This window comes from Paenibacillus sp. S02 (genome assembly GCF_019454065.1).
In the GTDB taxonomy this organism is placed as follows: domain Bacteria; phylum Bacillota; class Bacilli; order Paenibacillales; family Paenibacillaceae; genus Paenibacillus; species Paenibacillus polymyxa_B.
In genome coordinates, this window is sequence record NZ_CP073682.1 from 5,153,015 (window position 1) to 5,267,500 (window position 114,486).

A 114,486-nucleotide genomic window follows, 5' to 3' on the forward strand; every position below is an offset into this window, starting at 1 on the left:
CGGTCAAGCCTGTGTACCCCTGCTCGCTGTTACCTTCCAACGCAGTCACAGTTGTACCCGCCAGGTAACGGAAAGACTCGTAGGTTGACGCCTGCTTGAGCAGAGCCTCCAAAAATCGAGGCTGTGGAATATGAACCCCTACATTACCATCTACTGATGTTGGCTTGACCGTCTTCACTTGCTGCTGATGCTCCCAATATTCGATTCTTGTGGAGGCGAGAACATAGTCCTCATGAATTTGTTCGAGCAGCTTATGCCTTTGGATCACTTCCTGACCCTCATCATTCAAGATTTCACCGCGAAAGGCCTTTCCCGCTAAGCTCTGCCGCTCAATCAATATCGTGGATACACCCTGCTCCGCCAGTAGACAGGACAACAAAGTCCCTGCGGGTCCCCCTCCAACTACGCACACTTCACATTCCAACTTCATCTGACTTCCCCCTACGCCCAAGCCATAACCTCAACGATTAGTTCGTACCTGTTCATTTAATTACATCATTAATAATATCAAATTAAGTTCAAATTTTAAGTATTTACATCTTAAGTTCCGTATCGAATCCAATAAGTTACTTTATGTAACAAAGTATATTTATATCATTCGATTTCGTCAAGTAATAAATTTATGTAAAGTAAAATCATTTACTTTTAACAGTGAATCGTTAATAATAGGAGCATGAGGTGATCACATGAACATTCCGCAGATGTGCCCACGGTTTGAAAAAGCTATGGAGCTACTGAGTAAGCGTTGGACGGTGTTGATCGTATTTCAACTAACCAATGGTCCGCAACGTTTCGTCGCTATTGAGAATTCAATCCCTAATTTAAGTGGAAAGGTCCTTTCCGACCGTCTGAAAGAGCTGGAGGAAGAAGGAATCATACAACGTATGGTCTATCCTGAGAAGCCCGTACGGATTGAATACTCTCTTACAGATAAGGGACGCGATTTAGCTCCTTTGTTTGACCATATCGGTACTTGGGCTACACGTTGGATTGAGGTTCTACCAGCACTTGAAAAGCAATGATCCATAGGGCTACAGCTATTTTTCTTAAACTAACATGATAAAAACACACAGACTGCTAACATGCCAAAGAACGCCTTTGCTCTAAGTACAATTTGTACTCATAGTGCAAGGCGTTCTATTTTTCATATGAAGGAACTTTATTGATTCACCTACATATCGATTCCATTATTTAAACGTTTCCCTCACCGCTGCGTTGCATTTCCTCACGAATGGATTGCACCCGTTTTTTCCCCCAGTCATACATCATCTCCACAATGGGTAAAATCGTCATCCCCAGCTCGGTCATCGAATACTCCACCTTTGGAGGTACCTCGGGATACACTTCCCGGTGCACAATACCGTCCTCCATCAACTCCCGCAGCTGATTGGTCAGCACTTTATGCGACAGCTTCGGAAACAGCCTTTGCAGGTCACTGAAACGGTGCGCCCCTTCTACACCCAGATGCCATAAAATGACGACCTTCCACTTTCCGCTTAAGACCGAAAGGGTCAGTTCCTTTTCGCAATTATAGTCTCCGTTGACGATCTTCTCCCGTATTTCTTCTCTTAGCGTATCGGACATATATCAATTAACCCCTTCTAAATCATCATGGTCTTGCACTCTAATAGTAACCTGCAGGTAACCTCCGTACTTGAAAGTGCATTCTTCACAGCCTGACGAAGCCATCCTACAATAGTAGATATCGTTTCACATTCAAGGAGGAATGAAGTATGAGTAAAAAAGCTCTTTTTATTATACCCCCAGAGCGCTTTAATGAGGATGAATTGTTTAAACCGAAGGAAGCGCTGGAGCAAGCAGGCGTTACTGTTACGCTAGCTAGTACAAAAACCGGCGAAATCACGGGTGACTACAACGGTAAAGCGACAGCTGGTCTTGTTTTTACTGACGCTGTGCTGGCTGATTATGATGTGGTATCTGTGATCGGCGGATCAGGAACGAATGACTATCTTTGGAATAACGCGGATCTCCAAGCTCTGCTGAAACAAACTCATGAGCAAAAGACTTTATTGGCTGGCATCTGCGCAGGCTCTGTAGCCGTGGCTCAAACCGGACTACTCTCCGGTAGAACGGCTACATGCTATCCTGTGGATGTACAAAAGGACCAGCTCCAATCGCATCAAGCCGAATATGTGGCACAGCATGTCGTTGCGCATAGCGACATTATTACAGCCGACGGTCCAGATGGTGCACAGGACTTCGGCGCAGCACTTGTCAAAGCCCTGCAATAAGCACATCTTTGAGGTTCTAGGTGGGCACTTTAAACAGCACTCCAAAAAGCCGCATCGCGTCCTTTTAATTGAAAGGGGACTGGATGCGGTTTCTTTGTGCCATTTCCGTGCCGAAGTGTCCAAATCAATTGTCGAATCTGCATTGTCGTGCTATGTTAAAGAAATCGACGTTTTAGCATAGGAGGCTTATGCCGTGATTATGAAAGGCAAAATCCATTTACATCAGGTAACGTCCGAATCGTTACGACTGGGCGCCTTACTATCATTAGTAGGGGGCTTTTTGGACACATATACCTATGTTGGGAGAGGCGGTGTGTTCGCCAACGCACAGACAGGCAATATCGTGCTGCTGGCTGTCAAAGCCATTGAAGGGCACTGGATTCAGGCGTTAGCCTTTATCCCGCCCCTGATCGCCTTTTCACTGGGCGTTTTTGTTGCAGAATGGATTAAAAGAAAATCAACTCACCGTTTAACTCCAGACTGGGCCCGCGCTATTCTTTTACTGGAAATTGCAATTTTTTTCATCGTGGGATTGATTCCACAAGGAGTTCCCAATACGGTAGTGGTGGTGATCGTCTCGTTTGTCGCTTCTGTACAAATGACTTCCTTCCGCAAGCTCATTGATGTGCCATACACCTCTACTGTCAGCACCGGCAACCTCCGATCTGCTACAGAGGCTCTGTATGTCGCCATAACGACCAAGGACACGAACGCTGCCATTCGAGCAATGCGTTATGGTGTCATCCTGGCAGCCTTTTTGGTCGGGGCTTTGCTGGGGGGATTTCTGACTTTGACGATTGGAGATAAAGCCATTTGGGGCGCTGTTGTTGCACTTATTTTTTCTTTTATTTTATTTACAGAAGAGGAAAAGTGGAAGCTTCCCCTACGCCACTAATCCTCCATTACATCAGCCCTGAATGAACTGCCGCTGGGCCGTTTCAAAGAAATCCAAAAGGTCTTCGCGGGACGAGAATGCTGCCTGAGCAGATTGGTTGCTACCGCCCCCCTTACCGTGAAACGCGCCCAGATTCTCTTTCAAAAATGCTCCGCAGGCAACAGACTGGGTGCCGTTATGTGCCAGAATGATTTTGTTTTCTGCTGTTGTGGCAAATAAAACAAGCAGATCATGCTCAGCTGTCAGCTTGGTAGCCAATTGCTGCATGTCCTGAAGGGATTTTTGTTCGAATACATGAGCAAGAACATGCCCCTGCACAGCAGATAGCAACTCTTTCGCCTGGTACGAAGCATTTTCCTCTTGTAGGAGCTCCACTTGCGCCTTAAGCTGCTTATGCTCCTGCTCCCACTTTTCGAATCGGGTCAAAATATCTTTTCGCCCGGTATTGAACTTCGTAGATAACACGTCCAATATCTGAACACTATCGTTAAAATCCTGGAGTGCGCGAACGCCACATTTGAAATGGATTCTTGCCATCCCCTTCTGCTTCTCCCATTTTAAGCATTTAATGATCCCAATTTCCCCGGTCTGAGCTACATGTGTGCCGCCGCAAGCATTATATTCAATGCCCTCGATCTCGACAATCCGAATATTTTCTGTCACTTTGGGCGTTTTCACCAGCGGAATATCCTTCAATTGCTCACTGGTTACAAAAAAACTTTTTATGCTGCGATTACTATAGATTTGCTGATTTACTTCCTGCTCGATTGCCGATAGCTGCGCAGGCGTTACATCCGAACAGTTCACATCAATCGTGGCATATTCTTGTCCCAGATGAAAGCTTTCAGTACGCGCACCCAACAACTCCAGACAAACCGCTGACAGCAAGTGCTGTCCGCTATGCTGCTGCATATGATCAAATCTGCGCTCCCAATCCAATTGGCAGGCCATCTTTACATCCTCTGGCAAACGTTCTACCTGATGCCAAATGTCCCCATCCTCAAGAACAACATCTAATACACGGATGCCCTGAATTGTTCCTGTATCACAAGGCTGACCTCCACCATGCGGATAAAAGGCCGTTTCCTCCAGCATAACCAAATATTTTCCGTCCCTTTCCATGCTCTGTGTAATATGAGTGTCCCACTCCGTAAGATTTGGAGCAGTGTAGTATAATTTTGTCGTCATTCCAGATCCCTCACTTTTGTGTATCAAATTTAAAATATGTCTCCATTCTTTTGATGAAAGCTTTCGCGGCTGGACTTAAATATTTATCTACACGATAAAACATTTCTAAATGTCGGGTAGGTGCATGCTTGATGGGAATGGCTCGAATTCCTATTGATCCAAAGCTGTCAATCAGTTGACTCGGCTGAATCGTAGCTCCAATACCCTCTTTCACCATTTGAAACACAGATGTTGCTGATCCTGTTTCCATCAAAGGATGGATAGAAATACCTTCTTCTTCACACCAACGATCCACCAAATCACGTCCAACAAATCCTTTGGGATACATCACTAAAGGTATGTCTGCCAAGTCTCCCGGTACAATCATATCTTTGTCTGCTAAATGATGCTCTATATTCACATACAAGCTATGGGTTTCTGTATAAAAAGGAATCCGGTGCAAACGGTGATCCGAATGAATCTCCAAACCTACTCCAATATCAACTTTATTATCGAGCACTTGATTGTAAATATCAATGGAGGGAATAACTTGAACTTTTGTATTAGGAAACTCCTTATGAAAACTAATTAGAATGGGGGTTAACCGATAATCCAGATCCGAGGGAAGAACCGCTACGCGCAAGTGACCGTTATTGAGGTTGGTCAGATCAGATATGGCGTTTTTCGCATTTTCCAACTGCTGAATGACTTGTGAGGCGTAGTGCTCCAGAAGCTCGCCCGCTTCCGTCTTCACTGTTTTCTTGCCAATACGGTCGAACAATGGGACTCCCAATTCATCTTCCAATACGCGTATTTGCTGGCTTAGCGTGGGTTGCGAAATCCCCAGTTTGTAGGCAGCTTCAGAAAAATGCAGCTCTTTACACAATCGAAGAAAATATTGCAATTGTCGAACTTCCATGGAATCTCGCCTCCAAACAATAGTCTATAGCTATTGTTTATATAGAATAAATAGTATTGATCTATTATAAAGCGAACTCTACAATGAGTTCAATGTTAAAGAAAAGAGGTGTCTCGAATGCGCTTGTTGTATCTCATCATGATTATATTTTTTATCTCGTTAAATTTAAGACCCTCCATTACTTCCGTCGGGCCTTTACTGGATGTCATTCAAGATAATTTGGGACTATCCGGGGTGACCTCCAGTTTAATCACGGCGCTCCCCATTTTTTGTATGGGTCTCTTCTCTCTGTCATCTATCTGGCTCCAACATCGTTTAGGGGTTGAAAGATCTTTGCTAGTAGCCATGCTTTTGATCCTTCTTGCCACGTTTCTACGTATGTTCGTTCATCATACATTCTTTTTGCTCGCTACCGCCTTATGCTCGGGAGTGGGCATAGGAATCGCCGGGCCTCTAATTGCGGGATTTATCAAAAAATATTTTCCTGAAAAACCGGGTTTAACCGGGCTATATTCCGTTTCTATGGTGATCGGGGCAGCCGTTGCATCCAGCTTTTCAGTACCCCTATTTCAACAAATGGACTCCTGGCAGCACGCTCTAAGCTTTTGGAGTATTTTAGCGGTTCCCGCTGTGGTACTCCTTCTCCCCCTGCTCCAAAAAAGAGAAGTTCCTAAAGAAGTTCCTAAAAAAAACCTGCAAATTTCAGCTTTTTTTATTAAAAACAAAAGGGTACATTTATTTACTTTATTTTTTGGATGTATGGCGGCTATTTTTTACGCTATAACCGCTTGGTTGGCTCCCATCGTACAAGCTACTGGCTTAGACCGTTCTCAATCTGGTATGACCCTTACCCTATTTACATTGGTTCAAATTCCGGTAAGCTTTTTAATTCCTCTCCTGGTTGGTAAATCAGGTAACAGAAGAATGTGGCTACTACTATGTGGTTTATCTGAATTTTTTGGCATCATTCTGCTTATGTTACACTTTTCTCCTTGGGTAGCTGCTATTTTTCTGGGCATGGGAGCTGGTGGACTGTTTCCTTTAGCGCTACTCATTCCGATTGAGGAGGCCGCTCATGCAGAAGAGGCCACCTCATGGTCTGCGATGATGCAATTTGGTGGCTATTTGTTGGGCTCTCTCGGTCCTACTTTAATCGGGTTGAGTCTCGACCTTTTTGAAACATCTATTCCAACCTTGTTCTTACTGGCTATGATCATATGTACGATGATTGGGGTGGGCTTAAAGATCGGGAACAAAACTAAAAAGTTAAACTACTAATGTTCCCTCTTGTTCATCTGACCATGGATACAATCCAACAATTTAACCACCTCGTATTGAGTCCTCAGTGGGCAAGCACTTACTGCAAATCGAGGTGGCTTTCTCAACAAAATTTAGCTTGAAATTTAATTCTGGATAGATTAAGATTAGTCAGCTAACTAATTTGTCGATTGGAACATACTGTAAGAAGAAAGGAGAACCCTATGGATTTTGATTTACGGGACTTGCCCACTCGTGAGGCGCTGCAAGAATTTTCTAAGCGTATCCCCGAAATTGATGTAAGAGCGACAGAAGCTATGCTATTTTTTATGCGGGTATCTTCCAGCGTCTTTAAAGTCAGTTTTGAGGGTTTTGAGAAGTTCGGTATATCTCATGGAAAATTTTCAATACTAATTCTTCTGTACCGCAACATCCATACAGGATTGCTGGCTACAGAGCTTGCGGAGAAAGTAGGGGTTAGCAAGCCTACCGTTACCGGTCTGCTTGACCGCCTGGAACGCGATGGGCTTACTATGAGATCCGTACACCCTTCCGACCGCCGTATGAGCATTGTTAAACTGACCGAACAAGGAACAGAAATGATGGAAAAACTGCTGCCTACACATTTTACAAGCACTTCCACACTGATGAGCCACCTATCCACCGATGAAAAAGAGCTGCTCCTGACGTTACTGCAAAAAATAGAAAGCGGCATCCCTCAAGCAAAAGAGATATATAAAGCAGCAAAGCCAGAATAAGTTTTAATTTTGTATTTTAGTTAGCCGGCTAACTTTTCAATTATTAAATAAAAGAATAAATAAAATGTACATATCAGGATATTTATTCGAGTCTATGTTTAACTCATTTTAGGAATTTAAGGAGCGTATTACTTATGAATCGCACACAAGTCGCCAGCCTCATCATCCCTGTCATTTCTATTGCCTGCCTTATCGGCGGGGGGTTCCTGCTTCAGACCAACGGACAAGATCAAGTCAATGCTTCTCGTTCCGTTAAAGGCACAACGCTTAATTCGGATAGCATTCATGTATCGTTTGAACAAGTAGGCGGCAAAGTCCTGAACATCCCGGTAATAGAAGAAACTAAGGTGAAAAAAGGAACTGTCCTTATGACTTTGGATTCTAAAGATGTGGATTTGCAAATTGAGCAACTGCGGACACAAATCGCCCAGTTCAATACGCAGATCAGCCAACAACAACAATCCATCCATTTAGGGTATACACGAGCAGCAACTCAGGAAAAACAGGCACAGCTAGATATCGCGCAAGCTCAAGTGACTGAGAGTAAAAGTCAGGCCGCATTGCAGCGGGCACAAGCGGCTGAGCGTCAAGCCACTGCTGCGGAACAACAGGTCAATAACGGGGCTCGGGATGAAGATGTTCAGCAGCAACGAATTGCCGTAGCCTCAGCCACCAAAAACGTTCAGACAGCGCAGACCAACTATAAGCGTAATAAAGCACTCTATGATGCAGGAAGTGCATCCAAAGCAGCGTTGGATGATGCCGAATCCTCCTTGACTTTAGCGACAAATCAGTTGAGTCAGCAAAAAGAGTCGCTTCAAAAGCTACTTCATGGCGCCACTTCTGAAGAGCGTATGCAGGCCAGTGAACAGACGACACAAGCAGCCGTTTCGGTAAAACAAGCCGAGGAAGAAATTCGCGGTGCCCAATTGTCCGTCGATCGTTCCAAGACCCAACTGGAAACCATTCAGCAGAGCCGTCAACAGTTGGCGGATCAGAAGCTGGCTATTGACCTCTTAAAGCAACAAAAAGACACACAGAAAGTTCAGCTTAAAACGTTGCTGCTCAAAAAGGAACGCCTGGTGTTAAAAGCACCACAGGATGGCAAGGTTACTTCGATTAGTACCAAAGTCGGCGAAAATGTGGCGCAAGGGGCTCCTGTGATTACCCTGGAAACCAACGATTTATATTACGATCTCTATGTGAATGAAGAACAAGCGGGTAAATTCAAGGCCAATCAAGAAATTAAAACTCATATCTCTGGTCTCAATAAGGATTTGAAAGGTACGGTACGCTATGTAACTGCTGCACCACAATTCGCTAATGTGAAGATGTCCCGTGAAAAAGGAGAAGCAGATACCGCTACATTCCAAGTACGTGTATATGTAACAAGAGAAGCAGCTTTGCTACCAGGCATGACAGTTGAGGTGAATACAAATGAAATCTCTTCGTGATGAATGGTCGTATCTGGTTCACTCCAAGTATCCGATCATAGCAATCATCTTCCCGTTGATTGCCGTACTGGGGTATTCACTGTTGCTCCCAAGCAGCCAAATTAACGACGCTAACGTGGTAGTGGTGGATCAAGATAACACAGCTTACAGCCGTGAGTTCATTCAGAAAATAGATGCTTCTCCGTATATGAACGTAGCTGAGATTGTTTCGTATACGGACAACCCTGAACAGTATTTTTATCATGAGCAATATTTGGCTGTTATTTCCTTGCCGCATGGTTTAGAGGATAATCACAATCGTTCCCTTTCCAGCCGCGTGGGTCTCATTCTCGATAATACCAATGTACAATCTATTACTTCGATTCGTACAGCTATGCAGGAAATTAGCGTTTCTGAGAATATGGAGCTGTCTGTTCCAGCTATGTTGAAAACCGGGATGAACGCAGAACAGGCCCAAGGGGCCCTTAATGGTATCGCCTTGGAAGTGCGTTCCCTGTTTAATCCAACCAATGACTATCAGAATACGACGATACTTGCATTCACTTGTATGTTCTCTTTTATGATACTGAACATAAATAGCTTACCTCTAGTCGCTAGACTCCGGGTTTCCAAGAGGCTGGCTGCTGAGCTGCAAAATCCGTTCAACATACTACTGCGTATGCTTCCTTATACGCTGTTTTCGACGGCTGGCTTAATCTTCTCTCTCGGGATGCTTAAAGTGTTTGGGGGAGGCCGTTTCGAGGCCAATCCAATTCTCTTTATAATTCCGGTTGTCCTGTATGTATTCGGTACTGTTTGTATCAATGTCCTGGTTGCATGGGGCGCTGCACATCCGGGAATAGCCATTGGCAGAATGGTGATGATACTCATGCCTGCTTTTGTTTTATCAGGGGCTGTTCTTTCCAGATCACTGTTTCCACCTTTAGCGATTCAAATCGGTGATTTCTTTCCCTTCGTATGGATGTACAAATTCCTGCGCACCATGGGTCTGCGTGGTGCACCTTTGCAGGAGATGCTTCCCGAACTCGGTTCTCTGTTACTATATGTGGGTGTACTCTCCATGCTGGTTATCGCCAGAGCACTGTGGGAAAAACAGAAGCTGGCCAAGCAAACTGCGGGTTCTGCTTCTGAAAAGGGATCACCACATCCCGTTGTTCCAGCAAGCACACCTAGCGGCGCGTTATCTATGCAAGGGGCACCGTCAGCACCTATGCACGAACCTATAAAAGGATAGAGTCTCGTCTGTGAAATAAAAAAGGGTTAAGTGCCGTCTAACGAGCCTTAACCCTTTTTTTCAATAATATGAAATTGTCATTGTTATCAGAATAAAATTCACTTATATGCCCGACCTAATTGATAAGCGTGGTCCAGTAAACCTTCAATGTATTCTTTCGACTCCGACAAAGTATCATAGAAGAACTCCACCTTGGACTCTCTTACTCTTGCGTAACCAGCAATGGCTTTATTCAAATAATTAGTAACCAAATCATGATATTCATACTTGATCAGATGTTCTTTAGTCCCACCCGCCAAGCACATCCACAAAACCTGCTTCGTCGTAAATTCCTGAAGTAAACCTATGTTCCACACTTTATCCAGGTACCCTTTTAGCATGGAAGGAACACTGTACCACCATAGAGGAAACACAAAGACCAGAGCATCAGCAGCAGCAATTCTGTCCATCTCTCTCCGTGTTTCAGGAGCATATTGTTTATGAGGCGTATTCCAATCCAGCTCATCTGCCGCGCTATATACCGGATTATATCCATCCCGATACAAGTCCAAAATATCTACCTCGTGCTTATTCTCTTTCAATCCCTCTACAAAACGATTCATGACCGCAAGGGTAAGTGAATCTTCTCTAGGATGCGTGACGACCAATAGAACTTTCATGTATCCGTAACCTTCTTTCTCCTCATAATTGGTGAACCCTGTCTACAGATGCTATTATGGATGTTATACATTAAAGTGTGAAGTACGCACTTCAATGTACTGTAGGTACTTTAAGGTTCCTTAGTGCCTTTTGTACTACAGATCGGAGAGGGGGAAAGTCTATGGAAGACAAAGCCAAAACCTATATGCTCGGGATCGATGCAACTTTGGAGGTCATCAGTGGAAAGTGGAAAGGCATTATCCTACACCATTTAACCAGCGGCAGAAAACGTACATACGAACTTCGTCAACTCATTCCAAAAATCACCCAAAAAGTGCTCACCCAACAGCTTAGAGAGCTTGAAAAGGATGGAATCATCCACCGCATCATTTATAACCAAGTTCCCCCCAAAGTGGAATATGAGCTTAGTGAATATGGATGGGATTTTAAAGATCTGCTTGATTGTTTTTGCTTATGGGGAGAAGATCATTTGGATAGGATCTATGGAGATAAAACAAAGGTACTGGAAGAGTATTCTGTAAAGGAACAAAACGCCAAACAAGCACCACCTCTTTAAGGAGGCGTGCTTGTTTGAAATACTATAGCTGTGCACCTTGTTTATTCACCAGTCTCTGAAAATTTCCGAATACGAGCCCCTACTTCATCCCGTACACGCTGGAACACGCTCCATTTCTCTTCTTCTGTTCCTTGTGCTTTAGCCGGATCATCAAACCCCCAATGTTCACGACGAACGTGCGGAGGTGTGATAGGACATTTATCAGCAGCATCTCCGCACAAGGTCACAACGAAATCCGCGCTGTTCAGCAAAGCAGGATCTATAATATCTGAAGTTTGACCGGAGATATCGATCCCTATTTCATTCATCGCTTGCACCGCTTTAGGGTTAAGGCCGTGTGCTTCAATGCCCGCACTGTATACATTCCAACGGTCTCCCAAGTATTTTTTGGCCCAGCCTTCTGCCATTTGGCTGCGGCAAGAATTACCAGTGCATAAAAAGTAAATTGTCTTCTTTTCCATCATTAATGTCTCCTTCAATGTTCAATTATGAAATGATTAACCACAGATATAGACCCAGTAGGGTAATAAAAAGTGTAGGAATAGTTAAGACAATGCCCGTTTTAAAATAAGTCGCCCAAGAAATTTTCACGTTTTTCGAACGAAGCACATGCAGCCACAATAATGTGGCTAACGAACCGATTGGGGTTATCTTCGGCCCGAGATCCGACCCAATGACGTTAGCATAAATCAGCGCCTCTTTGACTATACCGGTTGCATGGGTGGCATCAATGGCAAGCGCATTAATCATGACCGTAGGCATGTTATTCATGACCGACGAGATAATCGCCGCAATAAAACCCATGCCCATGGTGGCCACAAACATACCTTGATCGGCAGCCGCTTGAATCACATGGGCCAGCAGATCCGTCAAACCGGCATTACGTAGACCATACACCACAACATACATCCCGATGGAGAAAAATACGATAGCCCATGGAGCGCCCTTGATGACTTCTTTCATCGGCACTGCAGGGCTTCTACGCGCCATCAATAAGAAAAAGATAGCAATAATACCGGCCACCACCGAAACGGGAATATTAAAAAATTCGCATGCAAAGTAGCCAATGAACAAAACAGCGAGAACGATCCAGGACATACGGAACATCTTTGGATCTTTAATCGCTTCCGCAGGCCTGATTAATTGTGTCGCATCAAACGTTTTCGGAATCCCTTTACGAAAAAAGAGATACAGTACTCCTATACTGGCTGCTAAAGAAAATAAATTAGGTATAATCATGCGACTCGCATATTCCATAAAGGTGATCCCAAAGAAATCGGCTGACACAATATTAACCAAGTTGCTGACCACAAGCGGAAGCGACGTCGTGTCTGAAATAAAACCGCTCGCTATGATAAAAGGAAAAACCATTTTCTCATCCAATTTAAGTGCCCGAACCATCGCCAGTACAATCGGTGTCAGTATTAAGGCCGCACCGTCATTCGCAAAAAAAGCAGCAACAACGGCGCCAAGAATGGTCACATAAACAAACATCCGGGTTCCGCTTCCTCGCGCAGCTCGTGCCATGTGAAGCGCCGCCCATTCGAAGAAGCCGATTTTATCAAGCACCAACGAAATCAGAATAATGGCTACAAAAGCCAGTGTCGCATTCCAGACAATATGAGTAACTTCCCAAACATCATGTAAATCGACGACACCCACCAGCAAGGCGAGTATGGCACCGCCGCAGGCAGACCATCCGATGGACAAATTTTTAGGCTGCCAGATCACCAACACTAAAGTGGCTAAGAATATAATGCACGCCAACAAAATCAATGTTTTAAACCTCCATTACATTACCTTATAAACATATACTTATATTAAAAACACCGTCTATCCCCAAGGATATAAACGGAGCAGCCTTTAGGATGAGCAGCAAGCCGATGAAGCCGGTCCACAAGATGCGATCGGCTCCTCTTTATTCAGCCATTTTAAAATCTGCTTGGAGTCTGGCATACTCTCAAGAACAGCTTGTATATGCGGCTTGTCGCCTACATTTAAGGAGTAGTATACCCACTGACTTCGTCGTTCTTCTTTTACAATTCCTTGCGACTTTAATTTTCTCAAATGTTGACTAATTGCTGGCTGCGACATATCAAAGATATCTACAAATTCGCAAACACACCATTCTCTTTCTCTTAGCAGGGAAAGCATGACCAACCGAGTTTTATCCCCCAATAGCTTTAAATGATCGGCTACATAACCTAGTTGATCCAATGTGTGACCCCCTTCCACCAATATAACTATATGCTTATATACTAATGTAGTACGGTTTTAATATCAAGCACGAATAATACTTATTCGTTCACCAATTGCATAATCCAGTCTTTTATATCAACGATTCGCAGTGTTTTGGGGCGTGTATTCGTTCCGGAAATAATTAATGGGACAAGGGAATCTTTTTCATTCAGCGATCCATGAGCTCCCCCTCCGATGTGGGTAGGGGAACTTTCTCCGACGAGTTCATATCCAGGTTGGACCGTGACGACAACATATCTTCCTTCATGTGAATTCATTGCCCCGTGTAGCCTCGCCAAAACGTCTGGATATTTTCCATATTTGATCCGGTTGTTATTCACCGTAATATCCACAAGGTCCTCTTCGCCCGACAAGGTCCACGATTGCCCATATTCATCGATGAATTTTCCACAGGGATGATAAGAAAACAGCTTACCCTTTTTCCCCTTTGTGACATGAATATTGTTTTTACCATCTTTCATAGCGATAATGTCGAGCTTGTTCTCATTTTGTAAAAGCTTCACCACGTCGGACAGCTCTACGTTATCGTTTATCGCATAGATATAAGCCATCCGTTCATTAGCGGAAATCACGATTTGATCCTCGTTTCTTACTGGTTGATTTAATTTTGCAATACGGTAATGATTCAAAAGCGACTTTAAATCAACCGTTGCTACCTGTCGATCATTATAAATAGCGCTTTGCGCACTGTCACCCATGACAATCCATATCGCATTGTTTACCGCCTGTTCCCACGAACCATATGCATTCAACACAGTTTGCAGTGCTTGATCCGCTTTTTCGATTCCCTCCAGTTGAGTCGGGCCCTTTCTATGCGCCAAATTATCATTCTCTGGAAAGTATGTGATGGTTACGTCTCCACAAAGGAGTATTCCAGCTATTTTTCGGATTCAATTGTGCCAAAGCTGCATAAGATAACCATTTAGGCCCTGTTACTATCATTTTTTCTGGCACCCTGTTGCTATTCGCAATGAAGTCAGGCACTTTTAAAGCATGTTTCGTTTTCCCTCTGAAGACAATAGCATTGATGGACGCGGATTCTTTTCCTTTGTCAGCCAATTCCTCATGTATGGTTTTCGTTTTTTTGTTCAAATGAACTTGGTTTAATTGGTAAATTGCGTCTAAGAATACTTGTAGTTGGTCTATCTTCAAGGCTTCTTTGGCACCATTGCCGTAGAGAATCATGCGTTTCTTTTGGTCGCTGTACCAAACGAGTCCGGGCACATGATGTTGGTCTGCATACGTTCCCGTTAATAAAGTACTGTCGATTGTCACAGACATCGTGGGAAATGAACTCACTACCTTCGGAAAATATTGCCCTTGTTTCAGGAGATATTGCATTGCCGGTGCGCGGCCTTTTTGAATCGCATCTTGCAAAGGCTTATCCATTAAAGAATCAATCAAGATCACAATGACAGGTTTTTTGCCCATTTGATTTACTGTGATAGGTGGCTTCACACTTTGTTGTTTTAGCTGTTGACTGGAGTCCGCTCTACCCCCCAAGACCAACAACAATAAACTTAGCACTAGTGCAATGGTAACTTTATTTTTCATGCCATGTGTGTGTCCCTTTCTTAGAAAAACTTGATCCTCTTATTTTTTCTTGTCCTAAAAATATTATTCCTGCATTGGATCATCGGGACAAAGATATCTCATACAAGCAATTAAAGTTTCACCTCCATGAATTTTTTGGATCTAATAGGCCAAATTTAAGATCAAACCATTCAGAGAGGGAGCATAACCATGACTACTACAAACATAAACGAATACTCTATGCATTACATGGATTCTGGGGAAGGAATGGCTATCCTATTCATTCACCCTCCAGTACTCACAAGCTTAAATTTTACATACCAATTCCAAGGATTATCATCCGATTTTCGAACTATAGCTTTTGATATCAGAGGACACGGTAAAAGTCAGCCTTCCGAACAAACGGTTACTTATCCTCTCATCGCCCTGGATATTAAACATTTGATGGACCGGATGAGCTTAGATAAAGTATTTTTGTGTGGATATTCTACCGGAGGCTCGATAGTACTTGAGTTCCTCTTGACTTATCCAGATCGGGCATGGGGAGGCATTGTTATCAGTGGAATGTCGGAAGTAAACGAATGGCGACTAAGAAACAAAATTTCTTTGGGCATTGCTCTTTCCAAAATCGGCGCAGTCGGTACGCTTGCCCTTTCTATTGCTTGGTCACAAACGAAACAACTATCTTTGTTCCGTAAGTTATTCAACGATGCGAAGCAGGGAAATCCCAGGAATGTCGAACAATATTACCGTTACAGCTTGAAGTACAACTGCACCTCACGGCTCAAGGAAATCCATCTTCCTGTCCTGCTCGTTTATGGTGAAGAAGATAAGCACTTTCATCCCTATGCCAAAATATTGCATCAACAATTACCAAATAGTGAGCTGGTTTTCCTTAAGAAAGCTGATCATCGCCTTCCTACGAAGGCCGCCGGATTATTGAATGAACTGATCAAGCAGTTTGTAGATCGCTTCAGTCTTTAAGACAAATCCTACAGGATAATTCCACATACATATCTACATCCCACTTCTGTTACGTTAAGCGTCAAATAGCCCCCCACCTGTTCAACATCCGTTGGCCATGACATGCGGCGGATGGGGCATTCCTTTCCGGACCCCGGCCGAAAGGCAGGAATCACCACATTACATGCCGTTTTCTGCGCCATCGTCGCGCAACCTTACAAGAGTGTTAGGCAATTGTCATCTAGATCAATGGTATCAACCTAGCTGCTCCTCTATACTAATCCATTGATAGGATTATTTTTAAGGGGGAGTTGGCGTGAGGTTTTTTGAAATGCTGCTATTCTTTTCAAGTGCTTGTTTGTTGGCACTCCTGTTCATTATCAATCAACGTATCCGAAGACCAGCTTTGCTCCTGACAAGCGGAGCAGGCTCCATTTTTTTAGTGATACATTTGCTTGTCGAAGGATACAGGGTTCAGCTTTTATTTTTATACGGATTTACGATCCTGATGCTTATGCTTTCGCTTATAGACGTTTTCATAACGCTGAAAGTCGTTCGGACTGCCTCGCGAATCCGTAGGGTGCTGGGCCGCCTTTTTATCGTGATTGGGCTAATCGCAACGGGGTGCTTCCTCTATGTGTTTCCCGTATTCGACTTTCCGGCGCCAACCGGCGAGTTGAAGGTAGGCACGCAAGTCTTTCATTTCATCGATCCAAGCCGGGAGGAGACATTTGGAAAAACCGCGACAGGCAAAAGGGAATTGATGGTTCAGGTATGGTATCCGGCTCAAGCTGGCACCGACAAGTACGCTCCCTTTATTCCCGATACCCAGATTTTACGTTATATGGCCGCGGACTATGGCCTTCCTGGGTTTACTTTTCAACACCTGAAGTACGTATCCAGTCATGCTTATTCGGGGGCCGAAGTCTCTTCGGCACCGACTTCATACCCGCTGATCCTTGCGAATCCCGGCAACGGCTCTTCCAGGTTCCTTCACACGTCGCAAGCCGAAAATCTCGCGAGTCATGGATATATCGTGGCAGTGATCGACCACACCTACAATACATTTGCAACCGAGTTTCCGGACGGGCGAATCACGACCAGCACAACCAACGACTTATTCTCGCCCGCCCATGATTATCAGACGAGTAGAGGAAATCGCGACAAGTTGGGACAAGTTTTAACCGACGATGTGGCGTTTGCGCTGGACCAATTCGAGCTCATCCAATCGGGGCAGATTCCAAGTCATCTAAAAGGGAGGATTGATCTCGGTCATGTCGGGGTGTTCGGTCATTCCATCGGCGGAGCGACGGCCTATGACGCTTCTTACGATCCGCGAATCGCGGTTGGAATAGACCTTGATGGAGGGCTTTATCGACTGCGTGACAGAGAGGGTCTGCGAAAGCCGTTTTTGTTCATCAACTCGGAAAGCTATTTCGAAAAATTAAAAATGGTGATGGATAAACGGGTCTACACGGATGCAGAGCTTAACCGTATGGGCTCAACAAGAGAGTGGGAAGATCAAGTAACGGAAGATAAAAAGTTGGAGCTTGAACGGATGCGCGAAACGGTCGACGAAGGGGGACAAGTCCTCTATATCGAAAATACGGAGCATTTGAATTTTGCCGACGTACAGTTCATTTCTCCGATTTTCGAAATGCTGGGCATTACAGGAAAGATTGCGCCCGAAAGAGCGAACTCCGTTATCAATGCCTATATGCTGGATTTCTTCGATAGGTATCTGAAAAATCAAGGCGGAATCTTAATGAAAGGACCGGATAGCCGCTTTCCGGAGGTGAAGTTCGTAACCTCGCTATTCTAAATTACGGAACAGGCTACCGCTTTTGATATGCTCCCCTTCAAGTAGGCAGGTTTAATAAATAAACCGCTACTTGAAGGGGAGTTTTCCTTTGTCTAAGAAGAACGCATACAATGCGATTGAGAAACTAGCCATCATAGCGGAACAGTATCAGGTTTCCTATCATCAAGTATACCAATGGGTCAAGAAGTATAAGGAGCACGGTCCAGATGATTTGCGGAGCACAAAGCTTTCATCGTGAGGCCACTTGCCCGATAGGCTGCGATACGTGTGTGCCAACCTTGTCTGCGTTGTTCTTTGGCATTCATGAGTTACCCTCCGTATTCAGGTTAATCTCATGATCTCATAGCTAGGTTAGTAGTTGAAGGTGTGGAGGGTTTGACGCTTAGCCTGTTACTGTATCTTCGCCTGTATATTGACCTGCTCATCAAAGTGAAAAATAATATATAATATTTTACAACGTGTAAATATACAAATTATGCTAAAGTCATATATAGTTTGTTGGGATTGATATGTATTCGGAAGGAGTGTAAAAATGAAATGCTAAAGCGTATTCAGAATCTTTTTGTTATCCCTAACTACCCATTGTTCATGATCTGCATGTTATTGCAAGGTATGGCTATATCCATCAGCGCACCTTTTTTAGCTGTATATTTTACAAGTACACTTGGCGTATCTGTGGGGACCTTTGGTGTATTTACAGCTGTGACTTTAATTTGTGGCATATGGATAAGCTCTCTGATTGCCAAACGTTCTGACACCGGATTAGATCGTAAACAAATTTTAGTTATTTGTACGTTATTTAATGCCACAGCATTTGCAGGATATCTTGTAATCCAAAATTTTTATGTACTTTTTGTTTATATGACGATCTTTACGGCCATTGGTGCTCCTGGGATGCCGCAGTTATTTGCCAGTGCACGTGAAGCAGTAGATCGCAGTAAATCTGCGGATCACGCCTTTGCTAATTCAACGCTTCGGTCTATGTTTTCTCTTGGCTTTATTACCGGGCCGCTTTTTGGTTCCTTTTTGATTGCACATACGGGCTTTAAGGGTATCTTTATGGGAACGACCTCTATTTTTGTTCTTATTGCTGTTCTTTTATTCTTTTTTATCAAGCAGCCTCCCGCTCAGCTTAAACATAAGAATCAACTTTCACTTCATCACATTACATTACATAAAAATGTTGAGATTCTGATCCCCTTTTTAGTTCTTACTCTGCTCTATACGTCTCACTGGATGAACAGTTTAAATATTTCCTTGTTCATCATTCACAATTTACAAGGTGACACGAGTGACGTTGCTCTAGTATCTAGTATTTGCGCAATTTTAGAAATACCCTTGATGCTCATGCTAGGCGTACTAGCAGCTAAATACTCCAACCGTTTGCTTGTATTTTTAGGGGCATTAACAGGAGTTGTCTATTATATCCTTGTCCTTATGTCTACGGAGATGTGGCAGCTATTCGTGGGGCAACTTCTTCTAGCCTTCTTTGTTGCAGTGATTTCTGCCATTGGCATTAGTTACATGCAGGATTTATTGCCCTCTCTGCCAGGGTACGCATCGACGCTATATTCCAATGCGACAACCATTGGAAGACTGGTGGGGAGCTTGATGGGCGGATTAACCGCTCAATGGATTGGTTACCGGAACACCTATTGGGTATGTTTGGCCCTAATCATCTGCTCCCTTGGTCTTCTGGCGATTTCAAAGAAATTAGAGTTTGAAAAATCTGCTGCTTTAAAAGAAAGGAATCACAGTATATAAGACTGCGCCTTATTTTTCTATGGTGGAGAAATGACTCATAATTGTATCTGCCGCATGTCTATACCCACCAGCCTGGCGTAATGATTCGCCGATCACGTGAGCCTGTTCTTTATAGGTTGGATGACTCAATACCTCTAATAAGGCAGCTCTCAAACTAGCGGGTGTAAGCTCATTTTTATCCACAACAACACCCGCTCCCAGTTCCTGCACCCGACTGGCTACGATCGGCTGATCCGATGTTAAAGGAATCATGACCTGCGGCACATTGTAATACAGGGCTTCACTTGTACTGTTCATCCCCGCATGTGTAACAAAAGCGTCCACATGCTGAAGCATTTCCAATTGCGGAATATAAGGCTTGATTATAAAATTGTCAGGGATATACGGGGCCAATGGCTCCATGTCTGTATAATTGCCTGAAGACAGCACAAACTGCACAGGCAAATCGCGAAATGCTGCAAAACAAAGCTTATAAAATTCCAAGTCTTTATTCAAAATAGTACCCATTGAAATATAAACCGCCTGTGGATGCAGAACACGAAGTTGTTCGAACGGGAAAGATGGAGCATCTTTACGCGGTACAATAGAAGGACCTGTAAAAATAAAACTGTGATCCAGTTTTTCGGCTTGCGGTTGAAAATAGCGGCTTGTATAAACTATTCTTAAGCGCCCGCCATGAGGAGCAATCTCTTCTATAGCCGGAGCGTCAACCTGAAGCTCCTTAGCTAGTTGATGCGTTATTTGCATCGTAGCCGTGTACAACTTTTTTACCTCTGGATCATTGTCATTCATGCCTTGCCCCGATCCCAATGGCTCTACGAAAGCAAAAGAAGCGATAGAGCACACAGCAGGGATTCCTAGCCTCTCTGCAATAATCGTGCCTCCCCAACCCATCAAAGAATCATAGATTAAATAATCATAGGTTCTGTTTTCAATAACTCTCAAAACCTCTGGAATAATCGGAAGAATCATACCTTTTACCATCATGTACACAAATTGATAATGATGTTTGTATTCTGCTGGCTTTAAATCAGAGTCTTTAGAAAAAGCATCATCAACAAAAGGGTAGGTTATCATCTGTGCTCCTGTCTGTTGAATTCTCGTACGATATTCTTCCGTACACACATAGTCAACATCCTCCCCACTGTCTACCAACCTTTTCACTAATCCTAGTGTCGGATTAACATGGCCTTCAGCAGGCGTGATCACTACTAACACACGTGCCATACCTTACACCTCCAAATCAATAATAAATTACAATTTGAAATAAATGCACTTTTAACATAGCAAACATTTACCATATAAACAAGTATTTTCAACACCGAAAATTAAGTATTTATCCTCTACCCAAACTATAAAAATAAGCGAGGCTGAACGCTAGAAGCGCTTGCCCCGCTTAACCATTGAACATCAAATTTAAAGACGCCAATCCCAATGATCTGTCCCGCTCAGAACAGCTTCAACGGTGTACTGGCTTGCTTCATCGGCGGTAAGCTGTTTGGCCCAAGGTACACGCCCGCTACTTTCTGCACCTGGCCCAAAGTTGTCAAACTCTCCAAATCTTGCGGTCTGCTCATTGGATTCCTTGCCCCAATTGTTCCAGCCGCCCGGCTTGATATGGTCATCCATATAGGTCTTCAAAAAAGTAACATGAGCGTTAGGGCGCCATGGCCGTCCGAGATCCACCTTGCCTGTCAAGCCATTTTCTGTTGTCAGACGACATTGAATAAATACAAAGCCCGGCTTGTTCTCTTCTGTTGAAGCTGCTGTCACATATCCAGCACGCAGGCTGTGTATGATCGAATTATCAAACACGGCAGGTGCATTGCCAAATATAAAATCTACACTGCCACTGATGTAGCTGTCCTTGAAATACTGTCTGCCACGGTTCACAAGCAACGTATCCTGTAGGCCAGTAATTTTGACATTGTGATACTTACCACGATCGCCTTCGGCATATAACGCTACAGCCTGCACCTGCCCGGTTCCTTCTGTATTGGCAACCGTGACATTCTCCAACACAAAATCGGGACTTTGCACACGCATTGTATAGCTGTTGCTTGTTCCTAATTCTTTTCCGTCCACCACGGTTTTGGCCGTATCATCAAAAGAGATGATCGTTTTGTCGCGATCTTCTCCGATAATGCTCAGATTTTTTTTGGAGGAATTCACCTTTATTTTTTCACGATACGTACCGTTTTTGAGATGGATAACTGTCCTTGTGTTGCTGTCGTCAGGGACTGCGTCAATAGCTGCCTGAAGAGATCTAAAGTCAGCAGGGCCATAGGTCGCTACCACCACACTAGTGGGATGAGTTCCTCCTGAGTCTGTCAGGTTGCGGATGGTGACATTGCTGAATTCCGACGTATTGTAATTCCATACATCGTTTTGTTGTTTGGATGCATCGGTAGCCAACCCGATCAATAGCGGCTGATTATTCGGCACATCTATAACAGTTTCACCAACCTTCTCCCAGTTTGTCACACCATCTGCGGATACCCAGCCGGTAACCTTTTGTCCTTGTCGTACAAGACGAACCGAATACGGCGTTGTAATAAAAGCCTCCATTGACGCACGTTTCGTCTTACCATCGGTTTGATCACGACTGATAAGAATACCCTGTTTGCCATATTTAACAAATGCTAAAGACATAAAAGCCATTTTTGATCCAGGCTTCAGCGATTCACGAATCATTACACCCGCTTCGGCATTATCATCCACCGGGGTAATTTGTTCCACACGGGCTGTAATTTCAGTGTCACCTTCCCATTTTTGATAAGCATAATGGAAAAGATCAGCCTTACCGTCCACGTCTCCCGCTGACTTCAGTCGTATGCTGCTGCCGCTTGCATCTTCTTTTAAGACCTGAGTATGCCCTTTTATATAACCATCGTTGCCCTCAGAGCCAATCTCTTCGCTGAGCCAACTTCCCGATGGCGCAGTCGTATTGACGTGAATGGTAAGAGGGTTGGAGAATGTAGCAGTCCCCTTGCGGTCGGTCACCCGTACAATAATATTGTGGGTACCGTCTGTTACATGATTCCAATCGAGATGATAAGGCGCGGTCTCTACTTTACCAGCAAGTTTGCCGTCAATGATAAATTCAACGTGAGCAATACCATCTTTGTCCTTGGCTGTTGCTGTTATGGTTGTATCCCGGCCTGCTTCCAAAATATCGTTATGCTTTAGTGGACGTCCGTCTGCATCCGACACCTGAACGACTGCCTCTGGATTATCCACCTCATTTCCATTCGACAGCTTCTCAATAAGATCATTTAAATAGACCTCAAGATTCGTATAACCCTTGGCAAAATGAGCATACGCCCCTGTGCCGGCAATCCCCTGACCGTTACGGTCATCTGCATTATTGGGGTCCAGCCCATTGGCACGTTCCCATTCATCCGGCATTCCATCATGGTCACTGTCAGAAAGCTCCGTCGTCGTTACGTTATAATCGTCATAAATCCACCCTGCTTCACGCGGAGAGTTAATAAACGCACCCGTTCCATTCTTCACATCATTCATAATTCGAGCGTCCACCGCATCTCTTCTTGGCAGCGTGGCTCCTGAGCCGGCAAGCACCTCAGTATATGCGGTTTGTGCATCTGTCGCTTGATATGGACCATACGCATCCGGTGAGATTCCGTTGTCGTATTCCCCTCTAACTTCAATCGGCTCCGCCAAACGGGTGGAAGGATCAATAATTGACCCAATGGATGTTCCAAGCTGCCAGTTGTCTTTTGTAACCGAGTCATTGCCGTACATGTAGTTACCACCAATAAAGATGCGTGTTTTATATTTTTTACTACCCACGTCCACAAAGATTTGACCGCGAACGTCCTGATATGTGTTGGGGCCATACTTATAATAGTTATTTAGCACATTATACGATCCTTCACCGCCGCCGTATGAAGAGAAAAATCCCCAGTTATAAATGACATTATTGGTCATTTCCACAGCGTCGATTTGTTTTTTATCGGTTGGAAAACGCGGATTACGGCTTGCATTGTGAGCCAACAAGTTATGATGATAGGTGGAATTTCGTCCGCCCCATATGCCGCCATAGCCGTGGCGACCTTTCTGGTGCGTGGTCATTAGCATACTTTCGGACGCAATGGACCATTGTACCGTTGTATTGACGTTGTCATACAGGCTCAGTACCTCATCTACCGACCAGCTAAAGGAACAGTGATCAATCATTATGTTTTTATGGTATCTGGCCCCTAACGCGTCATCCTCACTGGGGTAACGATCGGTCAATCGGAAACGCAGGTAACGGAGAATGACGTTATCTGCATCAATCCCTGTTGTGTAATCGCTTACAGTTATACCGTCGCCAGGAGCTGTCTGACCAGCAACCGTCAGGTTGTTTCCCAAGATTTTAAGTGGCTCCTTGAGATGAATCGTTCCACCCACCCGGAATACGACCGTCCGATTATCGGAGCTGACCGCTGCGCGAAGAGATCCGGGTATTATCTGTTCCCCTTTGCTGTAGTCTGCCAGCGTGGTAACCTCATACACTTCACCTCCGCGTCCACCGGTAACATATTTACCGCCACCCTCAGCCCCCGGAAACGCCGGAATATCCGTCGCCACTTTTGCCACCTTTGCGATCTCTGTTCCTACCGCAGTCTCCGCTTGGATTAGTGGTGGGCACAAGGTCAACAACAATGAACCCACAACCACATTACATAGCACCTTTTTCCATGTACGCTGCTTGCTCATATTCTGTTTCCTCCCTAAGATTTTCTTCCACATCAGCGCATATTTTTATAAAAACACGATCCGAGACGTTCAGAAGCGCCTTCACCTCCTTTCATCAATCTTTTCTGCTTTTATCATTGGCAGGTTGTCATATATACTGTTGGTATATGAATGCGCTTACTTATCTTAATTTGTAAAGGAAGAAGCACATGAATGAAATGAAAGAAGATAAATATGTCATTGGCGAACAACAATTTTCCATTCATCACATCTATCGTACCGGTTTCACAGTTATGCCCCGGCCTCATGTCCACGAGAACTATGAGCTGTATCTCTTACTGCGAGGCGAACGCATCTATTTTATGAATGGCAAGGTATACACCGCTCGCAAGGGGGATCTGATATTCATCCTTCCTCATGACTTGCACTCTACCGCCAGTACGCAATTGCAGGAAACAGAGCGCATCTTGATTCATTTTTCTCCGACGTTTCTCCCACAGCAGGATCATGACATTCTTGACCTGCCGCCGTATCAGCAATCCGCGTTGCTTCGCTTACCTGCGAGAGAGCAAGTGGAGGTTGAACGTTTATTCCTACAGATGAATACCGAATGCAGGAATAAGCAGCCTCTGCATGACCGTTGCGTACAGCATTTACTGCTGGAAATGCTGATCCTGGTGCACCGATCGGAAGCGATTGAGCGTAGTGAACCTGTTTCCTCTCATCCCATGCATCAGAAAATCACGGAAATTTCTTCTTTTATTCAGGATCATTACAATGAACCGTTAACTCTCGAACAAGTGGCCGCCTGCTTTTTCATTAGTCCAGCTTACCTAAGCCGTATCTTTCTAAAGTTGACTGGTTTTCATTTCAGCGAATACATCCGCGTAGTGAGGGTCAGAGCGGCCCAAACAAGACTTCGAACCACCAAGGACAAAATCCAGCATATTGCAGAGGATGTCGGGTTCGGCCATGCTTCCCACTTTAATAAAATCTTTAAAAAAATAACTGGGCTCTCCCCTCTTCAGTACCGCAAGCAGGTTCGGTAGATATTCAGTGTAAAGAATTAGACGCCGATTTTATACCTCCGCTCTTGTCTTGTTTTTCCATTTTTATATCCACTTGCTCTTTCATGGAACTAAAGACAAGCCGCTTTGGAATAAGTAAAATGCACAAAAAAAACCATACTTCGCTGCAATGCATGCAACGAAGTATGGCTATTACATAGTCATTCTACATCTTTAAAATTATAAATTACTCTTTCTATGACCTTTATCGCAATGCTTTAATATCCTGAATCAGCATTTCAACATTTTCTTTCTTTGTAGCCCAACTGGTACAGAATCGAACAGCACTATGTGTATCATCAACCTTTTCCCAAAAGGAGTAAGTATATTTTTCACTCAATGCCTTTAGTATACGATCTGATAAAATCGGAAACTGCTGATTGGTTGTAGAACGGTATTGAAAAGAAAAACCTTGCTCAGATAATCCGTTTTGAAGCAGCATGGCCATATCTATAGCGTGTTTGGAAATTTCAACGTATAAACCGTCTTCAAACAAAGTTTCGAATTGAATGCCCAACATTCTTCCCTTAGCCAGCAGTCCTCCTTTTTGCTTGATCATATATCGAAAATCTTTTTTCAATGTATCATTTAGAATGACTACTGCTTCTCCCATCAAGGCTCCAATTTTGGTCCCACCAATATAAAATACATCGCATAGCTTCGCTATATCTGCTAAAGATACATCGCTATCTTCGGCCACCAAGCCATAGCCTAATCGGGCTCCATCTATAAACAGTGGTAAACCACACTCTTGACAGACTCTACTTAATGCTTCCAGCTCTGATTTACTATAGATCGTTCCATTCTCAGTAGGTTGGGAAATATAAACCATACCTGGCTGTACACTATGCTCAGGAGCGGCATCATTCCAGTGAGCGTCATACAAATCTTGTACCTGCTCGGCCCGGATCTTCCCATCCCCGCTTGGCAAAGTAAGTATTTTATGTCCAGTAGCTTCAATCGCTCCGGTTTCATGAACCGCAACATGTCCAGAAACTGCCGCAACGACGCCTTGATGTGGACGCAGAATAGAAGAAATGACGGTGGTATTGGTCTGTGTACCTCCAACCAAAAAGTGTACATCCGCATTTGGGGAGTCACATGCTTCTTTAATATATGCTCTGGCTTTTTCACAATGATCGTCCACACCATAACCTGGAGTTTGTTCATCATTAGTCTCCAGTAGTCGCTTTAATATGCGCTCATGGGCACCTTCGGTATAGTCGCATTCAAATCGTATCATTCTGTATCCTCTCCAAATTATCCAATTTCTTCTGAATTAACAACATAGAAGCATGTAATTCCTTTATCTCTTCTTCTGAAAGTCCTTGAACTAATTTTAGAATTTGTTCATCAGACCTTTCATTCAGTTGGTTATAGAACTCCTTTCCTTTAGGAGTCAAACGAATCAGATTTGTTCTATTATCCAACGTTGAATTTTCCTTAACAAGAAAGCCCTCTTTGCAAAATTTAGCAATGATCCTACTCATATAGCTGCGATCAATTTTAAGAGATTCGACTAGAGTATTCGCAATACATGGCTCGATCAACCCGATCTCTATAATGACACGGGCCTCGGTAAAGGAATATCCGCTATCCAGCACATGTCTATCTAAAACACCCAGTATATTCGTATAGAACCGATTAAAACGCCTCATATCCGCTATCATATTAGCATCTATATTGATCATAACTCCCCCAATTTAGTGGACTTTTGCAACAATTATAGTAATGATTTTTGTGGACTCTGTCAATGAAATAATAATCACAAAAGAAAAAATCGTACATTAAGACACTCGTCTAATGTACGATTCCGCATTATTAAAGAAAAAATGAAGTATATTCTTTTCTATATTTACCTACAAGGTCATTGAGCTATCGCTATTTATAGCCTTTTCCTTCTTATGCTTCCGTTTCAGCTTCAGATGAGCTACGACCATATACAGAGTCGGAACTACAAACAATGTTAAAATAGTTGAAAAAATCAGTCCGAAAATAATGGTCGTTGCCAACGGTTTGAACAAGATCTCCCCTATTGTGGCAATGGGGATCATACCCACAATCGCAGTTAGCGAAGTAAGCAAGATCGGACGGAAACGGGCAGAGCATGCCATTAGAATCGCGTCTGTTAAATCAGCGCCTTCACGCCGCGCATCTTCAATAAACTCTATTAACACAATACCGTTACGCACGACGATACCAGCAAGTGAAATGATACCCATAATACTCATGAATCCAATGGGCATCCCTGAAATAAAACTTCCAAGGATTCCTCCTGCCGCTGCCAGATAAACAGTGGTCATAATAATTAGCGGTGTGGAAACCGAGTAAAACTGCATGGTGATTAAGAGGAGAATAAGAAAAATAACAATCACAGCTAATTTGCCCAAATCCTTAAACATATCGGACTGCGCGGATGTTTCCCCTCCCATCTCCCATGTGTAGCCTGGCTCAAACTGTGTATTGGTAAGTTTGCTACGGATGTCCTGAGTGAGTTCTGTAGCTGTACGCCCATTTGCATCGGATGAGATTGTTACCGTCCGTTCCAAATCATAGCGGTGGATTTGCTGGATGGAAAAGTCCGGTTTCATCGTGGCTAATTGGGATAAGGGGATTTGCTCCCTTGCCGAATTGTTCACGCTTAATTGTTGGAATAATACCTCAGGATCATTGTTTGGTTTGTTCATATATACATTTATATCAAGCAATTCCTTACCCGTATCAAAATCCGTTACATTCACACCGTCACCCATTAATAGCAAGGTACGCGTTAAATCGGAATAGCTAACCTGATATTTATCCAAGGCTTGCTGATTGATTTGGAAATTCAGATTATAGCTTTGCATACCCATATTATCGGTCACATCTACAGCTCCGGGGGTTCCCGCAACAATTTCTTTGACTTTAGTTGTCATGTTTTGCAGCTTATCAATGTCTTCTCCTTTAATACGGATAGACACCGCACTGCCGACCGGAATACCTAATTGGGGAACACGAATGCTGATTAATGCAGATGGATATTTAGCTTGTAGCGTATGGGTCCAGTTATCCACTGTTTTTTTGAGATCAAATAGCCCTTCTTTTCCAACGACAGCAATTTGGCCGTTTACCGCTCCCCCAGAGCCGTGACCACCTGCAACATCGCTGTACAGCTGAGGCGCTCCTCCACCTGCCGTTGCCGCCAACCGCTCTGTTTCTGGCTGTTTTTTGACCCACATGCCAATCTCGTTAATAACCTGATTGGTTGCCTGCAACGATGTTCCTTCTGGCATTGTTACACTGATCGTGGCATCCGCTTGATCGGAATCCGGAAATAATTCAATGGGAACAACAGCAAGTAGTCCATAAGCTGCTGTACCCATCATAAGACCAATAAGCGCTGTTAAAAGTGGGCGTCGCAGTATTCTTGGCATCCAGTTTTTAGAGTACACATTGGATAGAGACTGGATTTGATTCCCCAGAAGTCCAGGTGGCTTAACTGTCCTACTATTCTCTTTTCCTTTACGACGTTGATCATACCATTGACGGAAAATAGGAATGATCGTTAATGACATAATCATGGAAGCCAGCATCGTTAACGAAATAACGGTAGGTATCGGTTTAATAAAGTCACCAATGGTGCCCGGCAGGAATAAAAGCGGGGCAAATGCTGCAACCGTAGCTAGTGTAGCTGTAATGATTGATAAGGAAACCTCTTTCGTTCCTTTAATGGCTGCCTCCGTAGCATCTTCCCCAAATTCAGTGCGCCGGCGTTCAATATTGTCATTGACCACGACGGCATCATCAACCAATATTCCTAGCACGATGATTAATCCGATGACTGAAATTTGATTCAGCGTGATTCCTGTTGTGGGCAAGAAAATAAAGCCGATGGCGATGGAAACAGGAATGGCTAAGGCCACAAATGCAGAAGTCAGCAAATTTAAACCTAATGTACATATCACAATGACCGATATAATAGCGATGATCATCTCTTTGGTCAGGTTTCCAAACATTTCATCTACTCGATCATTTTGCGCAAAAAGCAGCTCAAAATGTACATTCTTCGGCAAACTGCTCACAAGTTCATTGATTTTGGCTGTAGTCGCTTTAGATACTGTTGGCACGTCTGTGCCTGTATCTCCACTCACACTGATCGAAATAGCAGGCTTGTTATTCACATACGTATAACTAGCTGCTTTTTTAAAAACAAGTGAGGCTGTCCCTACATCTTTCAGAGATATCGGGAATCCATCGTCATTGCTTGAAATCTGGACGTTATTTAGAATGGATGGATCGGTAGAGGCATTTACCGTCAGCTGATAAGTACGCTCATTGAAATCCATACTACCTGTAGGAACTCTTTCATTCTCATTTTTGATTGCTTGAACAACCTGCTCCCAGGAGATGTTATATTGTTGCATCTTTTGTGTGTCTAAACTGATTCGTACTTCTTGATCTGGTATTCCTTGAATATTAACTTGCGAAACACCCGAAACCGTTTTTAATTGATCCTTCCATTTGTTCATCAATTCATTTAACGAGTATAAATTCTCAATTTTATCAGAAGTAATTGCATATGAACCAATGAAAGAGCTTGTCATGCTATCATTGATAATGGGCTGCATCGCATCATCTGGAAGCTCGGACTGTGCATCCTGTACCTTTGTACGAAGATCAGCCCACACCTTTGTCGGGTCCGCATCTTCAAAAGCTTCTACAGTTATACTGGATTGGCCTTTAGATGAAGTGGAAGAAATCGTTTTGACACCTTGTACGGCTTTAATTTTCTGTTCCATGACCTTAGTAATGGTTTGCTCGATTCTTTCGGGTGAGGCGCCCGGATAGATGGTTGTAACACTGGCTGACAAGGGAATAACATCGGGCTGTTCTTGTTTAGGTAACGATGTAAAATTGTAGAGCCCTAGCACAATGCACATGCCAAAGAAAATGAGTGTAATTTTTTGTTTTTTAACGATATATTTAATCATTCGGACGACTCCTCCGATTTCCCAAGTACATCATTCCCAATTAAATCACCATTAAATAAGGTTCCTGCTCCTTGCGTAACGATTTGATCGCCTGCCTGTAGTCCAGAGACAACTTCAAGCTGATTATTAGTCACTTTCCCCAATTTAATTACTGTTTTAACGGCCTTTCCATTTATAGCTTTAAAGACATAAGGGTCATTTCCCGTACTAATTACGGCCTCTACGGGCACTAAAAGTGCTTCGTTTTGATTCATGCTTTTAGATGCGCTGATGACTTGACCAGGTTTCCAATTCAGTTCGGGATTGGGAATGCTAACTTCCACATTGATGCTTCCCGTTTTGGAGTTAGTCGATGGATAGATCTGAGTAACGGTCCCTGTTCTAATTTCATCATAGAGAGATATATTTACTTTTTGGTTTTTCTTCCACGATAAGATTTCACTGTCCGGTACGGGGAGGAGTACTTTTAAAGTCTTGATATTTCCGACAACAAATGCCTCACTCCCGCTGGAGCCCAGTTGACCATCAGATATCTTTTTTTCAATCACAACACCTGTGATTGGGGAGGTTAAAGTAGCTTTTTTCAGTGACAAGGCTGACTGTTCATAAGCAGCCAATGCATCCTCATAGGTAGCCTGCGCCTGAGCTTTACTGGCTAGCCCTTGTTGCCTAGTAGCCCTAGCCGATTCCAGCCCTGCCCTGGCCTGATCTACGCCGGCCGAAGCTTGGGCACGCTGTTCCTGAGAGGCTCCCGCAAGCAAAAGGGACAATTGCTCTTGTGCGTCGCTTAAACTTTTTTGCGCATTTGTTAATTCTAGCTGTGCACTCTCATTTTCTGTCAATGATGCTGCACCTGCCTGGAACAGACTTTGCGTCCGGGCTGCATCTGCCTTTTTCTTATTGTAAGTATTGGTTGCTGCAGTAACCGCATTTTGAGACTGTGCAATCTCCTGCTTTTTGGCGCCATTGTTCAATTCCTGCAATTTGGATTGGGCCGCATTGACCTGGGATTGTGAACTATGAATGCCCGCCTGTGCCGATTGAACAGAAGCCTCCGCTTGGCTAACACCAGCCTTTGCCTTTTCCATGGTTGCCTTTGCCCGATCCAGCTGTAGCTGATAAGCAGATGTATCTAACTTCGCAAGGACACTCCCTTTTTCTACTGAATCTCCAACCTCGACCATGGTGTTCAATATACGTCCATCCGCTTCAAAGGAAACATTGGCCTCATTACTTGCCTGCAATGTTCCCGCCAAATTAAAATCATTGGCCAAAGGTTTCATTGCAAGTTTCTCAATTTTTACCGGGTGACTGGCTTCTGTTACAGTGTTCTCCGATGCACTGGAGCAACCGGAAGCTACTAAGGCTAATGCAACCCCTGCAATCATTATCCTGATTTCTTTTCTCTTCAACTAATGTCATCCTCTCTGATTCTCTCTTCTAAAGGTGCTATCAGCAACCCGTGGGTCAAGTAAACTTTTTCATCCTTTTTTCATGTTATAACAATGAACAAACAAAAAAATCGTACAAAGGGGCAAGCACCTTATGTACGACTGGGCAAATAAATAACATATTTTCAGTTATTATTTCTAAAGCTGTAAAATACCACGTTCCAACGAAACGGCAACGGCTTCGGATCTGGAATCAACACCAAGCTTGTTATAAATATTCGTTAAATGTGCCTTTACGGTACGCTCGGAAATTCCCATATCAAACGCAATTTCCTTACTTTTATAACCATGTGCAACAGACTTTAATATGTGCTTTTCCTTATCAGTCAGAACTAAGTTTCTTTCGTGTGACTCTATCTCAGCTTCTCTCTTATTCGTGGCAGCAAATACCCTTGCTGTTATTTCTGGCTGAAGCAGCGTTTCACCCCTTAGCGCAGACTCAATAGTGCGAAATAAGTTTTCTCGACTGGTATCTTTTAATAAATATCCTTTTGCTCCCAAAGAGAGTCCCTTAATCATTAAATCATCTTCGTTATAGGTCGTCAGGATAATGACTGGTGTTTCATTTTGTTTTTCTCTGAGGGCTTTCATGGTTTCCAAACCACTCATTTGTGGCATATATAAATCCAACAATATGACATGCGGCTGAAGTTCTTCGATCAATTTAAGAGCCGTTGCACCTTCTCCGGCTTCACCAATAACTTCATAACTGTCATTGGTCTCCAGCACCAGCTTTAATCCTTCTCTAACTACCCAATGATCGTCGACGATTAAAATCTTGTATTTCATGATAGGTCTCCTTTAGTAAGAGGCGCCTCTATTTTTATAGCTGTACCTTCTTGAAATATACTGCTGATATTGATTTTTCCACCCAGCATCCGCACACGTTCATGTATACCTATTATTCCGTAATGTCCTGTTTGCTTGGCAATAATATCCGTATCAAATCCCTTTCCATCATCGCGAATCTCGATTTCAATCTTGCCTTTGTTATCGAAAATATTAATCCATACATTATTAGCATGTGAATGCTTCGCTACGTTGGTTAAACACTCACTTATAATAAACAATCCATGTTCGAACAACAGTCTGGGAACTGAAGCTTTAATTTTGATGTTTCGTACTACACGAATGCTCGTTGCCATTGTAAATCGCTGTATTTCTTCCTGCACTGCTTCTGCAAAATCAACTTCCGAGATGGTTTTCGAGCGCAGATTGTCTATAGCTCGTCTCGAATCAGACAATGTTCTACGCACCTGTGACATCGATTGTTGGACGATCTCCTGAGCTCTTTGCGTACTTCCTTTTGTCAGATGGGCATCAATGGCTTCAAGTTGCATGATTAGCCCAGCAAGCCCTTGAGCCAGCGTATCATGAAGATCACGGGCCATCCGTTGTCGTTCGTTAGCAATTGTAAGTTCTTCGACCTTTTGATGTGCGATTTCAAGTTCCTTAAGAACATTTTGCGTGTGGATTCGTGCTTGGACTTGTTTGAGAAAAAGAATGACATAAGCTACTATAACAACTGCAATTAGAAAAAATAGCGGGATGAACAACACAAATTGCTTGCCATCATTATGCCAGACCACAGCCACACAAAAAAGTACATAGGAGATCAAAAATACAAGAATGACCTTAAGCGGCTTATAATAAATACCTATACTCTGACCCACCAAAGTTGGCATTAACCCAACCAGTACAATCGAAAAACTGTCAGGTAGAAGAAATCCACTTGAAAAGATCAATCCCCCTTGCACAACAAAATAAGCCCATGAAAAATATTTTGCAACTCTATGAGCATGCAAGTACAAGAGGATGTGCAATATGATGATTACAGTGAATAAGACACTTTGCGGCAGATTTAGACCACTAGACAAATGTTGAAGAATGACAGACTCACTATAAATTATAAAAATCCATATTATAGTTAATACTTTTGAAATATCTTTCTTCTCAAATTCACCTTCACTTTCACTTATTTCCGGATCAAGATTTTGGACCTGTACATTGAATTCATCGTTCATAATTCCCTCCTACAATTCTGAATTCGGCTTTTCAACTTATTAGAGACAATGCCCCTATGAGGGCCTGGTCCATTTAGTTTGAACAGAAATCATTTATATATTATTTTACAAAAAAACAAAAAGAAAAAAACGTACACATGGGCAACATCATTTGTACGTTTGGGCATTAAATACTATTTGCTTTTTAAGAATTGTCTTCATTTCGGTATAAAAGCTTAATGCTAACTCTCCTCTGCACGTTACCAGCAGCTTCATTGTCATCAGCAATCACCTGCCACTGTCTGCCGATGAGTCCTTGCAAAGTATCGATTTCGAGAGGATCAAGATACAGATTCTTCAACGTGATCCCATCCTGCTCATAATCGCGATCTATGGCTCGATCAAAACGAAAATAAAGCAGCCTTTTCAATCCATTGATGTGTAAAAACTTAAATTCATAACCACTAAGGATCGCTTCTTCCCACTCGTCCCCTATGTCTTCTGCCGTTTGACAACGTTCTTTGAAATCCATTGTTTTTTCTTTAACCTTATCGAGCAAAGGAGTGAAATCCTGTTTTTTGATACATTCAATGATGACGTCTTTCGGTTCACCACTCGTACGTAAGTTCTCGATCAGAAAGGCCACTGGTATTGACAATTGCGCTTTACTCATTGGAGTCTACTCCTTTACTCAAGTAGGAATTGAACCAAGCCACCACTTGTTCAAAGTTATCCACACGAAGGGACGGTTTACCGCTCTTTAGCAATGAATGATTGGACCCGGGATATCGAATGAGGCGTGTTATTTTACCCAACCGCTTAAGGGCTGTAAACAACTCATCCCCTTGGCCAACAGGGCAGCGCAGATCTTCCTCACCGTGTAAAATCAGCAACGGAGTTTCAATGCTATTTACATGTGCCAGTGGGGATTTGGACCAGAGTAGCTCAGGATCTTCCCACGGGTTAGCCCCAACGATTCCCTCTGTGTAGGAAATACCAATATCGCTCAAGCCATAGAAGGAGAGCCAGTTGGAGATGCAGCGCTGTGTAACGGCAGCTCGAAATCGGTTCGTATGAGAAATGATCCAGTTGGTCATCAGGCCGCCATAACTGCCGCCAGCCACCCCGAGCCTGGTTTCATCTATACAATCAAACTGGTTCAGCGCAAAGTCCAAGGCGTCCAGCAGATCACGATAATCTCCTCCCCCAAAGTCCCCCCGGCAGGCCTGAGCAAAATCCTGACCATAACCGAAGCTGCCGCGCGGATTGGTCATGAGCACGGCATATCCCTGTGCCAGAAGCGTCTGCATTTCATGACTATACGTGCCGGTATACATCGCATGGGGTCCGCCGTGAATTTGTAAGATCAAAGGAACCTGATCCCCCGGAACCATTCCGGCTGGTTTGAAAATCCATCCTTGTACCTTGAAGCCATCCGAAGCCTCAAACCAAAACATCTCTGGTGAACTCACTTGCAAGGAAGCCATATGATCGTCGTTATGGTGCGTAAGTCGTTTCTCTTCTCCTGTCTCCAGATTCATTTGATACAGCTCGCCAGGCCGGTCCGCATCAAGTGCAGCAAAAACCAAATAGCGGCCGTCAGCAGATAGCGTGTACTGATAGATATCTCTATCACTTCCGCCAGTCACCGCTTGAACATTCCCGTCCATTGTGATGCGGTATATATGAACAGCACCCTGCAACGTCCCGAGCACATACATTTCTGGCTTCAATCGCGCAGGAGCATATAACGGAGATGGAGACGGACCAAATGATTTCATATCGCTTAAGGCGAAGTTGCCGATTTGCATGTCTAATTCAGGAACCAATAGTTCCGGGGCTCCCCCCGTAACAGGCACGGTATATAGTCGATTCTGGCTACCACTTCCATAAATGCGATCACTGGCGATCAGAGTCAATGATTTTCCGTCTGGGGCATACGAAAATTGGCTAATCGCCAAGCTGGAATCCGTAACTTTCACCAGATTACCGCCGTCGCAATCGATCGTATACACATCCGAAAACGAAAGCATGTCCGCATCCTTCTTGTCGTCGTTTACACGTTTGGACAAGAAGGAAATCTGCTTGCTGTCCGTGGACCATACAGGGTAAGATGCATTCCAAGGTCCCGACGTTATTGGCGTGATCCGGCCGTTTTCAAGCTCCAATACATATAAATGACTAAATAGACCGTTCCACCAGCCCGATCCTTCAGCTTTGGGAGTGGTGCGATCCACAATACGCCCCCGCTCACCTGATTGCTTGCTATATTCCTCAAGCCCCTTGGCTTCCCGCTCAGCGTTTATACTCACCATACTTGTGAATACAATATACTTTCCGTCCGGTGACCAGACGAATGCACCCACTCCCCGCTTCACCTCCGTCTGCCGCTGTCCCTCTCCACCTTCAGCCGGAACCGTCCATAGCTGTTTGCTTCCATTCGCCAGACGTAAAAAAGCTAGCTGTAATCCATCGGGTGACCAAGCTGGAGCCGAATCCTTATGGCCACCGGTCAACGGCTGATCGTCGTTCCCAAGAAGGGATACGACACGGATGTGTGTTTGGTAGTCATTCTTTGGGCGATCTATGCTTTTATTGACGTAGGCAATCGTTCCATCGGGGCTTATTGTGGGATCACTGATCCACTGATATCCGTACAAATCCTCCGGTACAATTGATCGTTTATTCATGAGTAGCCTCCTTTTTTGGTTAACGCCTACTACTTCCAAAAGTTCATCTATTCGTGAGCCACCTGCTTATGCAGGGGAAAATGACAAGCAGCAATATGCCCTGGAGTATGCTCTTCGAGCAATGGACTTTGTAGTCGGCATATCTCTTGTGCATAGGGGCAACGCGTGCGAAAAGTACAGCCCGAAGGAGGATTGGCGGGATTGGGGATTTCCCCCGTCAATGTTATCCGTTCTTTACGCAGCCTCGGATCAGGAACAGGCACTGCCTCAAGCAATGCTTTTGTATACGGATGCTGCGGTCTTGCAAACAACTCATCACGATCTGCAAGCTCCACGATTTTACCCAAGTACATCACCGCGATCCGGTCGCTAATATGCTTGACGGAGGGCAACCCGTGGGCGATGAAAATGTAGGTAAGCTGGAACTGCTGCTGAAGCTCCTTTAACAAATTCAAAATCTGAGCCTGAATTGACACATCCAGCGCGGATACAGGTTCATCACAAACAATGAGCTTCGGTTTCATAGCCAGTGCTCTCGCTATGCCAATCCGCTGCCGCTGCCCGCCACTGAATTCATGGGGATGCCGATCCGCTAAATGCGCGCCTAACCCTACCGTTTCCAACAGTCGAAAAACTTCAGCTTTAAGCTCCTTGCCTCTAGCAATCCCGTGTACCTGAAGCGGTTCCGCGACGATATCAAAAACCTTCATTCTTGGATTTAAAGAGGAATACGGGTCTTGAAATACAAATTGCAAATCTCGTCTGACTTTGCGGACTTCTTCGTCCGTTAAATCAGACAGGCTTTGTCCTTGAAAACGAATTTCGCCTGCCGTGGGTTCTAGCAGTTGTGTAATCATTTGTCCTGTTGTTGATTTGCCGCACCCCGATTCCCCTACAATACCTAAGGTTTCCCCTGGCATCACCTTAAAGCTCAAATCATCAACCGCCCGTACATAACCGCTCTTTTTGGAAAACCAGCCCTTGTTCATCGGAAAATATTTCTTAAGCCCATTCACTTCGAGAAGCGGTGTTTTCTGTGCTATCTCGTTCATACTGACACCTCCTCCATCCGTAAACATCTGACATAGTGTCCTGGATTCTTGGCCTGTAATTCAGGATGAATCCTTGTGCACTGTTCCTGGGCGTAAGGACAGCGGGGATGAAATGGACAACCACTCGGCATCTGCATCATATTAGGAACGGTACCAGGAATCGAATCCAGCCATTCCCTCTGTTCTGTAAGCTTAGGCAGTGATCCAAGCAGTCCGATCGTATAGGGATGGCCCGGCTTTTCGAACAATTCAAATACGTCCGCTTCCTCGACTACTTCCCCGGCATACATCACGACTACCCGGTCAGCCATTTCCGCGACGACACCTAAATCGTGGGTAATGAGAATGATGCCTGTATTCTCTTCCTTGCTCAGCTTGTGGATTAAATTCAAAATTTGAGCCTGTATCGTTACATCCAGGGCCGTCGTCGGCTCATCAGCGATGAGCAGTTTTGGCTGGCAGGCCAAGGCCATTGCGATCATCACCCGCTGACGCATTCCTCCGGACAACTGATGTGGGAAATAACCTACCACTTTCGACGCACCAGGTATACCTACCCTTTCCAGCATCTCTATACTTTTCTGCCGTGCTTCGGGTTTGCTCAGCTTTTGATGCTGCCGGATGACCTCACTGATTTGGTTGCCAATCGTAAATACAGGATTCAACGAACTCATTGGCTCCTGAAAAATCATGGATACCTCGTTTCCCCGATATTTGCGCATTTCTCCCTTGGACAATTTGAGCAAGTCTCGTCCTTCAAGCAGAATCTCCCCGCCCACGACTTTACCTGGTGCAGCCACTAAACCCATAATAGACAAGGAGGTTACACTTTTACCGGAACCGGACTCTCCAACAATAGCTACTGTTTCACCTGGATTCACAGTGAAGCTGACACCGTTGACCGAAGGAACGATGCCATCCTCCGTTTTAAAGTAGGTTTTCAAATGATTCACTTCAAGCAATTTCGTGGTCATCTTTTCCGATCCCCCGCTTTCTGTTATTCTTTCGCTTTCATATGGGGATCTAACACGTCGCGAAGCCAGTCACCGAGAAAAATGACGCCCAGAACTGTGATGGTAATCGCCAGGCCGGGAAACGTTGCCACCCACCAGCTCGTGGCTATATACTGCCTCCCATCGCTCAGCATGCCACCCCAGGACACTGCCGGCGGTGTAATCCCTAATCCGAGAAAACTAAGAGAAGCTTCCATAATAATCGTCGTTGCTACATTCATACCGGAAATGACGATAAACGAAGACAGGACATTCGGTAAAATGTGCTTCAACAGAATTCTACTATTTTTAGAGCCAATCGCCTTGGCTGCTTTAACAAAGTCTCGTTCCTTGATACTCAATACCTCGCCCCGGACAACCCTCGTATAAGAAACCCAATTTGTAACGCCAATGACGAAAATGAGCGTAGTCATGCCAGGCCCTACAACGGCCAAGACAACCAGCATCAGCAGAATAGCCGGAATAGCCAAAAAGGCGTCGGCAACTCTCATTATGGTGGCATCCACCCATTTACCATAAAACCCGGCGAGGAGGCCGAGGATTGCGCCAATCGTACCTGAGACCAGAACTGCACCAATACCGACGATAAGCGAAACTCTTGCTCCATATACGATACGACTCCACATATCTCGTCCTAGGTTATCTGTACCAAGCCAATGTTCCGGTAATCCACGATCCAGCCACATAGGCGGCTTCAGACGGTTAAGCGGGTCAATTTCCGCAGGATTGTGACTGGCCAGCATAGGGGCGCATAATGCCGTTAAACAAACGAGCAGTAAGATCACTGCACCGACCGTTCCGGTTTTACTTCGTAACAGTTGCTTCCATATACGTCCGATACCGGACGGTTGTGTCTGCTTTTTGCCATCCAGGTTTAGATCTGGACCAAGGGCTTGTACATCATGAATGCCTGCCACGTTTCCCCCTCCCCTCTCTAGTTGTATTTAATCCTTGGATCAAGCAGTCGGTAAACGACATCGGTTAAAATATTGCTGACCACCACAATAAAGGCAATCACAAATACAGCAGCCTGAACGATAGCCATGTCGTGCGTATTCACAGCGACGACAAGTAACTGTCCCAAACCCGGCCAAGCAAATACCGTCTCTGTAATCAGTGTACCGCCGATCAAGCTCGTAAATTGCAAGCTCATAATCGTAACGACCGGAATCAATCCATTGCGGAAAGCGTGTTTTCCGATAACCACGATTTCGAGAATCCCTTTACTTCGGGCTGTTCGAATATAGTCCTGATTCAAAATGTCCAGCATACTGGAGCGAATGAGTCGGGTCATCTGTGCAGAAAGGCCGACACCCAGTGTAAAGGCCGGAAGTATTAAATGATCCATCCCGCCCCGGCCGGACACCGGAAGCATCCCTAACATGACGGAAAATAATAAGATGAGCATAATCCCCATCCAAAAGTTAGGCATGGCCTTTCCGACCACGGATAAACTGGAAATGATTAAATCGGTAAAGGTATTCCGTTTGACTGCTGAGATGACGCCCAAAGGCACAGCAATGATGACCGCAAAAATCATGGCGGCTACTGCCAATTCAAAACTGGCAGGCAGCCGTTCCAATACTAACGGCAAAGCCGATTCCCCATAGCGAAACGAAGTACCAAAATCTCCTTGTAAGGCACTGCCAATAAATTTAATATATTGCGTATATAAGGGCTGATCTAGCCCGAGCGCCTGCGTTAACACTGCACGATCCTCAGCTGTAGCGGTTTCCGGCAGCATAAGGGCCACAGGGTCCCCGGTTACCCTCACCAGGATGAATACAATAAGGGAGACAATCAGCAGTACAGGAATAACCTGAAGCAGTGATTTAGCGATATACGTTTTCAATCTGTCACCTCCGTAACCAGCAGGCTTTTTTTAAAAGGACGGGCAGGAACCTTCATTGAGGTCCCCGCCCGTTCATTTCTCTTCTTTATTTAGCAGGTGTAATATCCTCTGCATAGAACATTTCATCGCTTCTCGGTTGGAAGTTCACACCGTTACCGGTGCCATAAATCCCTTCCATTTGGAACAAATATACGGCTGGACGATCTTCAGCCAAAATCTGTTGCACTTGCTGATACTCTTTTTCACGCGAGGCTGTATCCAGATTCGTCAGCGCATGCTGCAGCAGCTTCTCTACCTTCGGATTGTTATAATCCGTTTCGCCTTTAGCCTCTTCCAGCAGGTAACGATTATAGTTATTGGAAGCATCAAATAGAGAATTACCAATGCCGATCATAAACATTTCTTTGAAAGATTTGGAACTGTAACGCTCACTGAAAGCACTTGGCTCCAGCACGTCCAATTTAATGTTGAATCCTTCTTTATTTAACATGGCGGCTACGACCTCGGCATACTCCTTGTATATTGAGGATACTGAAAGGGTCAATGTCGGGCCTGCGCCAGCATAACCGGCCTGCTTCAGCAGTTCCTTGGCTTTAGCCGGATCATATAATGTTTTCTCATATAAGGAAGGATCGGCACCAAAGTTACCTGGTGTAACGGAAGTACGGGTTACAATCCCAGCACCGCCTGCGATGCTGTCTACGATTCCTTTTTTATCAATCGCGAGATCTATCGCTTCTCTCACTTTGGAGTCAGCCGTAACACTGCCCTGACTTTGACGTAAAATCAATTGCAGTACACGCTGGATCGGAGCCTTGACGATTTTTTTACCCTCTTCGCCTTGAACACGTTCTATATCCGTGGAAGGGATACCAGATGCAATGTCAATCGAGCCTGCGAGCAGTTCAGATACACGCGTAGAGGCTTCTGGAATGGAGCGGAAGACAACTTGATCCCATTTGGGCTGACCTTCGTAATACTTATCGTTTTTAACGAGTACCACCCGGTCATCCTTGATCCATTGGCTAAATTTATAAGGGCCTGTACCTATCGGATTTTTAAGGAATGCCTCTATCCCATTTTTCTCAATATACTTGGAAGGTAAGATGCCAGCTCCCATTTTGGATAAACGATTCAACAGTAACGGATCAGGACCATCGGTGATGATGTCTGCCGTATGTTCATCTACCACTTTCACTTCTTTGATATTTTTAAAGTAGGAATTTTGTTTGAGTGTGTTATCCTTCGCTACTCTTTCTATCGTGTACTTCACATCTTCCGCTGTGAATGGATCACCGTTATGGAAGGTTACCCCTTCGCGCAGATGAAAACGCCAAGTGGTATCATCTACCTTTTCCCAGGAAGTAGCGAGTCCAGGTACTTTCTTCTGCTGACTATCATTTTTCAATAAGTAGTCAAATACGTTAACCAGAACGGCTTCACTCGCCGTATTGTTATTGTTATGTGGATCAAAACTTTCAATATCCGTAGCATTAGCAATTGTCAGTACTTTACTGTCGGTCGATGTTGCGCTGTCTTTACTACCGCCTGTGGATTGGGTACCGCAACCCGCCACGATCATCGCAGCAATCAGTAACGTAATCCCGCCTCTAAACCACTTATGTCTATTCATCTTGTCCACTCCACTCCATTAAGGTTGTATATTGCCACACAGCTGCATTTGAGCGTCTTAATCCCGATTTTATATTGTCTTCAAAAAATTCAGCGCGATGGCCGACATCATGGCTACCCCATAAGGCAGTACCACTTCATCTAAATCAAATCTGGGATGATGTAATGGATAGCTAGTATCTTCATCACCTCTCCCACATCCCAACCGGAAAAACACGCCGGGTACCTGTTCACAATAAAAAGCAAAATCCTCCCCGCCTGTTGACGGTTTGATGTAGTCCCACTCCTTGGAGCCAAACAATTGCTCACTCGTTTCCGTCATCAGATCGACCATACCTGGGTCGTTTTGCACAACCGGGTAGCCCTGCTGATAGCTCAGCTCATATCCAGCCCCGAACGACTCACACACCCCACGGACCACCTGCTCGATCAGCTCAGGCATCCGGTTACGCAGTTCCGCAGATAGGGTGCGCACGGTACCGATCATCTCTACTTCCGGTGCAATGGCCGCTCCCATATACCCGCCACTAATTTTGCCAATCGTAATGACAATGGTTTCAAGGGGATCAACCATACGACTTGGAATGTTTTGCAGGGCAGAAATAACCTGCGCGGACACGGCAATGGCGTCTATTCCCTCATGTGGACGGGCAGCATGGCCGCCTTTGCCTAGAATCTTAATTGTTAAGCTATCTGCCGATGCAAAAGCGACCCCTTTGCTGACCCCCAGTGTTCCTGTCTTCAGACCCGGGAACATATGTAGTCCTGCCATCGCATCCACTTTTGGATTCTCCAATACACCGTCATCGATCATAGCCTTGGCCCCTGCCAAACCTTCTTCAGCCGGCTGAAAGACAAATTTGATATTTCCTCTTTCAGGTCGCTCCAAATGAGCAAGTAACTGTGCAGTTCCCATCAGTATGGCTGTATGGGCATCATGCCCACATAAATGGGCCTTATCTGGGATCTCCGAACGATAGGGAACCGTTTTTTGATCCTGAATCGGTAATGCATCCATATCTGCCCTTAGACCGATGGTAGGCCCTGGACTTTTTCCCCGTAACAGACCCACAACCCCGGTTTTCCCTACCTGGGTTGTCACCTCCAACCCGAGACTACGCAAGTGCTCAGCTACAATGCCTGATGTACGAATCTCTTCATAACCCGTTTCAGGATGGCGATGAAAATCCCTTCGCCATGTGATCAATTGCTCTTGAAGCGGTCTAGATAAAGCCAAAAGCTCATGTATGTTCATGTTTTCACCCTCCCCGCTCGAATCGTATTCTTTTTCTGTATGATATCGTTAGCCTTTTGCAACCACTCTTGCATAAATGGCATCTGCGGAATGTCCGATATGATGCTTCATCATTTCCCGCGACTTCTCAGCATCTCGTGCCCGAAGTGCACTCAGAATTTCTGTATGGACGTCGTAATTCACCGTCCGAATCTGATCATCATAGGGCATGAGATCAAGTGCCGGGTTAATCTTGGTACGAATCTGCCTAACCGCATCTTCACAAAATGGATTGCCAGATGCTTTGGCAATGGCCAGATGGAATTTAACATCCAAGGCCCGAAACCATTCTCGGGTACAGTCCGCTTCAATGCTCTGTTCCAGGTAATGCTGAAGCAGGTCCAGTTCATCCGTGGTGATCCGCGCAGCCGCTAAAAAAGCACCCTCCGGCTCCACAATCATCCGATATTCAAAGACCTTCAGCATGTGCTCCCAATCTTTTGCGATTTCTTCCCGGGTACGTTTATGAGAGTTTGCCGTCACGGGAAGAACAAAGGTCCCTCCCTTGGCACCTACCCTCTTCTCAATGAGTCCCTTGGATTCCAATTGAGATAACGCCTCACGGACTGTAATTCTACTGGCATTAAATATTTCTGCGAGTTCCCGCTCTGTCGGTAGTTGCTCCTCGCTAAGCAATTCCTTTAAAATTATAGCCTCTTCCAACTGCTCTCTAATAAAATCACTCACTTTTTTAGCTGATACTTTTTCAAAGCGCAGAGGAGTTTGGATTAACATATGAACACTCCGATCATAAATCTTTAAGGTCTAAACCTTATACCTTTGTGAAAAACAAAAAAATATAAATCTGTTGTTATCATAATACCTAGTAAACCTATATGCAATACTTTTTTTAAAAAATTTATGATGCTTTCGAAACAATAAAAAGAAGCAGCCCCTTGCAGAGCTGCTAAATCTTTGGTTATCCTTATGCATCATATAAAAAGCACGCAACAGGTTATCCTGTGCGCGCTCGGTCATTCTCTATTTCTCCTCCAACTCATCCGGTACATCGTATTTATTGATATGTGAGGTCATTGCTGCAACTGCTTCGCTGGCATCCGTCGTGGCCGGCACTTCTCTAATCACATCATCCGTCTGGTCACGAAAATTCAAACGGTCTGCCTCGACTACTTTCTGTTGATTTGGTTTCATTTTTCATATCACTCCTTTCTTATTCCAGTGCCTGATCTCGTTCCGTTAACGTGTACAAAGGTACTTCCCGTTCCTCTTCCGGATTGTTTAGCGCATAAATGCGTGCCGTCTCACTCTGCTCGTTCACATGCTGAATATAAATGGGTAACCCATCACACAACACATTTGCCATTATGGAAGAGGACGCTATTTCTTGCGCTCTTTGAACATTCACTTAGAAAAAACCTCCCTTGCTAAGTAGAGTTCCCCTTTACTATGCACGAGGTAAATATTTGTTATACACATTTCATGCCAACATATGTTTTATGATCATGAAAGGATATCATTTGAAAATATAAATATTATTGTTATTATGGATTGAGAGATTCAGTGAAAACTGCGATCTTAATTGTAGAAAAAAGGAGTAATGATGAATGTTAAACATATTAATGGTTAACTTTCCGGCAGAAGGACATGTGAACCCTACGATCGGGATGACGCAAGCCTTTGCAGCACGAGGGGACCAAGTACATTACATTACAACTGAGAAATACAAGGACAGACTCGAAGCCGTTGGAGCAACAGTTCACCTGCATCCCGATCTGATCAGGACTGCTTCTATTCATACCCATACTCCGGCTGGGTTAAACGCATTTATGAATATTCATATCCAGACTTCAATGGACATATTAGCAATCACTAAGCAGCTGTCTGAAAGCATTGATTTTGACTTTGTATTCTATGATAGATTCGGAGCTGGCGAGTTAGTTAGAGACTATTTGAAAATCCCTGGTATTGCTTCATCCCCATCTTTTCTGATTTCACAGAATCGGATGGCTACCAATCTCTTTCGCCTTAATGAAAAAGTGCCGTTTCAACTTGATGAACATGCCACGACCTCACTGCAGCTCATGAAAAAAAGATTCGGTGTTGCTCCCGAGCATGTGGTTCAATTTATGAACAATACAGGAGCTTTGAATGTTGTATATACCAGTCGATATTTCCAACCAGACGGTGAACAGTATGGTGACGAGAATCTCTTTATTGGTCCCAGCTTTCCAGAACGTAAAGGGGAGAATTCATTTCCATTGGATGCACTACAAGATAAAAAAGTTCTGTATATTTCGATGGGAACGGTTTTGGATCATATTGAAGGCTTTTTTAACACCTGTATTGAAGCTTTTTCCGATTTTGAAGGTATCGTCGTGATTGCAGCTGGCGAGAAAGCTGACTTTACGAAAATCAATCCAGCCCCAGAGCACTTTATCATCTCGCCCTATGTTCCCCAATTGGAGGTACTACGTCATTCAGATGTATTTATTACTCATGGTGGAATGAACAGTGTGAATGAAGGGATTCACTTTAATGTACCCTTGGTCGTACTGCCTCAGGACAAGGATCAGCCCATGGTCGCACAGCGGTTAACAGAACTTCAAGCTGGCTATCGAATAACCAAAGACCAAATCAATGTACAATCGTTAAAAGATGCCGTACATGAGGTAATGTCGAACGCGGCGTATAAAGAGGGCGTACAAAAAATAAATGATAGCTTCCAGCAGTCCGGCGGTACAGAAGAAGCCCTCGCAAAAATTGATGCCTATCTTCAAGATAATCTTGTGTAAATCACACGATTACAATTCTACAAAAAAAACAGGAGCCCTGACCATCAATGGTTGGGTTCCTGTTTGTCATGCATTTCTATGTGGATATGTCCCACTTCTGAAACGAAGCAATCGTACACTTTCCGCTCGCGAACGCTCGAATGCCCGTAGATTTTACTCCCGGATACACTCTTCCTGTGAGGACGTATTCACCGTCGCCGATGAATATTTCCACCGAGCTTTTATCGACAAAAACCCGAAGCTCCAGACGGCCCTCGTTTAAGCCCACAGGCACTCTTCTCTCTCCGCCCGGGCCTATACCGGCACGTTCTCGGTTGAAACGGAACAGACCATCATCGGGACGGTACGACAGTACAGTCTCCTCTTCGCTACCCACCCGCAGTTTCAAACCGAATTCATCGATGTTACTGGCCTCAAACTCAAATACGACCTTCAGTTCGTAGCTATCTCCGCGCGTGTCCATAATCTGCTCACCTGTCAGTAAGATATCTCGCTGCTCAAACAGATTGCATCGGTAATTCTTTACCTCTTCAAGTGGACGGAACAGCAGCCTGGCGCCGTCGATAACCACTTCCCGCGGAAGACTCATCGCACCAGCCCAATGGTGCCCCTGCTGGGTCGGCATCTCCGACTCCCACATATCCATCCATCCGATGACGATACGCCGCCCTTTATCATCCAAGGTGGACTGTGGAGCATAGAAATCGAATCCGTGATCCACCTGAGCATACCGCTCTGCCATAAATGTTCCGGCAGCGGAATTGAAATCACCTATACCGTACATGGTGGAATGCAGATTGCGGTAAGCCTCCCCCTGCGCAGGCATGCGCTGCGGGGACAGCATAAATACGTGCCGACCACCGAGCGGGAACAGATCTGGGCACTCCCAATTATCGCCGAAGCGTCCGTCACTCACGGCTAGTACATTGACATACGTCCAGCTTTTCAGGTCTTCAGAACGGTAAAGCAGTACAAGTCCGTTCCCTTTGGCATCATTAGAACCGAGAACGGCGTAATAATGATCTTCGTGCCTGAACACCTTAGGGTCACGGAAGTCTTTATGACTGATCGTGTCTGGTATGGCGTCATAACCGATGACCGGGTTGCCCTCCCACTTTTCGAACGTTATTCCGTCTTCTGATACTGCAATTCCCTGCGACTGCTTGTAATCCTGATCTTTGTCAGGCCCGGTTACAACATGTCCGGTATACATCAGGACAAGCTTCCCGTCCTGCTCAATCGCACTGCCAGAGAAGCAGCCATCCTGGTCGAACTCACCGTCCGGTGCCAAAGCGATCGGAAGATAATCCCACTTCATAAGATCGCGGCTGACTGCATGTCCCCAGTGCATCGGTCCCCATACTGATTTATATGGGTAATGTTGATAGAACAAGTGATACTGCCCGTTATATTGAATGAAGCCGTTTGGATCATTCATCCAGCCGAATTCAGCCATTAAATGGTAGTTCAGCCGATAATCCGGCCGAAGCATATGCTTCGATTGGGAGATAAATTGATCTGCACGCTCTCTCGTATACGCTCTAGTTTGTTTGATAAAGCATCCTTCCCCTGCAGTTATTTAATCGAACCTTGCATAACACCCTGAATAATATACTTCTGGGCGAACAGATAGATGATAATGATCGGAAATATCGTCAGTACCAAACTTGCCATCAATGGACCATAATCCACTGTATAGGTTCCATAAAAGTTGTACGTAGACAACGGAAGTGTCCTTTGCTCCGGATCGACCAGAATGAGGGAAGGCAGCAGAAAATCATTCCAGATCCACAGCACATTGAGAATGGAAATGGTGGCAGTCGTGGGCATCAGTACCGGAAACACGATCCGGAAGAATGTCTGAAACCGCGTGCAGCCGTCAATTAGCGCCGCTTCCTCCAGTTCCTTTGGAATACTCTTTACAAAACCATGATAAATGAAGACGGCCAGCGAGCTGCCAAAACCGATATACATGTAAATCAGCGACCACTTACTGTTCAGCAGATCAAGTGAGCCGTAGATTTTCACCAATGGAATCATGATAGCCTGGAATGGAATGATCATGGATGCAACCATCAGCATAAATGTATATTGGTTGAACTTAGTGTTATTTCTGACAAAATAATGAGCCGTCATCGCCGCGAACAATGAGATAAACAGAACACTTAACACCGTTATGACCAATGAGTTGGTGAAGGCAGCGATGTAATTCATTTTATCAAATGCATTCATATAATTGACCATACTGAAGCTCTCTGGAAGCGATAACGGATTCGAGGTGATGGCCATGTTTTCCTTGAACGAATTGATCAGCAGAAAGACGAACGGTACGATGAACAATATGAGTATGACTGTTAGCACAATGAATTTGATCACGGAGGAAGCAACTCTTTTTCTTGCCATTACGCCTCCACCTCCAACTTCTTGCTAAAATAAACCTGAAGCAGAGTGATGAGAGCAACCATCAGGAACAACACGAATGCTTCTGCCTGCCCCACACCATAATCACGGGAAAGGAATGCCTTTTCATACACATGCATCGACACCATTTGAGTACTGCTGAACGGCCCACCTTTCGTGAGCGCAAGGTTCACGTCATAGACCATAAAACCGCGCTGCAAGGACAAAAATATACATACGATGAAAGAAGGAACCATCAAGGGCAGCACCATTTTCCGCAGTCTGGTCCAGCTGTTCGCCCCATCAATGCTTGCGGCCTCCATAATATCATTCGGCACACCCGTCAATCCCGCGATGTAAATGACCATCATGTAACCCGCGTTCTGCCACACGGTTACAATCACGAGTGCCCAGAACGCTTTGTCGGGATCAGCCAGCCAAGTCGTGCTGAGCGACTGTATGCTGGCATGTTGTCCCAAATAGACAAGCACGTTGTTGAATATAAACTGCCATATAAAACCGAGTACAATGCCGCCGACAAGGTTGGGCAGGAAAAATCCCGCCCGGAAAACACTCTGTCCTTTTAACCCTTTAGTCAGCACATAAGCCAGCATAAAAGCGATCACATTGATAAGAACAACGGTATAAAACACATACTTGAGCGTCAAGCCGAATGATTTCCAAAACTCAATATCTCTAAAAACAGCCAGATAGTTTTGGACGCCAACCAGCGATAGTGTGGTGGAAATACCATCCCAGTTTGTGAACGTCAGATAGATGCCATACAAAAATGGAATAATCATTACCGTTATGAAGGCAAACAAGGTTGGGCCAGTAAACAGTAGCCGCGTCCGCAGCCGGTTCCATACTCCTTTTTCCGTAATCATGATGATCCCTCCCTTTGTTCCGGGTTTCTCTCTCTATTCCAGGTAATTTGAAAACAACCTTATTTAACCGTTTTCCAGTAGTTTTCGATTTCTTTAACCAGTGTTGCACGATCTCCCTGTTTCGCCAGATACTTTTGCATGGAAGATCCTGTCTTGGACCAGTGGTCGGCAGGCAGCATGCTCATCGACTGCTCTGACTTGCCTTTTGCAATATAATCCTGGATGGACTTGCCAAGCGGGTCGGCCGCAGGCAGTGTAATATTTTTGAACGCCGGGATAATGTTCGCTTGGTTCACGAGGAAATCCTGGCCTTTCTCATCATATACGATCCAGTTCAGGAACTTCTTCGCCGCATCTTGCTGTTCCGGAGTAGTCTTCTCCTTGTCAATAACAATGCGCTTGGATACAGCGGACGAAATCTCCTGATTGCCGTAGTCATCGGCATTGTTACTGATGGGTACAGGCAAGAAACCATATTTTTTATTAGCGGTATCAAAACTGTTGATTTGCGGCCATGCCCAATTGCCCATGAACCAAATGCCAACTTCACCTTTGCCGAGCAGCTCCGGTCCGCGTTCATAAGCTCCTGCTAGCGGAGAAGCCTGATCGATGTTGTATTTCATCATGAGGTCGAATGTATCCATAAGTCCGTTAAATACAGGATTATTAGCCAAGCTAGCCTGGCCCGCTTTTAGTGACGCCATGAATTTGTCCACTTCAGCCATGTCTTTGTTCTGGCCTGCATAAGCAAGAGGTAAATAATGAGCGCCCAGAGACCAGTCCATTGGTGAAATCACCAATGCTTTCTTACCAGATGCCTCGATTTGCTGAAACAGTTTTTCAAGGTCATTTCGGGTTTTAATTGTGGTGGGATCAAAGCTTCCGCCTACCGCTTTATCTACAACGGCTTTGTTGTAGATGAATCCGTAGCCTTCAACAGCCAACGGAAACGCGTAATTTTTACCATCAAATGTCGTAGCAGTGGTAGCATTTTCAACAGTGTCCGCATTCCACTTTTCCCCGCTTAGATCGAGGATACGGTCCTTGAATTTCTCAACATCACCTGTATCTAGCATGGTCATGGTCGGCGGGTTTCCTGATGCATACAGTGCAGAGGCACGCTCAAAAGGAGATCCACCAGTCGGTACCGGCTGGATTTCAACAGTAATGTCCGGATTGTCTTTCTGGAACGCCTTCGCGGCTTCCTCCAGCTGTGGAAGGATTTCGCCTTTGGAGTTCAAAAGCGTAATTTTGACATTTTTCGAATCCCCTGATCCCCCTCCAGAAGCCGAATTACCTTCTCCTCCGGAGCCACCGCATGCAGACACCACCATAACCAAAAGAAGCAGCATTACCATCCATTGAACTCTTTTGAATTTCCTCACTGTTGTCATCCCCTTATTTATATAATGGCTCTGATTACTTAAATAAAACGCTTACAAACGGATTATATGTCAAAGGTTTAACTTGTGTCAATCGTTTGACATGTTGAATTTTTGACATGTACTAAAAAAAATCTGTTCCCCTTGTTAGAGGAACAGATTTTCATTCAGGTCGTTGCACGCTCAATTAGTTCAACAGGCAACAGATTGACAGGTTGTACCTGCTCCCCCTCCGCCTGGCTGCGGATCAGCTCGACCGCCAGCCTGCCGATCTCTGCAATCGGCTGTCTTACCGATGTAAGTTCCGGCGTCAGCCAGGAAGCAACGCTTACATCATCGAAGCCAACAATGCGCACATTCTCTGGCACATGCCTTCCAGCGCGAATATATTCTTTCAGCGCAAAAGCAGCAATAATATCACTTGTTGCGAACACTCCATCCACATCCGGATGTTCATGAACGAGTTTTGAAATGATTCGCTCGTACTCCTTCTGATCGAACACATTCAAGTCTGTTTGAACGATCACATGCTGGACACCATCCCTGCCCACGACATCCCGGAATGCTTTGGTCCGCTCATTAGACAGCATGTTCAGCTCCAGATTTCCGCATATATGCGCAATTTTCTGGCAACCTTTGCGAATGAGCAGCTCCGTAGCCAGCTCGCCTCCGCGATAATTATCCGAGGATATGTAAGGAATATACGGGTCAATCTGCCTATCAAACGTCACGATCGGTGAATTCAAATGTCGGTACTCTTCTACTTCTAATGTATGGCTACCCATAATGATGCCATCCACCCGGTTCCGCTTCAACATATCGATATACACTTTTTCCTTCACGGGATCCATATGTGAATTGCACAGCAGGACCTTGCAGTTTTGCTGATAGGCATAGAACTCGACCTGATTGGCAAGCTCACTGAAGAAAGGATGCGAGACATCGGGAATAATCAGGCCAATAATATTAGACTGCTTGCGCAATAGAGATCGTGCTATTTCATTCGGTTGATAATTAAGTTCCTCCATTGCGTCGAACACTTTTTTGCGTGTAGTTTCGCTGATATATCCCCGGTTGTTCATTACACGGGATACTGTTGTGACCGACACGCCCGCTTTTAATGCTACATCATGAATTGTCGCCATATTAACCTCTTCCCGCACAAAATAAATACATACAAACTATACTCTCTCCTCATCATTTCAACAACCTTACATAACGGAAGGCCTCAAAATGGCCGTAAATGTTAGGTGACTGAACTTTGCGAATCTCAAATTAGAGGTCACAATTGCTCTAAACCATAATGATAGCAAGCCCCCCTTAAAAAGGTCTTGCTATCTTTTCTTTAACCATCCTTCTTTGATTCAACTTCCATAGCACTACTAGTTGTTCCGCTAAAAGATGATACTTGTGGTGCACAAGTAAGTTTACTAGTAATTTCTATAAAATAATACGACAGCCTATCCAATTGGATAGGCTGTCGGTAGCTGAAATTATTAACATCATTCTGATTGTGCGTCAGTCGGTGCATTAATGTATGTATCTGTAAGCACATCAGTCGGTGCATCCGCAGGCACATCATCCGTTGCTGATTCACTGTTCTGGAGTAGTGCTCTCGGATAGGCCTGTGCACGCTCATAGTACCAGCCAAACAAGAAGCGGGCCATCGCCTGACGTCGGGTATCGCCATCCCACTTTAACCCTGCTGTTGGGTCCGCAAATGAACTCCTTGCTCCAGATTCCAGCAGAAAGCCATTCATGTGTGCGGTCATGCTGACATTACCGGCTGCTGTAAAAATGGACTTCGTGTTTTTCCCAAATCCATCATTAGAGCCGTTAAACAAATTCCAGTACTCTGAATCGCCGGGCTGCGTTTTGAACCAGGTAAATTCTGTAATATTTATTGGATAGGCTTGAGCTGCCACCTTAATGTTGGAATCCCATTGCGATTGCAGCTTGTCCTTGTTATCATAAGCTCCGTAGCCCGGATACCAGTGGACAGCATAGCCGTAGTTGTTCAAGGGGTCTGTCAGCGGGTGTTTTGCCACCGGGCTGTAAAATTGGTTGTATCCAAGTCCTGCAGCCCAGATGACATTATCCGCTCCTTTACTTCGAATCGTGGAAATGATAGAGTTCTGGAATCTTCTCAGATCATTCCAATGGTCAAGAAAATCATTCTCGCCGGGATAGCCTCCCCAATGCCCATTCGAATACGACTTAATTGGCTCGTTGATCAGTTCAAACATGACGTTATCCGCGCTATTGATAGCCGGCTGCGAGGCAAGATACCCCCAAATTTGATTAAATTTGTCCAAATTGGATTGTGTTGTAGCCTGGTCGTTAGCCAAAGTGAAATCAAGACCAAGGGTAACATAAACGCCCTTTGTTTTCGCATAATTGATGTATGGAATAATCACATTTTGTGTAACTGCCTGTAAACCGGCGAAGTTGTACGATCCTGCGGCCACATCTCCCATATCCTGGCGGTCAATAAACAATCGGACCTGATTCATATACCAGCCGTGGTTGCTTCCATACTTCGGTCTGGTGTCTGTAAAGGTGTCGGTGATATCCTTCAAATAAGCCAAAATTGCTGCATGACGATTGTTACCATTCAAATTGAGATAATAATTACTGTCTTGATAGGTCCAGTATGCCCCCGACGGCTGATGCCAGCCACTCAAAACAACAGGTTTTCCGCTGCTGTTCACCAATTGATTGCCCCTGACATGGAGCTCTCCCATGGGCATACCTGACCATGCATCTATATGTTGGTCAAATACCGGTTTTAAAGGCAATATGAATACAAGTATCAGAACTATTTTACATACCATACCTAATTTTTTCAAAGAAAGGCCTCCTCTTCAAAAATTTAATTGACTATTATGCCAAAAGAATAAAATGGTATAAACATGTAGTGGCTCCGCTTCCTGAGTCTATCCCATTTTATAATCACCCCCCTTTAATGGAAAATATCAACCTTGGTTAGTATTTATTGTATCTAATTGTATAACTTACATTTTCAAACCACAACTTGATAAAATTTAGGTTTTTTTAAATTATGTTTCGAGCGTTAAGTTTGCTATAGTGTACGCCTCAATTTCAAGCTACAATGAAGATACCAAATATGGAAGCGTTTTATATTTTTCCGGTAAGCCGGTCAATACTTGAAATAGTGTATCATTGTCAGCCGTTTCTTTCATGTTTGGTCAATCTTTTATGGAGGTGTAAAATGAAGAAGAAATCTTGGTTTACTTTACTGGCAACTGGCATTGTCTCTCTGTTTTTTTCGGTAAGCGTTTATGCGGGGAATGTTTTTTGGGAACCACTTAATGGTTTCAATTCTGGTGCATGGCAAAAAGCAGATGGATATTCCAATGGGAACATGTTTAATTGCACTTGGCGTGCCAATAATGTCAATTTTACGAACGATGGCAAAATGAAGCTTGGCTTAACGAGTTCTGCGTACAATAAATTTGACTGCGGAGAGTATCGATCGACGAACACTTACAGATACGGCTTATACGAGGTCAGCATGAAGCCTGCTAAAAATATAGGGATCGTATCTTCCTTTTTTACGTATACGGGACCTACTGATGGCACGCAATGGGATGAAATAGATATTGAATTTTTAGGAAAAGACACGACAAAAGTGCAATTCAACTATTATACAAACGGGGTCGGTGGTCACGAGAAGATTGTTGATCTGGGCTTTGATGCATCAAGAGGCTTCCACACCTATGCTTTCGATTGGCAGCCAGGGTACATTAAGTGGTATGTTGACGGGGTTCTAAAGCATACGGCAACCACGAACATACCAAGCACGCCAGGCAAGATTATGATGAATTTATGGAATGGCACTGGCGTTGACGACTGGCTAGGTTCGTATAATGGAGCGAATCCGCTATACGCCGAATATGATTGGGTAAAATACACGAGCAATTAACCCGTAGTACAAAAGCAGCCCTGTAGTGGCTGTTTTTTTTGGATAATGTACTGATTCAGCCATGTTCCGGCCATGAAGAAAATCGCTGTAAATCTATTCAAAGCTGGCGATCACCGATGCGTAGCTTGAATATAATCAGGTATTTAATAAATCCCCAGTTTAACCCATATGTTTGCGGGTGGTTAGAACTTTTCTGCTTCAATTACTTTAAAGATACCAATACAGAAAAGGGTTCATGTAACTATACTCGCTCTGAGTGTGCCAAAGCTGTCGTCTCCTGAACTAATAAAAAAGCCCGATGATACTTGCTCATCGGGCTTTTGTTAAATACTTACTAGGAAATAATTACGGTTGCTAACTATAATATTTAGTTTGTTACCATCATTAATGTCTTTGAACACAAACTCCAATCGGTTTATAACTCAGGAACCAACTTTAATGTTCAGTTACCAACTTTAATGACTCTGAACATGGTTTCGCTAAATTCTTTTTCCCTTGTGTACATAGTCCTTAAGTGAATCAATTATATCCACCATTAAACCGATAAACTCTTCCTTCTGATCTTCCTTAAATTTTTTTACTCTCTCAATTAAATTGTCATAATAAACTGACAATTGGCTCTCGTTCGAGATATTTGAGACAAGTGTATTTATAAGTAACGAAAGATGTGATACGCAACAATTAGCAATAATTTTCCTGATTATATACCTTTTATAAGGATAACTATTTGAAGGTGTAATTAAATATTCAAACTCACTCATTTTTAAGTTCTGAAGCCAATAGACAATTCAGATAATTAGCATCTACCATGAGAACCAAAAGGTCGAGCAGCCACTAAAGGTAGCCCTGTCCATTTGAAAATTTATGTATATTTACTTGGCTTTTGCGTCAGACAACGCCCTTCGGGCCGGCTCAGTTACGTGGGTTCTAACCGCTTTCGTCCTGCCGACTTGCGGCTCGGTTTTCGCTTCATACGCCCGATCCACTGTGCATAGGGCTTCCAAATCAGAGCCTTCAGCCACCGCTGGATTTGCAGGAGGGAGTGCTCTACGTTCGCGTCCAGTTTGGCCAGCATAAGCAGGCAAAAAGCGATGAGTGTCAGCCAAACCTGATTGTGCACGGCCTGTTTGCTTGTTCCATAGAAATGCTTAATCTTCAGGTGCTGCTTCATCCATTTGAAGAAGGTCTCAATGGCCCAGCGGCTGCGGTACATCTCACTGATTCATCGCAAGACAGATCGAAACGGTTGGTGAGCGGAATTAGAAAATTGCCCTGTGAATCGGTTGTTTCCATCATGCGAAGCTTGTGCTTCATCCGCTTTTGCGTGGAACCTACCAGCCCCCATTCATCCATGGTGACCTTGCTGTCCTCTGGAATTTCAAGCGATTGGAGCGGTTCTATCACCGCGTTCTCCTTCAAGCGAGTCACGAAGTATATCCCGTCCGAGCAATAACGATCGTATGCTTTGTAGTCCACGTAACCGCGGTCAACACATAGGTGATTCCGGCATCTTCGATAAGGTCATCCATCTGTGTCCGGTCATTTTTCTTGGCTGTCGTAATGGTTGCCTTCTCTGGCAGGACCTCATGAGCATCTGCAAAAGCAAGGCGGAGGTGAAGCTTTATACCAGCCTTGGTCTTGCGAAAGTCGGCCCACTTGTACCTCCGCAAGCAAAGAGCAACGGTGGTAGAGTCGATAATCCGGAGTGCTTTGCGGTCTGCTATCGAACAGCCATGCCTAGACAAAATCTGCATAGCCAGCCGCTCGAAAACCTGCTGGAGCAGGTCCTGATCCACCTGATTATGCTTGCGGCATAATTGTGCCGATGAGATCGATTCCAAGCCTAGCATTCCTGTTGAAATTCCTTACTCAGAACGTCGTCGGCTATCTCTCTCAGCCCTTCCTGCGGCCTATTTCGGCCATTGTATTTCGGAACTTTTCCCCTATGAGGTAGTAGTAAACGAGTAGCCGCGGCGCACGTTTTAGATATCTGTATTTCTTCCTGTAGTCTTCGTGTGCCTTTTGTTGTTCTTCTGGTGTCATAGTCAAAAGATTAAACTCGTCTGCAACGATCGGCAATTACTTCTTTTCGTTTTTCGGGTATTCGGATTTTATGGTGGAATTATCTCTGTTTAAATGGTTTGATTCTTAGTATACCAAAGGTAAACTACGATTTCTGTTGTGTTTTGTCGATTTTCCAATAAATTGAAATAGTTACTCAGCGGCACTTGACGTCAGATTCCTGTGGTGGATTTTTCCCTTTCATTTGGAAAAAAAACACCCGGCAGGATGCGTACCGAGAGAAATACGGCATACACCCAAGCCGGGTAAGGGATTAGAAAATAATATCAATGGCCTCTAGCACATCTTGCTCCTGTTCGGATTGCCCGTTCAGGGAAATATCCTTCAACAGCACCGAAGGCTGTTCGCAAATTTGGGTGATGATCACGAGCAGGTCCTGAGCGAAATTGTCGATCAGATTGAGCGTAAACAACTTGGTGGCATATTCAAACTGCCCGTTCATTCCCTCATCCAGCAACGAAATGACCAAGGTAAGATCAAATTGGGAAACGGTATGAGTTTCCGGATAAGATTCGATCTTGATATCCCCGAAGCTTTGAACGTTATCTTCCTTGGTTTCCAGAGCAAACATGACATCGAATACAGGATTGCGGCTTTGATCTCGCGGCGCCTGCAGCTTTTTCACAAGCTCCTCGAACGGATAATCCTGGTGGTCGTAGGCCCCCAGCATCGTTTCTTTGACTTCGTTCAAGTAAGCGAGGAACGTCTTCTCCCCGGACGGATAATGGCGAATCGCCAAAGTGTTGACAAACATTCCGATGAGCGGCTCCAGGTCGGCATGTGTGCGGCCCGAAACCGGCGTGCCTACAATGAAGTCTTCTTGTCCCGAGTACTTGCTGAGCAGGATTGAATAGGCCGCCAATAACACCATATAAAGGGTGGCACCGTTCTCATCGGCGATGCGCTGCAAGCTGTCGGTCATCTGCTTGTCGATGCTGAAAGGCAGCACATCTCCCTCAAAGCTGCGAGTGGCAGGTCTGACAAAGTCCGTAGGCAGTTCAAGCGTCGGCAGTTCGCCTTCCAGCACGTCCAGCCAGTAGGCTTCCTGACGTTTCAGCCGCTCTTTTACAGGTTCGGACTGCTGCCAAGCGGCGAATTCCTTGTATTGAATCCGAAGCGGTTCCAGAGTCTCGCCGTTATACAGGCGCAGCAGCTCTTCGACGAAGATGCCCATCGACATGCCATCCGTGACGATATGATGAATGTCCAGCATGAGCAGATGCCGTTCCGCTTCCCATTCGACTAAGCCCACACGCAGCAGCGGCGGCCGCTCCAAATCAAAGACGCGCACAAAGCCGTCTACGATGCTCTTCGTTTCACTTTCCGTCGCTTTCGTATACTCGACGGCAAACTTCAAGTCCGGATAAATCCGTTGTACCGGTTCGCCGTCGACCATTTCGAAGCCGGTTCGCAAAATTTCGTGACGAGCTATCAATCCTTTGAGCGCCGCCTCGAATTGATTCCGTTCCAAGCGCCCGACGAGAACCGTCATGCCGGACATGTTGTAGCTAAGCTCGGCGCCTTCCATCTGCTGCTGGATGTACAGCCGTTTTTGCACGGAGGAAAGCGGATAGTAATCCCTCTTATCCAGAACCGGAATGGAGAGGTGTTCCTGCCGCTCCAATTGGCCGATCGCTTCGGCCATCGCTTCGATGGTCGAGTGCCGGAACACATCGCGCAGCGGTAGGTCCACGTTCAGCTCCTTGTGCACCTTGCTGACCAGCGTCGTCGCCCGCAGGGAGTGCCCGCCGAGGTCGAAGAAGTTGTCCGTCACGCCAATCGTGACCGGCCCGAGCACGTCCTGCCAGATGGCGACCAGTTTCGCCTCCAGTTCGGTGCGCGGCGCCACGTATTCGCGGCCTGCGCTTGCTCCCCCTTCCGGCGCCGGCAGCGCCTTCCGGTCGATTTTCCCGTTCGGCGTCAGAGGCAGGCGCTCCAGCTCGACGAAGTACGACGGGATCATGTAACCCGGCAGCTCGCTGGAGATCGCCCGTTTCAGGTCTGCCGCCGTCAGTTCGCCATCCGTTGTGTAGTACGCGCACAGCGCTTTCTGCCCGTTCGCGTCACTTCGAACCAGCACCACCGCTTCGCGCACGCCTTCCACCCGCAGCAGCTGCGACTCGATCTCACCCGTCTCAATCCGGTACCCCCGGATTTTCGCCTGGTTGTCGATCCGGCCGATGAAGTCCACGTTCCCGTCCTCCATCCACCGCGCCAAGTCTCCCGTGCGGTACAGCCGCTCGCCCGCGGCGAACGGACTGTCTACGAACTTCTCTTCCGTCAGCTCCGGACGGTTCAAGTACCCGCGCGCCACTCCGACTCCGCCGATGACCAGCTCGCCCAGCACCCCGACCGGCACCGGGTTCAGATGCGCGTCCACGATGTAGAATTTCGCATTCAGCCACGCTTTGCCGATCGGCACATGGCCTGTCTGCGGCAGCTTCGTCAGCGGCTCGTCGTAGAAACTTGAGTCGATCGCCGCTTCCGTCACGCCGTAGGCGTTGATGATCCGGAACAACGAGCCGAAGCGTTCCTGCAAGGTCCGGTAATCCGCCACGCTGCAACTGTCCGAACTCGTGATCAACAGTTCCATCCCGCTCATATCCAGCCCCTGCTCATGCACGTAATCCAGGAACGGCACGATCAACGCCGGCGTCGATTCGAAGAGGGTGACCCGCTCCCGCTCCATCCAGTGGTGCAGACGAGACGGATCGATCCGGTCGTCCTTCGGCACAATCACCATCGTGCCTCCGTTGTACAGCGTCCGCGCGATATCTCCCACGAACACGTCGAACGAGAAGCTTGCGAGCTGCAGCAGCCGCACCGGGAACTGATCCAACCGGTATTCCCGCCGGTAGCCCGCCGCCGTGTTCACCAGGCTGCGGTGCTCGATCATCACGCCCTTCGGCTTGCCCGTCGTTCCCGACGTATAGATCACGTACGCCAGATCCTCCGGACGGGCTTCATGGAAGCTGTCGGTGCCAACATTCTGATGGCTCTCATCGCCGTCGTCCACAGCATCCGTCAGCTTGCCGGAGACCATGCCGGAGCCAATCGGCGCATTCGCCCGCTCCTCGCTGTACGACGCTTCATCGTCGAGGTACAGCACCGCCGCCAGCGCCAGCTCCTCTTCGCCGAGCCAGGCTTCGGCACGCTCTCGCAGCGGCGTTTGCGTCAGCAGTACCTTCGCTCCGCTGTCTTCAAGCATGAACCGCACGCGGTCCGCCGGATAATCCGGGTCGAGCGGCACATACGCCCCGCCCGCTTTCCAGACGGCCAGCACGGCCACCAGCAAGTCCACCGAACGCTCGGCGAGAATGCCGACGATCGTCTCCCGGCCAATGCCGCTTGCGCGCAGCGTAGCCGCCAAGCGGTTCGCCCGCTCGTTCAGCTCCGCATACGTCAGCCGGTCGTTCTCGTACACGACGGCCGCCGCTTCCGGCGTGCGCTCCGCCTGTTCCTCAAACAGCCGGTGGAACGCGGCCGCAGGAGCCGCTTCCGGCTGCGCCGGGTTAAATGCGCCGAGAATTTGCTCTTTTTCCGCCGGTGTCAAAATGCCCAGCTCGGCAATAGTCGCCGACGGGTTGCGGAGAATGGATTCAAGCAGCTGCAAGTAGTGAGCGGCTAATTTCTCCACCGTTTCGGTTTTATAAAGAGCAGTGGCGTATTCAAACAGATATTCCAAGCCTTCCTCGATCTCCGTGACGTCCAAGCTGAGATCGAATTTAGAAACAATTTCTTCGCTGGCATACGTCGACAAATGGAGTCCGGGAAGCTGGATTTCCAAATTCTCTGTATTCTGCAAAGCAAACATCGTATCGAACAGCGGATTGCGGCGTAAATCACGAGTCACGTTCACCTTATCCACCAGTTCCTCAAACGGATAATTCTGATGTTCAAAAGCGCCCAGCGTCGTCTCCTTGATTTCCTTCAAGTAGTCAAGGAACGTCTTACCGGCAGCCGGATAACTGCGGATGGCCAGGGTATTGACGAACATCCCGATCAGTGGCTGAACGTCGCTGTGATTTCTTCCCGCAATCGGCGTACCGACCACCACGTCTTCTTGCCCTGTATATTTCTGCAATAATATTGTATAACCAGCAAGCAGAACCATGTAAAGCGTTGCGCCGTTCTCGGCTGCAAGCCGTTTCAGACCCTCGCTTTTCTCGCTATGCATAAACAATTGCAGCGTGCGGCCCTCGTAGCTCTGCATAGCCGGGCGCGGATAGTCCGTCGGCAATTCCAAAACCGGTAGCTCTCCGCGGAACATGTCGAGCCAGTAGGCTTCCTGCTTGGCAAGCTGAGCTTTCTGCTCGTCCGATTGCTGCCATACCGCATAATCTTTGTACTGAATGCGGAGCGGCTCCAACTGCTTCCCGCTGTACAAGCGGACGAACTCTTCGATCAGTACGTCAATCGAAACGCCGTCAGATACGATATGATGCGTATCGAACATTAGAATGTGCCGGTCCGGCGCCAGTTCGGCAAGGCCTACCCGCAGAAGTGGCGGCTTCGCTAGATCAAACGGACGAACGAATTGGCGCACCGTTTCTTCCGCCTGCTCCCCGCTGATCTGCACATATTCCACCTGGAAGGCGGCTTCTTCGTAAATCCGCTGAACCGCTTCGCCTTTTACCATCTCAAAGCCGGTACGCAGCGTTTCATGACGAGCTACGAGCCCGCGAAACGCTTCTTCAAACCGCTGCCGGTCGAGCTCCCCTTCGAGCAGCATAGCTCCCGGTATGTTGTAGCTCAGCTCGGCTCCTTCCAGCTGGTTCAAGATATAGAGACGTTTCTGAGCGGAAGAGAGCGGATAATACTCGCTAGGTTCCGCAGCCGGAATAGCCGTGAACGAGCCGATCTCCAGCCGCTCCATAGCCGCGGCCATTTCCTCAACCGTCGAGTAGCGGAATACGTCGCGAAGCGGGAATTCAACGCCTAGCTCCTTATGCATTTTGCTGACAAGCGTCGTCGCCCGCAGGGAGTGTCCGCCGAGGTCGAAGAAGTTGTCCGTTACGCCTACCGCCTTCTCCCGAACAAGCACATCCTGCCAAATGGCGGCCAGCTTCGCCTCAAGTTCGGTGCGCGGCGCCACGTATTCGCGGCCTTCGCCTGCTCCCCCTTCCGGTGCCGGCAGCGCCTTCCGGTCGATCTTTCCGTTCGGCGTCAGAGGCAGGCGCTCCAGCTCCACGAAGTACGACGGGATCATGTACCCCGGCAGCTCGCTGGCAATCGCCCGCTTCAGGTCCGCCGCCGTCAAGCCTTCTTCCGCTGTATAATAAGCGCACAAAGCTTTCTGACCTTCTTGATCTTCCCTGACGACGACGACCGCTTCCTTCACGCCACCTACACTCAGCAGCTTCGCTTCGACTTCGCCCGTCTCAATCCGGTAGCCCCGGATTTTCGCCTGGTTGTCGATCCGTCCGATGAAGTCCACGTTCCCGTCCTCCATCCACCGCGCCAAGTCTCCCGTGCGGTACAGCCGCTCGCCCGCGGCGAACGGGCTGTCTACGAACTTCTCTTCTGTCAGCTCCGGACGGTTCAAGTACCCGCGCGCCACTCCGACTCCGCCGATGACCAGCTCGCCCAGCACCCCGACCGGCACCGGGTTCAGATGCGCGTCCACGATGTAGAATTTCGCATTCAGCCACGCTTTGCCGATCGGCACATGGCCTGTCTGCGGCAGCTTCGTCAGCGGCTCGTCGTAGAAACTTGAGTCGATCGCCGCTTCCGTCACGCCGTAGGCGTTGATGATCCGGAACAACGAGCCGAAGCGTTCCTGCAAGGTCCGGTAATCCGCCACGCTGCAACTGTCCGAACTCGTGATCAACAGTTCCATCCCGCTCATATCCAGCCCCTGCTCATGCACGTAATCCAGGAACGGCACGATCAACGCCGGCGTCGATTCGAAGAGGGTGACCCGCTCCCGCTCCATCCAGTGGTGCAGACGAGACGGATCGATCCGGTCGTCCTTCGGCACAATCACCATCGTGCCTCCGTTGTACAGCGTCCGCGCGATATCTCCCACGAACACGTCGAACGAGAAGCTTGCGAGCTGCAGCAGCCGCACCGGGAACTGATCCAACCGGTATTCCCGCCGGTAGCCCGCCGCCGTGTTCACCAGGCTGCGGTGCTCGATCATCACGCCCTTCGGCTTGCCCGTCGTTCCCGACGTATAGATCACGTACGCCAGATCCTCCGGACGGGCTTCATGGAAGCTGTCGGTGCCAACATTCTGATGGCTCTCATCGCCGTCGTCCACAGCATCCGTCAGCTTGCCGGAGACAATCGGCGCATTCGCCCGCTCCTCGCTGTACGACGCTTCGTCGTCCAGGTACAGCACCGCCGCCAGCTCCTCTTCGCCGAGCCAGGCTTCGGCGCGCTCTCGCAGCGGCGTTTGCGTCAGCAGCACCTTCGCTCCGCTGTCTTCGAGCATAAACCGCACGCGGTCTGCCGGATAATCCGGGTCAAGCGGCACATACGCCCCGCCCGCTTTCCAGACGGCCAGCACGGCCACCAGCAAGTCCACCGAACGCTCGGCGAGAATACCGACAATTGACTCCCGGCCGATGCCACTTGCGCGCAATGTAGCCGCCAAGCGATTCGCCCGCTCGTTCAGCTCTGCATACGTCAGCCGGTCGTTCTCGTACACGACGGCCGCCTCTTCCGGTGTGCGCTCCGCCTGTTCCTCGAACATCCGGTGGAATGCGACCGCAGGAGCCGCTTCCGGCTGCGCCGGGTTAAACGCGCCAAGAATTTGCTCTTTTTCCGCCGCCGTCAAAAGCTCCAACTGATTCACGCGCAAGTTCGGGTTAGCTGCAACCTGCTCCAGTGCCCAGGTAAAATGACTGTAGAGCTGCCTGATGTCATCCTCTCTGAACGTCAGCGCATTGTACGTAAACCGCAGCAAAATATGCTCTTCCGGAATGACAGTAATGTCCAAGTTGTAGTTCGTTTGCTCCGGCGACTGGATATTAGCGATTTTCAGCGCTTCTTTGTCTCCTCCGACGACCTGCTCAATTTGTTCTTCCATCGGATAATTTTCAAAGACCATGATGTGGTTGATCAAGTCACGCTTTTGCTCACTCAGCGACTGAATTTCGAACAGCGGGAACGTTTCGTAAGCTCTCGATGCCAGCGCTTGATCCTGGGTTTTTCTCAAGATAGCGGCTACCGTCTCCTCGGCTTTGCCTTGAATACGGACCGGGATCGTATTAATAAACAGGCCGATCATGCTTTCGATGCCCGGAATTTCCGCCGGACGCCCGGATACGACGGAGCCAAATACGACATCTTCGCTGTTGTTGTATACCTGCAGAACCAGTCCCCATACGGTCTGCATGAATGTATTAAGCGTCACCTGATGCTGGCGCGCCACCCGCTCGATTTGCCCGGTCAGTTCCTTGCTGAGTTCCACATCGATCTCAGCTGCTTCAAAAGGGCCCTGCTTCAGCCCTGTTTTCTCCCGAGGCAGCTTGGTCTGCTGATCGTAACCCGCCAAATACTCGGACCAGTAACGCAAAGCTTTCGCGGCATCTTGAGCTTCCAGCCATTCGATATACCGGGAGTACGAGGTAACCGGAGGAAGCTCCGGCGTCCGCTTCTCCTGGAACGCGAAGTAGGTGTCGAACACTTCCTTGATCATGAAGGACATGCACCAGCCGTCCATCAAAATGTGATGGTGACTCCAGATCACATGGTAGGACTCGTCGCCCGTGCGCAAGACGGTCACGCGCATAAGAGAGCCTCGGGCCAAATCGAACTTGTTCGCTTTATCCGCGCTGACGAAATCGACTATCGTCTTCTCCGGGTCTTCATCGCTTACCGAGCGAATATCTTCGAAGTACACTTCACACTTCCGCTCGCGGAATACCACTTGAATCGGCTCGTCTCTCCAGCCGGTAATAAAGTTGGTCCGCAGCGCCTCATTCCGCTGCACCAGCGTATCCAATCCTTGGGTGAAGGCTTCGACATTCAGGCTTCCGTGCAGATCGAAGGTCACCTGTTCGAAGTAAGCTTCCGAATCGGCATCCAGCAGGCTGTGGAACAACATCCCTTTTTGCAGCGGAGTCAGGGTGTATACATTCTCCAGTTCGCCGAGCGCCGCCGTATGTTCGGCCAGCCGCTCCAGTTCCTCCAACGTCACATCTTGAAGCAGTACGTCGCTAGGCGTAAGCTCCGGCCGCTCTTTCGATACGCAATGGCTGATGATATCACGCAAGCTCGAATGAAGCAGGGTGCCCAGGCGCTCTACCGTTTCCCGTTTATATTGGGTTTCCCCATAACGGATCGTGAGTTCCTGCACTCCTTCCGACACCATGCCGTTGATATCGAGGACATAATCCATCACTGCATTCGGGCTTGAATCGGAGCCCGGGCTGAACGGAGACGGCCTCGAGCCGCTGCTTTCGTAATCCTGGTCGAACTGACCCAAATAGTTAAAGCTGATCTCCGGCTCCAAAGCGAAGCGCTCACCGTCACGCGGCGCCGACGAATAACGCAGGATGCCGTAGCCGATTCCTTTGTTCGGAATGCAGCGCAAGCTTTCTTTAACCTGTTTCACCTGATGACCCAGCGCCTGGGCGTGACCCGGCTCCAGAACGACAGGGAATTGGCTTGTAAACCAGCCTACCGTGCGCGTAATGTCCACATCCGGCAAAAGTTCTTCCCGGCCGTGGCCTTCGAGATTCACCAGCACGCGTTCCCGGCCGCTCCAAGCTTGCACCGCGAGGCCAAGCGCGGCAAGCAGCAAATCGTTCATTTCCGTATGGTAAGCACGGTGTGCCTGCTTCAGCAGCTGTTCGGTTTCCTCCGCCGTCCAGCGAACGGTCACGAGCCCGCTGTCCTTCAGCTTGGATCTGCCTTGTTCAAAATCTTTCGGAAGCGGCTCATAGGTCAATTGCTCGATATGCTGCCAATACTCTCTCTCGCTTTCCAACGCTGGACCGTTCGCATAATCTGCGAGCTGTTTCGCCCACATTTGGAATGAATCCGTTTTGAGGGGCAGACGGATCTGCTGCCCTCGCAGCGCCTGCTCATAGCCGGCAGCAAAATCCTCAAGCAGAATCCGCCAGGATACGCCGTCTACGACCAAGTGGTGGATCGCGATCAGCAGATGATCTCCATCCGCACAGCGGAACAAGCCGAGCTTCAGCAAAGGCCCTGCCTGCAGGTCAATGCTGCGCTGAAGCTTGTTCGCCTTGGCTTCGATCGCCTGCGCGCAGTCCGTCATTCCGCGGAAATAGATCACTTCCAGGCTGTAGAGCTCGCCGTCGCTTTCCGCGATGCCCCGGTTCCATGCCGCATACCCGCTCTCGGTCCGGCGGAAGACGAGGCGCAGCGCATCGTGATGCTCGGCCAGCTTCCGCACGGCCTGACGAAGCGCCGCTTCGTCGTAGCCTTCCTCCCGGTACAGCATCACCGCCTGGTTAAAGTGGTGCGGCTCGGCGAACGACTGCTCGAAGAACCAGCGCTGAATCGGCGTCAGCCGCGTCTCTCCCGTAGCTGCCCCCTGATCGGCGCGTCTTAAGACCGGCTGGAGATACGGGCTTAATTCCGCTACGGTCGGATATTTGAACAAATGCTTGATTTCCAGCTTGTACCCGGCCTGATATAGCCTGGACGACACCTGGATCGATTTAATCGAATCCCCGCCGAGCTCGAAGAAATTGTCCATCACGCCGATCGGACGACCCGTTCCCAGCACCTTTTGCCACACCCCAACCAACGTCTGCTCCGCCGGCGTCCGGGGCGCCACATATTCCGTTCCCACGAGCACACTGCTTTCCGGTGCGGGCAGCACCTTACGGTCGAGCTTCCCGCTGTGTGTGAGGGGCATCCGCTCCAGCTGCACGAAGTAGGACGGAATCATGTACGTGGGCAGATCCTCCGCCAGCGCGCTTCGCAGCTCGCTCGCCGCAAGCGGCTTGTCCGCCACGAAGTACGCGCAGAGGTGCTTCTGACCGGCTTCGTCCTCTCTGGCGATGACAACCGCCTCTTGGACGGACGCCACTTTCAGGACCTGCGCCTCCACCTCGCCGAGCTCGATCCGGTACCCGCGGATTTTCACCTGATGGTCGATCCGGCCCATATACTCGATGTTGCCGTCCGGCAGCCATCTGGCCAGATCGCCCGTCCGGTACATCCGCCCGCCCGGCGTAAACGGACACTCTACGAATTTCTCCACGGTCAGTTCGGGACGGTTCAAGTAGCCTCTAGCCAGGCCTTCGCCCGCGATGCACAGCTCGCCCGGCACGCCGATCGGCTGCAGCGCTGTCGTCCCTTCCTTGACAATATACAGCCGGATGTTCGAGATTGGCTTGCCGATCGGCACCGATACATTCGTCTCTTCCGGTCCGCAATCGTAGTACGAGACATCGACCGTCGCTTCCGTAGGCCCATAAAGGTTGATCAGCTGCGCTTGATTCACGGATGACGCAATCCACTGCCAGAACCGGCTCACATGCGACGTCGCCAGCGCTTCCCCGCTTGCAAACACCCGTTTCAGCGAAGACAGCTTGTTCCCCAGATCTTCGCTCGGCTGACGCTCGACATATTCGAGGAAGGCGTGCAGCATCGACGGCACGAAGTGCATCGTGGTGACGGCTTGCCGTTCGATCGTGTCCAGAATCGTCTCGGGATTCTTCTCTCCGCCCGGCGGCAGCAAGCAAACTTTGGCCCCCGTCCAAGCCCACCAAAACAGCTCCCACACGGAAACGTCGAAGGTGATCGCCGTCTTTTGCAGAATCGTATCCCTGGAGTCGATCGGGTAAGCATTCTGCATCCACAGCAGCCGGTTGATCACCGGACGGTGCTCCACCATGACGCCCTTGGGCTTGCCAGTCGAGCCCGATGTGTAAATAACGTAGGCCAAGTGCTCCGGTCCGCTCGCCGGCTCCAGGTTCGAGCCGTCTTCGTCATACGCGGATGGATCGTTCAGATCGACGAGCGATAGACCGCCAAGCGGCTCAGTCCCGGCAAATGACGCGCTTTCCCTCAAATGGCTCTGAATCAGCAGCAGCCTAGCGCCCGAATCTTCGAGCATGTAGCGGATGCGCTCCTGCGGGAATTGCGGGTCGATCGGCACGTAGGCGCCCCCGGCCTTCAAGATCGCATAGATGCCGACGATCATCTCCAGCGAGCGCTCGGCCATGATCGCGATCGGCTGATCGGCCTGCACGCCAAGGGCACGCAAGGATCGCGCCAGCCGGTTCGCCCGCTCGTTCAGCTCCCGGTAAGTCAGGCGGCTGTCCTCATAGACGACGGCCACCTGCTCCGGCGTTCGCTCTGCCTGCTCCTCGAACAGCTCGTGGATCGTTCTCTCTCTCCACGACTCATCCGCTTCCAAACCTGTACCCTCTGCGGCGGGTTGCTTCGCCAGAGCCGAAGACGCCACGCCAAACCCGACCAGCAAATCATGCTTTTCCCTGTCCGTTAAGATATCCAAATCCGAAATCCGCGCACCCGGCTGAGCCAGGATCGACGCCAAAAGCTGCTCGTAATGACCCGCCAGCCGTACCATCGTTTCCTGTCTAAACAACGAGGTAGCGTACTCGATCTTGCAAACCAGCTCGTTATCGGCTTCCACGATATCAAAGCTAAGATCAAACTTTGCCGTCTTTTCCTCGATGTCGAACAGCGACCATTGCAAGCCTTCCAGAGTTAAATCCAAGCTTTCGTGCTTTTGCAAAGAAAACATGGTGTCAAACAGAGGATTTCGGCTTAAATCCCGGCTCACCTGAAGAGCTTCCACCAGCTCCTCGAACGGATAGTCCTGGTGCTCGTAGGCTCCAAGCGTCGTTTCCTTCACTTCCTGCAAGTAATCCAGGAACGTCCGCTCCGCCGCCGGACCCAAGCGAAGGGCCAGCGTATTGACGAACATGCCGATAATCGGCTGCAGGTCGGCGTGAGAACGGGCGGCAATCGGAGTGCCGACTACTATATCTTCCTGTCCCGCGTATTTATGAAGCAATACGGAGTACGCAGCCAGCAGAAGCATGTACAGCGTCGTCCCCGAATCGCCGGCAAGCCGTTTGAGAGCTTCGCTTTTCTCCGCATCCAGCGTAAACGTGAGCGTTTGACCATCAAACTGCTGGACAGCCGGGCGGGAGAAGTCGAGAGGCAGCTCAAGCACCGGAAGCTCGGAGCTGAATACCCCGCGCCAGTATTCCTCCTGCCGTTTGATGCGCTGGCGCTGCTCCTCGGATTGCTGCCAAACGGCGTAATCCTTGTATTGAATCCGCAGCTCCGGCAATTCTTCCCCATTGTATAGCCGCACAAATTCGCGCAGCAGCACGTCCATGGAAAGGCCGTCGGAACCAATATGATGAATATCCAGCGCGAGCAGGAATTTCTCTTTCTCCAGTTCGATCAGCAGGGCGCGCAGCAAAGGCGGCTGGGTCAAGTCAAAAGGCTGAATAAAGCCTTCAAGAATGGCCGCAACCTGATCTTCGCTTGCTTGAAGCTTCTCGACCTTGAAAGCTACGAGCGGATGAATACGCTGAACCGGCTCCCCATTCACGATTTCAAAACCGGTGCGCAGCATATCGTGCCGGGCCACCAAAGCAGTCAGCGCCTTTTCCACTTTGGTCTCGTTCAAAGCCCCTCCCAATTGCAAGGCGCTTGGGAGGTTGTAATTCAGCTCCGAGCTATCCAGCTGGTGCAGGACGTACAGCCTTTTCTGCGCAGAGGAAACCGGATAGTACGCTTTCTCTTCCGCTTTCGGAATCGAGCTGTGCCGCGTTTCTTCCAAGCTGGCAATAGCCCCGGCCATTGACTCTACCGTCGTATAGCGGAACACATCGCGCAACGGAAGTTCGACGTTCATTTCCTTCTGAATCTTGCTGACAAGGTTCGTCGCCCGCAAGGAGTGGCCTCCGAGCTCGAAGAAGTTGTCCAGGACTCCAATGCCGGAGTAGCCCAGCACTTCCTCCCAGATCTTCACAAGCTGGGACTCCGTCTGGTTACGCGGCGCTACGTATTCGACGCCCGTTTGTATGTCGCCTTGCGGCTCCGGCAGCGCTTTGCGGTCCACTTTGCCGTTGGTCGTCAGCGGCATGCGCTCCAGCTGCACGAAGTACGACGGGATCATGTACCCCGGAATTCCCTGGGCCAGCGAGGTTCTTATTTCGCTGACCGTCAGTGTCCGGTCCGCCACAAAGTAGGCGACAAGCGCCTTTTCGCCCCCGCCGTCCTGACGGGCGAGCACCACTGCTTCTTCCACGCCCTCGACGTTCAGAAGCCGCGTCTCGATTTCGTCCAGCTCGATCCGGTACCCACGGATTTTGACCTGGTGGTCGATCCGGCCCAGGTATTCGATGTTGCCGTCCGGCAGCCAAGCCGCCAAGTCGCCCGAGCGGTACAGCTTTTCCCCCTCTGCAAACGGGGAATCGACGAACTTCTCCGCCGTCAGATCCGGGCGGTTCAGGTATCCTCTCGCAAGGCCTTCTCCGGCCACGTACATTTCGCCCGCTACGCCGATCGGCACAGGGCGGCGGTTTTCATCCAGGACATACACCCTCAGCGTCGGGATCGGCTTGCCGATATTGCTCTTCGCCGCCTCCATTTCGACCCACGTGATTTCCTTATACGTAACGTGAACCGTCGTCTCGGTAATGCCGTACATATTGATCAGCTTCGTCTCCGGGTACTTCGTCTTGAACCCCTTGAGCAGCAGGGGACTCAGCGCTTCGCCCCCGAAGATGATGTTGCGAATCCGCAGATCGTACGGATGGTCCGCCAAGGCCTCACGCAGCAGCTGGTAGAAGTACGTTGGCGTCTGGTTCAAAATCGTGACCTGTTCGCGGTCCAGCAGCGCCAGGAACTCGGCCGGATTTTTCGCCGTGAGCGGTGGTACGATGACCAGCTTGCCTCCGTACAGCAGCGCTCCGTACATTTCCCAGACGGAGAAATCGAAGCAGAACGAGTGGAACAGCGTCCACGTGTCGGACGGTCCGAAGTCGAACAGGTTCTTGTCGTTGAACAGGAGGCGCACGACGTTCTTATGCTCGATCAGCGTTCCTTTCGGTCTGCCGGTCGTTCCCGACGTGTAGATGACATAAGCCAGGTTGCCCGGCCCGGAAAGCGGCTCCAGGTTCGCAGCGTCCAGCGCATCCCCGGCGTCGGCCCCTCTGTCGCCCCAAACGAAATCGTCCAATTCGAGGCGCGTTCCTGCGAAGTCGGTCTTCTCGTGCAGATGCTTTTGAATCAGCAATAACGGCGCACCCGAATCCTCGATCATGAAGCGGATGCGCTCCTCCGGGTAGTCGGGATCGACAGGCACGTATGCTCCGCCCGCTTTGAGAATCGCCAGAATGCCGACGACCATATCGAGCGAGCGTTCGGCCAGAATCGCTACCAGCTGGTCCGCTTCTAAACCCGCCTCCCGCAGCTTCCGCGCAAGGCGGTTGGATCGCTCGTTCAGCTCGCGGTAGGTCAGCTGCCGCTCGTTCATGACAGCGGCCACGTTGTCCGGGTAAAGCTCCGCCTGTTCTTCGAACAAGCCGTGAATCGTCTGCTGCCGCGGGTAGTCCGCCTCCAAACTGTTGAAACCGCTCACCAGCTCGCGGATTTCCTCCTCCGTGAGCATTTCCAGCGAGGCAATATCCCCGTCCGGCGCTGCTGCGATGGTTTCGAGCAGCTTGTCATAATGTCTGGCGAACCGCTCCGCGGTCTCCTGTTTATACAAAGCCGTAGCGTAATCCAACCGGCATTCGAGCTGACCGTCCAGCTCCGAAATGTCCAGGAGCAGCTCGAACTTGGTTGTTCGGTTTTCCAGCGGATAAAACGATTGCTCCAGCCCCTCGATAACAATTTGCTCGTTCTCCGTATTTTGCAGGGCGAAGAACGTATCAAAGAGCGGATTCCGGCCGGTCGCGCGCGGAATGTGAAGACTTTCCACCAAGTCTTCGAACAAATAATTTTGGTGTTCGAAGGCCCCGAGCGTGATGTCCTTGATTTCTTCCAGGTACGAAAGGTACGTCTTGGAACGCTCCGGACGGCTGCGAATGGCCAGCGTGTTGACAAACATCCCCACGATCGTCTGCACTTCTTCCTGCGTTCTTCCGGCAATCGGCATTCCGACGATCAGATCTTCCTGACCCGAATATTTATGCATAAGGATGGAGTAAGCCGACAGCAGCACCATGTACAGGGTCGTCCCCGTCCGTGCCGCCAGCTCTTTCAGCTTCTCTGTCCGCTCTTTCCCGATATAAAACTTCACGGTCCGGCCGTCAAAGCTTTGCACCGCAGGCCGCGGGAAGTCCGTCGGCAGCTCCAAGACCGGCAGCTCGCCCGACAGCTGTTCCAGCCAGTACTCCTTCTGCGGCTGGAGCAGCTGCCCATAAGCTTCGGAATGCTGCCAAACGGCATAATCTTTGTATTGAATGCGCAGCGCGGCCAGCTCCTCGCCCCGATACAGGCGGCTGAACTCGTCGAAGAGCAGCGCTGTCGAAATGCCGTCCGAGACGATATGGTGCATATCGAACAGCAGAATGTGGCGATCCTCGGCGACCTCGATCAGGCCGATACGGAGAAGTGGCGGCTTGGTCACATCAAACGGGTGATAGTAAGCTTCCACCACTTGGTCCACTTCCTGCTCGCTCGCCTGGAAATAATCGACAGCAAAATCCACCTCGTCATAGATGCGCTGGACAAGCTCGCCTTGAACCTGCTCGATCCCGGTACGCAGCGTCTCATGGCGCTGAATCAGCGCCCGGAATGCGTGCTCGACGCGCGTGCGGTCCAGCTTGCCTTCGAGAAGAAGCGCCGCCGACATATTGTAGCTGCGCTCGGCCCCGTCAAGCTGGCGCAGGACGTACAGACGCTTTTGCTCGGATGAAACCGGATAGTACTCGGCCTCAGCCGCCCTTGTAATCTCATACGTCTCCTGCTGCCTTAAACCGCCGATTCTTTGAGCCAGCTGTTCGATCGTGGTGTAGCGGAAAACTTCCCGCAGTGGAACCTCGACTTGCAGCTCTTTCCGAATCTTGGAAACCAGCGTGGAGGCCCGCAAGGAATGACCACCCAAGTCAAAGAAATCGTCTTGGACTCCAACTCGCGTAATACCCAGCACCTGCTGCCAAATGAGCGCAAGTCTTGTTTCCAGCGTTGTGCGTGGAGCCACATACTCACGGCCTGCTTCTACCTCTCCGGTCGGTTCAGGCAGCGCTTTACGGTCAATTTTGCCGTTCGGCGTGAGTGGAAGCTTATCAAGAGACACCAGCCGGGCCGGGACCATGTGGGTCGGCAACTCTTGCTTCAATTGGGACAGCAGATCGCTCAACTGCAAGGAAGCATCCGCCGCCACGTAGCCGCACAAATACTTTTGCCCCTGCTCATCCGTACGGTCGGTCACCACAGCCTGCTTGACGCCTGGGAAACGCAGCAGGGCCGTTTCAATTTCGCCCAGTTCGATACGGAACCCGCGAATTTTCACCTGATAGTCGATCCGGCCGATGAAGTCGACGTTGCCGTCTTCCAGCCAGCGGGCCAAATCGCCTGTCCGATACAGACGTTCGCCCGGCACAAACGGGCTGTCCACGAACTTCTCAGCGGTTAGGTCCGGACGGTTCCAGTACCCGCGCGCCACCCCGGCGCCGCCGATGACAAGCTCGCCCGGAACCCCTACAGGAACCGGCTTTAACGCGGCATCGACAATGTAAAACCGGGCGTTCAGCCAAGCTTTGCCGATCGGTACATGACCCGACGACGGCAGCTTATCCAGCGGCTCATCGCAAAAGCTGCTGTCAATGGCCGCTTCGGTAACGCCATAGCTGTTGATGATGCGGAATTGTCCGCCGAATCTTTTCTGCAACAATCGGTAATCGGTGACACTGCATGCATCCGAACTGGTAATCAGCAACTGCATGGAGCTAACGTCCAGCCCTTCTTCATAAATATGCTGCATGAACGGCAGGATGAGTGCAGGCGTCGATTCGAATACCGTAATGTTTTGGTCCCGAATCCAGCCGTATAAGAGGTTCGGATCAAGCCGGTCATCCTTCGGCACAATCACCATCGTGCCTCCGTTATACAGCGTCCGCGCGATGTCTCCGACGAACACGTCAAACGAGAAGCTGGCCAGTTGCAGCAGCCGCACCGGAAACTGATTCAACCGGTACTCGCGACGGTACGCATCCGCCGTATTCACGAGACTACCGTGCTCGATCATGACGCCTTTCGGGCGTCCCGTCGTACCCGAGGTGTAAATCACATAAGCCAAGTCTTGCGGGGCGCTACCGACAGATTCAAATTCCACGGCTGAGGCATCCCCGTTATAAATCTGTTCATCGTCCATGGCGTAGACAGCTTGAAGCTTCAGCCGGTCATCGGCCAACCAACCTCCGGCCCGCTCCAACAGATGACGCTGCGTAAGCAGCACCGATGCATCGCTATCGCTGAGCATGTACTCAATCCGCTCCGCCGGATAATCGGGGTCCAGCGGTACATAGGCTCCGCCGGCTTTCCAAACGGCGAGCACCCCGATCAGCAGTTCCACCGAACGCTCCGCCCAGATCCCCGTAATCGTCTCCCTTCCCACGCCCTGTTCGCGAAGGAGAGAAGCCAGCCGCTCGGCGCGTTCGTTCAATTCGCCGTAGGTCAGCTGTTTGTCCATATAGACGACTGCCGGATGATCCGGAATTTCCCGGGCAAACTTTTCAACATACCGATGAAACGCTTCTCCCTCGCTCAGCCCTGCCACCGGCGGGTTAAAAACGTTGAGAATGCGGTGTCTCTCCTCATCGCTCAGCAAAGAAATATCGCGTACCGGCAGTTCAGGATTCTGAAGAAACTGGTCCAGAACGGTTACATACTGTTCCATAATCCGATCAATCTCGGCTGTCTCGAACAGGCCGGTACGATAGGAAGCATGGAGAATTACATGGCCTTCATTCAGCATATGGTCGAAGCGCAGCAGCAAATCGTCCATCTCGTGCCTAGCAAAGTGAGCCTCCAGACGTACCTTGATTTCTTCGTACTCCACGATTTTCAAAGGCAGATATTCCAGAGACGTGCGGAACAGCCCCGAAAGATCGTTGCGGCCGTGTTGTTCGCGTAAATCCTGGATCAATTGGTTATAAGGGTATTTCTGATACCGCAAATCCGCCGTATTTTCCTTGGAAACCGTTTGGATCAAGGAAAGCACGTGTCTGTCTGGATTCAGACGAGTCCGCGTAGCCACGGTGCTGACGAACATGCCGATCGTTTCTTTTTCCTTCTTGCTGGTGCGATTGGCGAAAACCGTGCCGACCGGAACATCGGTGCTGTCGGTCAGCTTGTACAATAAGGCGTACATGGCGGACAGAAATAACGTATATAAGCTGACCTGATATTGTTCGCTGAAGGCCAGAATGCTTTCATACCGGGAACCGTCCAAAGTGATGGCCAGTTTATTGGATTCGCTGCCGATCGAGAATTGCGGATACGATTTAATGCCGGTCGTTTCAGGCAAAGTGTTGTACTTCGTCAGCCAGTATTCCTTGCCCTTTTGATAACGCTGGGATTGCTCATATTCACGCTCCGCGGAAATATAATCCAGATAGGAAGGGGCCTGGTAACTGCTGGAGATGCCTTTGCGCAGTTCCAGGTATTTTTCCATCACCGCATGCAGCAAAGCATTGACGGACAAGCCGTCGGCGATAATATGATTTACCGTCAAATTGAGCCATACTTGGCCGTTCGCAAAATGGATAATCGTAAATTGGTAGAGGTGTTCGTCGAACACACTGGCTGGTTTTTCGCTTACTTCTTTCACCCAAGCATAGAATTGTTCGGTTGTGCCTATTTCGAGGCGGCTTATCCTAGCTTGGACATTCTCTGGCTCTTCGAACCACTGCGTTGGATTTTGCAAATCCCCGCTAATGTGGATTCGGAAAGCGTCATAGGTTTTGACGATCTCTGCCGCCGCTTGCTCCAGAAGCTGTGTGTCGATCTCACCCGTAATTTGGTAGGTCGCGGAAAGCATCGTGATGGACGTTCCCGGATTCATAATTTCCATGAACCATATTCGGCGCTGGGCTTGCGTTAATCCATATTGCTCGTTGGTATTCTCTCTCACATCGACACACTCCCGGTTTAGAGATTTTTTATAGATAGGCTTTGTACCTAGATGTCACTTAGTCACTCTTAGAAGAACCGCGCAGGCCATTCCCGGAACGGCTCCTTCGGACTCTTCCTCCTTTTTCGTGTCTACGTTTTCTGGTAACTACCGGTTATAAAGTCATACCTTGGATTACTAAAAGACTCTGTCGCATTCGCAAGCAGGAAGCCGCCCGCCGTAAAGCGGGTCTAGCCGTACAGCCGGGCGTAATAACCCCCGAGCGCCAGCAGGTCCTGATGGCGGCCCCTCTCGACGACCGTCCCTTGGTTCATGACGGTAATCAAATCCGCATGTTCCACGGTGCTGAGACGGTGGGCGATCAGAATGGTGGTGCGCCCCTTCATTAATACGTTCAGGGCCTGCTGTACCCAATGCTGGGATTCATTATCCAGCGCGGAAGTCGCCTCGTCCAGCAGCAGAATCGGGGCGTTTTTGAGAATCGCCCGGGCGATGGCAATTCGCTGCCTTTGTCCACCCGACAACGACGCTCCTCTCTCTCCCACCGGCGTTTTATACTGTTCAGGAAGTTCCTGAATGAAATGGTGAGCGTACGCCGCTTTGGCCGCTTCGATCACTTCTTCATCCGTTGCATCCGGGTTGCCGTAGCGGATGTTTTCCTCAATCGTGCCGGTAAACAAGAACGGCTCCTGCGGAACGTATGCAATCTGCCTGCGGATTTCGTCCAGCGTGTAATGGCCGAACGGTTTGCCTTGGAGCAGGATTTCTCCGCTGTCCACAGGATAAAAGCCGAGCAGCAGCTTGATCAGCGTACTTTTGCCGCTGCCGCTGGCCCCCACGATAGCGGCGACCTGGCCGGGAAACACCTGCATGGACATGTCGACAAGCACCTTTTTATCCGCCTGATAGGAAAATTCCACATCGCGAAACTCCACCGCAGCCTCCGACACGAGCTCGCTGTGAGGAGATCCCAAACGCTCCGGTTCCTCTTCCTCTCTTAGTACCTCTTGAATCCGGTGAGCGCCCGCGAGCGAATTTTGGATCATCGACAGAACCATCCCCAAGTTCAACAAGGCGTGCGTCAGATTCACTTGCAGAACAGCCAGGGCGGCGACGCTTCCCATTCCCATCAATCCGTAGGCATAAAGAAGACTGCCGATGACGATGATGCCGCAGAACGTGACGTAGCTGATAAAATGGTTCACCGCAGCCTGCATGCCGTTCTTCTGCGCCGTTTGCCGAAGCGTCTGCGTCATTTGTTCGTTCAACGCCTCGTACTGGCCGTAAATCGTGCGGATGCGGAACAGCTTCACCAATTGAATGCCGCCCATAAAATCTTTGAATTTTTCGGTCATTTTACCGAGCGTTTGTAAGCCTTGTTCGGACAAGACGCGAACATCCCGCGCAAATTTCAGGCTGACCACGGAGGACAGCAGCAGAATGACAAAGGATACGCCGGCAAAACGCCAATCGATCAACACCATGGAGACAATGGAGCCGATGCAAAAGACAACTTGAAGCAGCAAAACGAAGTAAACCTGCGAGAATGTAAACTCAACGGTCGTTACGTCGTTGTTCACTCGCGACAGCAAGTCCCCATGGTGCGTCTGCTCCAGAAATTTCGGCCGCACCCGGCACAGCTTGTCATAAAGACGTTCGCGGATATTCAGCACAGTCAGCTCGACACTGCGCTGGTATAAGTAAATGAACCAGGGAGAAACTATATTTTCCAGGAACAGGGACACGCCCAAAATAATAAAGGCTTCCACCATCAGGGACGTATCTCGGGACACGGAGAAATCAACCAAGTTTTGTACGACCAAGCTGAAGGCGATCAGGAACAATGTCTGGGAGAGCGCCGTCACGACCAGGCCAATAGCGTACTGGGTTTTGCGCTTGCCGTTCATAAACGTCAGCAAGTAGCAGAGTTCTTTCACTTGCGAGAGCCATCCGCCCTTTTTCAAGTGTACGCCACCTCCCTGCGTTCGGCAGACTTGGTAAATTCCTGGTAGTACGACTGGGCGTACAGTCCCTTCATCTCCAGCAATTGTTCATGAGTGCCCTTTTCCACAATATTTCCTTGTTCCATGACCCAAATTTCGTCGGCGTTTTGTACCGTAGAAAGCCGGTGGGCAATAACCATCGTCGTTCTCTGCTTCAGCAATATGTTAAGCGCTTCCTGAACCGCGCTTTCCGACTCCGGATCAAGAGCCGACGTTGGCTCGTCCAGCAGCAGAACGGGAGCATCCTTCAGAAAAGCCCGGGCCATTGCAATGCGCTGGCGCTGCCCGCCGGACAAAAAGCCTCCGCGCTCTCCGACATACGTCTGATAGCCGCCAGGAAGCTGCATAATGAAGGAATGCGCCTGAGCGGCTTTGGCGGCTTCGATAATCTCGTCCATCGACGCTTCTTCCCGCCCGTAGCCGATATTTTCGGCGATCGTGCCGCTAAACAAATATGAATCCTGGGTTACCACGGAAAAATACGACCGAAGCTGCTCCGGATCGGCGCCGTGGATCAGGCTGCCGAACACGCGGATTTCGCCCTGGTCCTCCGGAAGTGGATAAAAGCCGCATACAAGCTTAAACACCGTGCTCTTCCCTCCGCCGCTCGCTCCGACAAGCCCGATCGTCTTTCCTTCCGGCACTGAGAAGCTGACATTCCGCAGAATCGGGGAGTTCTCCTCATACCCGAAGGTTACGTTCTGAAACTCGATGGGGGCGGCGCTTGCTTTCGGAAGCGAACGGCCATTTTCCGTTTCGGTCGGCTGCTCGACGATTTCGGAGACCCTTCTCAGGGCACCGGACATTTCGAACGTCCGCGTGATGAGCTCGGGAATATGCTCCAGCGGCTCCAGACACAGATTCAGCAAGTACAGGAAGGCAATCAGCTCTCCCGCACCTAGCTGCCCGTTGTAGATCAAATAGCTTCCGTAACTGACGGCGAAAATGATCGGGCTGATCATCAGCGTGGAAAGCAGCGGGTTGACCCAGGCTTCCCGCTTTTTCACGGCCAGCTTTTTTTGGGCCGTCAATTGCAGCAGCACTTGGTAGGAGCGAGATAACATGCCGGATAGCAGGTAGCTTTTTACAATAGGCATACCCCCAAGCGTATCCTGGAGGTTGACGTTCATTCGGCCCATGTTCACCTGGGCTTCCTCCGTTAACCGCTCCAACTGCTTGCCGATCCATTGGGAAACCAGCAGCGCTAAGGGAAATAACAGCAGGCTGTACAACATCAGCTCCCATTGGAGGTAGATCAAATAAGCGAAACAGCCGATGAACAAAAGCGGATGATAAAACCACTGGGCGAAGTCCCGAACCATAAACTGCTGGATGAGCTGCAGATCGTTGTTGACCCGCGACAACACGTCGCCGGAATGCTGCTTTTCCAAATAGGAGACCGGGAGTTTGCCGATATGACGCATGACATGATTGCGGATATCCTGCACCGCAGAGGCGCTGCTTCGCTCCACGCCGAAGCTCATGAAAAACTTCGCCGGCACACCGATCAAGATGACCACAAAGACCGTGTACACGATTTGCAGAACGACTGGCCCCGCCCCCTTCTCGGCCTGGGTGGTCAGCTGCTCGATCAAACTTCCCGTCCATACCTCAATAACGGCGGCGGCAATCGCGGACAAGATACCGACGATCATCCAGCCTTTGTGACGGCTTACATAGGACATCAGCCAGCGGAACGCTTTCCAGGCGGCGTAAGCGGTTTGGCGCCTGGAAGGCGCCGCTGTGCCTTGTTCTAGAACAGACGGCTGCCGGTCAGCTTCCATGCAGTACCCCGGCCTCCGCTTCGATTTGCCGCTTGACTTGCTCTAAGATGTCCCGGATGACGACGGCCGTTTCTTCCACGCGCGCGAGTTCCAGCAATTCCTCGTGCGCGCCCTCCAGCCGGTAATCGGCGTAAGCTTGCGTCGTTGCCCCCCGCCAGGAAGGCAATTGGTACTTCAAGCGGAACGCTTCGCTGTCCTTCGCAATCAGTTCGTAAATCCGGGCCGGGATCGTGCCGGAATTAATAAGCTGCGCTTCGTACGCCAAGGTCGCTTTGACCTTCCGATGAACCCGCTCCCGCACGAGCGGGTTGCTCATTAATTCCTTCTCTTCTTCGTCGAAATCAGCAAGCATTTCTTCAAGCTCTTTCTCCGACGTTTCGGAAGGCGTCAGCGCGTCCTTAATCCACGAGTCCACCATGAGCACGTCCGTTACGGAATACCCTCTTTTCTCCATCGTTTTGGCTACCTCGAACGTCAGGTTGCCTCCGAAGCAGTAGCCGAGCAGCACGTAAGGTCCTTCCGGCTGGATGCGGACGATCTCGTCCACATAACGGTTCAGCATGGCCTTGTAATCGACGGCGTCGTCGATAAAATCAATGCCGTAGAGCACGAACCGGCCGTCGAGCCTGCTTGCGAGCTCTCGATAACCGATGCCGAAGCCGCTGCCCGGAGGGAAGCAGAACACGTTCAGATCTCCTGCTTTATTCAGCTTAATGAAGGAGTCTCCTCCTTTATCCAGGCCGAGATCCCCCTCTCCGAAAGCCATGGCTTCAACTGTTACATTATGGAATTGGCGGTTCAGCGGTATCTCAAATCCCGTTTCATCATAAACGGCTTGAACGAGCCTCATCAGACTTAACGAATTGCCACCCAACTCAAAAAAGTTATCCTTTACGCCGACCTGCGGAACGCCAAGCGTATCCTGCCAGACGCGGGCGATCTTCATTTCAAGCAGCGTTCTCGGCGCGACATATTCCGCTCCTCCGACCGCGGCTTCCTCCGGCGCGGGCAGCGCTTTGCGGTCGATTTTCCCGTTCGGGGTCAGCGGCATCCCCGAAAGCTGCACGAGGTACGAAGGAATCATATACCCCGGAAGCTGCTTGGCGAGCTCCTCCTTGAGTTCATGCGCCGCCAGCCTCGTTTCCGCGACATAGTAAGCGACAAGCTGCTTTTGGCCGTTCGCGTCGTCGCAGTCGAGCACCTTGGCTTCTTGCACGGCGGCGATCTTCAGCAGTTGCGTCTCGATTTCGTCCAGCTCGATCCGGTACCCGCGGATTTTGACCTGGTGGTCGATCCGTCCCAGGTATTCGATGTTGCCGTCCGGCAGCCAAGTCGCCAAGTCGCCCGAGCGGTACAGTTTCTCTCCCTCCGCAAACGGGGAATCGACGAACTTCTCCGCCGTCAGATCCGGACGGTTCAGGTATCCTCTCGCAAGCCCTTCCCCGGCCACGTATATTTCGCCCGCTACGCCGATCGGCACAGGGCGGTGGTTTTCATCCAGGACGTACACCCTCAGCGTCGGGATCGGCTTGCCGATATTGCTCTTCGCCGCCTCCATTTCGACCCACGTGATTTCCTTATACGTCACGTGAACCGTCGTCTCGGTAATGCCGTACATATTGATCAGCTTCGTCTCCGGGTACTTCGTTTTGAAGCCCTTGAGCAGCAGGGGACTCAGCGCTTCGCCCCCGAAGATGACGTTGCGAATCCGCAGATCGTACGGATGGTCCGCCAAGACCTTACGCAGCAGCTGGTAGAAGTACGTTGGCGTCTGGTTCAAAATCGTGACCTGTTCGCGGCCCAGCAGCGCCAGGAAATCGACCGGATTTTTCGCCGTGAGCGGCGGTACGATGACCAGCTTGCCTCCGTTCAGCAGCGCTCCGTACATTTCCCAGACGGAGAAATCGAAGCAGAACGAGTGGAACAGCGTCCACGTGTCGGACGGCCCGAAGTCGAACAGGTTCTTGTCGTTGAACAGGAGCCGCACGACGTTCTTATGCTCGATCAGCGTTCCTTTCGGTCTGCCGGTCGTTCCCGACGTGTAGATGACATATGCCAGGTTGACCGGCCCGGAAATCGGCTCCAGGTTCGAAGCGTCCAGCGCATCGGCGGAGTCCGCCCCTCTGTCGCCCCAAACGAAATCGTCCAATTCGAGGCGCGTTCCTGCGAAGTCGGTCTTCTCGTGCAGATGCTTTTGAATCAGCAATAACGGCGCGCCCGAATCCTCGATCATGAAGCGGATGCGCTCCTCCGGGTAGTCGGGATCGACAGGCACGTATGCTCCGCCCGCTTTGAGAATCGCCAGAATGCCGACAACCATATCGAGCGATCGTTCGGCCAGAATCGCTACCAGCTGGTCCGCTTCTACTCCCGTCTCCCGCAGCTTCCGCGCAAGGCGGTTGGATCGCTCGTTCAGCTCGCGGTAGGTCAACTGCCGCTCGTTCATGACGGCGGCCACGTTGTCCGGGTAAAGCTCCGCCTGTTCTTCGAACAAGCCGTAAATCGTTTTCCCCCGCTCGAACCCGGTTTCGGTGTCATTAAATCGCTTCAGCAGCGTCTCCCTCTCGTCTGGGGACAGCACATCGGCTTGTCCGAGCTCCAGATCCGGCTGAAATAAAAGCACGGACAGCAGCCGAACAAGATGGTCGGCCGCCTGTTCCACAAATGCCCGCTCGTACAACTGCCCGTCAAAGCTTATTTCCAGCTCGATGGAATGGTTTTGGCGGTCGAAGCGAAAAACCGTATCGGCCGCCACCCGGTTGCCCAGCGGTTCCGGATGAATCGGTGCAAAGGATGCGACGGTGTTGATGATTGGTAGGCCGTCCCCCGTATAGTCCAGATGGAGCGGCTCCACCATTTTCCGAAAAGGCAGGTGCTGATGCTCCAGCGCCTCGCCGATGGAGGCTTTGATGCCCCCGAGCAGCGTTTTCAGCGTAGTCTGGTGGCTTACGGACGTCTTGATTACCAAAATGTCCTGCGGCGGCGGAGTCCCGTCAGGGTCTGCGCTATAAGAAGGCATGCCCACCAGCACTTGGTCCCGCCCGGTATATCTGAACAGCAGGCTTTTTACTCCTGCCAAAACAATCATGTACAAAGCCAAATCCGAACCGTTGGCGAGGCAAATGATTCTCTCTGAGAGTTCGCTCGGCAGAGTACGGTGAAGCAAGCCCGGCTCGGCCGCAGCTTCCCCGTCGGCGGATAATTTGGAGGATTGACTGTAGGGAAGGAAGCTCAGGCTGTCATCGGCATCAAACTTGCCGCTCCAGTACCGTTCTTCCTTTTCAAACAAAGATTTCATTTGTACCTCCCCTAAAAATGAAGTGACCGCATGCCCTGGCGCAGGTCCGAAAAAGCTTGCTTTCGGCCTGCTCGTTTACGGGCTTGGACGTTGTTCGCCGTCTTCCTTGGGATGCGCGCCGCTTTCGCTTGACGGCGGAGGCGCGCTTGTAGGATTAGAACGCGAATTCGATCGTATCGACGGCACTCTTTGCGCCTGCCGCCGGTTTATGACATTCAATCCGGCTTAGCTCAAGTTGTGGATTTTCCGCAATTTGAGACAGTACCCGCAGGTAATCCTCGGTCAAGGTGCGGATCATCGCTTCTTTGAACAGCTTGGTGGCGTAGAAGAAGCCCCCGCTCAGCGCCCCGTTGTTTTCATACATAAACAGCGTCAGATCGAACTTCGCTTCTTCCAAATGGTCAAGCTCGTAAGTCTTCAGGCTGACCCCTTCCAGCTCGGCGTCTCGTTCTTCGATATTTTGCAAGTCGAAAACGGCATCGAACAGCGGGAAGCGGCCCGGCTCCCGCTTCACATTCAAACGCTCCACAAGCTCGTCGAATGGATAATCCTGGTTCTCAAAAGCACCCAAAGCCGTTTCCTTCACTTCTTCCAGGTAGGACAAGAACGTTTTGTCGCCCGACGGACGATTGCGGATCGCCAGCGTATTGACAAACATCCCGATGACCGCTTCCAAATCGGCGTTCGTTCTTCCCGCCACCGGGGTGCCCACGATTAAGTCCTCCTGCCCGCTGTACTTGGACAGCAGCACGGTATAAGCCGCAAGCAGCACCATGAACAGCGTGCTTTCACGCTCGGCTGCCAATTCGCGCAGCCGCGCAGAGAGAGAAGCTTCGACGTCGAACTCCAGATGCGCGCCTTCGTAGCTGCGAGCCGCAGACCGTTCGTAGTCCATCGGCAGGTCCGCCGTCGGCAGCTCGCCTTCGAAGGTTTGCAGCCAGTACGCTTCCTGCCGCCCGATCCGCTCTCGGTGGGCCTTTGACTGCTGCCAAACGACATAATCCTTGTATTGAATGCGCAGTGGCGGCAATTCTTCCCCGGCGTAGAAACTCGAGAACTCATCGATCACAATCGCCATCGATACGCCGTCGGACACCATATGGTGCATATCGAAAAGGAGAATATGCAGGTTCGGCTCTAGCTCGATGGCCCCGGCGCGCAGCAGCGGCGGCTTGCCGAGATCAAACGGACGAACGAAGCTACGGACGATTTGCTCGATTTGAGCCGCATCCTCTTTATCCGCTTGATGATGCTCGATAGTAAAATCGACCTGCGGGTAAATCCGCTGAACCGCTTCGCCCTTCACGATTTCAAAACCGGTGCGCAGCGATTCATGCCGTGTTATCAATTTCCGCAAGGCGGCTTCCAAGCGGTCTAAATCAAACTCGCCTTCCACCTGCACCAGCTCCGGCATGTTGTAAAGCTGATCCGCTCCATCCAGCGTGTGCTGAATGAACAGCCGTTTCTGGGCGGAGGACAGAGGGTAGTACTCTCTCTCCTCAGCTTGAGGAATGGCCTCATGCTCCCGCCGTTCCATCCGTGCGATCGCCTCGGCCATCGCCGCAATCGTCGAGTGACGGAATACGTCGCGCAGCGGCAGGTTGACGTTTAATTCCTTAAATACCTTGCCCGCCAGCGTTGTCGCTCGCAGGGAGTGGCCGCCGATGTCGAAGAAGTTGTCGTGAACGCCAATCTCCTTCGCAAGCCCCAGCACCTCCTGCCAAATCGCCGCCAGCTTCGTTTCCAGCTCATTGCGCGGTGCGACGTACTCCGTTCCGCTTCCCGCTTCCCCTTCCGGCGCCGGCAGCGCCTTCCGGTTAATCTTTCCGTTCGGCGTCAGAGGCAGGCGCTCCATCTCCACGAAGTACGACGGGATCATGTAGCCCGGCAGCTCCTGCGCCAGCGCGCTGCGCAAATCGTTCACCGCCAGCTCCGCTCCGGTATCCGGCGTGTAATACGCGCATAGCGCCTTCTGCCCGTTCGCGTCACTTCGAACCAGCACCACCGCTTCGCGCACGCCTTCCACCCGCAGCAGCTGCGACTCGATCTCGCCAGTCTCAATCCGGTAGCCCCGGATTTTCGCCTGGTTGTCGATCCGGCCGATGAAGTCCACGTTCCCGTCCTCCATCCACCGCGCCAAGTCTCCCGTGCGGTACAGCCGCTCGCCCGCGGAGAACGGACTGTCTACGAACTTCTCTTCTGTCAGCTCCGGACGGTTCAAGTACCCGCGCGCCACGCCGACTCCGCCGATGACCAGCTCGCCCAGCACCCCGACCGGCACCGGGTTCAGATGCGCATCCACGATATAGAATTTCGCATTCAGCCACGCTTTGCCGATCGGCACATGGCCTGTCTGCGGCAGCTTCGTCAGCGGCTCGTCGTAGAAGCTGGAGTCGATCGCCGCTTCCGTCACACCGTATGCGTTGATGATTCGGAACAACGAGCCAAAGCGTTCCTGCAAGGTGCGGTAATCCTCCACGCTGCAACTGTCCGAACTCGTAATCAACAGCTCCATCCCGCTCATATTCAGCCCCTGCTCGTACACGTACTCCAGGAACGGCACGATCAGCGCCGGCGTCGATTCGAAGAGGGTGACCCGCTCCCGCTCTATCCAGTGGTGCAGACGAGACGGATCGATCCGGTCGTCCTTCGGCACAATCACCATCGTACCTCCGTTATACAGCGTCCGCGCAATATCTCCCACAAACACGTCAAACGAGAAGCTTGCCAGTTGCAGCAGGCGCACCGGGAACTGATCCAATCGGTATTCCCGCCGGTAGCCCGCCGCCGTGTTCACCAGACTGCGGTGCTCGATCATCACGCCCTTCGGCTTGCCCGTCGTTCCCGACGTGTAGATCACGTACGCCAGGTCCTCTGGACGGGCTTCATGGAAGCTGTCGGTGCCAACATTCTGTTGGCTCTTATCGCCATCGTCCACAGCATCCGTCAGCTTGCCAGAGACCATACCGGAGACAATCGGCGCATTCGCCCGCTCCTCGCTGTACGACGCTTCGTCGTCCAGGTACAGTACCGCCGCTAGCGCCAGCTCCTCTTCGCCGAGCCAGGCTTCGGCACGCTCTCGCAGCGCCGTTTGCGTCAGCATTACCTTCGCTCCGCTGTCTTCGAGCATGAACCGCACGCGCTCCGCCGGATAATCCGGGTCGAGCGGCACATACGCCCCGCCCGCTTTCCAGACGGCCAGCACGGCCACCAGCACGGCCACCGAACGCTCGGCGAGAATGCCGACGATCGACTCCCGGCCGATGCCGCTTGCGCGCAACGTGGCCGCCAAGCGGTTCGCCCGCTCGTTCAGCTCCGCATACGTCAGCCGGTCGTTCTCGTACACGACGGCCACCTCTTCCGGCGTGCGCTCCGCCTGTTCCTCGAACAGCCGGTGGAACGCGGCCGCAGGAGCCGCTTCCGACTGCGCCGGGTTGAACGCGCCGAGAATTTGTTCTTTTTCCTCTGCCGTCAGCAAGTTCAGCTCGGCGATCTTCGCATCCGGACGGCTTACGATCGTTACGAGCAGCTGCTCGTAATGTTTCGCCAGCCGTTCGATCGTCTCCCTTTTGTAGAGAGCCGTCGCATATTCGAAGCTGTAATCCAAGCCGCCGTTCTCCTCGCCCACATCCAAGCTGATATCAAACTTCGCGGTATCCAGTGCGCTCGGATAAGGAATCAGACGAAGCCCTTCCAGCTCAAATTCCTCGTTCTCCGTATTCTGCATCGTAAACAGCGTGTCGAAGAGCGGATTGCGGCTTAAATCACGGGTGACTTGCACCTTGTCCACCAATTCTTCGAACGGATAGTTTTGATGCTCGAAGGCGTGGAGGGTCGTTTCTTTGACTTCGTTCAGGTATGACAGGAATGTCTTCTCCGAAGCCGGATAACTGCGGATAGCCAGCGTGTTTAAGAAAATCCCGATCAACGGCTGCACATCTCCATGATTCCTTCCGGCAATCGGCGTACCAACGATTACGTCTTCCTGACCTGAATATTTATGCAGAAGGACGTTATACGCCGCAAGCAGCACCATAAACAGCGTTGTGCCCGTTTCCGAGGCAAGCTGCTTTAGGCCGTCGGTTTTCGAAGCGTCGAAGAAAAACTCCAGCGTTTGGCCTTCGTAGCTCTGCACAGCCGGACGCGGATAGTCGGTCGGCATTTCCAGCACCGGAAGCTCGCCTTGGAACATGTCCAGCCAGTACGCTTCCTGACGCTGAAGCCGTTCCTTCTGCTCCTGCGAATGCTGCCAAACGGTGTAGTCTTTGTACTGAATGCGCAGAGGCTCCAATTGCTCGTCGCCGTACAAGCGGACGAATTCTTCAACAAAGATTTCCATCGAGACGCCGTCGGAAATAATATGATGCATATCGTACATTAGAATATGGCGTGCCGGAGCCAGCTCGACAAGGCCTACCCTCAGCAGCGGAGGCTTCGCCAAGTCAAACGGACGAACGAAACGGCGAACCGTCTCTTCGGCCTCTTGCTCATCCGCTCGATAGAACTCCACGGCAAAATGCAAGTCCTGGTAAATCCGCTGCGTTGCTTCGCCATCCACCATTTCGAACCCGGTGCGCAGCGTTTCATGCCGCGCCACGAGCTTACGCAACGCTTCTTCGAACCTCGCCCGGTCCAAAGCACCCTCCAGCAGCATTGCTTCCGGCATGTTGTAGCTAAGCTCCGCGCCTTCCAGTTGATTCAGGATAAAGAGACGTTTTTGAGCAAAAGATTGCGGGTACACCTCTCGGTCATCCGCCACCGGAATGGCAACGAATGTCTGCTCATCCAGCCGGGAAATGGCAGCAGCCATGCTCTCGATCATGGAATGGCGGAACACGTCGCGCAGCGGCAGATCCACGTTCAGCTCTTTATGAATCTTGCTGACCAGCGTCGTCGCCCGCAGGGAGTGACCGCCGATGTCGAAGAAGTTGTCGTGAACGCCAATCTCCTTCGCAAGCCCCAGCACCTCCTGCCAAATCGCCGCCAGCTTCGTTTCCAGCTCATTGCGTGGTGCGACGTACTCCGTTCCGCTTCCCGCTCCCCCTTCCGGCGCCGGCAGCGCCTTCCGGTCAATCTTTCCGTTCGGCGTCAGAGGCAGGTACTCCAGCTCCACGAAGTACGACGGGATCATGTAGCCCGGCAGCTCCTGCGCCAGCGCGCCGCGTAAATCGTTCACCGCCAGCTCCGCTCCGGTATCCGGCGTGTAATACGCGCATAGCGCCTTCTGCCCGTTCGCGTCACTTCGAACCAGCACCACCGCTTCGCGCACGCCTTCCACCCGCAGCAGCTGCGACTCGATCTCACCCGTCTCAATCCGGTAGCCCCGGATTTTCGCCTGGTTGTCGATCCGGCCGATGAAGTCCACGTTCCCGTCCTCCATCCACCGCGCCAAGTCTCCCGTGCGGTACAGCCGCTCGCCCGCGGCGAACGGACTGTCTACGAACTTCTCTTCCGTCAGCTCCGGACGGTTCAAGTACCCGCGCGCCACTCCGACTCCGCCGATGACCAGCTCGCCCAGCACCCCGACCGGCACCGGGTTCAGATGCGCGTCCACGATGTAGAATTTCGCATTCAGCCACGCTTTGCCGATCGGCACATGGCCTGTCTGCGGCAGCTTCGTCAGCGGCTCGTCGTAGAAACTTGAGTCGATCGCCGCTTCCGTCACGCCGTAGGCGTTGATGATCCGGAACAACGAGCCGAAGCGTTCCTGCAAGGTCCGGTAATCCGCCACGCTGCAACTGTCCGAACTCGTGATCAACAGTTCCATCCCGCTCATATCCAGCCCCTGCTCATGCACGTAATCCAGGAACGGCACGATCAACGCCGGCGTCGATTCGAAGAGGGTGACCCGCTCCCGCTCCATCCAGTGGTGCAGACGAGACGGATCGATCCGGTCGTCCTTCGGCACAATCACCATCGTGCCTCCGTTGTACAGCGTCCGCGCGATATCTCCCACGAACACGTCGAACGAGAAGCTTGCGAGCTGCAGCAGCCGCACCGGGAACTGATCCAACCGGTATTCCCGCCGGTAGCCCGCCGCCGTGTTCACCAGGCTGCGGTGCTCGATCATCACGCCCTTCGGCTTGCCCGTCGTTCCCGACGTATAGATCACGTACGCCAGATCCTCCGGACGGGCTTCATAGAAGCTATCGGTGCCAACATTCTGTTGGCTCTCATCGCCGTCGTCCACAGCATCCGTCAGCTTGCCGGAGACCATGCCGGAGCCAATCGGCGCATTCGCCCGCTCCTCACTGTACGACGCTTCGTCGTCCAGGTACAGCACCGCCGCCAGCGCCAGTTCCTCTTCGCCGAGCCAGGCTTCGGCACGCTCCCGCAGCGACGTTTGTGTCAGCAGCACCTTCGCTCCGCTGTCTTCAAGCATGAACCGCACGCGGTCCGCCGGATAATCCGGGTCGAGCGGCACATACGCCCCGCCCGCTTTCCAGACGGCCAGCACGGCCACCAGCACGGCCACCGAACGCTCGGCGAGAATGCCGACGATCGACTCCCGGCCGATGCCGCTTGCGCGCAGCGTGGCCGCCAAGCGGTTCGCCCGCTCGTTCAGCTCCGCATACGTCAGCCGGTCATTCTCGTACACGACGGCCGCCTCTTCCGGCGTGCGCTCCGCCTGTTCCTCGAACAGCCGGTGGAACGCGGCCGCAGGAGCCGCTTCCGGCTGCGCCGGGTTAAACGCGCCGAGAATTTGCTCTTTTTCCGCCGGTGTCAAAATGCCCAGCTCGGCAATCTTCGCATCTGGACGGCTTACGATCGCCGCAAGCAAATGTCCGAAATGAGTCGACAGCCGCCGGATCGTGCTTTCTTTATAAAGAGCCGTTGCGAATTCAAAGCTGCACTCCAGGCCGCCATTTTCTTCCGTAACATCCACACTCAGATCGAACTTGGCCGTGCCGTATTCGCTAGGGTACGGGGACAATTTCAGCCCTTCCAGCTCAAACTCTTTATCCTCCAAATTTTGCAGGGAGAACATCGTGTCAAACAGCGGGTTGCGGCTCAAATCCCGGCTCACCTGCACTTTATCGACAAGCTCTTCGAATGGATAATTCTGATGCTCGTAAGCGCCTAAGGTCGTTTCTTTCACTTCTTCCAGATACGACAGGAAGGTCTTCTCCGAAGCCGGATAATTGCGGAGCGCCAGCGTATTGACGAACATTCCGATCAAAGGCTGCGTGTCTCCGTGCGTTCTGCCTGCAATCGACGTTCCGACGATTAAATCGTCCTGACCTGTGTATTTATGCAAAAGCACGGTATATGCCGCAAGCAGCACCATATACAGCGTCGTTCCTCTTTGAGTGGCCAGCTGCTTCAAGCCTTCGTTCGTTGTCTCGTCCACGAAGGACGTCAGCGTTTGTCCCTCAAAGCTCTGCACGGCAGGACGCGGATAGTCCGTCGGCATTTCCAGAACCGGCAGCTCGCCCCGGTAACGGTCCAGCCAGTAAGCTTCCTCGCGTTTCAACTGCACTTTTTGCTCGTCTGACTGCTGCCATACCGCATAGTCCTTGTATTGAATGCGCAAAGGCTCTAATGACTCACCGCCGTACAGACGAACGAGTTCCTCGACTAACACGTCCATCGAAACCCCATCGGAGACGATATGGTGCATGTCGAACATCAGCAAATAACGTTCGGCTGCCAGCTCTACGAGTTCCGCCCGCAGCAGCGGAGGCTTCGCCAAGTCGAAAGGCCGGATGAAGGCCTGCACGACTTCAGGCGCTTCTTCCTCGCTCGCATGACGATACTCGACGGCAAAGTCGACGCTCTCGTAAATGCGCTGTATTGCTTCGCCTTGTACGATCTCAAAGCCGGTTCGCAGCGTTTCGTGCCGTGCGATCAGTCCACGGAAAGCCTTCTCCAGCAGGCTCCGGTCAATCGATCCTTCCAGCAGCAGCACGCCCGGCATGTTGTAGCTCTCATTGGCCCCTTCCAGCTGATTCAGGATAAACAGCCGCTTCTGAGCTGAGGAAAGCGGATAATATGCTCTTGCGCCTGCCAGCGGAATCGACGAGAACGACTGCTCTCCGATCCGGGAGATGGCAAGAGCCATCTCTTCGATCGTCGAGTAGCGGAATACGTCGCGCAGAGGCAGCTCAACGTTCAGCTCCTGATGCACCTTGCTCACCAGTGTCGTCGCCCGCAGGGAATGGCCGCCCAGGTCGAAGAAGTTGTCCAGGACTCCAATGCCGGAGTAGCTCAGCACTTTCTCCCAGATCTTCACAAGCTGCGACTCCGTCCGGTTACGCGGCGCTACGTATTCCACGCCCGTTTGTATGCCGCCTTGCGGCTCCGGCAGCGCTTTGCGGTCCACTTTGCCGTTGGTCGTCAGCGGCATGCGCTCCAGCTGCACGAAGTACGACGGGATCATGTACCCCGGCATTCCCTGGGCCAGCGAGGTTCTCATTTCGCTGACCGTCAGCGTCCGGTCCGCCACAAAGTAGGCGACAAGCGCCTTCTCCCCCCCGCCGTCCTGACGGGCGAGCACCACCGCTTCTTCCACGCCCTCGACGTTCAGAAGCTGCGTCTCGATTTCGTCCAGCTCGATCCGGTACCCGCGGATTTTGACCTGGTGGTCGATCCGGCCCAGGTATTCGATGTTGCCGTCCGGCAGCCAAGCCGCCAAGTCGCCCGAGCGGTACAGCTTTTCCCCCTCCGCAAACGGGGAATCGACGAACTTCTCCGCCGTCAGATCCGGGCGGTTCAGGTATCCTCTCGCAAGGCCTTCTCCGGCCACGTACATTTCGCCCGCTACACCAATCGGCACAGGGCGGCGGTTTTCATCCAGAACGTACACCCTCAGCGTCGGGATCGGCTTGCCGATATTGCTCTTCGCCGCCTCCATTTCCACCCACGTTATTTCCTTATACGTAACGTGAACCGTCGTCTCCGTAATGCCGTACATATTGATCAGCTTCGTCTCCGGGTACTTCGTCTTGAACCCCTTGAGCAGCAGGGGACTCAGCGCTTCGCCCCCGAAGATGATGTTGCGAATCCGCAGATCGTACGGATGGTCCGCCAAGACCTTACGCAGCAACTGGTAGAAGTATGTTGGCGTCTGGTTCAAAATCGTGACCTGTTCGCGGCCCAGCAGCGCCAGGAAATCGACCGGATTTTTCGCCGTGAGCGGCGGTACGATGACCAGCTTGCCTCCGTACAGCAGCGCTCCGTACATTTCCCAGACGGAGAAATCGAAGCAGAACGAGTGGAACAGCGTCCACGTGTCGGACGGCCCGAAGTCGAACAGGTTCTTGTCGTTGAACAGGAGCCGCACGACGTTCTTATGCTCGATCAGCGTTCCTTTCGGTCTGCCGGTCGTTCCCGACGTGTAGATGACATATGCCAGGTTGCCCGGCCCGGAAATCGGCTCCAGGTTCGAAGCGTCCAGCGCATCGGCGGAGTCCCCCCCTCTGTCGCCCCAAACGAAATCGTCCAATTCGAGGCGCGTTCCTGCGAAGTCGGTCTTCTCGTGCAGATGCTTTTGAATCAGCAATAACGGCGCGCCCGAATCCTCGATCATGAAGCGGATGCGCTCCTCCGGGTAGTCGGGATCGACAGGCACGTATGCTCCGCCCGCTTTGAGAATCGCCAGGATGCCGACAACCATATCGAGCGAGCGTTCGGCCAGAATCGCTACCAGCTGGTCCGCTTCTACTCCCGTCTCCCGCAGCTTCCGCGCAAGGCGGTTGGATCGCTCGTTCAGCTCGCGGTAAGTCAGCTGCCGCTCGTTCATGACGGCGGCCACGTTGTCCGGGTAAAGCTCCGCCTGCTCTTCGAACAATTGAACGAGCGTCTTCCCGCGCGGAAATTCCGTGGTGGTGTCGTTAAAACGTCCGAGAAGGTCGGCCTTTTCCGCCTCCGTCACAAGTTCCAGCTCGCCCACTGTAATTTCCGGGTTATCCGTCACCTGCTCCAGCAGATGGACGAGATGCCCCTTGAGCCGCTCGATGCTGTCTTTATCGAACACTTCGGCGTTAAAGTCGAACCGAATTTCGATCTCGACTCCCGGCACCACGGTCACGTTGAAGTTATAGTTCGTCTGCTCCTCCATCTGAACGTCAGCGATCGTCAGGTCGCCGTGCTGCTGGTCGCCCGCCTGCTCCATCTGCTCGTCCACCGGATAGTTCTCGAAAGCGATGATATGGTTGATCAGGTTCTGCTTTTGCACGCTGCGGGCTTGAATTTCATACAACGGATAGTAATCATAACGCCCGGACTCCAGCGCCCACTCTTGGAGCTTCGCCATCAGGTCGGCGAACACGGTGTCCGCTTCGCTCGTGACGCGGACTGGCACCGTATTGATGAACAGCCCGATCATGGACTCGATACCCGGGATTTCCGCCGGTCTTCCGGCCACGACGCTGCCGAATACGGCATCGTTTGTTCCGTTATATTTTTGCAGCATCACGCCCCACGCGGCTTGCAGCAGCGTATTGACCGTAACCAGGCGCTGTTTCGCCACCCGGTCCATCCGCTCGCTCAAGTCCTTACCCAGCTCGGCGGTGACGTGATCTGCCGTAAATCTGCCGTTCGACGCCGTTTCCTTTTGTCCCGGGAGTACGGTTTGCCCTTCATAACCTGACAGGTATGCCGTCCAATAGCCGGATGCCGCCTGATCGTCCTGTTTCTCCAACCATTCGATATAGGCGCCATAATCCGATCCCTTATCTCCCGCTGGCTGCGTGCCGGAGGTCAAGGCCGAGTATATCTCAAACAGCTCCTGCGTCAGCTGCGCCAGGCACCAGCCGTCCATCAAAATATGCTGGAAACTCCACAGCACATGATAGCTTTGCTCTTCGGTGCGCAGGATCGTAACCCGAACGAGCGCGTCATATTCCATGTCGAAGCCGCGACGCTTGTCATCCTCAGCCTTTTTATCCAAATACGCTTGTTTCTCGTCCACCTGCAAATGAAGCAACTCTTCATATTCAAAGCCGACCGGCTTGTCGCGGTATATGATTTGCAGCGGCTCGCCCGCCGGTCCCTTCACAAAATTTGCCCGCAGCACCAGATGACGTTTCGCAAGTTCCATCCAGCTCCTCTCAAAAAGCTGAACGTCGAGCGCTCCACGCATCGTAAAGCGCGTCTGCTCGAAGTAAGCGGCCGTTTGCCGGTCAAGCACGTTGTGGAACCACATGCCCTTCTGCATCGGCGTAAGCGAGTAAATATTTTCGATTTCCCCGACATGGCCCGAACGCTGGGCGATTTGCTCCAATTCCGCGATGGTCAAGCCTTTAAATTGCACGTCGCTCGGTGTCAATTCGGTATTTTCTTTGCCTGCACAGTGGGTAATGAGCTCTCGAAGACTTTTCTCAAACTGCTGAGCGAAGGCTTCCATCGTTTCCTTGCGATACTGCTTCCGGCTGTAGCTGAGATCGAGCGATAAAGCGCCGTCCAGCACCATGCCGTTGATATCCAGCACAAAGCTGCGGGCCTGCCGGTCGCTGGTCGGGCTGCCGCTGGAATAAGAAGATATGCCGATCTCGTCCTGATTGACATCATCGTCGAACTGGCCGAGGTAGTTAAAATTAATTTCCGGCTCTGCGCCCCAAACAAAGCCATCCTCCGATTTGGAGAGATAGCGGCATACGCCGTACCCAAGCCCTTTGTTCGGAATGCGGCGCAAGCTTTCCTTGACCTGTTTAATCTGATAGGCCAAATCCCGATCGGTTTCCGGCTCCAGGACGACCGGAAACTTGGTCGTAAACCAGCCGACTGTGCGCGTGATGTCGATATCCGTTCCGATCGATTCGCGTCCGTGTCCTTCGAGATTGATTCGCACCCGTTCGTGTCCCGTCCACTTGCGAACGGCTATGCCGAGCGCCGTTACCAAAATATCATTCATTTCGGTGTTGTAGGCCCGGTGAACTCGCTTCAGCAGCAGCTCCGTTTCTTCGGGAGTCAAACGGACGAACAGCGATTCGCTGTCCTGCTGCGTCGTAACGTCCGCCTCCAGATCCTTCGGCACGGCCGGAACCGCAATTTGTTCCACGGCCTGCCAATAGGCCCGTTCCTTCGCCATTTCCGGGCTTTGCACGTAAGCGGCCAGCTGCTCGGACCAAGTGCGGTACGCATCCGTTTTCGCCTGGAAACGAATTTCTTCGTTTTTGCCGGCCTGCTCGTAACCCAGAGCGAAATCCTCCATCAAAATGCGCCAAGACACGCCGTCCACCACCGCATGATGAACCGCGAGCAGCAAATGATCGCCGTCCGCGCACCGGAACAGTCCCGCCTTCACGAGGGGTCCGTTCTCCAGATCGATGCCCGCTTGAATGTCCATTGCCTTCGCTTCCACAGCCTGCTCGGTATTCTCCGCATCCTTGAAGTCGAACACGTCCAGCGTGAACATCCCGCCTTCCTGAATTGCGCGGTTCCGCGCGCTAAATCCTTGTTCCGTCTTGCGGAACACCATCCGCAACACGTCATGATGCTCGGCCAGCTTTTGCAGCACCTGACGTACCGTCTCTTCGTCGAAACGTTCCTTCCGGTACAGCATCACCGACTGGTTGAAATGATGCGGGTCTGCAAAGGAGCTTTCGAAAAACCAATGCTGAATCGGCGTCAGCGCCGTTTCACCCGTTATTTCGCCTTGATCGATGGTACGTCCGATCGGTTTCACATGCAGGCTGAGCTGTGAGATAGTCGGATATTTGAACAAATCCCGGATTTCCAGCTTGTACCCGGCTTGATGAAGCCGCGAAGATACTTGAATGGACTTGATCGAGTCTCCGCCCAGCTCAAAGAAATGATCTGTTACCCCAACGCGATCGGCGTTCAATACCGCCTGCCACACATCGGCAAGCGTCCGCTCGGCTTCATTGCGGGGAGCTACGTACGCGCCGCCGATCAGCGCATTTCCTTCCGGGGCGGGCAAAGCCTTGCGGTCGATTTTGTCATTCGGCGTAAGCGGCATCTGCGGAAGCTGAACAAAATGCGCCGGAATCATGTAATTCGGCAATTTTTGCGCCAGCCCACTTCTCAGCTCGCCGACCGTAAGCGGGCGGCCCGCGACCAGGTAAGCGCACAGTTCTTGCCCGCTTTTGCCTTCCCGCGCGATTACGATCGTCTCCTGCACGGAGTCGATCTTCAGAAGCTGCTCTTCAATCTCGCCGATCTCGATCCGGAAGCCACGGATTTTCACCTGATGGTCGATCCGTCCCAAGTACTCAATATTTCCGTCCGGCAGCCAGCGGCCGAGATCTCCCGTCCGGTAAAGGCGTTCTCCCGGCGCAAACGGATGTTCCACGAACTTCTCTGCCGTCAGCTCCGGAAGGTTCAGGTAACCTCTCGCAAGTCCCACGCCTGCCACGCACAGCTCGCCGTCTACTCCCGGCGGCACAAGCTGCAGGTGGGCATCCAAAATAAAAATCCGGTGATTAGCCAGCGGACGTCCGATCGGAATGACTCTGCGCTCCGGCTGCTCCTCATCCGCATCCCAAAGCGTCGTAACAATCGAAGCTTCGGTAGGACCGTAAGCATTGAAGTAGTGGACCTTCGATTTCCACTGCTGTACGAATTCGGCCGATACCGCCGAGCCTCCCGTTACGAGCTTCGTTAAGCTGGGAAGGCGGTCCGGGTTCAAGTAAGCGCTGTACGTCGGAGGCAAAATCGCCGCCGTAATCGCATGCTCGTTCATATAACTCTCGAACAGGCGGTTGTCGAGAATCGTCTCGGCCGTCGGGATGTACAAAGCCGCGCCAAAATAGAGCGCTTCGAACACTTCCCAGCAGGACGCGTCGAACGACAGGCTGGCGAATTGAACGATCCGGTCATGCTCCGTGATGCCCAGTCTGTCCGCGAACATCAGCTTCAAGCTGACCAAACCGCGATGCTCCAGCATGACCCCTTTGGGGTTGCCCGTCGTACCTGACGTATAGATGACATAAGCCAGATCATTCGGACCGCTGACCGGCTCCAGGTTCGAGCCATCGTCGCTGTAGGCCTGCTCGTCATCCAGCGCCAACACGATCCCTTCGAACGGCACCTGCTGCAGCAGTTCTCTTTGAGTCAGCAGCAGCTGCGCGTTCGAGTTCTCCAGAATGTAGCGGATGCGTTCTTCCGGGTATTCCGGGTCGATCGGCACGTAGGCACCGCCAGCTTTCAGAACCGCCAGAATGCCAACGACCGTCTCCAGCGATCTCCTGGCCATCAAGCCTACCAGCTGATTGGGCAGCACGCCGACCGATCGCAGCGTCCGTGCCAGCCGGTTCGCCCGTTCGTTCAGCTCCCCGTACGAAAGCCAACGCCCCTCAAAGACAACCGCCGTCGCTTCGGGCACCCGCTTCACCTGCTCCTCCACAAGCTGATGAATCGTCCGATCACGGGAATAATCCTTCTCAGTATCGTTAAAGCTTTGCAGCAATTGAAATTTCTCGTCCTCCGACAGCATGTCCGCCCGCGCGATGTCCAGCTCCAACTCGTGAAGCCCCACGACCAGCAGGCGATTCAGATGGCCGACGACCCGAGTCATGAACTGAGAGTCATATAAGTGCTCGTTATATGACAGCGCTAGCTGAATCGTCCCACCGGTTAAGCTGAATTCAAAGGAACAATCCGTGACCACGTTTTGCCCGATTTCGTCCAGATGCAGCTCCTTAAGGGATACTAGCGTATGGATGACGGGTATCCCGTCCGCATGTTGCAGGTCCAGCTTTTCCGTCATTTTCAAGAACGGAATATGTTGATGCTGAATCGCTTCCGGCAAGGAAGTTCTCAGCTCGCTCAGAAGCGTTTTAAAAGTCGCACCCGCCGAAAGCGAGTTTTTCAAAATGACCGAATGATTAACGGATCGGCGCGTCTCCGTCGGTTTCCGTACAACCGGCATGCCGACCAGAATGTCAGAGGCGCCTGTATATTTATGCAAGAGTGACTGAACACCGGCGAGCAAAATCATAAAAGCGGCCAGCGGAGCTCCCTTGCTCATTTGAAGGACACGCTGCGCCGCTTTCTCCGAAAGCGAACCGCCGACGGTTGCCAGCATGGGCGGCAGGGAGCTTGGAGCTTTGCTGTAAGGCAGCCGCGTCAAGGTATAATCGTCGCTACCGAATTTTTCGTTCCAAAACAACGTTTCTTTTTCAAAAGCCATCTGGATCGTTCCCTTCTCTTCATCGGTAAAAGCAATCCGGCGGAGCATATGCGGCAGCAACGCTCCCCGCCTTTTCAAACATGTGACAACAATATCAATGGCTTTCGCCAGGTCACCGCTTCACTTGCCCGGTTGATCGCATGCGGCAATTCTCTGCCTAGCAGTTGTCCCGCTCGGCTACCATGCGTGAAAGACAACAAAGAGCATCGTTTTACGCAAGAGATGCGTCTGCTTCCGGCTCCTCTGCTTCAATATGCTTGCTGCGGACGAGCCGCCCGAAGACGGGCTTTGGTTTAACATTGGGTTCGGAATTGAATTTGGGGGTGGACAAGGGATGTTCATCCCATCGATGTAGGCTTGCTGTAGGGTTACCGGTCGGCCAGCAGGAAGTCGGCCGTACCTCCGGATTCGGCACCGGAGCTGCCTTGGTCGAAGCTTATATTTAAGGGGTATTGATACACTCTATGTACGATTTGTGTATTTCCCGCAGCCCTGGTGTGGATAAGTAAAAATTCGGCTGCGCGGTAGTGAGCTTTTCCTGACGATTAGATGTGACGAATGGTGCCGCTTCCATCGCGTTCGTCTCCGTCGGACCGCAGATTTGAAGCTTGTCATTCAGCTTCTTCGGCTCCAGGATCCGCTCCGAGAGGCTCTGGATGAATTCGCGATTGGCCATTGTATACATATCCAAACCGTGCATAATCCGGTCGGAGGTCAAGTAATCGAGAACCCGGTCCTTGATATAATCGTTGTTATGACCGAATTCAGCGCCTCGACACCTGCCCAAAGAATCAATATAGGCTTTTCCGTCCTCAGAATATATCAGGTCCCTCTTGGCCCGGTCGAATACCACCGGAAAGCTTCTGAAGTAAGGTCTTACGTTGGATTCCAGCTATTCAAAAATGCTCACGCACTTCATCCTCCATCGGAATTGGGATAAGGTTGGCTTCATCCTTTCTGAACCTTCTGACGTCATGGAGCAACATATTCTGCGCCGTCATTTTCCACAATTGTCGGTTCCTGCAAGCCGGGTAACCAGTGGACTGGTCTCTCGCGCACAGCTTGGATAGGTATAAAAACCATCCAATTCTATTTTATATCATAATTGGAAAGTCGATCTAGGTAAAATTATATCAAAATTCCGAAGAATGTATAGTAAAATTTTAGTTAAATTTGGTCTGTCTAACATAAGGTGTTAACATCTTGCCTAGAAAGAGCGAATGGAAAAGAAACGCTGGGAATGGTTTGCCATCAATCGAGGAATTCGAAGCGTGTCGACATTCAGGCGGGGTGCTAGCGATTTGGGAGATCTTCCCTGTAAATATTCTCTACCGGTGCTCCGAATCCTTTCGCTTTGCGATAACTTAACATAAATACCTAACGAATTTCTGGAAGCCTGGCTGGAAACGTGACTGGATGTCAGCTGGATATTCTGCTGGAAAATCCGTTGGATACTCGGTTGGAACACCTGATGACTGCCCGGCTGGAAGCTGGCCGTAGCGTCCGCCCGGATGACAGCCGGCATAGTTTTTTCCAGCCGTCTTCACTGCCCCTCTGCTAAGTAAAGAGCAGATAAATTCTGCCCCTCCTCATCAAACCGTACATGAGCTTTTTCCTCATAATTAAAAATAGTGTTCTTTGATACAGGCGTATCTCCAAAGATTAACTACTCTTTATGGGAATTGAAGTTTGCTTTAATTACTATAAGTACATCAAGAGAGGGTTTGTATTTATCTTGCTCCAGCTCACTCAACGTTGCCTGAGAAATTTCAATTATATTTGCAAACTTTATTTGATTAAAATTGTTTTTTCTAATAGTTCGAATTCGTTGGCCTATGGTAGACATAATTGCCCTCCTAAGCAAAAAAAAGATCCCGATATATCATCGGGATCTTTTTTGATGTTTGTAAAATGACTGGTTCCACACTTTTTTATCACCAGACAATTTAATCAGCACTTTACTAAAGCTTATTCTACGGTAACACTTTTCGCCAGGTTACGTGGTTTGTCAACATCATGACCCAGTGCAAGAGAAGCGTAGTAAGCCAACAGTTGGAGAGATACAACCGAAATTGCAGCAGACAGGATTGGAAGTGTCTTTGGAATGGCAAATACCTGATCCACGGACTTCAGCAACTCAACTGCGTGCTCTTCGTACGTAATCGCAAGAACATCTGCACCACGAGCTTTAACTTCCTTAATGTTGCTCACGGTTTTCTCCAACACTGATTCCTGTGTTACCAAAGCGATAACCGGAATGCCGTCTTCAATCAATGCCAGTGTACCATGCTTCAATTCACCCGCAGCATAAGCCTCGGAATGAATGTAGGAAATTTCCTTGAGCTTCAGGGAGCCTTCCTGTACTACAGCATAGTCCTGACCGCGACCAATAAAGAACAGGTGCTTGTGGCTTGCAATTTGCTCAGCATAGGCTTTGATCGCATCTGCTTTACCCAGCATCTCTTCCACTTGCTCTGGCAGGGATTCCATAGCAGCCAGCACATGAGCTACTTGCTCATCCGTTTGTGTGCCACGCACTTGAGCGAGATACAAACCAAACAGATAGAACGCAATCAACTGCGAAGAATATGCTTTAGTGGAGGCTACGGCAATTTCCGGTCCTGCCAGTGTAACCAACACATCATCTGCATCACGGGCAATGGAGCTACCGACTACGTTTGTAATCGCCAGTACATGAGCGCCGTTTGCTTGTGCTTCACGCAGTGCTGCCAACGTGTCAGCAGTTTCACCGGATTGGCTCACCACGATCACCAATGTCTCTGGTGTTACGATAGGTGAACGATAACGATATTCGGAAGCCACATCATTTTCTACCGGTATACGGGCCAGACTTTCAATAACTGTACGACCAATCAAACCAGCATTGTAAGCTGTACCACACGCAACAATTTGAATGTTGCGGATATTTTTAATTTGTTCTTCTGTCAGCTTCAGCTCAGGAAGAACAACTTTTTTAGTATCTTTATCGATACGGCCCAACATTGTGTCACGATAAGCCTTAGGCTGCTCGTGAATTTCTTTCAGCATGAAATGCTCATAGCCGCCTTTTTCCGCTGTTACAGCATCCCATTCGACATGAATCATTTCCCGAGAAATAAATTGGCCTTCGATTGTCATTAATTCGACAGCATCACTGGTCAAAACAGCCATTTCGCCATCGTTCAAAATAAATACATTGCGTGTATATTTCAGAATAGCCGGAATGTCGGAACCGATAAAGTTCTCGCCTTCTCCCACACCAATAACCAGCGGGCTAGCTTGACGAACAGCAACCAGCTTATTAGGCTCATGCTCTGTCAGCACACCCAGTGCAAAAGCACCGCGCATAAAGGTAATTGCTTTTTGTACTGCTTTAACGATATCCCCTTTATATTCACGCGCAACCAGATGGGAAATAACTTCCGTGTCCGTTTCGGAAATAAAGGTATGACCTTCGCTGATCAGCTGCTCCTTCAGCTCCAGATAGTTCTCAATAATTCCGTTGTGAACTACAGAGAACTTTTGGCTCTCATCCAAATGTGGATGGGAATTTTCATCAGAAGGCTTACCGTGCGTTGCCCAACGTGTATGTCCGATACCTGCATGGCCTACCAATGGCGTACCATCCAGTTTAGCTTCCAGATTTGCCAGACGACCTTTAGCCTTAGCTACTTGCAATCCTGAATCTGTAAACACGGCAATACCGGCAGAGTCATAACCGCGATACTCCAGCTTCTTCAATCCGTCAATCAATACCTCTTGTGTATTCTGATTACCAATATATCCTACAATGCCACACATATTCGTTATCCTCCCGATCATCATTTCACAAGACGACTCATCACAGGACTAACGTGTGCGGTAGATTGTGGAATAAAGTTCATTCATCTATGAAGTTGTCAATGATAACTATAGAATTTACAGGCATCTCTTCACGAATGTAACGAAATTCCCAAACCGCGCACGCCAATGATGATGGCCGCACATTCATGAAATGAATCTTATAATTTAGGTTATAAAATAATAAAGGCATCTACCGGTGCGTTGTGTAAACAGTTGCCTGTTCATTTTCCGCTGCCGATTTACGGCTTGATGCTTCACCGGAAGGTCCCCGCCGAATGTTTCGAACACCTTCACCTCGTCAGCTTGTTTTGTCGTGAACCGATTTGCGAGCAACTTTATCTCAACTGAATCCGTTGCTTCTCCACCAAGTTCCTCCCGCACAAAATCAAGCTCTGGCGCTTGTATTACGTTACCTTACAACCCTCGCTTTCTCTATCTGAGTCACAACATCCCTATATTATATTCAGCTAAGTATCATTTGGCAATGACACTTTATTCATAATTACACCATGAAGGCCATAAATCGTTAGTAAATAACCGCAAACGCCGTTGCCTGCTTCTTTTTCACAGGCAACCGACGTTTACAAAATTTTAAACTAATTCTTTCTTCACGACATCTACGATCTGACCGACAAATTGCTCCAGTTCGTCCTTATCCGGGCCTTCGGCCATCACACGAATAAGTGATTCTGTGCCTGAAGCACGGACCAATACACGCCCATTATCGCCCAATTGTTGTTCCACCTGCTCAATTGCTTCTGCAATAGCAGGATTCCCCTCGTAATTGCGTTTGTCCTGCACACGCACATTTACGAGCACTTGCGGATACTGTTTCATGAGCGATTTTAGCTCACTCATTTTCTTGCCAGAAGCTTTCAAGGTATCTACCAGCTGAATCCCGGTCAGCATGCCATCGCCTGTCGTATTGTGATCCAGGAAAATAACATGACCAGACTGCTCACCGCCCAGATTAAATCCACCCCGACGCATTTCTTCCATCACATAACGGTCCCCGACCGCAGTTTTTGCAGTCTTGAGTGCCAGCCTTTCAGTAGCTTTATAAAAACCGATATTACTCATCACTGTCGATACAATGGTGCTATCCTTAAGTTTTCCCGCGCGGTTCATTGCATCTCCGCAAATGCAGAGAATATAGTCGCCGTCTACCTCTTCTCCGTTCTCATCAATCGCGATCAGACGGTCGGCATCGCCGTCAAAGGCCAAACCAATATCTGCTTTCAAGCGGCGTACTTCCTCTTTCAGCTTTTCAGGATGAGTCGAGCCGCAATGATCATTGATATTCAAACCGTTTGGCTCGGCACCGATGGTGTGTACCTCAGCTCCCAATTCTGCAAAAAGCTTCGGCGCCAGCTCATAAGCTGCTCCGTTTGCACAATCCAGTACAATTTTTAACCCTTCAAAAGAATGACTAATTGTTGTTTTCAAGAACTCCAGATAATCATAGCGGGAGTGCTCGTCTACAACAACCGTTCCCAATCCGCCACCAATCGGACGAGGCAGTTGGTCTTCTTTTGCATCCATCAGCTCTTCAATTTTTAATTCCGTTTCGTCTGTCAATTTAAAACCGTCGCCGCCAAAAAACTTAATGCCGTTGTCTTCAACTGGATTGTGTGATGCTGAGATCATTACACCAGCGTCAGCTTTCAATTGACGTGTGAGATATGCCACCCCAGGTGTCGAAACAATACCTAGACGAACCACATTAGCCCCAATGGACAGCAAACCGGCTACAAGAGCCGATTCCAGCATCAGTCCGGATATCCGTGTATCCATGCCAATAACAACTGTCGGTTTCTCTACATTACCTGCTAAAACATATCCGCCGCAGCGGCCAATACTATATGCCAGTTCGGCTGTAAGTTCCTGATTAGCAACGCCTCGTACACCATCTGTACCAAAATATTTCCCCATGTAAAATGACTCCCTTTTTTTGTCTAATAAATCATGATTATTTACTACAGATAAAACATGTTATGGCTGACTGTTCTCCGAGGTTCCATTCGCAGAAGAATCTGCGCCGTTATGAGGATTTGTTTTATCCTCCGCAGCTGCGTTGTCCCCGGTATTAGCGTCAGAGTTTCCACCTTGATTGCCTTGCCCCTCCTGTGGCCTCTCCTGCCCCTTATCACCACTACCAGAGGGGTTTGATTCATTCTCACTATTCGGATTCGTTACAGCAGGCGTAGAAGGGCTCTCAATGTTGACCGTTGCCTTTAGTTGGCTGGCATTCCCGGCTTGCGTAATATATTTAGGCAAGCCTACTTTCAGAGTAACCTCGTGTTGACCAGCCGCGAGGCCACTTACATCTGCCACCAAACTGATATCATCATTGGTTAAATTGTTTACCATATCCTGCGGGCCCCTCACAGTAACATCCATCGTCTTGCCTGCGGGCGCTGTAACAGTCGCAGTCGCTCCATCTCCTGCACCTTGTAAAACGATTGGGATGCCTGACAGCGTCCGTTCCGTATCTGTGACTTCATTGGAAGGAACGACGGTCACCTGAATTTGTATTGACCCTGGCTCGATTTTATCAGAACCTGAGGGGGCTGCCAAATTAGCTTGAACTGTACGGGTCCCCGCTTCCGTGAATTGACTTAAATCCAATGTAGCCGTGACGTAAGAGCTAAGACTGCTCAATACATCCTGCGATGCATATACCGCCGCTTCTTTCATGTTTGCATTGACTTTAGAAAGCGCCAATCCGTCTGGCAACTCTCCGGAATAGACAATCTTAACAGGCACAGATTTTGCCTGCTGAGTTACCGGAATTTCAACGGAAACAGTGGATGGCTCAATGACCGCTCCTGTAAGTTCCTGTCCCTTTTTGTTATAAGCCTTCAGTTTTACACGCTTCTGTTCAAACTTTTCTGAGATGCCATCTGTATTAACAGCCCCCTGAACAGCAGTGACAGTACTCAACTGGCTTTTGGGCAAGGTAACCTTCACGGTTTGAGGAGCAATCACAGGCTTACCAAGCTGTAGTCCCGCATCTGGATTTCCTTGAGGAACTATAGATACATTAAATGATTTCGTTTGTTTTTCCTCAATCGTCACTGTAACACGGTTAGGAGTCATAGATACCAATTCCACTCCATCCGGCAAGTCCGGTTCGAGGGACAATGTTTTAGTACCTGCCCCTAAGCCGTTTAAGTTTAGCTTTGCCTGATAATTATCCGCAAAAAAGGAAGTCAGCACAGAGCGCTGTCCCCTGACCTCCATCTTAACATGGTCAGTATCCATGGTTGACAATACATATTTTGATTCATCCAGACCACTGGCCTGAATGCCCACATTATCTATCACTTTATTATTATAAGAAACGGTCAGCGTAGATGAAGGTGTACCTGTATCTAGATGGACCATTCCCCACAGCAGGACAGCAACCGCAAGCGCCAATATCTTGGAAATCGTATTATTGTTAATCCATTTGTCCATCATGAATTTCCACGGCCTCCCCTCCGATTCCAGAATGAGCCGCGTTTTTCCTTCAAAGACGGTGTTGGCCGCAACTCCTCATACAGCTTGGAGATTAGGGATTCTTCCTTAATGTCGCGCACGACCTGTCCATTAATGGCCAAAGAAATTTGCCCTGTTTCCTCTGATACCACGACAGTTACGGCATCCGTTACCTCACTCACCCCAATCGCAGCACGGTGACGGGTTCCCAGCTCCTTGCTGATGAACGGATTTTCCGATAATGGCAAATAACAGGCCGCAGAAGCAATCTGTTTATTTTGAATAATCACCGCACCATCATGCAGAGGTGTATTAGGAATGAAGATGTTAATTAGCAGTTCAGAACTGACTACAGCCTGTGTCTTGATACCAGACTCTGTATATTCGTTTAGCCCTGTCTCACGCTCAAATACGACCAAAGCTCCTATTTTCCTACGTGATAAATAATTCAGCGCCTTAATCATTTCTCCAATTAACTTGTTAATTTCTTCATCATCCGCAGACGAACGCCCAAATAGTTTGCCACGTCCCAACTGTTCTAGTGCACGACGCAACTCAGGCTGAAAAATAATAAAGATAGCCACCACACCAAAGGTGAACATCTGGTTCATCAACCACTTGAGCGTATACAAATCAAACCAGGTGCTAACCGCCCAAATGACAACCAGAAACAGAATCCCTTTCAACAATTGTACTGCACGCGTTCCGCGAACAAGTAAAATAAGCTGATACATAATATAGGTTACGATCAAAATGTCGATAATATCTTTAATGGACTCTTTCCAAGTCAGGTCCGCAAAATAATCCAACATGCGCATGCCCCCGCAATTTTCTGTAGTGAGTGGGTGTAATATGTACACAGTATGCTCTCTCTATCTAGGTTATAACGATCAGGCTCACGTTGCAAGCTGTGTGACAAAAGAACCGCTAAAATCAGTAAAATACAGTACAATTCGCCAGCTTCATATACAAAAAAACGCCTTTTCCAGCGGAAAGAGGCGCTCGATATCGTCCTTGCCATTTCAAGCTTCTTTTATGGAGAAGAAGGTCCCCCGAATAAATCAGTAACCTTGTACCATATCCAATCCAAGGTTTGATCAATACTTTTAACCTGTCCTGCAATATGAGCGGTGGACGCTTGATAATAAGAACCATCAATTACAGTTACATTTCCTTCCACATCGCCGTATACACGGGCTTCACCATTTTGCACTGTTAGATCTCCGGCAATGGATTTCCCTTCAGGCACAATCACAGTATCACCCTGAATAACGACTTGATCCAGTTGGCTTCCTTTGACTACCAATTGATGGTCCGTGCTAGAAAAGCTGGCCATGCTTGAGCATATAACAATAAGGAAGAAGGCAGCGGCTGTTACAGCGGGATGCCTTTTCACCCACGTCAGCATAGGCACCGCAGTCTGTCTTTTATGCGGTGGCAAAGCATTCATAATGCGAAATGTCAGCTCATCCGATACACACGGCACTTGATGATAGCGTGTACCGTAAAGCATCGCATCCGTCCGCTCCAGCTCTTTAAAACGCATGCGGCATTCCGGGCAGTCTAACAAGTGCTGTTCCAACTCATGTTTGTCCTGCTCAGACAGGTCGCCATCTAGATAGTCATGCATAAAAGAGACGGCTTGTTTGCAATCCATATGAGCCAATCCTTTCTAATATTCTTCCGTGTTTCTCAACATAACATGCTCCGGCTTAGAAACTTTGCTCATCTTACATACGTTACAACGAGCATTATGTTTCATAAAAACATCTACGCAGACTCTTTTCCTAGAATCTATGCGCATGATCTATAGCTTGTGCTCCAGTTTTTTGCGCAGAAAATCCCGGCCCCTGTGTACTCTTGTCTTAATCGTGGTGACTGGGAGATTGAGCACATCGCTGATTTCCTGTAAGGAAAGCTCCTGCAAGTACCGTAAAACCATAATCGTCCTATATTTATCCGGAAGGCTGTCAATGGCGTCATGAATTAAAGCCTGCGTTTCGGACAGAAGCGTACTCCCCTCAGGGGTAAGCTCTTCACTGGCGAGCATGGCGTACCCATCGACACCTTCCTGATCATTCATTTCAGCATCAAGTGAGTATGTAGGTTTTCTCCTTCGCAGACGATCAATGCACAGATTTGTAGCAATTCGATAAATCCAGGTTGAGAACTTCTGTCCATGATCGTATTTTTCCAAATTACGATACACACGCAAAAAAGTTTCCTGCACCAGATCCTCCGCCTCATGGCGATTACCTAGCATCCGGTAGGAAAGATGAAAAATCCGATCTTTATATAACTCGACTAACTCCGCAAAAGCTCGCTGATCGCCTTTCTGTACCAGCCTCACCAAGCGGCTTTCCATATTATCCACTCTATACTCCCCCAGACTTGCTGATGGGTTACTTACTACATGTTTATGATTATTCATCGTAGTTTAATTTTATCCGGAAATCAACTGTAGTATTGTTACTAACTGCAAGCACACCTGCCATCAATATACAAACAGCACAATCGGGCACCCCATGAGTACCCGATTGCCTGTATTCGTACAACCACACTATATCAGCCCGTATTTCTTAAGCCTGCGGCAATTCCGTTAATCGTCAACAATACCTCACGCAGCATTTCAGTGTCATCACCGTTCTGATCCCGCAGCTCCCGTAGCTCACTTAGCAATTGAACCTGCAAGTAACTTAACGGATCGACATAAGGATTACGTAACCGGATAGATTCCTGAATAACCGGCACGTCGTCCAAAATCTCGGATTGTCCGGTTATTTTCAAAATCAACTCAGATGTCAGCTTGAACTCCGCTGAAATCTGCCCGAAAATGCGCTGCCGGGCCTCTTCGTTATCCGACATCCCAGCGTACTCTTCTGCAATCAGTAAATCCGCTTTAGCGATTGCCATTTGCAGTGTATCAATAAGTGACCGGAAGAAAGCAGAGTCCCTAAACATCGTTTGCAGCACTTTAAGGTTATCCTCATTGTTTTGATAGAAGCTTTGCAAACCTGTTCCAGCCGCATACCACGCAGGTAATAAGTAACGGCTTTGTGTCCATGCAAAAACCCATGGAATGGCGCGCAAGTCCTCAAAACGTTCGCTGTTCTTACGCTTGGACGGACGAGATCCAATATTCAGCTCGCCCACCTCAGGCAACGGTGTAGATTCTTTGAAGAAGTTAAAGAAATCTGGATCTCGGAAAATCAAATCCTGATACTTATCCAGTGATACTTGGGAAATGCGGGCGATAATCTCCTCCCAGCTCTCCTCAAACACTTCCTTCTTCCCGGAACGATGATATGCCACAGCCGTAATCAGCGCCGATGTTGCCTGCTCCAGGCTCCGGTACGCGATGCCTCTGAGCGAGTATCGCGATGATAGTACTTCGCCTTGCTCCGTAATCTTGATTCCGCCTCCAATCGTATGAGGAGGCTGAGCCAAAATACTGCGATTAAGTGGCATTCCACCACGACCCAGCGCACCTCCACGACCGTGGAAAAATTTCACTTTTACGCCAAATTCATTAACTACTTCCGTAATGCTATTCATAGCAACCCGAAGTTCCCAGTTCGCTGTAACCACACCGCCATCTTTATTACTGTCCGAGTATCCCAGCATAATCTCCTGAAGCTGGTCCATCGCAGCCACAGATTGTCGATATACAGACAGGTTCATCAATCTTCTCATAATATCAGGTGCAGCGTGCAGATCATCTATCGTTTCGAACAAAGGAACAGATTGCAGCGTACAGATAACAGTGCCATCCTTCTCGATGCGAAACAGGCCCACCTCTTTGGATAAGACCATAACCTCCAGTAAGTCACTGGCTCCCTGAGTCATACTGATCAAGTAGCTTGTAATGGACTGCTTGCCGAATTCCTCCTGAGCCAAATAAATCGTACGATATACGTCAAGACATTCCTGTGTGCTATCGCTATATTTTAAATACGGTGAAGTAATCGGACGAGGTTCATTCAGCAGCTTTTCCAGCAGATTTATTTTTTCTTCTTCTGACAGCTTACTGTAATCCGACACAATATTCATTTTAGAAAGAATTTCAGTCATCGCATTTTCATGTTCTTGACTATGCTGACGCACATCCAGCGTAGCTGTGTGGAATCCAAACAACTCTACCTGGCGAATCATCTTTTGAATATATGTGTTTGCTACATAATCGGCAAAATGATGACGCAGGCTGTTGTCAATAACATTTAGGTCTGCAATGAGCTCTTCCGCAGAATTATAACGCTCATTGGTGCCCTGTTTGCTTTCATCCAGGATGTTGTTCACTTTAGCAATCATAAATGCTAGTTTAATGCGATAAGGCTCTTTTTCGTTATGCCATACTTCCATCTTTTTAAGTGTAATGTGAGTACGGTCTTCTTCAATAGAAGCCAGCAGATCATCGGAAACTCGCACAATGCTGGTGCTGAAACTCAAGTAACCCATGAGTTCCTTTAACGTGTGCTGATATTCTCTCAAAGCCAACTTGCGCTGCATACGTAACGTTTCCCAAGTCACATGAGCTGTCACAGACGGATTACCGTCCCGGTCTCCACCGATCCAGGAACCAAATCTCAGATAAGTGGGTATGTGCCATTTTTGTTCGGGATAATATTTGTCCAAACATCGTTCCAATTCTTGGTATACATCTGGCAGTACATGAAACAAGGTCTCGTGAAAATAATACATTCCATTTCTTACTTCATCTAATACAGTTGGCTTGCGATCACGCAGCTCATCTGTCTGCCACAACGTAATTACTTCGTTTAGCAGATTCTCCCGTACCTGTTCCCGCTCACGCAAGGTAAGCATCGGATTATCCAGCAGCATGACGTCCTCGGAAATGCGCTTGTGGATATCCAGAATTACTCGTCGTGTCGCTTCTGTAGGATGTGCGGTCATGACCAGCTCCAAAGAGAGCTCTTTCAGCAAGTTGCTAACGTCCTCAGCGGAGAAGCCCCCTTGTTTAAGCTCCTGAACGGAACTTTCAATGGAACCGGGCTGAACATCTTCACCAGCGGAATGCTCATAATCCCGCTTACGACGAATACGATGGTTTTGCTCAGCGATATTCACCAACTGAAAATAAATCGCAAACGCGCGAATAACCTGGTGACGAATATCCGTATCCAGTCCGCTGACCATTTGTTTGAAATTCTCATACAACTCCGGCTGATACCCGGCACGTAACGATTTACTTGTCTCACGTATTTTCTCCACGATATCCAAAAGTTCGTTGCCACCCTGATGAACCAAAACCTCACCAAGAATATTCCCTAGAAAACGAACGTCCCGCCGTAGCAGGTTGTTGGATTGGTTTTTGTTAGCGGTTAACGTAAGCTCAGTCATGCTTTTCCCCCCATCTGATCTGTTCCACACCATATACAGTTGTAGCAAAGGTACGTATACACACGAAATTTGACACTTTCTTAACATCATACAATAAAAACGCATGAAAAGCTGCAAAATTTACAGTAAAAAATCATCTTTTTGAATTACTTCTTTCGAGAAAATATTGGATTGTTATGAATAAATATGAAATTAATAAATAGAAATTAATATATACACTAATGATGCGTGAAACATTATGCACAGTCTCTTATAAAGAGTCTGTTTTTAAAGGTACAAATTCATGCAACAGGTGTGTATATGTTTATTATTTGTTGACAAAGTCAACTCTATTAGCCTTCTATCCACAAAGATATACACAAATTAGCCATTTTCTCAGTGTTTCTAAGGTGTTTCCTCTTTAACACTTCGATTCTTACCCACATAAATAAAGGGAAATGTGCACAACCCAAGAACAACTGTCGAGTTATCACCATGAATTCGTACCATAATAGCTATAGGATTCCTATATTCAAAGGATTTGATCACGAAATTAGCCTTACTGCCGGAGAAAGGGGTACGTTAGAGGGGAAATTCGGGATCTAGGTGTCAAAAGTAACAAGAGCCTATGTACAATATGCACAAGTCATCCCCAACTGTGCATGACAGGAGACATAATTGCACTAGCTTATATACATAAAAGTAAATGTAATGTGGACAAAATAAAAAGAAGCCTTTCGGCTTCTAGGTAATCGGTAAGCGGGTGATGGGAATCGAACCCACGCTATCAGCTTGGAAGGCTGAAGTTCTACCATTGAACTACACCCGCAAAATAGTATCGGGATGACACGATTTGAACATGCGACCCCCTGGTCCCAAACCAGGTGCTCTACCAAGCTGAGCTACATCCCGATATAATTTTTTTAAAATATGGCGCGCCCTGAGAGATTCGAACTCCCGGCCTTTTGATTCGTAGTCAAACGCTCTATCCAGCTGAGCTAAGGGCGCAAATATGGAGCGGACGACGGGAATCGAACCCGCGACCCTCGCCTTGGCAAGGCGATGCTCTACCGCTGAGCCACGTCCGCAAAAACAATATGCGCGTGGAGGGACTTGAACCCCCACGTCAAAGACGCTAGATCCTAAGTCTAGTGCGTCTGCCAATTCCGCCACACGCGCATGTAATACAATGGTGAGCCATGAAGGACTCGAACCTTCGACACCCTGATTAAAAGTCAGGTGCTCTACCAACTGAGCTAATGGCTCTTAATGGCTGGGGATATAGGATTTGAACCTATGCATGACGGAGTCAAAGTCCGTTGCCTTACCGCTTGGCTAATCCCCAATATGCATATGATTCACAACTCCCCAAGATTTCATCCAGGTAAGAGGATGAAAAATGGTGGAGGCTGAGGGGCTCGAACCCCCGACCCTCTGCTTGTAAGGCAGATGCTCTCCCAGCTGAGCTAAGCCTCCATAATATCCTATGACCCGTAGGGGATTCGAACCCCTGTTACCTCCGTGAAAGGGAGGTGTCTTAACCCCTTGACCAACGGGCCATCCTATAACAAGCTCTCAACCGGGTTCGAACCGGTGACCTCATCCTTACCATGGATGCACTCTACCTGCTGAGCTATGAGAGCAAATGGCTCCCCGAACAGGACTCGAACCTGTGACAACTCGATTAACAGTCGAGTGCTCTACCAACTGAGCTATCAGGGAATATTAATCATAAAGCTCTGCTTGGCGACGTCCTACTCTCCCAGGACCCTGCGGTCCAAGTACCATCGGCGCTGGAGGGCTTAACGGTCGTGTTCGGGATGGGTACGTGTGGAACCCCTCCGCTATCGCCACCAAACATGAATTTACATCGTAAATTCTACCGTACGGTTATTCGGTTCATCACTTATCGTGTGAATGAATAGCCATGCGCTTGTTGTATGTCACTTGTACATACTTTCAAGGTTACACCCTGAAAACTGGATCCGAAACTCATTGCGTTTTATTTTAGGATAAGCCCTCGACCGATTAGTATTGGTCAGCTCCATGCATTACTGCACTTCCACCCCCAACCTATCTACCTCGTCGTCTTCAAGGGGTCTTACATACTGGGAAATCTCATCTTGAGGGGGGCTTCACGCTTAGATGCTTTCAGCGCTTATCCCTTCCGTACATAGCTACCCAGCGGTGCTCCTGGCGGAACAACTGGTACACCAGCGGTACGTCCATCCCGGTCCTCTCGTACTAAGGACAGCTCCTCTCAAATTTCCTACGCCCACGACAGATAGGGACCGAACTGTCTCACGACGTTCTGAACCCAGCTCGCGTACCGCTTTAATGGGCGAACAGCCCAACCCTTGGGACCTACTTCAGCCCCAGGATGCGATGAGCCGACATCGAGGTGCCAAACCTCCCCGTCGATGTGGACTCTTGGGGGAGATAAGCCTGTTATCCCCAGGGTAGCTTTTATCCGTTGAGCGATGGCCCTTCCATGCGGTACCACCGGATCACTAAGCCCGACTTTCGTCCCTGCTCGACTTGTAGGTCTCGCAGTCAAGCTCCCTTCTGCCTTTGCACTCTTCGAATGATTTCCAACCATTCTGAGGGAACCTTGGGGCGCCTCCGTTACTCTTTAGGAGGCGACCGCCCCAGTCAAACTGCCCACCTGACACTGTCCTCGTACCGGTTCACGGTACCAAGTTAGAACCTAGATACGATCAGGGTGGTATCCCAAGGATGCCTCCTCTCAAGCTGGCGCTCAAGATTCAACGGCTCCCACCTATCCTGTACAGATCGTACCCAAATTCAATATCAAGCTGCAGTAAAGCTCCATGGGGTCTTTCCGTCTTGTCGCGGGTAACCTGCATCTTCACAGGTATTAAAATTTCACCGGATCTCTCGTTGAGACAGCGCCCAAGTCGTTACGCCATTCGTGCGGGTCAGAATTTACCTGACAAGGAATTTCGCTACCTTAGGACCGTTATAGTTACGGCCGCCGTTTACTGGGGCTTCGGTTCATAGCTTCGCCCCGAAGGGCTTACCACTCCCCTTAACCTTCCAGCACCGGGCAGGCGTCAGCCCGTATACTTCGCCTTGCGGCTTCGCACAGACCTGTGTTTTTGCTAAACAGTCGCTTGGGCCTTTTCACTGCGGCCCCCTCGGGCTATTCACCCTACCGAGGCACCCCTTCTCCCGAAGTTACGGGGTCATTTTGCCGAGTTCCTTAACGAGAGTTCTTCCGCGCGCCTTAGAATTCTCTTCTCGCCTACCTGTGTCGGTTTGCGGTACGGGCACCTTCTCCTGGCTAGAGGCTTTTCTTGGCAGTCTGAGATCATGACCTTCGCTACTACAATTTTCGCTCCCCATCACAGCCCAGCCTTAACGATGTGCGGATTTGCCTACACACCAGCCTCACTGCTTAGACGGACATCCATCAGTCCGCGTCACTACCCTACTGCGTCACCCCATCGCTCATAACGGATTACGGTGGTACAGGAATTTCGACCTGTTGTCCTTCGACTACGCCTATCGGCCTCGCCTTAGGTCCCGACTTACCCTGAGCGGACGAACCTTCCTCAGGAACCCTTAGGCTTTCGGCGGATCTGATTCTCACAGATCTTTTCGTTACTCATACCGGCATTCTCACTTGAATGCAGTCCAGCGCTCCTTACGGTACACCTTCAACCCGCATTCAACGCTCCCCTACCCCTGATGCAAGCATCAAGCCATAGCTTCGGTGGTGTGTTTAGCCCCGTTACATTTTCGGCGCAGAGTCACTCGACCAGTGAGCTATTACGCACTCTTTCAATGGTGGCTGCTTCTAAGCCAACATCCTGGTTGTCTGTGCAACTCCACATCCTTTCCCACTTAACACACACTTGGGGACCTTAGCTGATGGTCTGGGCTGTTTCCCTTTCGA

Annotated in this window: 68 protein-coding genes, 11 tRNA genes, 2 rRNA genes and 2 pseudogenes (2 of these 83 only partly in view); 15 read left to right on the top strand and 68 right to left on the bottom strand. The window is 49.3% G+C overall.

Annotated features, from left to right (window positions below; all coding sequences use genetic code 11):
- Window positions 1-430, bottom strand: partial view of an FAD-dependent monooxygenase gene (locus KAI36_RS23035; RefSeq protein WP_220026117.1) — the start only. It extends 668 nt beyond the left edge of the window; the window shows 430 of its 1,098 coding nt (coding positions 1-430); it begins with the start codon at window positions 428-430; its stop codon lies beyond the left edge, outside the window.
- A gap of 256 nt (window positions 431-686) precedes the next feature.
- On the opposite strand from KAI36_RS23035, the gene KAI36_RS23040 reads away from it, so the two are divergent.
- A complete protein-coding gene (locus KAI36_RS23040; RefSeq protein ID WP_023990392.1) occupies window positions 687-1,022 on the top strand; it encodes a winged helix-turn-helix transcriptional regulator in 336 nt (111 codons plus the stop codon).
- Window positions 1,023-1,191: 169 nt separating this feature from the next.
- On the opposite strand, the gene KAI36_RS23045 is transcribed toward KAI36_RS23040, so the two are convergent.
- The gene (locus KAI36_RS23045; RefSeq protein WP_013312050.1) at window positions 1,192-1,584 is read right to left on the bottom strand and encodes a winged helix-turn-helix transcriptional regulator; all 393 of its coding nucleotides are present in this window, start codon (window positions 1,582-1,584) and stop codon (window positions 1,192-1,194) included.
- A 149-nt stretch (window positions 1,585-1,733) separates the two neighbouring features.
- Between KAI36_RS23045 and KAI36_RS23050 the strand changes: the two genes are divergently transcribed.
- Both KAI36_RS23050 and KAI36_RS23055 read left to right on the top strand, forming a co-directional pair.
- Window positions 1,734-2,252, top strand: coding sequence for a DJ-1/PfpI family protein (locus KAI36_RS23050; RefSeq protein WP_220026118.1), 519 nt, complete (start codon window positions 1,734-1,736; stop codon window positions 2,250-2,252).
- Between the two features lie 193 nt (window positions 2,253-2,445).
- On the top strand, window positions 2,446-3,147 hold the full coding sequence (locus KAI36_RS23055) for a YoaK family protein (protein ID WP_220026119.1): 702 nt from the start codon (window positions 2,446-2,448) through the stop codon (window positions 3,145-3,147).
- 12 nt (window positions 3,148-3,159) lie between these two features.
- Here the strand turns inward: KAI36_RS23055 and KAI36_RS23060 are convergent, their stop codons facing one another.
- Both KAI36_RS23060 and KAI36_RS23065 read right to left on the bottom strand, forming a co-directional pair.
- Window positions 3,160-4,335, bottom strand: coding sequence for an alanyl-tRNA editing protein (locus KAI36_RS23060; protein WP_220026120.1), 1,176 nt, complete (start codon window positions 4,333-4,335; stop codon window positions 3,160-3,162).
- A gap of 10 nt (window positions 4,336-4,345) precedes the next feature.
- The gene (locus KAI36_RS23065; RefSeq protein ID WP_025722497.1) at window positions 4,346-5,233 is read right to left on the bottom strand and encodes a LysR substrate-binding domain-containing protein; all 888 of its coding nucleotides are present in this window, start codon (window positions 5,231-5,233) and stop codon (window positions 4,346-4,348) included.
- 138 nt (window positions 5,234-5,371) lie between these two features.
- On the opposite strand from KAI36_RS23065, the gene KAI36_RS23070 reads away from it, so the two are divergent.
- The 4 genes from KAI36_RS23070 (at window position 5,372) to KAI36_RS23085 (ending at window position 9,936) form a co-directional block, all read left to right on the top strand.
- Window positions 5,372-6,511 (top strand): MFS transporter, encoded by a 1,140-nt coding sequence (locus KAI36_RS23070; protein WP_230486337.1) that lies wholly within the window; start codon window positions 5,372-5,374, stop codon window positions 6,509-6,511.
- A gap of 203 nt (window positions 6,512-6,714) precedes the next feature.
- On the top strand, window positions 6,715-7,248 hold the full coding sequence (locus KAI36_RS23075) for a MarR family winged helix-turn-helix transcriptional regulator (protein ID WP_025722495.1): 534 nt from the start codon (window positions 6,715-6,717) through the stop codon (window positions 7,246-7,248).
- A gap of 134 nt (window positions 7,249-7,382) precedes the next feature.
- On the top strand, window positions 7,383-8,702 hold the full coding sequence (locus tag KAI36_RS23080) for an HlyD family secretion protein (RefSeq protein ID WP_220026121.1): 1,320 nt from the start codon (window positions 7,383-7,385) through the stop codon (window positions 8,700-8,702).
- Window positions 8,686-9,936 (top strand): ABC transporter permease, encoded by a 1,251-nt coding sequence (locus KAI36_RS23085; RefSeq protein ID WP_220026122.1) that lies wholly within the window; start codon window positions 8,686-8,688, stop codon window positions 9,934-9,936. The genes KAI36_RS23080 and KAI36_RS23085 overlap by 17 nt, the downstream gene beginning before the upstream one ends.
- A gap of 98 nt (window positions 9,937-10,034) precedes the next feature.
- Here the strand turns inward: KAI36_RS23085 and KAI36_RS23090 are convergent, their stop codons facing one another.
- Window positions 10,035-10,595: an NAD(P)H oxidoreductase gene (locus KAI36_RS23090; protein WP_220026123.1), complete on the bottom strand. Its 561-nt coding sequence runs from the start codon at window positions 10,593-10,595 to the stop codon at window positions 10,035-10,037.
- A gap of 161 nt (window positions 10,596-10,756) precedes the next feature.
- On the opposite strand from KAI36_RS23090, the gene KAI36_RS23095 reads away from it, so the two are divergent.
- Window positions 10,757-11,152 carry a winged helix-turn-helix transcriptional regulator gene (locus KAI36_RS23095; RefSeq protein ID WP_220026124.1) on the top strand — a complete coding sequence of 132 codons (396 nt, stop codon included), beginning with the start codon at window positions 10,757-10,759 and terminating at the stop codon, window positions 11,150-11,152.
- Window positions 11,153-11,193: 41 nt separating this feature from the next.
- On the opposite strand, the gene arsC is transcribed toward KAI36_RS23095, so the two are convergent.
- From arsC to KAI36_RS23115, 4 genes and pseudogenes are all read right to left on the bottom strand, one after another.
- Entirely contained in the window at window positions 11,194-11,613 is a 420-nt protein-coding gene (arsC, locus tag KAI36_RS23100) for an arsenate reductase (thioredoxin) (protein ID WP_220028194.1), read from the bottom strand.
- A gap of 25 nt (window positions 11,614-11,638) precedes the next feature.
- A complete protein-coding gene (locus KAI36_RS23105) occupies window positions 11,639-12,928 on the bottom strand; it encodes an arsenic transporter (RefSeq protein WP_276572451.1) in 1,290 nt (429 codons plus the stop codon).
- 87 nt (window positions 12,929-13,015) lie between these two features.
- Window positions 13,016-13,369 (bottom strand): ArsR/SmtB family transcription factor, encoded by a 354-nt coding sequence (locus tag KAI36_RS23110; protein WP_220026125.1) that lies wholly within the window; start codon window positions 13,367-13,369, stop codon window positions 13,016-13,018.
- An 80-nt stretch (window positions 13,370-13,449) separates the two neighbouring features.
- A pseudogene (locus KAI36_RS23115) lies at window positions 13,450-14,965 on the bottom strand (alkaline phosphatase family protein).
- A 189-nt stretch (window positions 14,966-15,154) separates the two neighbouring features.
- Between KAI36_RS23115 and KAI36_RS23120 the strand changes: the two are divergent.
- Complete coding sequence (locus KAI36_RS23120) at window positions 15,155-15,928, top strand: alpha/beta fold hydrolase (protein ID WP_220026126.1); 774 nt, start codon at window positions 15,155-15,157, stop codon at window positions 15,926-15,928.
- An 8-nt stretch (window positions 15,929-15,936) separates the two neighbouring features.
- Here the strand turns inward: KAI36_RS23120 and KAI36_RS23125 are convergent, their stop codons facing one another.
- Window positions 15,937-16,110 (bottom strand): hypothetical protein, encoded by a 174-nt coding sequence (locus tag KAI36_RS23125; protein WP_220026127.1) that lies wholly within the window; start codon window positions 16,108-16,110, stop codon window positions 15,937-15,939.
- Between the two features lie 113 nt (window positions 16,111-16,223).
- Here KAI36_RS23125 and KAI36_RS23130 point away from each other — a divergent pair, with 113 nt between their 5' ends.
- Together KAI36_RS23130 and KAI36_RS27750 are read left to right on the top strand one after the other, a co-directional pair.
- Window positions 16,224-17,729, top strand: a complete 1,506-nt coding sequence (locus KAI36_RS23130) for an alpha/beta hydrolase family protein (protein WP_220026128.1) — start codon at window positions 16,224-16,226, stop codon at window positions 17,727-17,729.
- Window positions 17,730-17,817: 88 nt separating this feature from the next.
- Entirely contained in the window at window positions 17,818-17,967 is a 150-nt protein-coding gene (locus KAI36_RS27750) for a helix-turn-helix domain-containing protein (RefSeq protein WP_220026129.1), read from the top strand.
- On the opposite strand, the gene KAI36_RS27500 is transcribed toward KAI36_RS27750, so the two are convergent.
- Window positions 17,909-18,034: a hypothetical protein gene (locus tag KAI36_RS27500; protein ID WP_258382218.1), complete on the bottom strand. Its 126-nt coding sequence runs from the start codon at window positions 18,032-18,034 to the stop codon at window positions 17,909-17,911. The genes KAI36_RS27750 and KAI36_RS27500 overlap by 59 nt on opposite strands.
- A gap of 232 nt (window positions 18,035-18,266) precedes the next feature.
- Between KAI36_RS27500 and KAI36_RS23140 the strand changes: the two genes are divergently transcribed.
- Window positions 18,267-19,493, top strand: a complete 1,227-nt coding sequence (locus KAI36_RS23140; protein ID WP_220026130.1) for a sugar efflux transporter — start codon at window positions 18,267-18,269, stop codon at window positions 19,491-19,493.
- A gap of 9 nt (window positions 19,494-19,502) precedes the next feature.
- Here KAI36_RS23140 and KAI36_RS23145 read toward each other — a convergent pair whose 3' ends face one another.
- Together KAI36_RS23145 and KAI36_RS23150 are read right to left on the bottom strand one after the other, a co-directional pair.
- Window positions 19,503-20,720 (bottom strand): macrolide family glycosyltransferase, encoded by a 1,218-nt coding sequence (locus tag KAI36_RS23145; protein WP_220026131.1) that lies wholly within the window; start codon window positions 20,718-20,720, stop codon window positions 19,503-19,505.
- Window positions 20,721-20,909: 189 nt separating this feature from the next.
- Complete coding sequence (locus KAI36_RS23150; RefSeq protein WP_220026132.1) at window positions 20,910-24,218, bottom strand: pectinesterase family protein; 3,309 nt, start codon at window positions 24,216-24,218, stop codon at window positions 20,910-20,912.
- 188 nt (window positions 24,219-24,406) lie between these two features.
- Here KAI36_RS23150 and KAI36_RS23155 point away from each other — a divergent pair, with 188 nt between their 5' ends.
- Window positions 24,407-25,246: a helix-turn-helix transcriptional regulator gene (locus tag KAI36_RS23155; protein WP_023990412.1), complete on the top strand. Its 840-nt coding sequence runs from the start codon at window positions 24,407-24,409 to the stop codon at window positions 25,244-25,246.
- Window positions 25,247-25,469: 223 nt separating this feature from the next.
- Here KAI36_RS23155 and KAI36_RS23160 read toward each other — a convergent pair whose 3' ends face one another.
- The 17 genes from KAI36_RS23160 to KAI36_RS23240 form a co-directional block, all read right to left on the bottom strand.
- Complete coding sequence (locus tag KAI36_RS23160) at window positions 25,470-26,507, bottom strand: threonine aldolase family protein (RefSeq protein WP_220026133.1); 1,038 nt, start codon at window positions 26,505-26,507, stop codon at window positions 25,470-25,472.
- On the bottom strand, window positions 26,494-26,955 hold the full coding sequence (locus tag KAI36_RS23165; RefSeq protein WP_025718002.1) for a MarR family winged helix-turn-helix transcriptional regulator: 462 nt from the start codon (window positions 26,953-26,955) through the stop codon (window positions 26,494-26,496). Before KAI36_RS23165 ends, KAI36_RS23160 begins: the two co-directional genes overlap by 14 nt.
- 168 nt (window positions 26,956-27,123) lie before the next feature.
- Window positions 27,124-30,234, bottom strand: a complete 3,111-nt coding sequence (locus KAI36_RS23170; RefSeq protein ID WP_220026134.1) for an efflux RND transporter permease subunit — start codon at window positions 30,232-30,234, stop codon at window positions 27,124-27,126.
- Window positions 30,231-31,622 (bottom strand): efflux RND transporter periplasmic adaptor subunit, encoded by a 1,392-nt coding sequence (locus KAI36_RS23175; RefSeq protein ID WP_220028196.1) that lies wholly within the window; start codon window positions 31,620-31,622, stop codon window positions 30,231-30,233. Before KAI36_RS23175 ends, KAI36_RS23170 begins: the two co-directional genes overlap by 4 nt.
- Before the next feature lie 201 nt (window positions 31,623-31,823).
- Window positions 31,824-32,474, bottom strand: a complete 651-nt coding sequence (locus KAI36_RS23180; RefSeq protein WP_025723800.1) for a response regulator — start codon at window positions 32,472-32,474, stop codon at window positions 31,824-31,826.
- Window positions 32,471-33,709, bottom strand: a complete 1,239-nt coding sequence (locus tag KAI36_RS23185) for a sensor histidine kinase (RefSeq protein WP_220026135.1) — start codon at window positions 33,707-33,709, stop codon at window positions 32,471-32,473. Before KAI36_RS23185 ends, KAI36_RS23180 begins: the two co-directional genes overlap by 4 nt.
- Before the next feature lie 184 nt (window positions 33,710-33,893).
- Window positions 33,894-34,361 carry a hypothetical protein gene (locus KAI36_RS23190; RefSeq protein ID WP_220026136.1) on the bottom strand — a complete coding sequence of 156 codons (468 nt, stop codon included), beginning with the start codon at window positions 34,359-34,361 and terminating at the stop codon, window positions 33,894-33,896.
- Window positions 34,354-36,378, bottom strand: a complete 2,025-nt coding sequence (locus KAI36_RS23195; protein WP_220026137.1) for a S9 family peptidase — start codon at window positions 36,376-36,378, stop codon at window positions 34,354-34,356. The genes KAI36_RS23190 and KAI36_RS23195 overlap by 8 nt, the downstream gene beginning before the upstream one ends.
- 47 nt (window positions 36,379-36,425) lie before the next feature.
- Window positions 36,426-37,430, bottom strand: a complete 1,005-nt coding sequence (locus tag KAI36_RS23200; protein ID WP_220026138.1) for an ABC transporter ATP-binding protein — start codon at window positions 37,428-37,430, stop codon at window positions 36,426-36,428.
- Complete coding sequence (locus KAI36_RS23205; RefSeq protein ID WP_220026139.1) at window positions 37,427-38,404, bottom strand: ABC transporter ATP-binding protein; 978 nt, start codon at window positions 38,402-38,404, stop codon at window positions 37,427-37,429. The genes KAI36_RS23200 and KAI36_RS23205 overlap by 4 nt, the downstream gene beginning before the upstream one ends.
- 23 nt (window positions 38,405-38,427) lie before the next feature.
- On the bottom strand, window positions 38,428-39,360 hold the full coding sequence (locus KAI36_RS23210) for an ABC transporter permease (RefSeq protein ID WP_220026140.1): 933 nt from the start codon (window positions 39,358-39,360) through the stop codon (window positions 38,428-38,430).
- Window positions 39,361-39,377: 17 nt separating this feature from the next.
- Complete coding sequence (locus KAI36_RS23215; RefSeq protein ID WP_023990423.1) at window positions 39,378-40,295, bottom strand: ABC transporter permease; 918 nt, start codon at window positions 40,293-40,295, stop codon at window positions 39,378-39,380.
- 85 nt (window positions 40,296-40,380) lie between these two features.
- Entirely contained in the window at window positions 40,381-41,928 is a 1,548-nt protein-coding gene (locus tag KAI36_RS23220; protein ID WP_220026141.1) for an ABC transporter substrate-binding protein, read from the bottom strand.
- Window positions 41,929-41,997: 69 nt separating this feature from the next.
- Complete coding sequence (locus KAI36_RS23225) at window positions 41,998-43,182, bottom strand: M20 metallopeptidase family protein (RefSeq protein WP_220026142.1); 1,185 nt, start codon at window positions 43,180-43,182, stop codon at window positions 41,998-42,000.
- Between the two features lie 48 nt (window positions 43,183-43,230).
- Entirely contained in the window at window positions 43,231-43,956 is a 726-nt protein-coding gene (locus KAI36_RS23230; protein WP_023990426.1) for a FadR/GntR family transcriptional regulator, read from the bottom strand.
- 246 nt (window positions 43,957-44,202) lie between these two features.
- Window positions 44,203-44,373 carry a hypothetical protein gene (locus KAI36_RS23235; RefSeq protein ID WP_220026143.1) on the bottom strand — a complete coding sequence of 57 codons (171 nt, stop codon included), beginning with the start codon at window positions 44,371-44,373 and terminating at the stop codon, window positions 44,203-44,205.
- A 19-nt stretch (window positions 44,374-44,392) separates the two neighbouring features.
- Window positions 44,393-44,587 (bottom strand): H-type small acid-soluble spore protein, encoded by a 195-nt coding sequence (locus tag KAI36_RS23240; protein WP_061828963.1) that lies wholly within the window; start codon window positions 44,585-44,587, stop codon window positions 44,393-44,395.
- 199 nt (window positions 44,588-44,786) lie between these two features.
- Here KAI36_RS23240 and KAI36_RS23245 point away from each other — a divergent pair, with 199 nt between their 5' ends.
- A complete protein-coding gene (locus KAI36_RS23245) occupies window positions 44,787-45,974 on the top strand; it encodes a macrolide family glycosyltransferase (RefSeq protein WP_220026144.1) in 1,188 nt (395 codons plus the stop codon).
- 76 nt (window positions 45,975-46,050) lie between these two features.
- Here KAI36_RS23245 and KAI36_RS23250 read toward each other — a convergent pair whose 3' ends face one another.
- From KAI36_RS23250 to KAI36_RS23275, 6 genes are all read right to left on the bottom strand, one after another.
- Window positions 46,051-47,466 carry a glycoside hydrolase family 32 protein gene (locus tag KAI36_RS23250; RefSeq protein ID WP_220026145.1) on the bottom strand — a complete coding sequence of 472 codons (1,416 nt, stop codon included), beginning with the start codon at window positions 47,464-47,466 and terminating at the stop codon, window positions 46,051-46,053.
- Window positions 47,467-47,549: 83 nt separating this feature from the next.
- Window positions 47,550-48,377 (bottom strand): carbohydrate ABC transporter permease, encoded by an 828-nt coding sequence (locus KAI36_RS23255; protein WP_025723176.1) that lies wholly within the window; start codon window positions 48,375-48,377, stop codon window positions 47,550-47,552.
- On the bottom strand, window positions 48,377-49,261 hold the full coding sequence (locus tag KAI36_RS23260) for a carbohydrate ABC transporter permease (RefSeq protein ID WP_220026146.1): 885 nt from the start codon (window positions 49,259-49,261) through the stop codon (window positions 48,377-48,379). The genes KAI36_RS23255 and KAI36_RS23260 overlap by 1 nt, the downstream gene beginning before the upstream one ends.
- Before the next feature lie 59 nt (window positions 49,262-49,320).
- Window positions 49,321-50,646 carry an ABC transporter substrate-binding protein gene (locus tag KAI36_RS23265; protein ID WP_025723174.1) on the bottom strand — a complete coding sequence of 442 codons (1,326 nt, stop codon included), beginning with the start codon at window positions 50,644-50,646 and terminating at the stop codon, window positions 49,321-49,323.
- Between the two features lie 164 nt (window positions 50,647-50,810).
- Complete coding sequence (locus tag KAI36_RS23270) at window positions 50,811-51,788, bottom strand: LacI family DNA-binding transcriptional regulator (protein ID WP_220026147.1); 978 nt, start codon at window positions 51,786-51,788, stop codon at window positions 50,811-50,813.
- Window positions 51,789-52,145: 357 nt separating this feature from the next.
- Window positions 52,146-53,492: a cellulase family glycosylhydrolase gene (locus KAI36_RS23275; RefSeq protein WP_220026148.1), complete on the bottom strand. Its 1,347-nt coding sequence runs from the start codon at window positions 53,490-53,492 to the stop codon at window positions 52,146-52,148.
- A 383-nt stretch (window positions 53,493-53,875) separates the two neighbouring features.
- On the opposite strand from KAI36_RS23275, the gene bglS reads away from it, so the two are divergent.
- A complete protein-coding gene (gene bglS, locus KAI36_RS23280; RefSeq protein ID WP_220026149.1) occupies window positions 53,876-54,589 on the top strand; it encodes a beta-glucanase in 714 nt (237 codons plus the stop codon).
- 916 nt (window positions 54,590-55,505) lie between these two features.
- On the opposite strand, the gene KAI36_RS23285 is transcribed toward bglS, so the two are convergent.
- From KAI36_RS23285 to KAI36_RS23435, 32 genes and pseudogenes are all read right to left on the bottom strand, one after another.
- Window positions 55,506-55,760, bottom strand: coding sequence for a hypothetical protein (locus tag KAI36_RS23285; RefSeq protein WP_258382219.1), 255 nt, complete (start codon window positions 55,758-55,760; stop codon window positions 55,506-55,508).
- Complete coding sequence (locus tag KAI36_RS23290) at window positions 55,757-56,008, bottom strand: hypothetical protein (RefSeq protein ID WP_220026151.1); 252 nt, start codon at window positions 56,006-56,008, stop codon at window positions 55,757-55,759. The genes KAI36_RS23285 and KAI36_RS23290 overlap by 4 nt, the downstream gene beginning before the upstream one ends.
- 5 nt (window positions 56,009-56,013) lie before the next feature.
- Window positions 56,014-56,439: a transposase gene (locus KAI36_RS23295; protein ID WP_220026152.1), complete on the bottom strand. Its 426-nt coding sequence runs from the start codon at window positions 56,437-56,439 to the stop codon at window positions 56,014-56,016.
- Between the two features lie 485 nt (window positions 56,440-56,924).
- Entirely contained in the window at window positions 56,925-75,728 is an 18,804-nt protein-coding gene (locus tag KAI36_RS23300; RefSeq protein WP_220026153.1) for a non-ribosomal peptide synthetase, read from the bottom strand.
- Window positions 75,729-75,958: 230 nt separating this feature from the next.
- Window positions 75,959-77,692 (bottom strand): ABC transporter ATP-binding protein, encoded by a 1,734-nt coding sequence (locus tag KAI36_RS23305; protein WP_028542659.1) that lies wholly within the window; start codon window positions 77,690-77,692, stop codon window positions 75,959-75,961.
- Entirely contained in the window at window positions 77,689-79,515 is a 1,827-nt protein-coding gene (locus KAI36_RS23310; RefSeq protein WP_220026154.1) for an ABC transporter ATP-binding protein, read from the bottom strand. Before KAI36_RS23310 ends, KAI36_RS23305 begins: the two co-directional genes overlap by 4 nt.
- Window positions 79,505-82,813, bottom strand: a complete 3,309-nt coding sequence (locus KAI36_RS23315; RefSeq protein ID WP_220026155.1) for a non-ribosomal peptide synthetase — start codon at window positions 82,811-82,813, stop codon at window positions 79,505-79,507. Before KAI36_RS23315 ends, KAI36_RS23310 begins: the two co-directional genes overlap by 11 nt.
- Window positions 82,814-82,967: 154 nt before the next feature.
- Complete coding sequence (locus KAI36_RS23320; protein ID WP_481856524.1) at window positions 82,968-97,955, bottom strand: amino acid adenylation domain-containing protein; 14,988 nt, start codon at window positions 97,953-97,955, stop codon at window positions 82,968-82,970.
- A gap of 26 nt (window positions 97,956-97,981) precedes the next feature.
- On the bottom strand, window positions 97,982-98,107 hold the full coding sequence (locus KAI36_RS27505; RefSeq protein ID WP_258382220.1) for a hypothetical protein: 126 nt from the start codon (window positions 98,105-98,107) through the stop codon (window positions 97,982-97,984).
- A 362-nt stretch (window positions 98,108-98,469) separates the two neighbouring features.
- Window positions 98,470-98,799: pseudogene (locus KAI36_RS27510) on the bottom strand (diaminobutyrate--2-oxoglutarate transaminase); the annotation flags it as partial.
- A gap of 315 nt (window positions 98,800-99,114) precedes the next feature.
- Window positions 99,115-99,432, bottom strand: coding sequence for a hypothetical protein (locus tag KAI36_RS23330; RefSeq protein ID WP_220026156.1), 318 nt, complete (start codon window positions 99,430-99,432; stop codon window positions 99,115-99,117).
- 141 nt (window positions 99,433-99,573) lie between these two features.
- A complete protein-coding gene (locus KAI36_RS23335) occupies window positions 99,574-99,753 on the bottom strand; it encodes a helix-turn-helix domain-containing protein (RefSeq protein WP_220026157.1) in 180 nt (59 codons plus the stop codon).
- A gap of 122 nt (window positions 99,754-99,875) precedes the next feature.
- Entirely contained in the window at window positions 99,876-101,708 is a 1,833-nt protein-coding gene (glmS, locus tag KAI36_RS23340) for a glutamine--fructose-6-phosphate transaminase (isomerizing) (RefSeq protein ID WP_071643165.1), read from the bottom strand.
- A gap of 633 nt (window positions 101,709-102,341) precedes the next feature.
- The gene (glmM, locus tag KAI36_RS23345) at window positions 102,342-103,682 is read right to left on the bottom strand and encodes a phosphoglucosamine mutase (RefSeq protein ID WP_220026158.1); all 1,341 of its coding nucleotides are present in this window, start codon (window positions 103,680-103,682) and stop codon (window positions 102,342-102,344) included.
- A gap of 60 nt (window positions 103,683-103,742) precedes the next feature.
- Window positions 103,743-105,212 (bottom strand): CdaR family protein, encoded by a 1,470-nt coding sequence (locus tag KAI36_RS23350; protein WP_013312126.1) that lies wholly within the window; start codon window positions 105,210-105,212, stop codon window positions 103,743-103,745.
- On the bottom strand, window positions 105,209-106,042 hold the full coding sequence (cdaA, locus tag KAI36_RS23355) for a diadenylate cyclase CdaA (RefSeq protein WP_013312127.1): 834 nt from the start codon (window positions 106,040-106,042) through the stop codon (window positions 105,209-105,211). Before cdaA ends, KAI36_RS23350 begins: the two co-directional genes overlap by 4 nt.
- A gap of 221 nt (window positions 106,043-106,263) precedes the next feature.
- Window positions 106,264-106,887, bottom strand: coding sequence for an anti-sigma factor (locus KAI36_RS23360; RefSeq protein WP_013312128.1), 624 nt, complete (start codon window positions 106,885-106,887; stop codon window positions 106,264-106,266).
- Between the two features lie 150 nt (window positions 106,888-107,037).
- Window positions 107,038-107,604, bottom strand: a complete 567-nt coding sequence (sigW, locus tag KAI36_RS23365) for an RNA polymerase sigma factor SigW (protein WP_016818747.1) — start codon at window positions 107,602-107,604, stop codon at window positions 107,038-107,040.
- Window positions 107,605-107,795: 191 nt separating this feature from the next.
- Window positions 107,796-110,588 carry a phosphoenolpyruvate carboxylase gene (gene ppc, locus KAI36_RS23370; RefSeq protein ID WP_025720022.1) on the bottom strand — a complete coding sequence of 931 codons (2,793 nt, stop codon included), beginning with the start codon at window positions 110,586-110,588 and terminating at the stop codon, window positions 107,796-107,798.
- Window positions 110,589-111,325: 737 nt separating this feature from the next.
- Window positions 111,326-111,396: transfer RNA gene (locus KAI36_RS23375), tRNA-Gly, on the bottom strand.
- A 9-nt stretch (window positions 111,397-111,405) separates the two neighbouring features.
- A tRNA-Pro gene (locus tag KAI36_RS23380) sits at window positions 111,406-111,479 on the bottom strand.
- Between the two features lie 19 nt (window positions 111,480-111,498).
- Window positions 111,499-111,575: transfer RNA gene (locus KAI36_RS23385), tRNA-Arg, on the bottom strand.
- A 5-nt stretch (window positions 111,576-111,580) separates the two neighbouring features.
- A tRNA-Gly gene (locus KAI36_RS23390) sits at window positions 111,581-111,655 on the bottom strand.
- Window positions 111,656-111,665: 10 nt separating this feature from the next.
- Window positions 111,666-111,746 (bottom strand) — tRNA-Leu (locus KAI36_RS23395).
- 11 nt (window positions 111,747-111,757) lie between these two features.
- A tRNA-Lys gene (locus tag KAI36_RS23400) sits at window positions 111,758-111,833 on the bottom strand.
- A 4-nt stretch (window positions 111,834-111,837) separates the two neighbouring features.
- Window positions 111,838-111,912, bottom strand: a tRNA-Gln gene (locus KAI36_RS23405).
- Window positions 111,913-111,967: 55 nt separating this feature from the next.
- A tRNA-Val gene (locus KAI36_RS23410) sits at window positions 111,968-112,043 on the bottom strand.
- An 11-nt stretch (window positions 112,044-112,054) separates the two neighbouring features.
- Window positions 112,055-112,126: transfer RNA gene (locus tag KAI36_RS23415), tRNA-Glu, on the bottom strand.
- An 11-nt stretch (window positions 112,127-112,137) separates the two neighbouring features.
- Window positions 112,138-112,210: transfer RNA gene (locus KAI36_RS23420), tRNA-Thr, on the bottom strand.
- Between the two features lie 3 nt (window positions 112,211-112,213).
- A tRNA-Asn gene (locus KAI36_RS23425) sits at window positions 112,214-112,289 on the bottom strand.
- 19 nt (window positions 112,290-112,308) lie between these two features.
- Window positions 112,309-112,425 (bottom strand): 5S ribosomal RNA (gene rrf, locus KAI36_RS23430).
- Window positions 112,426-112,575: 150 nt separating this feature from the next.
- Window positions 112,576-114,486 (bottom strand): 23S ribosomal RNA (locus tag KAI36_RS23435) (it continues 1,017 nt past the right edge of the window).

Excerpts from the sequence above, each read along its gene's own strand:
- KAI36_RS23040 (WP_023990392.1), top strand. The coding sequence starts at position 687 with ATGAACATTCCGCAGATGTGCCCACGGTTTGAAAAAGCTATGGAGCTA.
- KAI36_RS23045 (WP_013312050.1), bottom strand. The coding sequence starts at position 1,584 with ATGTCCGATACGCTAAGAGAAGAAATACGGGAGAAGATCGTCAACGGA.
- KAI36_RS23050 (WP_220026118.1), top strand. The coding sequence starts at position 1,734 with ATGAGTAAAAAAGCTCTTTTTATTATACCCCCAGAGCGCTTTAATGAG.
- KAI36_RS23060 (WP_220026120.1), bottom strand. The coding sequence starts at position 4,335 with ATGACGACAAAATTATACTACACTGCTCCAAATCTTACGGAGTGGGAC.
- KAI36_RS23065 (WP_025722497.1), bottom strand. The coding sequence starts at position 5,233 with ATGGAAGTTCGACAATTGCAATATTTTCTTCGATTGTGTAAAGAGCTG.
- KAI36_RS23070 (WP_230486337.1), top strand. The coding sequence starts at position 5,372 with ATGATTATATTTTTTATCTCGTTAAATTTAAGACCCTCCATTACTTCC.
- KAI36_RS23075 (WP_025722495.1), top strand. The coding sequence starts at position 6,715 with ATGGATTTTGATTTACGGGACTTGCCCACTCGTGAGGCGCTGCAAGAA.
- KAI36_RS23080 (WP_220026121.1), top strand. The coding sequence starts at position 7,383 with ATGAATCGCACACAAGTCGCCAGCCTCATCATCCCTGTCATTTCTATT.
- KAI36_RS23085 (WP_220026122.1), top strand. The coding sequence starts at position 8,686 with ATGAAATCTCTTCGTGATGAATGGTCGTATCTGGTTCACTCCAAGTAT.
- KAI36_RS23090 (WP_220026123.1), bottom strand. The coding sequence starts at position 10,595 with ATGAAAGTTCTATTGGTCGTCACGCATCCTAGAGAAGATTCACTTACC.
- KAI36_RS23095 (WP_220026124.1), top strand. The coding sequence starts at position 10,757 with ATGGAAGACAAAGCCAAAACCTATATGCTCGGGATCGATGCAACTTTG.
- arsC (WP_220028194.1), bottom strand. The coding sequence starts at position 11,613 with ATGGAAAAGAAGACAATTTACTTTTTATGCACTGGTAATTCTTGCCGC.
- KAI36_RS23120 (WP_220026126.1), top strand. The coding sequence starts at position 15,155 with ATGACTACTACAAACATAAACGAATACTCTATGCATTACATGGATTCT.
- KAI36_RS23125 (WP_220026127.1), bottom strand. The coding sequence starts at position 16,110 with ATGGCGCAGAAAACGGCATGTAATGTGGTGATTCCTGCCTTTCGGCCG.
- KAI36_RS27500 (WP_258382218.1), bottom strand. The coding sequence starts at position 18,034 with ATGAATGCCAAAGAACAACGCAGACAAGGTTGGCACACACGTATCGCA.
- KAI36_RS23140 (WP_220026130.1), top strand. The coding sequence starts at position 18,267 with ATGCTAAAGCGTATTCAGAATCTTTTTGTTATCCCTAACTACCCATTG.
- KAI36_RS23145 (WP_220026131.1), bottom strand. The coding sequence starts at position 20,720 with ATGGCACGTGTGTTAGTAGTGATCACGCCTGCTGAAGGCCATGTTAAT.
- KAI36_RS23150 (WP_220026132.1), bottom strand. The coding sequence starts at position 24,218 with ATGAGCAAGCAGCGTACATGGAAAAAGGTGCTATGTAATGTGGTTGTG.
- KAI36_RS23155 (WP_023990412.1), top strand. The coding sequence starts at position 24,407 with ATGAATGAAATGAAAGAAGATAAATATGTCATTGGCGAACAACAATTT.
- KAI36_RS23160 (WP_220026133.1), bottom strand. The coding sequence starts at position 26,507 with ATGATACGATTTGAATGCGACTATACCGAAGGTGCCCATGAGCGCATA.
- KAI36_RS23165 (WP_025718002.1), bottom strand. The coding sequence starts at position 26,955 with ATGATCAATATAGATGCTAATATGATAGCGGATATGAGGCGTTTTAAT.
- KAI36_RS23170 (WP_220026134.1), bottom strand. The coding sequence starts at position 30,234 with ATGATTAAATATATCGTTAAAAAACAAAAAATTACACTCATTTTCTTT.
- KAI36_RS23175 (WP_220028196.1), bottom strand. The coding sequence starts at position 31,622 with ATGATTGCAGGGGTTGCATTAGCCTTAGTAGCTTCCGGTTGCTCCAGT.
- KAI36_RS23180 (WP_025723800.1), bottom strand. The coding sequence starts at position 32,474 with ATGAAATACAAGATTTTAATCGTCGACGATCATTGGGTAGTTAGAGAA.
- KAI36_RS23185 (WP_220026135.1), bottom strand. The coding sequence starts at position 33,709 with ATGAACGATGAATTCAATGTACAGGTCCAAAATCTTGATCCGGAAATA.
- KAI36_RS23190 (WP_220026136.1), bottom strand. The coding sequence starts at position 34,361 with ATGAGTAAAGCGCAATTGTCAATACCAGTGGCCTTTCTGATCGAGAAC.
- KAI36_RS23195 (WP_220026137.1), bottom strand. The coding sequence starts at position 36,378 with ATGAATAAACGATCAATTGTACCGGAGGATTTGTACGGATATCAGTGG.
- KAI36_RS23200 (WP_220026138.1), bottom strand. The coding sequence starts at position 37,430 with ATGAACGAGATAGCACAGAAAACACCGCTTCTCGAAGTGAATGGGCTT.
- KAI36_RS23205 (WP_220026139.1), bottom strand. The coding sequence starts at position 38,404 with ATGACCACGAAATTGCTTGAAGTGAATCATTTGAAAACCTACTTTAAA.
- KAI36_RS23220 (WP_220026141.1), bottom strand. The coding sequence starts at position 41,928 with ATGAATAGACATAAGTGGTTTAGAGGCGGGATTACGTTACTGATTGCT.
- KAI36_RS23225 (WP_220026142.1), bottom strand. The coding sequence starts at position 43,182 with ATGAACATACATGAGCTTTTGGCTTTATCTAGACCGCTTCAAGAGCAA.
- KAI36_RS23230 (WP_023990426.1), bottom strand. The coding sequence starts at position 43,956 with ATGTTAATCCAAACTCCTCTGCGCTTTGAAAAAGTATCAGCTAAAAAA.
- KAI36_RS23235 (WP_220026143.1), bottom strand. The coding sequence starts at position 44,373 with ATGAAACCAAATCAACAGAAAGTAGTCGAGGCAGACCGTTTGAATTTT.
- KAI36_RS23245 (WP_220026144.1), top strand. The coding sequence starts at position 44,787 with ATGTTAAACATATTAATGGTTAACTTTCCGGCAGAAGGACATGTGAAC.
- KAI36_RS23250 (WP_220026145.1), bottom strand. The coding sequence starts at position 47,466 with ATGCTTCGGCCGGATTATCGGCTGAACTACCATTTAATGGCTGAATTC.
- KAI36_RS23255 (WP_025723176.1), bottom strand. The coding sequence starts at position 48,377 with ATGGCAAGAAAAAGAGTTGCTTCCTCCGTGATCAAATTCATTGTGCTA.
- KAI36_RS23260 (WP_220026146.1), bottom strand. The coding sequence starts at position 49,261 with ATGATTACGGAAAAAGGAGTATGGAACCGGCTGCGGACGCGGCTACTG.
- KAI36_RS23270 (WP_220026147.1), bottom strand. The coding sequence starts at position 51,788 with ATGGCGACAATTCATGATGTAGCATTAAAAGCGGGCGTGTCGGTCACA.
- bglS (WP_220026149.1), top strand. The coding sequence starts at position 53,876 with ATGAAGAAGAAATCTTGGTTTACTTTACTGGCAACTGGCATTGTCTCT.
- KAI36_RS23285 (WP_258382219.1), bottom strand. The coding sequence starts at position 55,760 with ATGAAGCAGCACCTGAAGATTAAGCATTTCTATGGAACAAGCAAACAG.
- KAI36_RS23295 (WP_220026152.1), bottom strand. The coding sequence starts at position 56,439 with ATGCTAGGCTTGGAATCGATCTCATCGGCACAATTATGCCGCAAGCAT.
- KAI36_RS23310 (WP_220026154.1), bottom strand. The coding sequence starts at position 79,515 with ATGGAAGCTGACCGGCAGCCGTCTGTTCTAGAACAAGGCACAGCGGCG.
- KAI36_RS23315 (WP_220026155.1), bottom strand. The coding sequence starts at position 82,813 with ATGAAATCTTTGTTTGAAAAGGAAGAACGGTACTGGAGCGGCAAGTTT.
- KAI36_RS23320 (WP_481856524.1), bottom strand. The coding sequence starts at position 97,955 with ATGCTCCGCCGGATTGCTTTTACCGATGAAGAGAAGGGAACGATCCAG.
- KAI36_RS23330 (WP_220026156.1), bottom strand. The coding sequence starts at position 99,432 with ATGCCGGCTGTCATCCGGGCGGACGCTACGGCCAGCTTCCAGCCGGGC.
- KAI36_RS23335 (WP_220026157.1), bottom strand. The coding sequence starts at position 99,753 with ATGTCTACCATAGGCCAACGAATTCGAACTATTAGAAAAAACAATTTT.
- glmS (WP_071643165.1), bottom strand. The coding sequence starts at position 101,708 with ATGTGTGGCATTGTAGGATATATTGGTAATCAGAATACACAAGAGGTA.
- glmM (WP_220026158.1), bottom strand. The coding sequence starts at position 103,682 with ATGGGGAAATATTTTGGTACAGATGGTGTACGAGGCGTTGCTAATCAG.
- KAI36_RS23350 (WP_013312126.1), bottom strand. The coding sequence starts at position 105,212 with ATGATGGACAAATGGATTAACAATAATACGATTTCCAAGATATTGGCG.
- cdaA (WP_013312127.1), bottom strand. The coding sequence starts at position 106,042 with ATGTTGGATTATTTTGCGGACCTGACTTGGAAAGAGTCCATTAAAGAT.
- KAI36_RS23360 (WP_013312128.1), bottom strand. The coding sequence starts at position 106,887 with ATGGATTGCAAACAAGCCGTCTCTTTTATGCATGACTATCTAGATGGC.
- ppc (WP_025720022.1), bottom strand. The coding sequence starts at position 110,588 with ATGACTGAGCTTACGTTAACCGCTAACAAAAACCAATCCAACAACCTG.